The organism is Thalassotalea euphylliae (assembly GCF_042682785.1).
GTDB lineage: Bacteria > Pseudomonadota > Gammaproteobacteria > Enterobacterales > Alteromonadaceae > Thalassotalea_F > Thalassotalea_F euphylliae.
In genome coordinates this window covers 576,716-692,058 of sequence record NZ_JBHUIB010000001.1, presented here as the reverse complement: position 1 = coordinate 692,058, position 115,343 = coordinate 576,716, and the positions used below count along the sequence as shown (strand labels likewise).

The following is a 115,343-nucleotide window of genomic DNA, read 5'->3' as shown; positions in this document are numbered from 1 at the left end:
CGGTAAACGTGGCAACTTCGTCTTTTTCTATTGCAGAGGTTTGTGACAGTATTTGCAGCACACCTTCGTCAGTTGCCGCATTTTTAGGTACGAGAATTTGCTCAAATGAAGGTAATGGACAAACTAGTCTTTCAGGTTCTTGAGTTGGTTCTTGGGCAATTGCATTTGAACATGCGAGCAGCGAGCAGCTTATTAACCAAAGTTTATGATGAGGAAAATGCATCTAGTGTCCGAAATTAAAAAATAAATCGCTGAAACTTCCGTTTCTGGCAACTGATTGCGCTTTTTAACTTATTATGAAGATAAACGTCGTTATAATATCGTAATTTTCTTTAAGTCGCTAATTGGTTATATTGGCTTTTTTGTCTTTTTTCAGGGATTTTTCTTGTCTTTAGGACCTCAACAACCTGCATTGGTTCAATGGCTTGAACAATGTGGTTATCATTCACACTCGGCACTAACCCCACTAACAGGTGATGCAGGCTTTCGCCAGTATTTTCGTTTTAATGTTGAGCAGCAAACGTATCTAGCGGTTACATCCCCTCCTGCGCTGTGCAATAACGATGCGTTTGTTGCTGTTTGCCAGCACCTGCAACAAGCCTCTATTCATACCCCAAAAATACACCACTTTGATGAACAGAGCGGTTTTTTTGTCATTGAGGATTTTGGCGAGCAGTTATTGGCAGATGTGTTATCCGATAACTCAATGCATCGTTGGTATCACAAAGCATTGTCTCTCATACCTATCATGGCTAAAGCCAACTCGGACAATTTACCCAATTTTGATAGAGAATTTGTTGAGCGAGAACTGCATATTTTTACAGAATGGTTATTAGTTGAATATTTACAACTAACGTTAACTGATGAAGAGCAGAGGATGTTGCAGAAAAGCTTTGTGTATTTGAACTTCAATATACAAGAACAGCCTCACGTCTTTATGCATCGTGACTATCATAGCCGAAACATTATGGTGCTTGACGATGGCGAATTGGGTGTTATTGATTTTCAAGATGCGGTAAAAGGGCCTATCACTTACGACATTGTGTCACTGCTGCGTGATTGTTATGTGCGTTGGCCCGATGCGCAAGTAATCCCGTTGCTAGACGAGTATATTGCCGAGGCCTCGCAGGCATTTGAACTTAATATTGCGAAAAGTACCTGGTATCGTTGGTTTGATTTAACTGGCTTACAGCGACATATCAAAGCAGCAGGTATTTTTGCTCGATTATTGTTACGAGACAACAAACCTGGCTACATAAAAGATATTCCTCTCACGTTGACTTACATTATTGATATAGGTGCGCGTTACCCTGAGCTAGCGCCACTGTCTGACTTTGTCGCTAAAAAAGTGGCGCCAGCATTAAAGGCTAAATCAGTATGAAAGCAATGATCCTGGCCGCAGGACGCGGGGAAAGAATGAAGCCGCTAACCGATAGCACACCTAAACCCTTGTTATCGGTAAATGGTAAATCACTGATTGAATATCATATAGAACGGCTAGCCAGTCTTGGTATCCGCGATATTGTGATTAACTGTGCATGGCTTGCTGAACAATTCCCTGAACGCTTGGGGGATGGGCAGAAATTTGGCGTTAACATTCATTACAGTGTTGAGTCAGAGGGGGCATTAGAAACTGCCGGCGGCATTGCTAAAGCGTTGCCGATGCTTGGCAATGAGCCTTTCTTAGTCATCAATGGTGATATATTTCTTCTCCCACACTTGCTAATACTTCCTACACTTGCACAGGGAAATTTAGCGCACCTGTTCTTAGTTGATAACCCAGAGCATAACGTGTCAGGTGATTTTGCGATAAAGAACGGAATGCTAAGTAATTTGAATGAGGAAGTTGAACAATCATATACCTTCAGTGGCATAGCCCTCTATCATCCGACATTCTTTGATACGATTTCAGGTCAAGAGAAGATTGCGTTGGGTCCAATGTTACGACAAGGTGCTGAACGCGGAGTTATTAGTGCTGAACTACTCAAAGGTGAGTGGACTGACGTTGGAACGCCAGCACGTTTAGAAGAATTGAACAAGCAACTGAAAGGGCTATAAATGCGGTACTGGGGCAAGCTGTTAGGCTTTATTTTTGGCTTTATGTTATCAAAACATATCTTTGGCGCATTGTTAGGTATGTGGCTAGGCCATCGTTTCGACAAAGGGTTAGGGCTCAATTTTGATGACTTAGGAGAGCAAAGCGAAGAGAAGCGACAGGCTGCATTCTTCTACACGACATTTTCTGTGATGGGGCACATTGCAAAGGCTAAAGGACGAGTAACCGAGCATGAAATCGCATTCGCAACAGCCTATATGGAAAAATTGGGCCTAAAGGGAGAATTGCGTAGTCAAGCTCAAGAAGCGTTTAGAGATGGTAAAACAGTCGGGTTTCCATTGGCTGAGCGTCTTAAAAAATTTAAGCGAAGCTGTTCAGGTCGTCATGACATTTTATTGATGTTTATTGAGATTCAAATACAAGTAGCGTTCGCGGATGGTTCTTTAGATCCAGCCGAAAGAGAGGTTCTTCACAGTATTGCTCGCACACTTGGTTTTTCAACACGTGACTTAGACAAGTTACTGGAAATGATCATTGCGGGGGAGTCTTTCCACCAAGATGGAAGAGCCGGACAAACGGGAGCCAGCCCAAAATCTTTGTTGTCTGACGCATATAAGGTCCTGGGTGTTTCGCCAGATGCCTCTAAACAAGAGGTCAAAAAGGCTTACAAAAAGTTGATGTCCCAGCATCATCCTGACAAGTTGGTCGCGAAAGGTTTACCCCCTGAAATGATGGAGGTTGCTAAGCAAAAAACACAAGATATTCAAGCGGCCTACGACCTTATCAATAAGCAAAAATAATTGACTGTTTACAAGCCATTACAGCTAATTTTTATTTCTCTGCTAGGCTTGAAAAGTGATAATAAAAACTTCAAGGACCTATTATGAAAAAAGTCATTGCTTGCCTATTCTCTTTGCTACTTCCTTTCACTGTGCTTGCTGATGCCGCAGAAGACCGCAAAGAAATCAACGAAATGCGCGACAAAACATTAGCTAAACTTTATCAAGAACAGCCGAGTGTTAAAAAAAAGGTCGCTAAATCTGCTGGGTACGCTACGTTTTCCAACATTGGTGTCAATGTCGTATTTTTTTCTGCGGGCGGCGGCAGTGGTGTGGTTCGGAATAACAAAACAGGTAAAGACACCTACATGTCAATGGGTACTGCCGGTATCGGTATTGGTTTAGGTGTAAAAGACTTTAATGCAGTCTTTATTTTCAAGACAGAAAAAGCGATGAACAGTTTTATTGAAGATGGCTGGGATTTTTCTGGACAAGCAGATGCTGCCGCAAAATCCGGTAAAAAGGGTGGAGAAGGCAGTGCTGCTGGCACAGTAGTGAAAGACGTTGAAATATATCAAATGACCGAGAATGGTCTAGCGCTGCAAGCGACACTGCAGGGAACAAAATACTGGAAAAATGACGACTTGAATTAGTGATAATGAAGTGTGTTGTGTAAATTATAGCGATTGGTAATTCAGGTCAATCGCACCCGTTTATCCGGCAGTCAAACGGTTAGCCATTACCAGCCGATAGTGGTTAACCAACCCTTAATCTCTTTCGCCAAATGTTCTGTTGGATAATATCCCGCTCTAAAATTATGTATTTCTCTCTGGCGGTAATACGGCTTCATTTCTTGTTTCGCTGCCTGTCTTCGTGTGTCAGCGAAATGCTCTACCCAATGCACATCACGTTTAAGTACAAGGTCTAGTGTGGGAATCTCGCTCATTGCCATTTGTTCGGCAAATACTTTGTTTCCATCCGCGCTTTGTCTGTAGCCGCTCAGTGAAATAAATGCATTAGGCTTGGCCACGTCGTCTTGTTGGTACATGGCCATTAACATCGCTGCGTTGTTGCCTTGACCAATGACGACAAAAATTCCTGGGTAGTTGGCTGCGGCTTCCATCACCGCCTCCATGACGGGTGTCAACTGGTCAACATAGGCTGTTACTGCTTTGCTATTTTCTTCTGTGGCTATATTCGGCTTTTCTTGTTGGCTTGGGTAATTTTCGGGTGCTAACAAGGGTTGGATAGTTATTGTCGTCCAACCTTCTTTCGGTAAGTGACTGCGCAAAAAGTTCATTGCTTTGACGTCTGTTGCTGCCTGACTCCACTCGGGCAGTAAGATCATGGTGCCTTTGTCTACACTGTGCGTATCAGGTTGGGTAATCGTGAGAAAGTCATTTGGGCCGGCAAGCATAGGTTTAAGTAGTTGGCTGTCGACTGACTTCGCAATATCGGCTTTGAATTGTTCTATCAGCGATATAGGGGCTTGGATAGGATTTGTAGCTGGCGCGGGTTGTGGAGTCTCTGCATCACTTTGGGGCTCATTAGCTTCTGTGGCTTGTTCCTTTTCTTGTGGAGCTGTTTGTTCTTGCGACATCAAAGGCAATGAAAGAATTAACAGTGTAGTAGCGAGAAAAAGTCTAATGATCACAATAAGTCGTTATGCCATAAAAATTTGACAACAGTGTACTCTTTATCGGTCACAGATGTTCAGGCTTTAGCAGCATGTGGCAGGTTTTCTCTAAATCATTTCTTCGCCAAAGTCGACATCACCAAGATCAAAGGTACAAGGCGCCTCAAATTGCATCACTTTTTTACTTACTGGATGGGTCAGCCGGAGAAACTTGGCATGCAAGTGGAGCCGCTCTCCTAATGCAAGTGCCATGTCATGTGCGTAGAGCCTATCGCCAATGATTGGGTGGCCTAATGCAAGCATATGAACGCGTAGCTGGTGTGAACGCCCTGTCACAGGGGTAAGTTTAACAAGCGATGTTTCCTCATCGCTTGATAGCACTTGATATTGGGTAAGCGCTTTTTTCCCATGCTCTAAATCGACTTTTTGTTTTGGGCGATTAGGCCAGTCACAAATTAGAGGGAGATCAACCTCACCTTGTGCTTCCTTCGGGTGTCCGTAAATGTGGGCTAAGTAGTGTTTCTGGGTCAGTCGCTTTTCAAATTGTCGGCTGATATCAACATGGGCAGCTTTATTCAGCGCCATAATCATAACGCCAGAGGTTGCCATGTCGAGTCTGTGGACAATAGTCGCACTAGGAAGAACCGATTTTACTCGGTTCTCTAAGCAATCTTGGTGTTCTGGTAACCTTCCGGGAACAGTCAATAACCCGCTGGGTTTGTTGACCACGACAATATCATCATCCTGATAAACCACCGACAAATAAGGTGACTTTGGTGGGCGGTAGATAAAGTCTGGATTGGCTACCATATCAACTCCTTAGTGAGTGACAACAACTAAGCGAACAGCCTCAAACGTTAACTGTGCCTTGCTGATGTATTCAGCCAGTGCTTGTTGTTGATGCTTAATAAAGTCTAGTTCTTCTTGACGAACACTTGGATTAATTGCTGCAAGTGCTTGTAAACGCTCATACTCTTGGTCGAGCGTCTTATGCATTGTGTCATTGGCTTTCTCAGCTATGGCCGGAATTTGTTGCTGTGCGTGTTGTTCAGCTTTTGTCACTAGCGGTTGTATGTCAGCTTTTAATGCCTTGACCAATTGTAAGGCAACCTGTTTCTTAACAGGGCTCAGTTGTTGCTCAAGCACTTGCGACGAGACTTTACTCGCTAAGTTGTTGCCTGCTTTGTCGACCAATACGCGAATTGGCGTTGTCGGTAAATAGCGGCCTAGCTGAAGATTCGATGGTGCTGTGGCTTCAACGGTGAAAATACATTCTAAGAAGAATGTACCTACAGGTAAGGCAGGGTTTTTCAACAAGCCGATACTTGCATTGCCTATTTCGTCACTTAAGACAAGGTCCATAGAGCCTCGTACCATCGGGTGATCCCAAGACAATAGCTGGTAGTCTTCGTTAGATAATGCTGTGCTGCGGTCGAATGTAACTGTTGCACCGTCATCTGGTAAGTTCGGGAAGTTAGGTGACAACATATGCTCTGTCGGGTTTAGCGCGATGGCATTGTCTGCTTTGTCATCCTGCTGAATACCGAAGACATCAAATACTTGGAACATAAACTGCGGTAGAGCTGTTTGGCGATCAAGAGCGGCAACTTGGTCAACAATGTCTTGCGCACGCCCTTGGCCACTTGAGTTCAGCTCAAGTAATTTATCTCGGCCAGTTTCCAATTCTGCTTTGATATCTAGGTGCAGTTTGTGACTGTCATTAATGACTTGTTCAATCTGGTCACCTTGCCATGCTTGACTATAAATAACGTTAGCTAAGGCATTACCTTGTGCCTCAAAAACCGCGCGACCGGTAATGCACGTGTGCTCAAATGCGTTAAGTGATTCGTGATACCAACGGTAAAGCACTTGCTGAGGAGACTGCTCAAAATATGGTAAATGCAACTTAATCGTTTCAGTTTGACCGATACGATCAAGGCGTCCAATACGTTGCTCAAGTAAGTCAGGGTTGGTTGGCAAATCAAACAACACTAAGTGGTGAGCAAATTGGAAATTTCGGCCTTCACTGCCAATTTCTGAACACAGAAGTACTTGCGCACTCTCTTCTTCTTGGGCGAAATATGCCGCGGCACGATCGCGTTCGAAGATACTCAAACCTTCGTGGAAAACAGCTGCGCGCATACCTTCTTTGGTGCGTAAGGCCATTTCTAGCTCTATAGCTGTTTCAGCGTGGGCACAAATTACCAGTACTTTGTCTTGATTAAGCGACCTTAATAAGTCAATGAGGTAATCAACGCGTGGATCAATATCGTACCAAGTGGCAGCACTAGCATTCAGACTGTATAGACGCTCGGGTGTTGGCAAGTAGCGACTCTGGTTAAGCGCTGCAATGTCTTCGGCAGATTTACCTTCGAGTAAATCTTCCAAAGCGACCTTGTATTCGCTAGGTAATGCCAAAGGCGCAGGTAGTGCTTGTCGACCTGGAAATCCTTTAATGGTGTTACGACTATTTCTAAACAGAATACGACCAGTACCGTGCCTGTCTAACAGCTGATTAATCAGCTGGCTTCGTGCTTCTTGCTGGACATCGTCGTCGCCTGTGCTTAGCGCAACTAACAATGCATTGATATCAGACTCTTTCAATAGTGCTTGTAGCTGTTCGCTTTGTGCTTCCGTAAGTGCTTGCTCTGCCAGTAAGGTATTGGCAACGTCAGCGACTTCTGTGTAATGCGATTCTTCTTCAATAAATGCTTGGTAATCGTAAAAGCGATCAGGGTCAAGCAATCGTAAGCGAGCAAAGTGGCTTTCGTGACCGAGTTGGTCTGGTGTCGCTGTTAATAACAACACTCCCGGGATTACGCTAGCAAGTTGCTCAATACATTGATATTCAAGGCTTGGCGCGTCTTTACTCCAATTTAAGTGGTGCGCTTCATCAACAACCATTAAATCCCAGTCTTCAGCGATCATCGCTTCATACCACTGTGGATGGTCAGTTACAAAGTCTAAGTTAACGAGCACTAATTGCTCTTCACTAAATGGGTTTTCACCGTCGCTTTGTTGGCAACGCTCTTCATCATAGATGGCGAATTTCAAGTTGAAACGGCGCAACATTTCAACTAGCCACTGATGCATCAGTGATTCAGGTACCACAATCAATACACGTTGCGCGCGGCCTGTCACTAACTGTTGGTGAATAATTAAACCGGCTTCAATGGTTTTACCCAATCCAACCTCATCAGCGAGTAAAACACGTGGCGCGAAGCGACTACCAACTTCTTCAGCGATGTACAATTGATGAGGGATTAGGCTTACACGTCCACCTGAGAGCCCCACTAATGGAGACTGTTGTTGTTCGAATTGATGTTTTAAGCAGGCTTTTCTTAAGCGGAACCAGTCTAGGCGGTCGACTTGTCCGTTAATGAGTCGGTCTTGTGGTTTGTTGAATTTGATAAAGTGATCAATCATCACTTCTTTAAGCACAACAGGCTCTTGGTTATCAACACGTATCCCTGAATAAGAGATAATGCCGCCTTGCTCTTCAATACTGCTTACACGCATTTGCCAGCCTTCATGGCTAGGCACAATGTCACCTTCATTAAATATAACGCGTGTTAACGGCGCATTCTCAATGGCATATTTCCGAGACTCTCCCGTTGCCGTAAATACGATATTTACAAAACGATTTTCGACACCAGTCACTGTACCTAGACCTTGGTCAGATTCACTATCACTAATCCAACGTTGTCCCGGAAAAAATTGCATATTGAACGTCTCCTGCATAGAAGTTAGCCAGCACCCGCGATGCGGAAAAGGTCTGTAAAACCTGGCTGCGCCAAAAAAAGGGCGACATATTACCGTTAATAGTAGATGTATTCATTAAAAAATTCGTCCTAATGGACAGGAATTTATGTGAAATGCTAGAGAAGAGAAAAAAGCATAGATCAATTCACTACTATGACATGTATTTTAGAGTCGTCAAGCGACATAAATATGTCACAAAAATCGTTCGAAAAATGACAATTTTTCACTTGCGTAGGTCTGAGGAAGGTGTCACAGTGGAGTTGAACATTCTACTTTTTTGGAATTCATCAACCGCTAGAAAAATCAATATTCGGGTTGATATGGTTGAGCGGCAATATCGCCTGAGTTTGGTTTAGCTAAGCTAAGCGAGAGTGCCTATATGACTGACGAAACCATCATTTATGTTCTAGATACCAATATCCTGCTTCACGAACCCTTTGCTTTCCTCTCCTTTAAAGAACATGACGTTGTAGTGCCAATGACGGTGCTAGAAGAGCTCGATTCGATTAAAGATAGACGTAAAGATGTTAGCCGTGATGCACGCGTAGCCATTCGCGCGTTAGAAGATGTTTTGGCAAACTCAACACCGGAAGAGGTACTAGCGGGTGTGCCTTTGGCAAGTAACTTAGGTGGGCAAGATCAATCGCCCACCGGAAAACTCTCCATCATCAATGATTACTCATTGGAGCAAAAAGCTGAAACCCTATCCTTCAATGAAAATGATAACCGCATTATTAACGCGGCGATTCATATTCAAAACCATAATGAAGGACGCAAAGTTGTGCTTGTTACTAAAGACATTAACATGCGTCTCAAGGCGAAAGGCGCTGGATTAGCGCATGTAGAAGACTATCGCACTGACCAATTGATTGATGATGTCCGTTTCCTGACGAAGGGTTACCATAAATTTGAAGGCGATTTCTGGGCGCAAATAAAAGAGTGTGAGAGTGAAACCGAAGGTCGCAACACAACACATTACGTTAAAAAATCAATTTTACCGACAATCTACATGAACGAGTACTTGCTGGATGAAGGCGAACATTTTGCAGGAAAGGTTGCGGGCTGGGACGATGAGCGTGTTGCCATTCAGGATATTTCTCGCGAACGATTAATGTCAAAAAATGCCTGGGGCATTCAACCCAAAAATATCTATCAAGGGATGGCGATGGACGCCTTGCTTGACCCGACTATTGATTTAGTTGTTCTTACTGGCCCAGCAGGCTGCGGTAAAACATTGCTGGCTCTAGCGAGTGCCCTAGAGCAGGTGATTGAACGTGGCCTATATGACAAAGTGATTGTCACGCGTAGTACACCAGAAATCGCTGAGTCTATTGGCTTTTTGCCTGGCACAGAGGAAGAAAAAATGGCGCCATGGCTGGCGGCAATTACTGATTCTCTTGAGGTACTACACAAGCAAGATGAAAGTATGAGTGGCAGCATGAATTACATTATGGAAAAGGCCAACATACAATTTAAGTCAGTGAACTTTATGCGTGGTCGTAGTATTCAGAATGCCTTTGTATTGCTCGATGAGTGTCAGAACTTAACTGCATCACAGCTAAAGACCATCATTACACGCTGTGGCGAGGGAACTAAGTTGGTATGCTCAGGTAATCTCGCACAAATAGACAGTAATTATTTAACAGCTGTCACCTCAGGGTTAACCTACATTGTTGAACGGTTCAAGGAGTTTCCTGGCAGTACCACTGTTAATCTTAATGGTGTGGTACGAAGTCGTTTAGCCTCTTTTGCTGAAGAAAATTTATAATTTTCACTGCGTGCTAGCTTTCTGAGGTTAAGGTATGAGCAGCTGCAATGTGGCTGCTTATTAAAATTCTCTTTTTCTCATGTATACTCTTGGCATTGTCTTTTTTGCTAAGCAGTAGATTTGAACCAAGCAATTTCTAAGGTCAACTTATTTAACCGCTATACAATAGCGGTTTTTCTGCTTTTCTTCGTGATCACCTGTATTGGTCTCGCCATCGGTTTTTATCGTTATCAAGTGGAAATCGACACCCGACTCGACAAAGATATTGTTGAATTGAGCGGGCAAGCGGAAATTATTAGCAATAGTTTGGAGAAGAGTCAGCAAACCTTGTCGGGTTTGAAGCAATTTGCTGAACATTACTTGGCGAACCCTGATGACTTGTATGCCTCGGCGCCTGTTCTCTTGCAAGACGGCGATAAATTTTATTTAAAAACCAATCAGCGTGAAACAAGCCGAACCCGCAAACGCTTACGTGGCAATATCACCGGGCGAGGTGTAATAGAAGACATTGACGCGCAAATGTGGCAAGAACTCACGATGGCAAATGCACTGACGCCAGCATTTGTTACCGCGAGTAGCTCAAACGCGGATGCCACATGGTTTTACTATTTGTCGCTCAACCGTTTTATCAATATTTTTCCGTGGATAAGCCGCAGCGCTTGGCAATATTCTGACCAAATGTTGAATGAAACCTACTTGTGGAAAATTAGACAAGGAAACCTACAAGGGAAAGGTTTTATCTGGTCGCCGCCCTATCAAGATACTGCCGGTAAGGGGATCAAAGCGTCTATTGGTACGGGTGTGTTTCATCAAGGAAAATATCGCGGTGCGTTGGTTATTGATGTCGATTTAATCAGTCTGCAAAACAAACTTCCCCAAGTTGATAAGCCTAATCAAGGCTACGTGCTGGTTGATGAACAAGGCCGTGTGTTAGTTCATGTTTCACAGGAACAGGATAAAGTGCGCACCAATATGCAATGGCGGGACGTCGCGCCAGAGGGGTTGAAAGAGCTAGCACGTGCACAGGTACTCAATTTTTCTGATAACTTTATGTACCGTGAATGGCTGTTGCAAAAACATGAAATCCAGCTTAATGGTTGGAGCTTAATCAAGTACCAGCCATACAGCCACTTTACGCAGCAACTCAAAAATCGCTTTATTTTCTCGGGCGCTTTGTTCTTTTTCGGCCTTGTTGCCTTTCTAGCGCTCGTGTATGTGATGACACGTAAAACGTTTATTAAGCCCGCATCTGAGTTTATCAGCCATATAGAGCATTGCGCGGAAGGAGACCCTGGCAAAATTAAACCAACAGCAGAATGGCTACCTTGGTTCCAGCTGGTTGAAAATATTTTTAGTCAAAACCGCAGTCTAATGCATCAGCTCAAAGAGCAAAATGCAGAGCTTGACTCTCGCGTGGCAGAAAAAACACAGGCTCTTATTGTACGTAGCCGAGAGTACCACAGAGCATACGTACTGCTACGCTCTGTGATTAACGGTATTCCTGAGTACATTATCTTTAATGATAATGAGAACAAGCTCACTGGTTGTAATAAAGCCTTTGAGCGCTATATTGGTGATGAACAAGAGAATATGCTGGGTAAAAATGTCACAGGGTTACTCCCTAAGCCTATTCAATCCATGTTGTCAGAGTTTTCTGTATTACCACCCGAGCAAACGTCATTGGGTTACCATCAGACAATAGAAACGAGCGGCGACACGTTTGAAGTCTTTTGCACACGCTTTTATAACGAGACGGGCCTAAGTCTGGGCACCATTGTCATTTTACGTGATGTTTCTGTTCAGTTTGCTGTGCAATCAGCTTTGCAAACCGCAAAAGACCAAGCAGAGTTTGCAAACAAAGCGAAAAGTCAGTTCTTGGCAAATATGAGTCATGAGATTCGTACGCCGATTAACGCTATTCAGGGCATGATGACCTTGATGGGGAAAACCCCACTTAGTGCATTTCAGCAGCAGTATTTAGCGAATGCGCAGAGTGCATCAGCCGCTTTGTTACATTTGGTTGATGAATTACTCGACCTTTCAAAAATCGAAGCCGGAAAGTTATTGCTGAATATGGGGAGCGCTAAGGTCGACAGTATCGTTGATCGCGTTATGCAGTTGAACGCCATTAATGCATTTAGCAAGCAGCTGTCTATTGATGTTGATATTGATGCGCAAGTGCCAGAATTGATAACCACTGACGAAATGCGCTTAACGCAGGTACTCACTAACCTGTTAAATAACGCCATAAAGTTCACGCATCAAGGCGGTGTCTCGTTAACAATTTCAGCAACAGCCAAAGGTGAAGACAATGCGTTGTTAAAATTTGTGGTTAAAGATTCTGGCATAGGCATTGATTTAGATAAGCAGGACAAGCTTTTCGATGCATTTAGTCAAGCCGATGAGTCGATGACGCGAGAGTATGGCGGATCTGGTCTTGGTCTTTCAATTAGTCAACAGATAGTGAAGCTCTTAGGTGGAGAGATTAAAGTGAAGTCGACGCCAGGACAGGGCAGTGAATTCAGCTTTGTTTTACCTGTATCGATCGAGCAAATGGCGCCAGTGGTGGGTAAGCAACGTATCGATATTGTCACATTAGGTGGCCGTTATTCAACTTCGCTTGCTGCATCGGTCAATAGTTATGGGTGGCAATACAAGCATGCGGAAGATGAGCAAGCCTTCCAGCAACTCGCGTTAATAGACGATACCGTGTTATTGATTGATGGCGACTACCTAGAGCATGCGCACGAAAATTTACTGGTTGCACTTGAGCAGGTCCAATCCGTTATTGTGCTAACTGGTATTTGTCAGCCGGTTATGTCTTCACTGAGTGAAAAAGTTGTTGCTCAATTAACGCCAATTAAAGCGCCATATCTGATATTTGAGCTACCGCTATACCGCCATACATTAAGTAAAATAAACCAACATCTTTCGCTTGCAAATCAGCAGCAGGTTGTCAGTGATACGCCGCTAGATATCCCGAAGAAACCTGAAAATAAGGCACCGCTAGCGGGCAGTTTAGAAGGTGTTTCGGTACTGCTAGTTGAAGACAACCTTGTGAATCAAATGGTTGCGCAAGAGTTGTTGTTTTCTATGAACGCAAAAGTTGTGATTGCCGAGAATGGTGAAGTCGCTATTAATCAATTACAGAGCAATGACATTGATGTCGTGTTAATGGATATTCAGATGCCCGTAATGGATGGGCTGACAGCAACCAAGAAAATACGTGGAATGGATGAATACGAACAATTACCTATTATTGCAATGACAGCGCATGCTAGAGCGGAAGACAAAAAGGCAAGTATGGCAGCAGGCATGAATTTACATGTGGCTAAACCTGTTAGTGCAGAGGTGTTGTCATCGAGCATTCGCAAAGTATTGGCACTTGATGTATCTGCATAGACTAAAATACTTCCCCAGTGTAATGGCCCGAATATATCGCTTGTTCAGAATCAAAAGGTAGCTCGCCAAGCTTGAGAAGTTTTGGCCCGGTAGGGTCTGCCAATACAAAACTACGGCCATCTTGTTCTACAACAACATCGTTAGGCTCTGGCAAAATATCGATACCAATAAAGGCGTGTTGATCAATATATACCATCATTAATTTGATGCGTGGCATTAAACGACGAAGCAGTGAAGCGGTAAGTGTCATTTTGCTATCACAATCTCCTTGGTTTTCCCACAGTACTTTAGTAGGCACATTAAACCCAGCTCCTGACGAAGTTAGCCTAGACTCTAGTGTTGAATAAGGGATGCTTTGAACAAAGTTAAGGACGTAGTTGGTTACTCGGCGTACATTTTTAACATTTGTTTTTTCTAAAATTGCGGGCTTTGTTGGATCAAGAATTTCGACCGATTCTAAAGCAATACGCACGTGGTCAGGTTTTATTCCACTGTAATCGTTATAGGTTGTGAATTGGTGATAAAACTGTTGTTCAAGGTATTGCTGAAAATACTCTGTCTCTCTTTTATTTACCTCTGCACTGGCTGTTAGTAATGCGTCGCGATTATTGCTACGCAGCATGACTTCTTGGGTGCGAGGGTCTACACGCACACTAACATTGTCCAGTGGTGACTTTTTTAGAGATTTTCGAACATGTTTTTGTACATATTTTGCCGCAAGTTCAGGGTTGTACGCGCGAAAATGTCGAAACGGGGAAAATAGTGCCTTTTTAGATAAGGTAAAACTTAGAGACTGCGGTTGTTTGGCTACGTCTAACCATTGGTATTGAAATGTATAACTGTCACCTTTGTCCACTTTGTTGAAGGCAAGTTGTTGACTCCATGCAGCTTGGTACATACTCATGGCCGTCAATAATGCACATATCGTTAATCGAAAATCTAATCGCACTGCTCACCTCTTTCAATAGTTTCAACTATACCTGTAATTCAGGGCAACTGCCAAAATGGATTTTCGATACCAATACTTTACTTTTGCTCAAATTTAATTATATTTAAACAGGTGTTTAAATTGACTGTTTTATTTATCGAGGTGTGCCGTGGCTGATTATCAAGTGCCATTAAAAGACATGAGCTTTATTTTGTACGATGTGCTTAAGGCTGATGAAATGTGGCAATCATTGCCAAGCTTATCTGAGCATGTAGATCGCGACACTGCAGATGCTATCTTGCAGGAATGCGCGAAAATCTCTGAACAAGAAATAGCGCCTTTGTTACGTGTCGGTGATGAAGTTGGTGTTAGCTTTGACAACGGCAAAGTAACGACTGCACCGGGTTACAAAGAAGCGTTTCAAACATATGTTGAAGGTGGCTGGACAGCATTGGGCGGCCTACCTGAGTATGGTGGCATGGGCATGCCAAAGATTATTACTGCATTGCATGAAGAAATGTTGTGTTCTGGCGATATTTCATTCTCGCTTTACCCAGGGTTGACGGCAGGCGCTGGCTTATCCATTGCTAAACATGGTAGTGAGACATTAAAGGAAACTTACCTGACGAAAATGATCTCGGGTGAGTGGACAGGCAGTATGTGTTTGACTGAATCTCATGCTGGATCTGATTTGGGCATGATTCGTACGAAAGCTATTCCTCAAGATGACGGCAGTTACCAGATTACCGGTAACAAAATATTCATCACGGCAGGTGAGCATGATTTAGCAGAGAATATCGTTCACCTCGTGCTCGCTAAATTGCCTGATGCACCTGCCGGTCCTCGCGGTATTTCCCTATTTTTGGTACCTAAAATTAATGTAAATGATGATGGCAGCCTAGGTGAAGCGAATGGCGTTAGTTGTGGCTCAATTGAACATAAAATGGGTATTCATGGCTCTGCGACATGTGTGATGAACTTTGATGATGCCAAGGGCTACTTAGTTGGCGAGGTGAACAAAGGCCTTGCTTGTATGTTCACTATGATGAACTTTGAACGTGTTGGTGTGGGTATACAAGCCATTGGCAGTGCAGAGCGTTCGTATCAAAACGCGATTGAATACGCGAAGGACCGTATTCAAGGTCGTTCAGCAACTGGTGCTAAGTCACCTGATAAGGCTGCAGACTCTATTTTAGTGCATGGCGATGTTCGCCGCATGTTGCTAAATATGAAAGCATTAACTGAAGGTTCTCGCGCATTATCATCATACATTTCAATGCAATTGGATTATTCAACGTACGCTGAAGGTGAAGCGCAGAAGAAAGGTGAAACAATGGCTGCATTGTTAACGCCAATAGCCAAAGCGTTCTTCACTGATTTAGGGTTTGAATCAACAGTCGCTGGCCAGCAAGTATTTGGTGGTCATGGCTTTATTCGCGAATGGGGCCAAGAGCAATTAGTGCGCGATACTCGTATTACCCAAATTTATGAAGGTACTAATGGTATCCAAGCGATGGACTTGTTAGGTCGCAAGGTGGTTGCATCGAAGGGGGCAATGCTTGCGCCATTTGTTGAAGAAGTTGAAGCGTTTATTGCAGACTCAACAGCAGACAACATGAAAGAGTTTGTTGAACCACTGGCTAAAGCGCTTGCCGCTTTACAACAACTTTCAAGTGACATTGTTGCCGGCAGCGAGACTGACCCAAATATGATTGGTACGGCTGCCAACGATTACTTGCATGTCTTTGGTTACACTGCCATGGGATACCTATGGGCAATGATGGCTAAAGAAGCATTGGCAAAACAAGAAAGTGGTGATGACTTTTACGTCGGCAAGGTTAAAACAGCACGTTATTACTTCGCGCGTTTATTACCTCGCATGTACTCATTGGTAGCAACCGCTAGCCAGGCGAGCACTGTGCTATTCGATATCGACGAAGATCTGTTTTAGCCTTATCGGCAAACGCTTAATAAAAGGCCGCTTTAGCGGCCTTTTTTACATCTGTCTTTTACCTTAAGTGAGATATGACGTAGGCTAAGTCTTATTTGTCTTGAGAAAAATTTATGAAACTACTTGGATCAACTACCTCGCCATATGTTCGTCGCATACGTTTGCTGTGCGAATTGCTCAACAAACCTATTGAGTTTGACAACTTGGATATTTTCTCAGAGCAGGGACGTGAAATATTACGTGAGAAAAATCCAACACTTAAGGTACCCGCGTTAATTGATGGAGAGCAGTGCATTTTTGATTCGCGCGTCATTTCTCGTTATTTGATGAAGGAAGGGGAGTTAAGATCTTTGAGCTGGGATGAAGAGAATTTAATGACTCTGATTGATGCTGCTAATGACTCTTTGGTTTCTCTATTAATTTCTAGCCGTTCCGGATTAGATACTCAAAGTGACACGTTGTTTTTTAATTTGCAACGAGAACGCGTTACAGAGGTATATCAAACGCTTGAAAAATCGGTAACAAACGGCGCGTTTGAGCAATGGCATTATCCGGCGATATGCTTATACACATTGCTAGACTGGGCAAACTTCAGAGAGTTAGCGTCAACTGAGACATACCCGGGACTAAGTGACTTTCTTGAAGCACATCAAGGGCGCCCAGACGTAATTGACACTGACCCTCGGCAATAACAATTTAGCCATCAAGTATTACACTTGGTTAACATAGCTTAACAGCTATGTGTAACAACTTTTTCTATACTAGCACTATCTTAATAAACCATGCAGAGGTAGCGATTATGCAGGTATCGAATCAAGTTGAATCGTTGGTAGAAGGCAGCAATATTGCGTTAATCGTAGAAGATGATCGTATGGTATCAACCTTGTTGAAATCATATTTGGAGAAGTCTGAGTTTTTTGTATACCAGGAACACTTGGGTGAAAGTGCCGAGCAAGCAGTTGCCAACTATCAGCCTGATGTGGTTATTTTAGACCTAGGATTACCCGATATCGATGGTTACGAAGTTTGTGAGCGACTACGAAAATCGTACCAAGGTCCGATAATGATTTTGACGGCTAAAGATGCGGAACAAGATCAAATTTCAGCATTCTTTTCAGGCGCTGATGATTATTTGGTGAAACCTGTGTCTCCTGCCATTCTGAAAGTGCGTGCCGAATCTCTTATTCGCCGTTCTAAAGACTCGCAGCAAAAAAGTTATCAACGTGCCAAACAAGTCGGTAATTTGAAGTTAGATGTATCGGCGCATAAATGTTTTGTGAATGATGTCGCCATTAAGTTGAGCTCTTTTGAATTTAAGTTGCTTAACTTGCTAGTGGATAATGTTGGACGTGTATTAAGCCGCGACAGAATATATAACGTGTTGCTTAAACGAGACTACAATGGCACTGAGCGTACGGTTGATGTGCGCATGGCGAAATTACGTGAAAAGTTGTCAGAATTTGGTTTACAGCACGCGCAAATTGAAACTGTGTGGGGACAAGGCTATGTGTTTAACGAAATTGGCAGCCCACATCTAGCAAAGCATTAATGGCAAGTAAGAAAGTCAGTCATATCAACACTATTTTCTGAATTTAAGGTAAAAAATAGTGTTGAATTTATCACTCGAGTGATAATACATCTGACAGTGCAGCGCGTGCGCTAATTTAAAGGCAGTATAGAAATTCAAGGCGACCAAAGGTTCGCCTTTTTTTGTTTCCAGCAATTCATTAAGGTCATTTGGGATTTCATGTGGCAGTTCACCATTGTTTTGGATACTGACCAAAATATGATGGGGCAATTCGACCGTTTTTACATGAATTTGCGAGCCTCGCGAAGAATGCTCGATAGCATTCGCAAATAACAAATGAATTAGGTAAGTAGCGAGCTTGGTGTCGGTAAACAAGGCTAAGTCGCAGCCAAAATTTAGTTTTGCCTCTAGGCTTCTGTCTCGTAGTTCAAAGCTGTAGGTGTGAACTATGCGTTTAATAAAGTTACTGGTCTCATTGCGTGATCGCACCAGTTTATAATTGTTATCCTCAAGTTGTCTCAACGTATAAAGGTTCTGGACGATAACGTCTTGCACATTAATGCTAAACTTTAGCTGTTCAAAGGTGCGCTCTGCAACGGAATTCGCTTTCAGTTTGGTATCCAAATATTTTACATTTTCTTGAGACAGTCGTTGGAATTCCTCGAGCTTACGTTGCAGTAAATTATCAATATATTCACGTCGAGTATTCTGTGAAACGAGTGCATCTATCTGATCTTGAATAACCCGTTGAGATAAAACCAAACGGGTATGGGTGCGGACCCGCGCTAACACAACATCCGGGTGGATGGGTTTAGTTATATAGTCAACAGCACCAAGCTCTAATCCCCTAACAACATCATCAGCTTCGGTCAGTGCGGTGATAAAAATGATCACTATATTTTGTGTCATCGGGTTTTGTTTAAGCTGCTTGCATACCGTTAAACCATCGATCTCTGGCATCATGATATCGAGTAAAATGATATCAGGCGGCTGGTTTGACATGCATATTTGCATAACGTTTTTGCCGCTAGTTACAGCCTTTATACGGTAGTGAGGTTTCAAAATGCCACGCAGCACTTCTATGTTATCAGCGACATCATCAACGATGAGAATGTTAAAATCTTTTGTGTCTTTTTTCTTCGCAAATCGTTTGTTTTTGTCTTGTTTAATGACTGACGCGGCAGAGCTGTGAATCGGTATTTTGAGTGCTCTGTCGAGCCTTTTTTGCAGTATTTGTTTGTTAAAGGGAGGGACAATATATTCAGATACGCCGTTAGATACCGCCTGTCTAACCATGTCCTGGTCGATTATGTCTGTGATCATCAGAAAAGGTATGGCTTTAGTTTTTTCGTTATCGCGGACCTTGTTGAGAACTTTAATACCATCCAGCTTTCCCGGCTGCCAACCACTGAACACAATATCTACTTTTTCGACATTAAGGATATCATTTACTTGGATTTCATTTGTGGCAACAAATAAACTTTTGAATCCCATGTTACGCAACATGCCAGCAATAATTTGGCGCATATTGCTGTTTGCATCGACAACCAAAGCGGTTATTTGTTCGTATTGATTAACATAACTGGTCACATGAAAGCCTCGTGCTGTGTTAATGCTTCGTTAACAATGAAATCGTATGATTAGTATACTAGTATAAATATCAGGATTTAGTTTTAAATTGTCAAATCAATAGGATAGTGAACTACAGGTGCTTGTAACTGAGACGCTCTTGTTTTTAAGTAAATAGAGAAATATCGTCATACAGTGATTGATAATTAACCTAAATTACTTCAACCTAGAGGTAAGGGACAATACGAGACTATTTTCTGCAAGCGTTTGATATCAATAACAATAGAGAATAGTTGAGCTGCTTTTTATAGGGCAGTTCTAGCGCTGAGGATTTTTTATGGCCATTCCGAACATAACTGCGTTGTTAGTTGATGATGAGCCCAGCAATATTGATGTGTTGCGCGGCTTGTTGCCTGAACAAGTCAAAGTTAAAGCCGCAATATCGGGGCAATTAGCGTTGCGGATTGCAGGAAAAGTCATGCCTGATGTTGTTTTTCTCGATGTTCAAATGCCGGGTATGTCGGGCGATGAAACAGCCACTCAGTTGCGTGAATTACCCGGCGCGGATAGTATCAAAATAGTCTATGTATCTGGCACTGAATTGCCAGCAGACGTCTCTGAGCAGGATGGCTTTTTGTTAAAGCCCGTGGATAAAATAAAGGTAGAAAATACCTTAGCAACGTTATTTGGGGAGGCATAATGAGTCAACCTGAATTACAGACTATCTTAGTCGTTGACGACAACCCCGATAATATTGATGTATTGACGGGCATTTTAAGACCCTATTACAAGGTCAAAGCGTCAGTTAACGGAAAGCTAGCGCTGAAAATAGCAACCTCTAAGCAAAAACCTGACCTTATTCTACTCGATATCATGATGCCAGAAATGGATGGATATCAAGTGTGTCGGGAGCTCAAATCTAACCCGTTGACACGTGACATTCCTGTTATCTTTGTAACGGCTAAAACTGAGATTAAAGATGAACAAATGGGCTTTGAATTAGGGGCAGTTGACTACATTACAAAACCCGTCAGTATGCCAATTGTGCTTGCCCGAATTAAAACTCACCTAGCGTTGTACGACCAACAGCGAGAACTTGCAGAGCAAGTCCGACAACGGACGGCTGAAATAGATAAGACTCGTCATGAAATCATTAAACGACTGGGTAGAGCCGCTGAATACAAAGATAACGAAACGGGCATGCATGTTATTCGCATGAGTTATTATTCACGATTTCTTGCTGAAAAAATTGGTGTCGATGATGAATGGGCGGAGCTTTTGTTTAATGCCGCACCTATGCACGATATTGGCAAAATAGGGATACCCGATCGTGTGTTATTGAAGCCGGGTAAGTTGGATGAAGAAGAATGGGATATCATGCAAAAGCATGTTGAATATGGCGCAGATATTCTCGGTTGTGATGATTCTGAGTTGCTAAGGCTAGCGCGAGAAGTTGCCCTTGGACACCACGAGAAGTGGAATGGCAAAGGGTACCCCAAAGGACTCAAAGGTGAGGAAATTCCGCTAAGTGCTCGAATTGTTGCTATCGCTGATGTGTTTGATGCCTTGACATCTGAGCGCCCTTACAAAAAAGCATGGCCGCTTGAAAAAGTAGTCAAATTACTGAAAGAAGAGGCCGGTCAACATTTTGATCCAGCCTTAGTGCCTGAGTTTCTTGAGTGCATGCCCAGAATTTTGGAAATCAAAGAGCAATATGCAGATGAGCATGAACAAGAGACATTTGGGCTAGGTGAGAGTTAGTGTTAACGTTGTGTTACAAAACTCTCTCAGAACACTGGAACTGACTAGAAAGCTTTTGTCGTAAAATGGAAGGCATTGAACGTATTTAATATCGAAAATTTTGTTGCTAAATTAAATAGTAACTCATTTTGGTTTCATCAGTATGTAAACTATTTGATATAAAAGTTCTCAAGCCTTCTTAAGTAAGACCATAGAAAAATATTTATAAATTATTAAGGGAAATAAAAATGATTAGATACATTACACTCGCATTAGGTTTAGCCAGTGCATCAGCATTTGCAGCAAGTACTGTTGGCAACATGTCGGCGATTCCAAGCACTAAAGCAGACGCTAAACAGGGTTTCCATGGCCAGGTAGGTTTAGGTGCAGCTAGTTTGCCTGAATACGTAGGTGGTGACGATAATGAAACCGTTGGTGTTCCTCTTATCAACGTAAGTTACAATGACCGTTTCTACTTCAAATATAACAAGCTTGGTGGCTGGTTATTCAAGTCAGATAATGGTTTCCGTGCTGGTGGTGTCATTACGGTACACCGTGGCTTCGACAAAGACGATGTTAAGGTTAATGCGCCGTTACAGGACCGTGAAGATTCAATCATGGCAGGTATTAACATGGCATACTCTCGCGGCATGTTTAATGCTGAAGTTGGTTTCGTCAATGATATTTCAGATGAATCTGATGGTGCTAAATTATACGCTCAAGCGACTTATACGCTGTTAGCGAATGAAAAATACAGCGTGTCTATCATGGGTAAGCTTGAGAGCTTAGATGAAGATATGGCGGCGTACTACTACCGTAATGATGAATCAACGGTAAACGCAACGTTAGGCCTTATCGGTACATACAAATTAACGGATCGTTGGACACTATTAGGTGCAGTGACAGGTACATCACTAGGTGACGAGGCGACAGAAGGCACTAATACGTGGGTGACAGAAGATAGTTACACACAAGCGCTTCTTGGTGCTACTTACTCATTCTAAGCGTTATTTCTCGATGAAAAGCCAGCAATGCTGGCTTTTTTTATGCTCAGAAAACAACTGTATTACAAAATATCACCGTCGATAGATTAATTAATTGGCTATTTCCATGTATACTTCGCCCCCTTATTTAACTCAGGGGCGTACACTTGTTAGCTGTAATTCGAATCATCATTTTGACACTGGGCATCGGTTTATTGTCAGTCTTTGCTTGTTTATTCAGCTTGTTGAGGCCTTTCCATAAGAATAATGTTTTCACAGCTGCGCGTATATTGGGTAGCATGTCGAAAGTGATTGGGCTTGAGGTAGAAGTACGAAAACCATCATCGTTGTCGAACGTTGGCCCGGTCGTCTATATCTGTAATCATCAAAACTCTTACGACTTGTACACGGTAAGTAATGCCGTGCAACCAGGAACAGTGAGCGTTGGGAAAAAAAGTCTTAAATGGATCCCATTCTTTGGTCAAATGTATTGGCTTACAGGTAATATCCTAATCGACAGAAATAATTCAAATAAAGCGATGAATACCATTGCATTGACGGCCGAGAAGATTAAAGAAAAGGGCTTGTCAGTGTGGTTGTTCCCTGAAGGAACTCGCAGTTACGGTCGAGGCCTACTTCCATTTAAAACAGGTGCATTTAGAACGGCGCTACAAGCAGGTGTCCCAATAGTGCCAATCTGTGCCAGTAACACGCATGATTTCATTAATTTGAACCGTTGGAACAATGGTAAAATGATCATTGAATTTTTAGATCCTGTATATTTAACGGAAGACGATAAAGACAATGTGCGAGCGATTACTAATGACGTTCGTGACAACATGTTGACCAAGATTCAGGCGTTAAGCAAAGAAGTGGGTACCGAGTTACCACAAAATAAAAGTTAGAGGCTAGTAATGCAAAATCCAGACATGCAAGAATGGCAAGAGTACACAGAAGAGCTAGTCAATGAATTGCTAGAAGATGGTAGTAATGAAGAAGCTTACCATACCATTGAACACCACTTTTCTAGTGCTAATTTTGACGTCTTAGAAAAGGCTGCGATAGCCGCATTTAAAATGGGCCTAGAAGTTGAAGAGCCGGAAGAAGCTGAGCTTGAAACAGGTGAAAAAGTCTTTGCTTTTGACGTGATTACTGAGCAATTTTTGGATGCTGAGCTAATCTTAGAAGAAACAGAGAAGATGGTTGCACTAGCCCAACAGTGTAAAGTTGATTATGATGGTTGGGGTACCTATTTCGAAGAATAGATAAATTCGTCAGCAAGGAGTATTTCACATGGAGTGGTTAAATCAATTATTACAGCCTCAGGTATTGTCTTTATTGATACCTATCGTGGCTATCATCGGAGCCTTTGGTGTGGCGGCATTGAACGCTCATCATCGTCATCAAGAGCGCATCGAGAAAATTAAACAAGGCTTAAATCCAGACAGCAAGTAGCACAATCATACAGCTACTTGCTTTAGTCCCACTATACTCTATACATTCACTACCGCTACTGGCTCGCCTTCAGATTGTTCAAACGGTGTTTTGTTCGCAAAAAGCGAAAATGCCGCAGGTACAAAATAGAATGATAGCAAGGTGGTAAACACTGTCCCGCCTGCGACCGCTATCGCAAATGGTGGCCAAAAACCACCTCCCGCTAATATCAGAGGTAAGAAGCCGCCAACAGTGGTAATGGTGGTTGAACTGATATGCCGTGTGCAGCTTTGCACGCCTTTGATGATAGCTTGTTGGTCACCTCTTACTGCACTTTCGTTAGCTTTTAATTCGGCAATTATCACTATTGCGGCATTAATTGCTAAGCCCATTAATCCCAGCAGGCCGACGATAACCGTAAAGCCGAACGGATAATTAAACAGGTAAACGCTTAACAAGCCTAAACCAACGGACTGGCCCGCTGAGAAAAAGATAATTGCGCTTAAACGGAATGAGTTAAATGACAATACTACAACAGTGATTAGCAGGGTGAAAATTAGACCGACACTGGCCAGTAGCTGCCCTACGGCTTGATCTCGCTCTGCTGACTCTCCTCCAACCTCTATTCGATAACCTGCTGGCAGTGTGAAATCCGCTTTTTTAAGATTATCTTGAACGCGTGCAAGGACTTCAGATGGCAATATACCTGCACGAATATAACCCTCAATTATGTTAACCCGCATACCGTCTCGGTGAGGAATAGCGCCCCGTGAAGGCTTCACCGTCAGGTGTGAAATCGATGTTAACGGTATGCTGCCGTCAGTCATTTGGCTTTGTAAGTTAATATTTGCTACGTCTGCGAGTTGGCCTCGATCACTGTTGTTCACACGAACGCGCACGGGAATCGACTCTGTGGCTTCGATAATTGAACCATTGACTTGGCCAGAGAGTGAGTTCCCTAACTGCTGTGCCACATCGACTAACGTTAAACCGGTTAGTGCCGCCGCTGATTCATCCGCTTGAACCCACACTTTCGGCGTGCCCGGTTGCAGTGTCGCTCGCGTATGCATCATATCAGTTGTTTCTGACATCACACGCCGAACTTCATCGCCCAGTGTTTTTAACGTATCCAGATTAGGGCCAAAAATGCGAAGCTCAACAGGTGCATTGAATGGAGGGCCTTGTTCTAATTTACGTACAAGAATTTGAGCTGATGGAAATAAGTCATCTAACTCCATTTGAATTACTGGAATCAATTCGTTAGCTGCTTTGAAACTGGTCGCTGTGATCATGCCTTGGGCATAGTTTTGCAATCCGTCTTTTGAAGGTATTAAGTTGTAGTAAAAAGAGGGAGCATTCTTGCCAATAAACCAACGTGCTGCAGCAATACCCTCTTGCTGATAAAGGTACTGGCTTACCTTATCTGTCATGGCTTTAGTGTTATCGATACTGCTTTGAGCTGGCATAAACACTTCTATTTGGAACATATCTCGGTCAGAGGGGGGGAAAAACTGTTCTGTTAAGTGTTTAGCAGCGATAAAGCCAAAAAGGGGAAGGCAAAAAACGGTGGCTATTGTGATTTTTCGATAGCTTAATGCAAATTGTAAACTGCGAGAAAACGCCTTCGACAATGTATTCAGTTGAATACCCGCTACGTACCAAGCAGTGCTGCCTCCAGTACCTTTTGCAATAAAGCGCCCAGCTAATCCCGCGACTATTGTATGAGAAATAATATATGAGCCAATCAGCGAGAAAATAACACTTAATGCAATGCCGCCAACGAACTCTCCAGCGGGACCTGGCATAAGTACAATTGGCATAAACGCCAGTACGGTTGTCACGGTGGAGCCTAAAAGTGGCAGCCATAAATGCTTGACGGCATAGCCCACGCTGTCGAGACGTCGCATACCTTGCTGGCGCTTATCTTGAATGGTGTCGGTCATCACTATGGCATTATCGACCATGATCCCCAAGGCCACCACTAGCCCTGTTACTGACATTTGGTGAATAGGCAAGCCCCATGCATTCATTACTGCTAGCGTAAATAACACGGTCAAAGGTAGTGACACAGCTACTATAAGCGCCGAGCGCCAACCAAGTGTGACTAACAATACCAGTGAAATCAGTACAAAGCCAACGGCTATATTGTTTACTAAGTCGCCTAGGCGTTCTTCTGTGTAGGTGTTTTGGTCAAATAACAGTTCAAGTTCAATGTTATGGGGCAGGTATAATGCAAAATCATCCAGCGCATGTTTTACATCTTCAGTCCATTTGTCGATACGTAAATTAGGTAGCATACGTGTGGCGACAACAACAGAGGGTTTGTCGTTCACTATTGCTATTTCACTGGCAGGCCATGCGAGGGTTTTACTGATATCAGCGATATCACCTAACGTCACTAGGCTGCCTTTGTCATTCGTTTTTAGGGGAATATTTTTAATGCGCTCAACAGTGTCTAAAGCCCCTGTTAATTCAACCTGCATTTGATTGTGTTGGTTCACAAGCTGCCCCGCAGATACTTTAGCGTCAGCCAAAAATACCTGTTGGGATAACTGCTCGGCGGTTAACTGTAAGCGCGAGGTTTTGGCTTCGTCTATTGCCACTAAGATTTCTTCTTGGCCCCGACCAAAGATAGACACTAAATCTGTGCCAGGTATTAAGCGCAATCGATTTTGCAGCTCATTTGCATAGCGCCCCAAGCTTGCCAAGTCCGGTTCAGTGTCATCAAGCCAGTTCAACGCTACTAGTTTGGTAAACGCATACCCTCTGTCATCCTCGAGCGTTGGTTGGCTTGCTTCAACGGGTAATTCAGGAACAACATCGCTGATTAGGTCGCGAATGCGTGACCAAATTGGACGGGTGTTTACGATTTCATCTTTTAATTTTATTTGAATGACAGAGAGGCTAGGGCGTGAGGTAGAGGTAATTAAATCAATCTCTGCCAGCTTTCGTAGTTTTTGTTCTATTTTTTCTGTCACTAACACTTCAACACGCTCTGCGCTGGCACCTGGAAGTTGCGTTAGTACACTTGCATTTCGGTTTTGAATGCGTGGATCTTCAGTGCGAGGAAGTGTTGATAAAGCGCCTAAGCCTGCCACGATAAGCAGAGCAATGACTAACGACATTAGTCGCCCATTGCGAACAAAAGAACGGATCATTATTCTGCTCCACCTTTCGCTGGTCGGATAATTTGACCTGGTACGTAGCGGTGTAAGCCTTCTGAGATAACGGTCAAGTCATTGCTCGTAGGGCCAGCAACAAACACTTGGTCAGTCGTGGTATGCAGCACATTAATTGTTTGAGGCGTTATCTTAAATTGTCCTTGTGACTCTGTAACAAGATAGATATTCCATTGTCCACGAATACCGTCTGTAATAGCGGTAATTGGTAACCAATAACCCGGTCTTTCGATACGCTGCTCTATCGAGACACGTGCGATTACCCCGCTAATTTGCTTGTCTTGGTCGTCCACTAACATGCGGACATTGACTGTTCGTGTGCCAGGGTCTATTTGTTGACCAATAGCAGATACAGTGGCGTCAACATGCTTGGTGCCTAGGCTAACAGGGAGTTTGTCACCTATTTGGATATCAGAGGCTATTTGGGCAGGAATACCAAAAGAAATTTCTTGTTGGCTTTGTTTTATCAGCGTCATCGCAGTATTGCCAGCAGCAACTAAGTCTCCCACTGATATCATACGGTCGTTGACGATCCCATCGTATGGAGCCGTCAAAGACGCTTGTTTTATTTGATATTGAAGCGCGGCAAGCGATGCTTTCAATCCAGCCAAGTTTGCATTGAGTACACTTTGCTCTGCATTCAGCTCATCAATCGTTTGTTCAGATGCATAGTCGTCCACTATTAATTTCTGAGCGCGTTTCAAATTCGACTGATTTAGCACTAATTGCGCTTCCACTTGCTGAACTTGGGCGGCTAGCTCAGCGACACGAATGTTGAGGAGTTCAACATCTAGCTTGGCAAGTACTTGGCCTTTTTTAACTTGGTCACCACTGTCGACAAAAATATTGATAACACGACCTGGGTATTCAAAGCTGAGTTGCGTTTGCTGTTTGGCAGCTATCTTCCCTATGTATTGGCGAGCGATTTCATAGCTATCGTCGCGACTGTAAGTCGCAACCGTCGCACTGTGAATATAAGGCTGTTCATTTTCTGCAGAAATACTGCGCTCACAGCCAGAAAGCAACGTAGTAGCAACTACCAAGGGAACAACAAGAAGGTAGCGAGCAAGTGGGTTAACCAAGTTCATATCTTTCCCTGCAATATGTGTCGTATTTATAATATTAGACTAGACTGACTAGTCTAGTTAGTTTAGTTGACTCAAACTGGACTGTCTAGTCCATTTTAGTTAGAGTACGGGAATAACGTCAGCCTAGTGTAAGTTTATGACAAAAATTCGTAGTAAGAATGAAGCCAAGCGCAACCAAATTCTCACAGCAGCCACAGAGCTGTTTACCGAGAACGGCTATTTGGCAACAAGTATGTCGCAAATTGCGCAACACGCCGATGTGTCTAAACAAACGGTCTACAGTCATTTTGGTAGCAAAGAAGACTTGTTTGCAGCGTCTATTGCCAATAAATGTGATGCTGAAATAAATATTGACGTCGACACCCTAGACTTCTCAAACCTACCAAACACTTTTTTGCTGGTTGCTAAACGTTTCTTTGACATGATTACGTCAAAAGAGGCGCTAGCAGTTCATAAAATCTGTGCCTTTGAATCCAAAACCTACCCTCAATTATCCGAGCTTTTTTATGAAGCGGGACCTGAACGTCTAACAGATGAGATGACTAAATTGATGGAAAAGTGTCATCAGTTAGGTTTGCTCAAAATTGAAAAGCCTCGCCATGCAGCGATTCAATTTTTGAACTTAATGAAAGGCGAAGGGTGGATGCGTTGTGAGTTTAATACCAAAAAGCAGCTAACAGAATCAGAGGTGATGGATTACTTGAGTAGCTGCGTAGATATGTTCATGCGCGCTTATTCGGCGCAGTAGAGTACAAAACTTTATTTGAAGCTTAGTTGATTGTCGTGGTTGAGTCTCTTACTACAAGTTCAGGTGTGTATAGCTGTTCAGATACCGAGTTATCATGCTTTCTCGTGTGAGAAATTAATAAATTCGCCGCCTTTTCCGCAATAGCTTGGTTAGGTTGATGTGCTGTGGTCAGCTTTGGCCAAGTTTGACGCGAGAAAGGACTGTTCTCAAAGCCAGCAATGGATAGCTGTTCTGGAATGGCTATATTCATTAAACGAGATGCAAACAATGCACCCGCCGCAATTTCATCGTTACAAGAAAATATCGCCGTGGGTTTATTGGACAGTGACATTAATGATTTTGCGCCTTCAACGCCTGAATCAAACGAGTATTCGCCTTGAATAATGTGCTCTGGGGTAACTTTAATATTATTAGCTTCTAGTGCAGCTTTGTAGCCGTTGAGTCGCTCGGTACTCGACTTGTGTTCTAAACCACCAGCAATAAAAGCAATGTGCTTATGTCCCAAATTCACTAAATGCTCTGTAATGCTGTAGGCCGCTGCGTGGTCGTCAATCATGACACATGGAGTTAAGTCATCCGGTGCGGCATCACCTGACATAATACGCACGACACTGACATCTAAAGCTTTAATTTTTTCAACGAATTCAGGCATTTCTGAAAATGGAGGAGTGAGCACTAAACCAGCAATACGCGAGGTTCTAACCATATTGGTAATTTCATCAATGATATCGGGTTTCGTTGAGTCACAAGGGTGTATAACAAGCTCAAATCCTTGCTTTTTACAGGCGGATAAAATGCCATTTTGCATGTCAATGACGTAGTAGGCATTGGGATTGTCATAGACGAACGCGATGCTATAGGCTTTCGTGCCTGCCAGGTTACGCGCCGCAAGATTAGGTTGATAGTTGAGTGCTTCAACGGCTGCCATCACTTTTTCACGGGTAGGCTGTCTCACAGATGGCTCGTTGTTCATGACACGAGAGACTGTTTTAATTGATACGCCTGCCTGCTTTGCAACGTCGTTAATGGTAGCTTTCATCCGACTTACTATCCTACACCCTTGATACTAGTTTTTCGGCATTAGGTTATTGTGAAACAGGCGACGCCGCAACGATTTATTCACAGATTAATCATATTTGACACACTCAACCTTGATTTTTAATTGAATTGACAGCGCTGTCATTTTTATCTATTGTGCAACGAAAATAAGAGAGTAGAGGAAGAAAACATGTCGACCAGAGAACAACTGCCAAGCTGGAAACTGCTATCAGCCATCGCAGAGAAGAAAAAGGCACAACACTTAAACGATTTGTTTGCGGTTGATGCAAACAGGTTTGAAAAGTATTCAATGTCTTTCGATGAGATCTTGCTCGACTACTCAAAAAATCGAATTGATGATGAGACCATAGAGGCTCTGCAGTCTTTGCTGGAAGAAGTTGATATTACTAGCTGGCGCGACCGAATGTTTGCCGGGGAACGAATCAATAAAACCGAGAATAGAGCGGTACTTCATACCGCACTGCGTGACTCTGTCTCTGCAGATGTCAGCGTTGACGGGCAAAACGTACGAGCAAGTGTTGAGCAGCAGCTGTTAAAAATAAAAAGTTTCAGTGACAAAGTTCGACAAGGAAAGTGGTTAGGGTATTCAGGTAAGCGTATTACGGATGTTGTGAATTTGGGGGTTGGTGGCTCAAATCTTGGCCCACAGATGGTGACTGAAGCGCTAAAGCACTACAGCGATAACAGTGTGAATGTGCATTACGTCTCCAATGTAGATGGTGCACAAATAGTTGAGACCTTGCGTCCTTTAGATCCACAGAAAGTATTATTTATTGTCTCCAGTAAAACATTTACCACCGCGGAGACAATGACTAACGCCCGTACGGCAATGAACTGGCTTACAGCAGCGAGTTTTGACCAATCCTCTATTGCTAAGCATTTTGTTGCGGTAACTGCCAATACCGAAAACGCACAAGCATTTGGTATTGAAGCAGAGAATATTTTCGATATGTGGGATTGGGTCGGAGGTCGTTTTTCACTTTGGTCGGCTATTGGGCTCCCAATCGCACTTGATCTAGGGTTCGATAAATTCAAAGAGTTGCTTGCTGGTGCAAAGTCTATGGATGATCATTTCAAGCGTGCGCCTCTTACTCACAATATGCCGGTTACATTGGCGCTTTTGAGCTTATGGAATACGACGTTCCTTGGTGCTAAATCCCAGGCTATTTTACCTTATGATCAAACATTACACAGGCTGGCCGCTTATCTTCAGCAGGCGGAGATGGAAAGTAATGGTAAGTCAGTAAACGTGAATGGTGAAACACTGAGCTATGCCACTGTGCCATCTATTTGGGGAGAACTTGGCATTAATGGTCAGCATGCTTTTTATCAATACTTGCACCAAAGCAATAATATCGTGCCAGCTGATTTTATCGGCTCTATCGAGAGCGTCACGCCAGTAGCGGGGCACCACGAAACCTTGATGTCGAACTTTTTTGCGCAGACACAAGCGCTGATGACAGGAGTAAGCGAAGCACAAGTGCGAGCTGATCTGAAAGCCAAAGGTCGCACAGATGAGTTTATTGATATGGTAGCACCTCACAAAGTACATCAAGGTAACCGGCCAACAAATACCATATTGTTGCACCGCTTATCACCAAAGACGTTGGGCAGCTTGATTGCATTGTATGAGCATAAAATCTTTGTTCATGGCGTGCTGTTAGATATTTGCTCGTTTGATCAATGGGGTGTGGAGTTAGGCAAAGGATTGGCAAAAACAATACAAGCACAGTTAGAGGATGAAAGTGCGCCTAGGGAACATGACAGCTCCACGGAGCAGTTGATTAGATACTTTCATCAAGTACGAAGCCAATAGAGCCGGGGACATAACAAATATCATCAAGGCGGTTAATACCGCCTTTTTTATGCCTGAAATATCATATAAATATGAGTTGTTTCTAGCTGAATTTTGAACATTGCAACTAAAAATAAATCATTTAATTACAATGTGTTAATAGGATGTTGTGACTTAAATGTGAACAAAGTGTAGCCAAATGAAATTTTTCTGTGTATCGTAAATGTCAAGTTAATGACAACGCTGTCATAAAAGAAAAAGACAACGCTGTCATCTAATAACCAATAAGATAATGAAAACATTACAAAAACGTGTATAAGGGAAAGTCGATGTCTACATTTACATTCAAAAAAGGTGCTCTAGCAACTAGCATTGCTGTCGCACTAGCAGGTGTTCCTGCTTCAGTCGCTTATGCTGATGAAGCGCAAGCTGACGACAACATTGAAAAAATTGAAGTTCGCGGTATTCGTGGTTCACTAAAACAATCACTTAATGCTAAGCGTTTCTCTAACTCGGTTATCGATGCCGTAACTGCGGAAGATGTGGGTAAATTCCCAGATTCTGATGTTGGCGAGTCACTAGGACGTATCCCTGGCGTTGCGGTAAACCGTCAATTTGGTCAAGGTCAGCAGGTGTCAATTCGCGGCGCTTCAAGCCAATTAACGCGCACACTTTTGAATGGTCACACAGTAGCATCTACCGGTTGGTACGATCAGCAATCTATCGACCGCAGTTTCAACTACACATTGCTTCCACCTGAAATCATTGGTGGTATCGAAGTATACAAATCATCACAAGCTGACCTGCCTGAAGGCGGTGTTGGTGGTACGGTTATCGTCAACACACGTAAGCCTTTAGAGCTAGATGCAAACAGCGTTTTTGCAAGTTTGAAAGGTGATTACGGTACAATTTCTGAGGAAACTGATCCACAGTATTCAGGCCTATACAGCTGGAAGAACGACGCAGAAGATTTCGGCTTTATGGTGTCAGCATCAATTGCTGAAACAACCTATCAACGTAACGGTGTTGAGTCACTTGTTGGTTGGGGTGATATTGTTCCATCAACATTCCAGCAAGACCGCGAGCGCACAGCATTCAATGTTGCACTTCAATACCGCCCAACAGAGCGTTTAGAAATTGGTTTGAATGTTATCAGCCTGGAATTAGAAGCGGACAACACCAATACGTCATTATTCGCTATGTTCCCTGATGACAAGGATGCAGCATGTGAGCAAACGAATGCAGAAGGTACATGTACGTTCTACCGTCGTTCAGGCACTGGCGCTAATCCAGGTTGGGCACAGACATGGGCACGTGCAGGTAGTATGACATCTGACACTGTTGATTTTGACTTCACTTATGAAGGCGACAACTTCACGTTAGAAGGTCGTATTGGTACTACTGAATCAGATGGTGGTACAGACTTAACGGCAAACTACGGTTTCTGGATTGGTACACCGGGTGACTTTGCTGGTACATACGACGCTACAGGCGATGAAATCAAAATTGATATCGCAAACAAACATTTTGGCCCAGAAGACTTCCAGGGTGAGTTATCGCCAGCCTCTTGGGCACTTAAAAAGCAACCTAACTCTGACGAAGAAACTTACGCACAGTTTGATTTAACGGTACCTGTGGAGCTTGGTGCAATTACGCAATTCAAAACAGGTGTTCGTTGGACAGATCACGAAGTGAAGCAGGAAACATTCACGGTAAATACGGTTGATCCTTATCCAGGTGGTAAAGATGCGTCTCACTACTACTCAGGCTCAGTGTCTTCTGGTGCAGGCTTTAAGTTACCGAATCCAAACATTGGCAACATGCTAGACGATGCATACGGTGCTTTCTCAAGCTTTGATAATACTTCTGATGTTTATAAGTCGGGTTACGGTACGATTGAAGAAGAGAACTTAGCACTATATGTAATGGCTGACTTTGAAGCCGACGGCATTCGCGGTAACTTCGGCTTACGTTACGTATCAACAGATGCTGAATCTGATTTCTACAGCTTCAACAACGGCGTATATGCGGATTCTTTGTCTACAGATAAAGCAGACTACAATGATGTATTGCCAAGCGTTAATGTAGCGTTTGATTTAACTGAAGATGTCATCTTACGTGCATCAGCGGCACAAGTTATCTCTCGCCCGAACTACACTGACATGTTCTCTGCATCTTCTTTCGCGGGTTATGATGATGGTACACCAGGCAATGAAGTATTAACTAAGGGTAATGTTGGTTTAGACCCGTTCAAAGCGACCCAAGCTGATTTAGGTGTCGAGTGGTACTTCAGTGAAGACGGTATGTTCAGTGCAACGTACTTCATTAAAGATATTACGTCGTTCGTGACATCGACGCAGCTATTAGACCAAGAAATTGGTGTTGTACCGCCGGAATCAGGTGTTGATTCGTGGACTGTATCAACGAAAGTGAATGCTGGTGGCGGTGAGATTGAAGGTATCGAGCTTCAATTGCAAGACGCGTTTGACAATGGTTTTGGTTACTCAGTTAACTACACGTTTGCTGATTCAAGCTCGCCAGCTTCAAACTACCCTGATTTAATCAGTGAGTTCTCTGATTCATCAGACCATACGGTGAACATGGTAGGTTACTACGAAGCAGACAAGTTCAGCGCTCGTTTGGCATACAACTGGCGTTCAGAGTACATGATTCGTGAATTACCGGGTTTCTACGGTAACCGTGAGCACGACTCATATGGTACGCTAGATTTCAGTGCAGGCTATGCAGTAACTGATTACTTAGATATTACGTTTGAAGCCGTTAACATTACTGAAGAAGACAGCATTCAAACGGGTGTAGCGCCAATTGAAGCAGACGTTAAACCTGAGCTTAAGCTTGGTTACCCTGCATGGAGCTTCGAAGGTGAAGCACGCTACAAAGTAGGTGTTGCAGTACGTTTCTAATTATCTCCCTAGATTAGAAGCTTAAGCCCGGCAATTGCTGGGCTTTTTTATGTACAGGAAGTACGGTATGCCGCGGTGTCATGGATGATAGAAGTTAAATGAATGAAGGTGATGCGCACGATGAAAATTTCCAGAGTTGCAATAGTTGGAGGCGGTACAGCAGGGTGGCTGGCTGCAAACCATTTAGGCAAAGCGTTATTCGCTAATAAAACTGTATCAGTCGATGTGATTGAGTCACCCAATATCGCACCTATCGGCGTAGGTGAAGGCACTGTTCCAGAGATCCGCCGCACCTTGAAACACTTTGGTATTAGTGAAGCCGATCTCATTCGTGAGTGTGACGTGACGTTTAAACAGTCGATTAAATTTGTCAATTGGCTCAACAAAGGCAAGCATGGCGACAATAACTTTTATCACCACCTTTTTGAGAAACCTTATAAGTTTAGTGAATTACAGACGAATGATTGGCTAAATCATCATGCCAACGACTCAAACACTCCCTTTGCACAACATGCCAGCTTTCAACATGACTTATGTGAGGCTGGCAAAGCACCAAAGCTCATCACAACACCAGAATACGAATCGGCAGCAGGTTATGCCTATCACTTTGACGCGTCAAAATTCGCTAAATTGCTAGCAAAAAATGCGATTCAACGCTTTGGTATCGATCATCTTCAAGCAACGGTTGAGCAGGTGCATTTGACACAGTCGGGCGGCATCAAATCTCTTAAGACCACCGAGTTAGGGGAAATAAAGTACGACTTCTATATTGATTGTTCTGGCTTTCACGGCTTACTGCTCGACAAAGCACTGAAAGTACCTTTTGTCGATAAAGGTGATTCACTGTTTGTAGATAAAGCATTGGCTGTTCAAGTACCTACAGATGGTAAGTCAGCTATTCCACCGTATACCCTAGCAACAGCGCATCAAGCGGGCTGGATATGGGATATTACGTTGCCTAATAGGCGTGGCGTGGGTTTGGTCTATAGCAGCAAGCACCTTTCAGGCGATATGGCACATCAAAAGCTCAGGCATTATGTTGGCGCTCAGATTGACAACCTGACTGTTCGTGAAATTCCGATGAGAATTGGTTATCGAGAAAAGTTTTGGCATCAAAACTGTGTCGCATTGGGGTTAGCGCAAGGGTTTGTCGAGCCACTTGAAGCAACATCAATTTTATTGACTGACTTTGCTGCAAGTTTTCTAGCAAAGCGCTTCCCTTTTGATAGTCAAGAATTCGACTTTCTGGAGACGCGCTACAACGAAACAGTGGGTTATGCATGGCAGCGTACGATAGACTTTATTAAGTTACATTACTATTTGTCAGATCGCGATGATAGCGAGTTTTGGCGTGATAATCGTGAAGAGTCTTTACTTTCAGAGACGTTGAAAGAGCGTTTGTCACTATGGAAATGTCAGGCGCCTATCAGTGAAGACTTTTTTTCGAAGTTTGAAGTATTCGATTTGGACAATTACCTTTACGTATTGTATGGCATGCGTTTCAAAAGCACCTCTGGTGCACTGAACGTAAATAACGATCGGGATGATGCAAAGCGAGCGGCACGTTATTTAGAGCAGGCAAAACAACAACTGCTGACACAGTTACCCGAACATAGGGCGTTAATCGAAAAAATTATTCAGCACGGATTACAGAAAATATAGGGTGTTGTTGTCCGTAAATATGTTTGAGCTGTTCTACGTGATCACGAAAGAATGAAGCTTGATGTTGGCAGTAGCGCTCAATATCGTCAAGTGAAGCCACTTTTTTATCGAAAGGCTTGGTTTTTCCTATTTTAGATAAACGCCCTTTACCGGCAAGCAAACAATACCAACTAGGCGCAAAATACATGGTTTCAGAATCAAAATTGTGCAGTGCTTGCGTGAAATTCACCTCAGGTCTATCCCAAGCGTCAATAATCGCTTGGAGTTTGTCTGAATGATTTTTATTGTTTGCGCAATCTTGCCAATAGACGCTGTCAGTCCGTGTATTCATGCGGTAATGCAGGCAAATATAGTCTTTTATGCTATCGAAAATGGCGTTAATGCGCTGGTTAAATACATTGCTTGCTCTGCCTGAAGTGTTCGGTAATTGCGCATCGTCTTCATGTAGCGCGATAAAATGCTCAACAGTGTACTGAAGTGTGGCGATAGCAGTCGCTTCTAGTGGCTCAATAAACCCTTGAGATAGTCCTACAGCCAATACATTTTTGCACCAATGCTGCTGATATCGGCCCACGCGCATTCTTAAATGCTTCGCTGGTACTGATTTGTCGACGCCTAAATAGTCCCTAAGTTCTTGTTCAGCCTGCTCTTCGGATAAGTAATGACTGCTGTATACATAGCCATTGCCAAAGCGAGACGAAAGGGGAATCTTCCATGCCCAGCCATGTGTTAATGCCATAGAAGTCGTTTCAGGAATAAGGTCATTTGTTAGGTCGATTTTGCTTGCTATGGCAACAGCCCTGTCATTGGGCAGTGCATCACTAAAATCTTCGAAATCGACGTTTAGCGTTTTACCCAGAAGTAAGCTTGCAAAACCTGTGCAGTCGACATACAAGTCAGCTTCTAATACTTCGCCATTTGCTGTGATAAGTTTTTCTATGCCGTTTACACCCGACTTAATATGTTCGACTGTTCCGATGGTATGGTTTACTTTGCCTCGCTTCAGTAGTCGGTTTTTGAGAAATTTACCAAGCAGTGCTGAGTCGAAGTGGTAACCATAATCCAGTGAGTGGTCTTGAGGCTTTTCCAAAACCGGGCATTTACCTGACTTTGCTAAGTAGTGTTGCAGCCAGTAAGGATCTGGCTTGGCTTCGATATCATAGCCCTGTCGTCGAAGGTTAACGTTGTGAAGATATGCTTGGCCGGTTTTCCAATCATGATCGGAGTAAAAGGGGTGAAAATAGGTATTGTCTTGAAGGTGACTCGTCCAATGTGGAAACCGTATGCCACACTTATAGGTCGCGTGACAAGCTGGCATCCAGTGTGACTCTTCAATACCAAGCAGTTTAAAGAAAGCTTGCAGTGAAGGGGTTGAGCCCTCGCCAACGCCTATGGTCTCAATAGCTTCCGATTCAATTAAGGTGATATGTGTACCATATTGTGCCCAGGCATGTTCAAGCAGTGAAGCTGCCATCCACCCAGCTGTGCCGCCGCCTACAATGGCAATTGAACTTGGACGCTGCATATTTTCTACTCAATATTTATCAGTCTTCATCATAAAACTTATGACAGCGTTGTCAAATGTTGTTCGCAAAAACTAAAAAGAGCGGGAAGTAAGACGCTTTCAAGGGTTACATCACTGAGCAAATCTGCTATAACGCTTGTGTTAAAAAATAGATATACAATAAAGGAAACAATATGAGTGCGCCGGTTAGACCGTTAAATGCCATCGATCACGGTAAAATTAAATTACCTAAAACGCGTCATTTTCCGCACGTAAGCGACCAACAAATAGTGCCGCTTATCGTTCACGAATTTTCAAATGCGAGTGCAGAGATGCCAATCGTATTTGTCAAAAACTCAGAAACAGGTGAGTTTCAGTCAGTAGCCGTATTGGGCTTTGAAGAAGGTGAAAACCTTTTTGTTGGCGAGGAAACGTGGAAAGGTGGCTACGTGCCAGCTGTTGTAACACATTATCCATTGGCGTTAATGCCGTCTCCAGAAAACCCGGAAGACATGCAAGTGTTACTAATCGAAGACGATGTCATCATGAACAATCAAGAAGGCGAAGCTGTTTTTGATGAAGAAGGCAAAGAAACACCGTTCATGGAAAACCGCAAAAACGCGATAGGTAAATACTTCGAAAACATGCACGTCACTAAAGCGTTTACACGTTTTCTTGCAGAAAAAGAACTTCTGGTAGAGCAAACGTTAAACATTCAACTAGGTGAACAAAAACGCCAGTTAAGCGGGGTATACTTGGTAGATGAACGCAAACTCAATGCGTTATCAGATGAAGATTTTATTGACATGAAAAAGCGTGGCTATTTGTCACCAATTTATGCGCACATGTTATCTGTGCACCAGCTGAATAATTTAGCGCGTATGAAAGCAAAATAAAGATTTCGCTTTTGTCGCCAGTGAGCTAGACTTTTTAGCTCACTGGCGCTATTTTACTACGCCTACTTTTCAGCTAGTAGATTAAAAGGATTTAATCAGCTATGTCGGCAACAGGGATTGTTCATTGGTTAAACAGCATTGGCTTGATTCTCAGCTTGCTAATGTTCCTCAGTCTATTCTTTATTCCTCCTCTTGAATCAACACGCGACAGGACATCGTTACGTTTTTGTCGAGCGACTATTTTGTTGTGGGGTGCAGGATACTTTTTTGGTTCTCAACAGGTTTTGTATGCCAATCAGACGGCTTTGATTAATATCACGACCTCTATAGCTAATGTCTTATTCATTAGTAGCTACTTTTCAATTGTGTTAGCGACTTCTCTGCTCTTTAAAGTCAAACATGGCAGTATTAACAACCGCTTTTATAGTGCATTGTTGATTTTTGTGGTGCTTGTTACCTTAGTGTGGCGCGATAATTTTGTTGTTCGAAATGTGTTGTTGGCTCTTACTGAAGGAGGCTTAGTGTTGTTTGCGTTGAGTTTGACGCTGAAAGGCCGGTTGAGCAGAAACCGCGGTACTTTGTTTTATCAGTTAGGGCTTTGTTACGTATTATTTAACCTCGTTGTAAGTTACCCCTTAGCCGCCTTGTTTACCGATCAACAAGTACAGTTTTCTTGGGCGTTTTTGCTGATTGTGATGAGTAACACAGTTGTGATTACACTGGCAATTTATGCGCTGTTCCTGAACAAAATTATCGCAATGGCGAGAAAAGACAGTCGAATAGATGCGTTATCTGGCGCCTACAACAGAAAAATTCTGAATGAGCATTTGCCGGAGTTTTATCATAGCAATTATCAAGGCAGTGTGATTATCTGTGACATCGACCACTTCAAGCGAATCAATGACGAATATGGGCATTGTGTCGGTGATCAAGTGATAAAGCGCTTTGCCAAACATATCAAAAATTCCGTGCGCAATGAGGATTCTGTTATTCGGTATGGCGGTGAAGAATTTTTGATTAAATTACCTCATGCTTCTATTGAATTGGCGCGTGATATTGCTAAGCGCCTCTGCCAATCGACGCGCCATTTAACCATAGCGCTTGATGGTCATGACATTAAATTTACTGCAAGTTTTGGTGTATTTGGTGATGACCAAAAGACATCTCTTGGTGAAGCAATAAAGATAGCCGATGCGCGCTTGATGTTGGCGAAGCAAATGGGGCGAGATAATGTTTACTCGTAACAGTGGCTCATTGGTGAGCAACATGAAGCTAACGTCATTAGTTAAAATTGTTTTTATCTTCATGTCGCTATTGCACTTTCCACTGTTATCTATCAAGGTAAAGGCAAAAACAATACAAGAGTTTAGTATGGAAGCAACCGGCAAGTTTGATGTGTCTTTAACACCTCAAAAAGACGACAAAGTGAACGCAGGTCGAATGCTCATCGATAAAACATACCATGGTGAATTAACAGGTAAGGCTGTTGGCCAAATGTTGAGTAAAAGACTGGAAAATGGCCACGCTAGTTACATTGCTATTGAGGATTTTGATGGTGAACTTGCGGGCAAAAAGGGCGGTTTTACGTTTATTCATCAAGGGCATATGTCAGCACAAGGCCAATCGTTGGTGATTGATATCATGCCTGGCTCTGGCACTCATGAGCTATCTGGCATAAGCGGCTCGCTTGTTATCGATATCCAAGACGGTCAGCACTTTTATACGTTCTCTTACTCACTTCCTGAATAACTGTACCGACCAGACAGTAACATATTGAAATCTCGTTACTGTTTTCTTTTCTTAAAAAATAGTTGTGACAAATTTGTTATTTAGTTTTGACAGCGCTGTCAAAATTGGTATCTTATAGCCAATCTAGAACGAAAAATATGCAAATAATGAAGTTATCTACCGTTGCCTTAACCTTATTTTCCTTATCAGTCCTCAGTGCTTGTAGCGATAACTCGCAAAACGAGTCTATGCAAAACAAGACAGAGCTGAGCGACCAAGTAGCGCCGGCTAATGTGCCAGAGACACTTCAATCTGCTGGGCAAGCTGATATTGATCTATTGGCGGCAGTGTTAGATGTGAAATATCGTCTAGTGACTAACGAACCGAGTGTTAAGTGTGACAAGGATAAAGCTAACGGCGCTTGCTTCGAGGTCGAGCTTAGCTTCACCGCAAAACAAGATATCAAGGTTAAAGACTGGTCTATTTACTTTAGTCAAATATCGCCAGTACAAAGTTTTGAGAGTGACTGGGCGCAAGTCAGTCATTTAAATGGCGACTTACACAAGATTTCTCTATCAGAGGGATTTACAGGCTTTATGGCTGGTGAAACTAAAACCTTACTATTTAGAGCAAATTTTTGGTCTTTGTCAGAAACAGATGCTTTGCCAAATTATATTGTCACTGGTGACAACCTGACTGCCCGCGTTATTGCATCAACCAAGCCTATGATTAACCCAGAAACAGGGTTAGAAGTGTTGCCTTACGTTGAACCGTACACGGACGAAGTAAAACATTTCAAGCGTGATGCAAATGACAAGACGGTTTGGTTAACCGCAGAGCGTTTGTATGAGCGTAACGCTGCAGTAAACGAGCATGCGCAGGACATTTCTTCCCATATTATTCCTACGCCAAAACAGTTAGTTGAAACCACAGGAAAGCCTGCTGACATTAGTGCAGGTTTGAGCATTAATTGGGAAAACGTATCGCAAGAAGAAGTGGCACCAGCGCTAGAACGTTTAACGAGCTTAGGCATCAATTTTAATAATAATGGCTTGCCAATCACTTTCAGCAAAAAGCGCGATGGTAGCAAAAAGCCTGGAAGCTATTTGTTGTCGGTTACGGCAACCGAAATAAGTATCGTTGGTGTTGATGGCAATGGTGTATTTAATGGATTGCAGTCATTGGCAGCTTTGTTAACACCTGGGAGTGCTTTACTGCCAGCGGTGACGGTAGAAGACGAACCACACTATGAATTTCGCGGTATTCTAGTCGATGTTGCGCGTAACTTTCATGATAAAGCGTTTATCTTAAAGCTACTCGATCAAATGGCAGCGTACAAAATGAATAAGCTGCATTTGCACTTGGGAGATGATGAAGGCTGGCGCCTCGAAATTCCAAGCCTGCCTGAATTGACAGAGATTGCCAGTAAGCGTTGTTTCGATCCGGAGGAAACGACGTGTTTATTGCCACAACTTGGTGCGGGTGTAGACCCAGAAAGCGGTGTAAATGGCTATTACTCTGTCGCTGACTATCAAGAAATTCTTGTTGCTGCTAAACAACGCTATATTCAAGTGATTCCATCGTTAGATATGCCAGGGCACTCTCGTGCGGCAGTTACCGCGATGAATGCGCGTTACAAAAAGTACATGGCGCTAGAGCAAGAAGACAAAGCAACAGAGTTTTTACTGCATGACCAAGATGACAAAACTGTGTACTCATCGGTGCAGTATTACAACGACAACACTATCAACGTTTGTATGGAGTCATCATACAAATTCATCGAGCAGGTGATGAAAGATGTCAAAGCTATCCATGCTGAAGTAGGCCATCCGTTAACGCGATACCACATTGGTGCAGATGAAACGGCAGGCGCTTGGGTTGATTCGCCCGCTTGCCAAAGCTTTTTAGCTGAACATAAAGCAGAAATTGCTAGCTCGAAAGAGCTAGGTGCGTATTTCGTTGAACGTGTGTCGAATATGCTTGCTGAACTAGATATTGAGGCCGCTGCTTGGATTGATGGCTTAGAACATACGAACCCTGAAAATATGCCTCCAGTAGTACAAGTGAATGCTTGGCACCCACTTGCATGGCAAGGGCATCAATCAGCGCACAAATTAGCGAACTATAACTGGCAAGTAGTCGTTTCTAGCCCTGATGTCACATATTTTGATTTTCCCTATGAAGCCGACCCTAAAGAGCATGGCTACTATTGGGCTGCTCGCCAAATAAACACGCGTAAAATGTTTAATTTTATGCCAGATAATTTGCCTGTACATGCCGAATTCTGGTTAGACAGAGCTGACAACCAATATGAAGCGGATGATACGCTGCAACTTGATGAGCAGGGCAAGGTAAAACATGCGCCACTAAACAAAGGGTTAACATTCTTAGGGCTGCAAGGGCAGTTGTGGAGCGAGAATGCGCGTACTGAAAATACCGCAGAATACAAATTATTCCCACGCTTCATCGCATTAGCAGAGCGCGCTTGGCACCAAGCAGATTGGGCGGTTCCGTACAATTATGATGGCTTCAAATACAGTAAAGAGACTAATGCGTTTACCGCTGAGCTCAGAGCACAGCGAGATCAAGCGTGGTTCAACTTTGCACACACACTTGGCACGAAAGAGCTGGCAAAACTCGATATTGGCGGCGTTCACTTTAGAATTCCAACCGTAGGCGCCAAAGTTATTGACGGCCAGTTGCACGCAAACACCGCGTTTCCAGGTCTAGCAATCGAGTATCGTGAGCAAGGCAAGCCTTGGCTTCGCTATGAACAGCCTGTAGCCGTAGACGGCGAGGTCGAAGTGCGCAGTGTTAATTATCTAGGTGACCGCTTTGGTCGCGAGCTAAAAGTAAAATAAATCAAAAAATATTTTTAAGTAATACAAAGGCATAGTTACAATTGTGACGCTTTGTAAATAAAGTAAAAAAAAGTAAATGACAACGCTGTCATTTGTGGTTAAGATGTAATCATTAAGAGAGCGCCGCACATAAAAATACAACAGCGGCGGAGTATAACGAGGTCTACATGCTTAAAGGCGATTTAAACAGCCAAGGGTTATTTTTAGGGATAGATGGCGGCGGTAGCAAATGTAAAGCCGTACTGGTCGATGCACAAAATAATGTGCTAGGTACCGGTATTTCAGGTCCAGGTAACCCTCTTCATGGTTTTGAGCAAGCGACTCGTTCAATTACCGAATCTGCAAAACTTGCGATCGCTGATGCAGGTTTAAGCGCAGATATATTACCAGAGCTTAATGCGGGTGTCGGCTTAGCTGGCGTTAACTTGCCAGTACTGTTCAACCAAATGAATGCGTGGCAACACCCGTTTAAGCAAATGTTTTTAGCCACTGATTTACTTATTGCTTGCTTAGGGGCTCATGCAGGTGAAGACGGTGCAGTGATGATCACTGGCACTGGTTCATGTGGCTTCGTTCATGTAGATGGAGAGTCGCACATTGTAGGTGCACATGGCTTCCCGCATGGTGATAAGGGCAGCGGTGCATGGATCGGCCTCCAAGCAGCAAAACAAGTCTTGTTGTCACTTGATGGTTTGACCGAACCGACTAGTTTGAGTGATACGGTGCTGAAACACTTAGAGGCAAATGATGCTGTTGAAATGGTCGAAGCGATTGCTGCTAAGCCAGCAGCGTTTTACGCGAAAATGGCAGGCTTGGTGTTTGATGCAGCGAAAGATAACGATCAAGTCGCCAAAGATATCATCGAAGAGGGGGCTGATTACATCAGTCGAGTAGCGCGCAAGCTGCAAACCCGTCAACCTAAGCGCATATCGCTTATTGGTGGATTATCTCACATCTTAACGCCATGGCTTGATCAAGACATTCAGACAGCGTTGGCTGAGCCGCTATTACCTCCTGAGATAGGCGCAGTGATTTATGCGCGCCAGCAGTTAGCAGCAAGCTAGCAACTTGAAGACATAATTTATTTACGAGCAGGTTAACAATGACTCAAACTATCATGGAAAAAGAGGCGGCAGAGTCGCCTTCAATCATTGCAGTTCAACTGGCGGCAAATCAGTCTCTGATGGAGCGTGTGGGCGAAAAGCTGCGCTTACTAAACCCTAAAATGGTCATGATTATTGGCCGTGGTTCATCAGATCACGCCGGTGTATTTGGCAAGTATCTAATTGAAATTGAGGCAGGTGTTCCGGTGAGTTCCGCTGCGCCATCTGTTGCGAGCGTCTACGGAAAACAGCTGAATTTGCAAGGTGCGATGGTGATTGTTATCTCACAGTCGGGCCGAAGCCCAGACATTATTGCTCAAGCTGAAATGGCTAAAAAGGCGGGCGCATACTGTATTGCGCTAGTAAACGATGAAACATCACCACTGACAGAAGTGGTGGATGATTTTATTCCACTTAAAGCGGGTGCTGAAATTTCGGTAGCTGCGACAAAGAGCTACTTATCGACGCTTTCTGCATTGCTACAGTTAACGGCATATTGGACACAAAACCAAGGGTTAATTGCTGCATTAGATACATTACCTTCAGCGTTACAAAATATGGTGGATAGTGATGCTCAGTTGACACCAGAAGCATTAGCTGATGTTAAGAATATGGTTGTTTTGGGCCGTGGCCTTGGCTATGCAGTATCAAAAGAAATGGCGCTGAAACTCAAAGAAGTCAGTAGCATTCACGCTGAAGCGTTTAGTAGTGCTGAATTCTTACATGGGCCTGTCACGCTTGTAGAGCAAGGATTGGCGATATTGAACTGTGCAGTAAATGATGAAAGTGCAGCGTCTCACAACGAGCAGGTAGAGGAAGTGACAAGTCGTGGTGCTGATGTCGTTCATCTTAAACAGACAGATAACTCGATTCATCCGCGCATTGCACCGCTGGTCGTGTTGCAGCGCTTTTACCTTGACGTCGCAAAAGTGGCTGTCGCTAAAGGTTTTAATCCCGATGAGCCTAAAGGGCTTAAGAAAGTGACGAAAACGGTATAGGAAATTCCATGTCAGGCAGTAAAACCTTCTTCGCAGCACGTGTATTTGATGGGCAAAACTTTTTGGACAATGTTCGATTTACCGTCACTGACGGTAAAATTACCTCGCTTGATTGTCAGTCTCAATTGGCGCCAGAAGATACCCATTTACGCGGGTTGGTTGCGCCCGGCTTTATCGATTTGCAGGTCAATGGTGGTGGTGGCGCGTTACTCAACTCTTCTCCCTCAGTTGAAGGCGTCCAAACCATCATGGCCGCGCATGCCAAATACGGTACTACCGCGATGTTGCCAACGCTGATCACCGACAAAGTAGAGGTGATGGCGCAGGCAGCGGACGCTGTTGCTAATGCGTTAGTTGAAGGTGTTGCTGGGATTGTCGGTATTCACTTTGAAGGGCCTCATTTATCGGTCGCTAAAAAAGGGGCGCATAGTGAAGAGTTTATTCGCCCAATTTCAGCAGAAGAATGGCATATCCTTGAGCGTAAAGACATTGGCCAGATTCTTGTCACGCTAGCACCAGAAAATGTACTTCCTGAAGATGTCGCACGCATGGTGTCACTTGGGATTAAAGTGTGTTTAGGACATACCAATGCTGACTTTGCGACCGCCCAAAAAGCGGTAAACGCCGGTGCTGATGGATTTACACATCTATATAATGCGATGTCACCGTTAACGAGTCGTGAGCCTGGCGTGGTTGGTTGTGCCTTGTTAAATGATAATACCAGTTGTGGTTTGATCGTTGATGGTCATCATGTCGATTACGCAACGTGTCAAATTGCGATAAAGGCAAAGCCAGCAGGTAAAGTGTTTTTAGTCACTGACGCCATGCCACCGGTAGGTACGTATGATAATGAATTTGCTTTTTTCGACCGTACGGTCACGCTTTCAGACGGCAAGTTAACCTCAACTACCGGCGAGTTAGCAGGGTCAGTCCTAGATATGGCAAGCGCTGTTAAAAATACCCATCAAAAGGTCAATATAGCGCTTGATGAAAGCTTGCGTATGGCAAGTCTATACCCTGCGCAATACGCCAAACTAGACAATCAAATAGGCGCATTAAACCAAGGCAAACAAGCAGATTTTGTTGTACTTGATACCGAACTGAATGTTGAGCAGACATGGATCAAAGGGCAGTTAATTTTCAGCCACTAAAAACATATAAAAATAATAAAAACCGATAACAGAATATGAGGAACGCGAAATGAATTTACAGGCAATAGCGGCTCAACCCAAAAGCAGTTTGCTGCCAATGGCACTAGCTGGTTCGATGTTTTTTATTTTGGGCTGTATCACATGGCTCAACGGCGCAATCACGCCATTTTTACAACAAATGCTTGAGCTGTCGCCAATTCAAGCGTCATTTATCATTTCTTCGTTCTATATCGCCGTGACCATTGCAGGTATTCCGTCAGCAATGCTAATTAAACGTGTGGGCTATAAAAATGGTATGGCGATAGGTTGTGCAGTCATGGCTGCATCAGCATTGCTATACATTCCCGCAGCAAAGCTACAAGCGATTGAAATTTTCCTCTTTGCGCAATTACTGATTGGGGTAGGGCAAACCGTTTTACAAACTGCCGTTAACCCATATGTCGTTAAAATGGGCTCTGAAGAGTCTGCAGCGGTTCGTGTTTGTATTATGGGGCTGTTGAATAAATTTGCAGGGGTTGTGGTTCCTATCATCTTTGCAATGGTCACGGTTGCTGCCGTTGCCAGTGAAGGTGAAGCGCTCAGCCAAGCTCAAAAAGATGCAATGGCAAACAGCCTTGTAGCGCCATACATTGGTATAGCGATACTTATCTTTTTATTTGCTGCCTTTGCGAAGTTTTCACCGTTACCTGATTTAGTGTTTGAAGATGAAAACCCACAAGCAAAAGGCGAAGTGCGAGAAGCACTGAAACATCCGCACCTTGTGTTAGGGGTTATTGGTATTGCACTTTATGTTGCTGTTGAAGTGATAGCGGCGGATACCATCGGCTCATACGCCTTAGCCATTGGTATTGCCGATTACTCGATGATGACCTCATACACGATGACGTGTATGTTGCTGGGTTACGCCATAGGTATCGCGCTTATTCCTAAGTTTATGTCGCAACAGCAAGCGCTCGTGATGTCAGGTATTGCTGGCATTGTTACCGTTGCAGCCGTTGTGTTTGGTAGCAATGACTCTTATACGATCTCTGAACTCATTCTGGTGCCATTCGGTGGCCCGCAGTTACCGAATCCTTTGCTGTGCATTGCGTTATTAGGCTTTGCCAATGCGATGGTGTGGCCAGCTATTTGGCCGTTAGCATTGCGTGGTTTAGGTCGATTGACGGGTACTGCATCAGGGTTGCTTATTATGGGAATTGCTGGCGGTGCTTTAGGGCCATTATTAATTGGACTTGGTAATGTTGCTGGCCTAGGCGCGCAAGGCGCATATGCCCTGATGATTCCAAGCTATCTCTTTATTTTGTATTACGCGGTGAGTGGCCATAAGAAAACTCATTGGTAATTGCCTTATTGCAAGGTTAGTTTCTTTTCTTCCCAGTTTCCGGGTGCGTTAAAAGATCGCGTTGATCGCCCTAGGTGTTTTCCTAGGGTTTTTTTTACGTTTTTTGGCTATTTACAGCTGAACTAAATTCGCTAATATAGTCCGCGGTTATAGTCAGTGGAAAAATGTGTGCCAATAAAAGTAGTTTGGAATAAGGGAATATTCAATTGCCGCTTTACCGGCTTTATCGAACATGGTGATGTGTTCAGCGCCATGAAAAGTTTCTATCATGATGAACAAGCATCGCACGCGGATGCTATTATTATCGACCTCTCTGCCGTAGATACTATGGTGTCTAATTTTCAGTTAATGAACCACGTGACGACAATTGACGAAAAGAATGCGCATGTATTTGAAAATATGAAGTTTGCTTTCATAAAAGGAAATGCATCTGCGCAGGCATTTATTGACAAATACCTAGCACTTGCCAAGAAAATACCCTGGCATTATCACGTTGCTGATAGCTTGGAAGATGCAGAATGTTGGGTAGCGTTATAATGGCTAAAACAACTGCTTATTGATTGGTGAACAGAGTGCTTCAAGCGCAATTTAACTGTTGAGATAGATAATAAAAAAGCCGCTAGTGGGCGGCTTTTTTATTAGCAAAGCGACTTAATAGTCTGCTTTGTCCAGTTGTTCTTTACTATAGGTTGGTTTCTGATGGTGTTCCCCTATCGCATCAGCAACTTCTTTTGGCATGTAGTTCTCGTCGTGTTTTGCCAATACTTCACTGGCTTCCAATATCGTGTTTGTGATAAGTACACCATTCGCAACGATACCCTGACCTTCACGGAACAAGTCAGGCAGGATGCCGTCATATTTCACGGTAATAGTGGGGCCCGTATCTACGAGCTTAAACTCTACTTTTAAGTTTTCTTCGTTGCGATTTACTGTGCCAGGCACAACTAAACCGCCAACTCGAATACGTTGACCAATTTGTGGTTTGATACCTGTATCTTTCTTTCCTTGATGAATTTCAGTCGGTGTATAAAACAAATCAATGTTTTGACTGAGTGCATAAAGCACTAAACCTGCTACCACGGCGATGCCAGAAAAGACTGATGCGACGATGGTTAATCGTTTCTTTCTTCTAGGATTCATTGTTTGCCTCTTTAGCTCTTAATTCAGCGGCTTGTTTCAACTTGCTTTCTCGTTTTAACTGCTGAGCAATTTGTGCTTTTATTCGCTTGTGCGCCAGGTTACTGCCAATGGTCAGTGTTGCTAGCAGTAATGCCCCTGATCCAAAGCTTAGCCAAACGTAAAAGCCATAACCACCCATATCTAGAAAAGACGCTACACTGTCAAATTGCATTATGCGCGCTCCTCATTTGTTACTAATTCTCTCACCCAGGGGCGCATTTTATTTCGCGCTAACACTTCTGTTTGAAATCGCATACAAGCGATAAATCCAATCAAACAGATAAAACCTAAGAAACACACCACAAATGGCCAATACATATCCGCTGACATAGCAGGTTTACCTAGTTTAGATACGGTCGCGCCTTGATGAAGCGTATTCCACCATTCAACTGAGTATTTAATAATCGGTAAGTTTATGACACCAACTAGGGCGAGAATACCTGCAGCCTTGCCCGCCATTTGTTTATCATCAAAGGCGTTGTGCAGAGCAATTACCCCCAAATACAAGAACAACAGGATAAGTTCTGAAGTAAGGCGTGCGTCCCACACCCACCAAGTTCCCCACATTGGTTTGCCCCAAGATGCTCCGGTAATTAATGCGATTGCGGTAAACACTGCGCCAATAGGGGCAAGCGCTGCTGATGACGCGTCAGCGAGCCTTACTTGCCATACCAAGCTACTCAATGCAGCAATCGCCATAGCCAAGTATATGCTCATCGACAATATTGCAGCAGGTACATGGATATAAAAGATCCGAAAACTTTCGCCTTGTTGATAATCGGCAGGGGCAAACAACAGTGCCCAAATTAACCCTACGGTTAATAACAAAAAACTACCCCATGCAAACCATGGTTTGAGCTTACCAGTAAAGTGGTAAGACGTTTCTGGATTTGCGTATGGGTGCAACCATTTCCACATTTAGTTAGTACTCACTCTTAATGCGGCTCCTACAGCAAATGGAGCTAGTGTTAGTGTGCCAAAAAACAGCGCGGCAATTATAGCAAGTTGCCCGTTGTAGGGTAAGTTCATTCCTGCAGTATCGATAGCGCTTGTCGCGAATATTAATACGGGAATGTATAGTGGCAAGACTACCAAACTTAGTAATACTCCGCCTTTTTTGATGCCCACTGTTAACGCTGCACCAATCGCACCAATACAGCTCAATACAGGTGTACCTAGCAGCAATGTTGCGATAAGTGCGCCATAACTTGAAGAAGGTAGCTGCAACATGGCAGCCAATAACGGTGCAACAATTATTAGCGGAAGCCCTGTTATGAGCCAATGAGCTGCAATTTTGGCTAGGGTAAAAATAAACAGTGGCTGAGGACTGACGATGATTTGTTCAAGAGAGCCGTCTGCGTGATCGGCTTTAAACATTCTATCTAATGATAATAAGGTAGCCAGCAATGCGGAAACCCAAATAATACCAGGTGCTATTTTTGATAATGTTGATGCTGCAGGCCCAATACCTAGTGGAAATAGAGTGACCACTATAATAAAAAATAACAAGGGATTGACCATTTCATCTTTATGGCGAAACGCGATAGTCAAATCACGTTTAAGGATGAGAGAGAATGTGTGTCGATAAGAAATAGCAGCAGACATAACTAAAACAAACGGTATTCCAAGGTTATTTTTCTGACGCGATCAGCGGGTAATGACAGATCTTGGTGAGTCGTGAGAATAACACAACCGCCGTTGTCACTGTGCTCAATGAATAAACGTTCTAGCTTTTTGACCCCTTGTTTATCTATTGCGGTAAATGGTTCGTCTAAAATCCAAATTTTTGCATCAGTTTGCCAGAGCCTGGCAAGTGCAATTCGGCGGTGTTGGCCAGCGCTAAGGTGTGCAGCACTGGCATCTTCAAACCCCAATAAATTTACTTCACTTAACGTATCTTCAGCTAATTTGGCATCTTGCCCTGCTAGAGCAAGTGAGAAGGCAAGGTTTTCTTGCGCGGTAAGCTCTGCTTTAACACCTGGTGAGTGACCGATATACAGCAGCTCTTGTCCGTAATCTTCTTTTGCCTGCTTAATATCACTTTCTTTGAATAGGATACTTCCTTCGAAAGGCGCAGATAAGCCGGCAAGTAAGCGTAGAAGGCTGGTTTTTCCAGCTCCATTAGGGCCTTCAATTTGAACAATGTCGCCGGGGTTAATAGCAAAAGAAAGCTGTTCAAACAGAATACGATCTTCCCGAATACAGGTGAGATTATCGGCTTGCAGCAGCGGTGATACAGAAGACAAGATAATTAACTACGTCCAGCAGTGCTGATCAGAAAACGTGAACCGTATCATACTATAAAACGCTTCAGACGAAACCGAAATGTCGGACAGAATCGTACTTTGTTGCAATAGATCAGTTTTTTGACATATTTTGTCAAATATTCGGTCTTCGAAAGCATGAAACCGCAGAGAGTTTAGTGATAGACTTAGCGGGTTAACGTTAGCGGCAAGTTGTCCGCTTATATACCGGAATTTGTGGAGAATTTTATGATCCCTGAGTTAGGGCACTTTTCCTTAATAATTGCGATGGCATTTGCCATATGTTTATCTATCGTCCCTCTTGTTGGGGTATATACTGGCCAGTTAAAGTTAGCTGGTTATGCTAAGCCGCTAACCTTCGGTATGTTCATATTCACTACGATAAGCTTGGTTATTCTTGGTTATAGCTTTGTGGTCGACGACTTTTCTGTCCGCTATATCGCCGGACATTCTAATAGCTTATTGCCATATTACTTTAAAATAAGTGCGGTGTGGGGCGGACATGAAGGATCACTACTCCTTTGGGTGTTTGCGCTTACTGCATGGACCATGGCGGTTGCTAAATACAGTAAAGAAGTAGAGCCTGAATTTATTGCTCGTGTATTGGCTATCATGGGGATGATTTCGCTAGGCTTCATGGCATTCACATTGTTGACGTCTAACCCGTTTGAACGCCTGTGGCCGAATGTGCCGGTTGAAGGTCGTGACCTAAATCCATTGCTGCAAGATATTGGCCTTATTATTCACCCGCCAATGTTATACATGGGCTATGTTGGCTTCTCTGTCGCTTTTGCGTTTGCTGTGGCGGCGTTGATGTCTGGAAAAATGGACGCCGCGTGGGCACGTTGGTCTCGCCCTTGGACGGTCGCTGCATGGATTTTCCTCACATTAGGTATTGCGTTAGGAAGTTGGTGGGCATACTACGAACTTGGCTGGGGTGGCTGGTGGTTCTGGGATCCAGTAGAAAACGCGTCATTCATGCCATGGCTTGTAGGTACCGCTCTGATTCATTCCTTAGCGGTGACGGAAAAACGCGGTGCGTTTAGAAACTGGACAGTCTTACTCGCTATTTTCGCTTTCAGCTTAAGCTTGCTTGGCACCTTCTTAGTACGTTCTGGGGTTATTACATCGGTGCATTCATTTGCAGCTGATCCTACGCGTGGTTCGTTCATTCTATTGTTGCTTGCGATTGCAGTGGGTGGCTCTCTTACCTTGTACGCTTTTAGAGCGAGCAATGTGCAGAGCTTCTCACGTTTTTCATTTTACTCACGTGAAACCGCCCTTTTATTTGCTAACGTCATATTAGTGACGTCGGCTGTAACTGTGATGCTTGGTACGCTTTACCCGTTATTTTTAGATGCGCTTGGACTCGGCAAAATTTCTGTAGGTCCTCCATATTTCAATGCTGTATTTGTACCGATGATGTGCTTACTGTTCGTTGCTATGGGTATTGGTCCACTTATTCGATGGAAGAAAGCAAAGCAAGGAGAGCTGCGCAAACAAATCAGTCCAATTACTGTGATTAGCGTACTTGTTGGTTTAGCGTTCCCGTTTGTATACGATGGCGAGTTTAACTGGTTAGTGATGTTAGGCATTGGTTTAGCGACATGGGTCGCAGGTGTTGTTATCAAAGAAGCCTACAACCAGTTGAAAAAGGCCGGTAAATTATCGCTGAGTCAGTGGGGCATGACGTTAGCACACTTTGGTATCGCAGTGACGGTTGTGGGTGTGACCTTGGTGTCTGTATATGAAACTGAAACGAATATCCGAATGGAGAAAGGTCAGCGATCAACTGTTGATGGTTATACTATTGAGTTTCAGGGTATCAAGCCTGTCAAAGGGCCTAACTACAATGCAGAACAAGGCCAGCTTGCAGTCTATAAAGGCGATGAATTTGTCACGTTATTACAACCAGAGCGTCGTGAGTATTTTGTTCAAACCATGGGCATGACTGAAGCTGGTATTGATGCTGGGTTCACACGCGACGTTTATTTGGCATTGGGCGACCCTTTAGAAGGCGGTGCTTGGGCAATCCGCGTTCATATCAAGCCATTTGTCCGTTGGATATGGTTAGGTGCAATTTTTATGGGGCTAGGTGGCTTAATGTCGATACTGGATAAACGTTATCGCCAACGTAAAACAGCATCACAAAACACACGCGTAAAAAATACCGATGAAGTGACAGGGAATTTAATTCAAGAAAGCTAATTATGACCAAGTTGATCCGTTTTTTGCCGCTAATAGTGTTTATAGCGTTAGGGGCAGTATTGTATCGCGGCCTATTTTTAGAGCCTGAAAAATTACCCTCAGCACTTGTTGGTAAAAAAGTGCCTGACTTTTCATTAACGCAACTGCAAGATCCCGCTCGAACACTAACGCCTGGTGATCTTGCTGGTGACGTTGTGTTGTTGAACGTGTGGGCTACATGGTGCCCGTCTTGTCGTTATGAGCACCCTTATCTGCTTGATCTTGCGAAGAGCGATCGTATCAAGCTGTATGGATTAAACTACAAGGACGAACGTGACTTAGCCATAAAGTGGCTGAAAGACTTGGGTGACCCTTACCAATTTTCAGTGTTCGACGACACAGGCCGTCTAGGATTGGATCTCGGTGTTTATGCAGCACCAGAAACCTTTGTTATCGATCATCACGGTATCATCCGAAAGCGTTTTGCTGGACCGATTGATGCCAATGTGTGGCAAAAAGAATTTGCACCACTGATTAAAACCATTGAGCAAGAAAAGGCAAGAGGTGAATAACATGAATGTTTTACATCTAGTCATTACATTGGCTTTGTTAGCAGTGTTTGGCATGAAGTCTGTGGTTGCTGACGATAAGCTGGGTTTTGCCGATCCTGTTATGGAAAAGCGTTACCAATCACTTATTAAAGATTTACGTTGTCCTAAATGTCAAAACCAAAACCTAGCAGACTCTAACTCGCAAATTTCTATCGATTTACGTAATGAGGTTTACACCATGCTAGAGCAGGGCAAAGCAGATATGGAAATCACCAACTACATGGTAGATCGCTATGGTGAGTTTGTACTCTATCGCCCTAAAGTTAACCAATTGACCTACGTATTATGGTTTGGTCCTGCCATTGTGCTACTCGTTGGCGTGATCGTTATTGTTGTAATCGCAAGACGTCGTTCAGCATCACGAAAAGAGCTGTCATTGTCTTCAGAGCAACAGCAGCAGTTGAATGAAATTTTAAAAGAAAAAGAATAACCTATGATTGAAGTGTTAGTACTAATTATTGTTTTCATTCTGCTCCTATTAGGCATTATTTGGGGACACTTTCTACGTGGTCAACAAGGTAATGAAACTGCAGCAGATGTTCGTGAAAATACTAATGTTGACCTCTATAAAGAGCATAAAGCTGAAATCGAAAAAGACTATGCTGAAGGGTCAATAGATAAAGAAAACTATGAATACTTGCTGGCTGAGTTAGATAAAAGTCTGCTTCAGGATATCGAGCAAGGCGGCAAAACAGGATCCGTAGAACAACGCAAGATGACCATGTTCTGGCCGATTTCTTTGTCACTGTTCGTATTGATTTTTAGTTTGGTGATGTATAGCAAACAGGGAGCGTATAAGCAGCTATCACAACCTCGCAATGACTTTGATGCAAACCAGCAAATTGCAGCGCAACAACAAAATCATGACCGCTTCAATCAGCTATTGGCGCAAGTAGAAGCAGAACCGAACAACGCAGATGCATGGTTTAATTTAGCGCAGCTGTACATTTCAGCAGGCCAATTTATGAAGGCAATTGAAGCGTATGACAAAGTCATCGCACTTGAGGGCGAACACCCTGATTTGCTGGGCATGAAAGCGCAAGCGTTATATTTTGCAGCTGAGGGCAATTTAACACCAGGGGTGCAAGCACTGATTGATAAAGCGTTATCCATGGATGCCAATGAACCATCAACTAACATCTTACTGGGTATGCATTACTTTGGTCAGCAATCTTATCAATTGGCTATCGACTACTGGCAGAAAGTGATGGACAGTGGCCGCCAAAGTGTCAATACACAAGCCCTTGGTGAATTACTTGCTGAAGCGAAGAGTCGACTATCTCTTACTGGTAATTCAACAACACCAGAAATTACTGATCAAGGCCCTCAACTTCGCCTAAAAATCGAGCTAAGTGAAGAATTTAGCGAACAATTAAACCAAGGCGAAGATAAAGTCGTATTTGTCTACGCGGTGCCGGCTGCCGGTGGCAGAATGCCTGTAGCAGCTGTGAAAATTATGGCGTCAGATTTACCCGCAGAAGTGGTACTTAATGACGCGAGAGCAATGAGTCCGCAAATGAAACTGAGCAGTGTAGATGCGGTTAATATTTTGGCTGTCGTGTCTCAGTTAGGTGGCGCAGGTATCAAGCCAGGTGATTTCAAAGCACAACTGGATAATGTCGACGTTTCAACACGCGACACCCTGCTATTATCAATTGATACATTGGTTGAATAAGCCAATATAAGGAAAGAACAATGAAATTAGCTGTAATAGCGTCAGCATTGATCGCGGTTGCTTCAATGGCATCGCCTGAAGCGAAAGCTGCTCCAAGTGAAAACACGGAAGCAGGCGCAAGTTGCGCACCATTTTTCGACCATTCATTTCGTAAACTTCATGCTAAAGACGATGTTGATTTGTGTAGCTTAACGGCAGGTAAGCCCGTGCTGGTTGTTAACACAGCATCAAACTGCGGTTTCACACCACAATTCAAAGCGTTAGAAGCGGTACATAAAAAATATAAAGACCAAGGGTTAGTCGTTATTGGCTTCCCGTCAGATGACTTTTTCCAAGAAGAAGACGACGAAAAAGATACCGCTGAAGTTTGCTTCGTCAATTATGGCGTAACGTTCACTATGTTACAAACGAGCGCTGTTCGTGGTTCAGACGCGAACCCAGTATTTAAACATTTAGGTGATGAAACTACATCGCCAAAATGGAACTTTTATAAATACCTAGTCAGCGCTGACGGTCAAAAAGTGAAACACTTCAACAGTCGTGTGTCACCTGACGATGAAGCTTTTATTGAAGCAATTGAAGCAAGTTTATAATCCATATCGATTAAGGAAGTAGTGCAGTATGTCTCGATATCGTGGACTCGATAAATCCATTCATGATCGCAAGTTGAAAACAGGTGTGTTACTGACAAATTTGGGCACACCTGATGCGCCGACACCTGCTGCACTACGCACCTACCTTAGCGAATTTTTGTCAGATCCACGCGTGGTCGAGATACCACGTTTGGTTTGGATGATTATTCTACACGGTATTATCTTACGAGTTCGTCCTGCTAAATCTGCCAAATTGTACAAAAGTATTTGGACGGAAGACGGTTCACCGTTGATGGCTATCTCGAAAGCTCAGACAGCAAAGGTTAAACAGCATCTTCATAAAACGTACGGAGAAGATGTCACCGTTGATGTTGCAATGCGATACGGTAATCCAAGCATCAAAGAGGCGTTAAATCGTTTTCAGAAAAATGGTGTGAACAACATTGTTATTCTGCCCCTGTATCCACAATTCGCTGGGCCTACAACTGCCTCATGCTTTGATGCGGCGGTCAAAGAAGTATCAGGTTGGCGCTGGATCCCAAGCATACATTTTATCAGTAGCTACCACGATCACCCATTATATATACAAGCTCTCGCGAATAGTGTTCGAGAACATATTGAGGCACATGGAAAGCCAGAGAAACTGGTGTTGTCTTATCATGGCATGCCAAAACTGTTTCACGACAATGGGGATCCTTATTACTGCTTTTGTGCAAAAACAACGCGTCTGTTAGCAGAAGCGCTTGAAATGAAAGAAGACGAGTTTGTGATGACGTTTCAGTCGCGCTTTGGCAAAGCTGAGTGGCTTAAACCATATACCGACGAGACGCTGGCAGATCTTGCCAAACAGGGTATTAAGCACGTAGCCATAGCAAGCCCTGCATTCAGTGCTGATTGTTTGGAGACGTTGGAGGAACTCGTCGAGGAGAATCGAGAAGAATTTATCGACGCAGGTGGAGAGACCTACCACTATATTCCAGCGCTTAATGACCGAGACGACCATATAGAGATGATGCTTGACCTACTCAAGCCGCATATTTAGCGCTGTCGGCCTAAAACATAACAAAGTGATTACACTCTAAAACAGGACAATATTTGACCGCTTAGTTAGAATACCCGCTTTTTAATGACAGAATTATCAAGCGGGGAACTGAGGTGTTTAGAGCGTTACTGTTTGTCAATTTACTAGCTTTTTCGTTAGCGGTCACTGCTGAACAATTGAGAAATCTTGAAGCAGAGCTACCTAATGCGGAAAGCTTATTGCAAACAGAGCCTGGTAGGCTTTACTCCAACTTAACCGCTATCAAAGGCGAACTAGAACAGTTCGACACATATTCCCAACATCACTTCTGGGCTCTTTATTGTAAAGCAGCAGGTCAAATAGAGCTTCATGATGAAGTTATTGATATTGTAAAGCATCAACTAGCAGAATCGAATGGGCATTTAAACGCAGAGCACAAAGTGGCATTACTTAATTGCCGTGCTGGTGCTAAGCAAGCACTCGGTAAGTTGCAGCAAAGTAAGTTGGATTTCAACTTAGCATATGAGTATGCGGTATCTGCGAACAGTGTAGCTGGACAGATAAAGTCTTTACTGGGGGTTGGTGAGTTACACGCTTATCAAATGAATTTCAGACAGGCGAAGAAAGATCTGATGCATGCCTACAAACTAACCCAACAAGGCGACTTCCCACTATTGCAGCACCAGGTCAACCAAGCATTGGGAATGCTGTACGGCTACAAACAGGAGTATGACAAAGCAGCAGAAATCTTTGCGCAGAACAAACAGCACAACTTAGATAATGGTTTTATTCAACAAGCCTCTGTTAGCGCGTTCAATCTTGGGGTGGTTTACAGCAAGCTTAAAAAATGGGGACAAGCGGAAAAGTATTTGCTGGAGTCTAAAGCGCTTGCAGAGCAGGCCGGCGATATTGCAGGTATCGCTTATGCGGAGCTCCGTATCGTACCAACGTTAATTGCAGCTAAAAAATATCAACAAGCAGCAGTGGCGCTAGAGCTTGCTGAGAATTTTTTTGAACAGCAGAGCAACCAAAGTAAGTTAGCTGAAATAAACCTCTATCATGCTCAGCTACTCATGGCACAGAATATTGAAGATAACGTTATTCGTTATCTCAATAAGGCGTATCAGATTTATGTGGATATTGGCTTAATCGATCAACAATCAGCTGTGCTATCGAATTTAGTGAAGGTGCATCGCCAGCTTGGCAATTTTGATATAGCGCTGGATTATCATGAAAAGTTCCACGCCATTACACTGACGATAGAAAAGAACAAAAATGAAAGTGCCACAAAACAGATGCAAACGGAGTTTGAACACCTCATTAGAGAAGGTGAGAATAAGCAGCTCAAAAAACTTTTAGCGGCTGAACAAGCAAAGGTTAAAAATCAAGAAGACTCAATGTTTTGGCAAGTAGCATTGTTAGGTGTATTGTTTGTGCTGCTTACCCTCGTCACTATGTTTGTGTATCGCACGCTGCGTCATCGAAGAGAGGTCAAGTCGCTAGCAATGACTGACAGCCTCACGGGTGTTCCTAACAGACGTTCTATTATGAAGCGTTTAAAAAAATCTATTGCTTGGGCAATTCGCTATGATTCACCGTTGACTGTCGCCATATTTGATATAGATGAACTGAGTCAAATAAATGCATTGTATGGTTATGATGCTGGGGATGACGTACTGCATGATTTCGCACAGCAACTGCAAGAGAATATCCGCTTAACCGATGAATTTGGACGACTGAGTGGTGAAGAGTTTATGTTAATTATGCCAAATACCACGAGCGACCAATCTCGTGTGCTACTCAATCGAATTTTGCCAGCAATTCGTTCGCTAGAACTGACGGTTAAAGGCAAGCGTGTAATCGTTACGGCAAGTGCAGGCGTCGCAGAGTTTGATATTAAAACTGAGACCTTAATGGGCCTATTCAAGCGCACAGAAGCGGCATTGAATACAGCTAAGTTAACTGGAAAGGATAGGTTTTATGTTGACGGCAAGGATAGCTAAATCGTGCTAAGTTATCGGCACAAAAAAAGCAGCCTATTGGCTGCTTTTTTAACGAATCTAAAGAATTAGATAGCGTTTACGTTCTCAGCTTCTGGACCTTTTTGGCCTTGCTTAACAGAGAAAGAAACCGCTTGACCGTCAGTCAATGTGCGGAAACCTGAACCCTGGATTGCGCTGAAGTGAACAAAAACGTCTGGACCGTTTTCTTGTTCGATGAAACCAAAGCCTTTCGATTCGTTGAAAAACTTAACTTTACCTGTAACTGTATCTGACATACCTGCATTTCCCGTAGTCACTAATATAAACAAATGGCCCGATGGCCGGTTTTCACGGAGTAAATGCTCTCTACCCAAGAAGTACAGACAGAGAAAGGTATCCAATAACACATACGCGTCAGGAGAATTAACTTACTGCTACACAGCTAATCAAAACCTTCTTCCGAACGCAAAAACTCAACGCGAATCAAGCTTATCACAGCAATCGTGAATAAGCTCTAAAAAATTAAAGAATTTATGTTGCAATTTTATGATGTAAAAAAGAAAAGGCTGTCACATTTTTGCGACAGCCTTTAAGCTTTTATGGCAAACGGTGAGGTTAAAGTGCTTCGATTTGCGCTTTTTGCTCAACCATCTTAGCTAACGCAGATTCTGCTTCTGCTAACTTTGCTTTTTCTTTTTCGATAACAGCTTCAGGAGCCTTGCTAACGAAGTTTTCGTTGCTCAGTTTACCGCTCACTTTCTGAACATCTTTTTCAAGCTTTTCGATTGCTTTAGAAAGACGAGCAATTTCAGCATCTTTATCGATTAGACCTGCCATTGGAATTAGCACCGACATTTCACCGATAACAGAGGTTGCTGACGCAGGGCCTTCTTCACCGTCAGCTAATACTTGAATGGACTCAAGCTTGGCTAATGACATTAAGAACTGCTCATTGTCCGTCAAGCGACGTTGGTCATCTTCGCTAACATTCTTCAGTAACACTGGTAATGGCTTGCTTGGAGCAATATCCATTTCACCACGGATGTTACGGATAGCAACGATAAATTGCTTAACCCACTCAAGGTCAGCTTGTGCGCCATCATCGACTAAGCTTTCATCAAACTGAGGGAAGCTTTGGATCATGATGCTGTCACCATTTTTCTCAAACGCGGACAGCGGTTGAACCGATGACCAAACCGTCTCAGTGATAAACGGCATAATCGGGTGCATTAAACGCAGTAACGCTTCTAGTGTGTTAACTAGCGTGTAACGAGTACCACGTTGCTGTGCTTCACTGCCTTTGAATAAAACAGGCTTGGTCAGCTCTAGGTACCAGTCACAGAATTGGTTCCACGTGAATTCATAAAGTGCTTGTGACGCAAGATCAAAACGGAAGGTTCTGAACGCTTCATGAACCGTTTGTACCGTATTTTGGAATTGAGATTGGATCCAACGATCAGCTAATGAAAACTCCATATCGCCGCCATCGCGACCACAATCTTTGCCTTCGGTGCTCATTAATACGTAACGGCTTGCATTCCATAGCTTGTTACAGAAGTTACGGTAACCGTCTAGACGCTTCATATCCCAGTTGATATCACGACCGGTAGAAGCCAATGCCGCTAATGTGAAACGAAGCGCATCTGTACCGTGTGCTTCAATACCGTCAGGGAATTCTTTCTTGGTAAGCTTAGTAATTTTTTGCGCCAATTGAGGCTGCATCATATTACCGGTGCGCTTTTCAAGTAAGTCATCTAACGAGATACCGTCAATCATATCTAATGGGTCAATTACGTTACCCTTAGATTTAGACATCTTGTCACCGTTTTCATCACGAATTAGGCCAGTTACGTATACTTGCTTAAATGGTACTTGCGGCTTGCCGTTTTCATCTTTGATGAAGTGCATGGTCATCATGATCATACGAGCAACCCAGAAGAAGATAATGTCGAAGCCAGTCACTAACACATCAGTAGAGTGGAATTGCTTCATCAGCTCTTCTTCGTTCGGCCAACCTAAAGTTGAGAATGTCCAAAGGGCAGATGAGAACCAAGTATCTAATACGTCGTTGTCTTGGCGAAGAACAACATCATCCGCAAGTGAGTATTTCTCGCGAACTTCTGCTTCTGAGCGGCCAACGTAAACATTTTCATTTTCGTCGTACCATGCTGGAATGCGGTGACCCCACCAAAGCTGGCGCGAAATACACCAGTCTTGAATGTCGCGCATCCAAGCAAAGTACATGTTTTCGTATTGCTTAGGAACGAACTGAATGTCACCGTTTTCAACGGCTTCAATAGCAGGCTTAGCTAATTGCTCAACGCGAACATACCATTGGTCAGTCAATAGTGGTTCGATGATAACGCCAGAGCGGTCACCGTATGGCGCAACTAGGTCATGGTCTTTAATTGATTCTAATAAACCTAGTTCATCAAACTTAGCAACAATCGCCTTACGTGCTTCGAAACGGTCTAGGCCAGCAAACTCTGCCGGCAAGCCTGTTTCAAACTCATCTGATGGCTCACCATTGGTGTTATATACTTCAGCTTGAGCAAGCACTGCCGCGTCTTTGTCGAAGATATTGATCATCGCAAGACCACAACGCTTACCCACTTCGTTATCATTGAAATCGTGTGCTGGCGTGATTTTCACACAACCTGTGCCTTTTTCCATATCGGCGTGTTCATCGCCAACAATTGGAATACGACGGCCAACTAATGGCAATTCAACGAACTTGCCGATTAGGTCTTTGTAGCGTGGGTCTTCTGGATTAACAGCAACACCGGTATCACCTAACATGGTTTCAGGACGTGTTGTCGCTACCACTAAGTGATCTTTACCTTCAGCCGTTGTTTGGCCATCAGCTAGAGGGTAGCGAAGGTGCCACATGTGGCCTTTCTTGTCTTTGTTTTCAACTTCTAAGTCAGAAATTGCTGTGTGTAACTTGGGATCCCAGTTAACTAAGCGCTTACCACGGTAAATTAAATCATCTTGGTATAAACGAACAAAGACTTCTTGAACCGCATCTGATAAGCCTTCATCCATGGTGAAGCGCTCGCGTGTCCAGTCAATTGAATTGCCAAGGCGACGCATTTGCTTACCAATGGTGCCGCCAGATTCAGCTTTCCATTCCCAAATTTTGTCGATAAACGCTTCACGACCATAATCGTGGCGTGTTTTATCTTCTTCTGCGCCAATTTTACGCTCAACCACCATTTGCGTGGCTATACCTGCGTGGTCAGTACCTGACTGCCACAAAGTATTTTTACCTTGCATACGCTGGTAACGAATTAGCGTATCCATAATGGTTTGTTGAAAGGCATGGCCCATGTGTAGGCTGCCCGTTACGTTTGGTGGCGGAATAGCAATACAGTAACCATCACCTTCGCCTGTTGGGCTAAAGTAACCTTGTTCTTCCCAGCTTTGGTAAAGCTTGCTTTCAATATCAGAAGGATTAAATGTTTTTTCCATCTTTCAGTCTTTATGCGTTCGTTTGTTGATTTTTGCTGCTTTCTACATTGACCGTATCTAGAGTAAAACCTTGCTGTCGATACTGTCGAAACCTTGCTCTTGCCTGTTCGCGAGCAGAAGCTTCTGATGGCACGAAATCAATGACTTGTGAAAACTGGCCAGCGAATGCAGGTATGTCGCTGGCAAGATTAATAAGAATAGGGCGGCGACCTTTAGGGGGTTGCCAACCAATTTCGACCGGTGAGCCTTGGCGAGGCCCTTCACCAACCAGGTTGTGAGCAACGAAGCTGTCCGGTTCAAATGACCAAAGTAGTTCATCAATTACATGCGCTTGTGTTTGGTCATTGGTGTAGATGTACACCTTTTGTTGCTGGCGATAGTAATGCGCAGCCTGCACGCAGGCATACACATAGTGTGCATCCTGCGAGGCTGATTCGGGCATTACGTGGAACAACGCGTGCAACTGCATAGTTTATTCGCCTTGCTCCGCTCCCGCACGGTTCAATAAGAATTGCGTTAGCATGTTAACAGGACGGCCTGTTGAGCCTTTGTCTTTACCACCACTACGCCATGCAGTGCCCGCAATATCAAGGTGAGCCCAATGATACTTCTTGGTAAACTTAGACAGGAAAATTGCTGCAGTGATAGTACCTGCTGCGCGGCCACCTAAGTTAGTGAAGTCAGCAAATGGACTTTCTAGTTGCTCTGCGTAGTCGTCCCAAAGCGGTAAACGCCATGCGCGGTCACCAGATTGATCTGAAGCATTCAACAGCTCATGCGCTAATGGGTTGTGGTTACTTAAAAGGCCCGTCGCGTGCTTACCTAAGGCAATCACACAAGCACCCGTTAAGGTGGCCACATCAACCACTAGCTCAGGTTCGAAGCGTTCAACATAAGTCAATGCATCACAAAGTACTAAGCGGCCTTCAGCGTCAGTATTTAACACTTCAACCGTTTGACCTGACATAGTGGTTAATACATCACCTGGACGGTAAGCGTTAGCATCAGGCATGTTTTCACAGCCAGCTAATACACCAATGACATTAATAGGTAGGTCTAGTTCTGCAAGTGAGTGCATAGCACCTAACACACCAGCAGCGCCACCCATGTCATATTTCATTTCGTCCATTGCTTCGCCTGGCTTCAATGAAATACCGCCTGAGTCGAATGTTAAGCCTTTGCCCACTAACACGATTGGTGCTTGATCTTTGTCACCACCTTGATAGTTGATAACGCTCATCATTGATTCGTTCTCAGAACCGCGACCTACAGCAAGGTATGAACCCATGCCAAGCGATTCCATTTCTTTTTCATCAACAATGTGTGTGCTTACTTTTTCGTAATCGTTCTCTAAGATCTTGGCTTGCTCTGCAAGATAAGCCGGATTACAAATGTTTGGAGGCATGTTAGCTACGTCTTTACAGGTATTGATACCTTCAGAAACGGCTAAACCATGTGCAATTGCACGTTCACCAATTGGTAGTTCACGACGTGTAGGTACGTTGAAAACAATTTTACGCAGTGGGCGACGTGGCTCTTCTTTACGGGTTTTAAGGCTGTTGAAACTGTATAAACAATCTTGAGTTGCTTCTACTGCTTGGCGAACCTTCCAGTAAGTATCACGGCCTTTTACATGTAATTCAGATAAGAAACATACAGCTTCCATTGAGCCCGTTTCATTTAACGTGTTGATTGTTTTGCTGATGATTTGCTTATATTGGCGCTCATCGAGTTCACGTTCCTTACCACAACCAACCAGTAATACACGCTCACTTAAAATATTGGGGACATGGTGAAGCAATAACATCTGTCCCGACTTACCTTCAAGGTCGCCGCGACGTAATAAGTTGCTGATGTAACCTTCACTGATTTCATCTAATTGTTCGGCGATAGCTGACAGTCTGCGTGGTTCAAACACGCCTACAACAATACAGGCACTGCGCTGTTTTTCTGGGCTGCCGCTTTTTACACTAAACTCCATGGATTCTCCTACTGGCTTTGTTGCGTGTAATTGTCATCTAATTCGATTGAATATTGCGCTCTATATTTATTTAAACTTGATAAAATCTGCAATTAACAGATATGCTTAGCTATGAATTTGATGGCGCTAAAGGCTATAATTATAGCCACATTCATCAAGTTTACTATGCGCAAGTATATTTACTTATATACGAAAATAGCAATTTTACTTAAAAAATGCGCAAATGTCAGAAAAAAACTAAGTTTTATGTAATGGTTATCGACCCGGGGCTACTGTGATTATTTTTCGCTATTTATTAAAAGAAGTCGCCAAAACCCAACTGGCGGTGTTCTTTGTATTGATGACCATCTTTATCAGTCAAAAGTTTGTACGTGTGCTGGATGATGCCTCTGAAGGGGGTATTCCCGGACACTTAGTTATGGTTTTTATCGGCTTAAAAATGCCAGATTTGGCAGGTATGTTGCTTCCGCTGAGTTTATTCCTCGGTGTATTACTTGCTTACGGTAGGATATATGCCGATAGTGAAATGACAGTATTACACGCCTGTGGTGTTAGCGAGTGGTACGTAGTCAGGGTTACCTTAGTTCTTAGTTTTATTACTGCGATATTTACCGGTCTATTCACACTTTATTTAGCGCCATTGGCATCTGAATACGAATATCAAGTTAAAGAACAGTTAGCTGCCGATTCAGGCATTAGCGCCATGGTCGCAGGGCGTTTCCAAAAAACGGGCAACAAAAAAGCCGTTGTATTCATTCATGATAAAAACCGTGACGACAATAGTTTAGATAAAGTCTTTGTGGCACAGCTGCCAAACGAGGAAGAAGGTGCTCAAAGCGTTATCAATTCAAGTTTAGTGTATGCCGATACGGGTAGAGTGGAAGAGGAAGAGTCTGGCTTACAGCGTCTAATTCTAGAAGACGGAACAAGATATCAAAGCGATATGACAACGGGTGAATTTCGTTCTGTGGCGTTTGATAAGTATTACATCCAAATTCAAGATCAAAAAGTAGAACACAAGCGCCGAAAAATCAGTGCTGTGGCTACGGATGATCTCATTGACGACAATTCGCAAGACGCGCAAGCTGCTATTCAGTGGCGATTAGCCTTTCCAATAGCATGTTTAATATTAACGTTGGTTGCTGTACCTCTGAGTGTCGTGAACCCTCGGCAGGGTAAATTCGCCAAATTGATGCCTGCGTTAATGCTATTTCTAGCGTATTTCTTATTATTAACGGCACTTCGCTCTGGTGTTGAAGGCAACTCTATTCCGTTTTATGTCGGTCTTTGGCCAGTTCACTTTTTAGCACTAGTATTGGGCGTCTTGCTGTTAATGAAAAGTCGCAGTACCGGGATGCGAATTAAATCGAAACTACCGAAAAGACCTAAGAGGGCGTCTGCATGAAGATTTTAGACACCTATATTGGCCGCGTTATTACCTCGACGACATTTGTCACGTTGATGGTGTTTGTTAGCGTAAGCGGCATCATTAAATTTGTTGAACAAATGGGTGATGTTGGTAGAGGAGATTATGAGTTGGCTCATGCAGCGTTATACGTGCTGTATGCGGTGCCAAGAGATATTGAAATCTTCTTTCCAATGGCAGCACTGATAGGCGGGCTAATTGGTATTGGTATGCTGGCAAGCAATAGTGAGCTTGTTATTATGCAGGCGGCGGGTTTGTCGCGGATGACCATTATCAAGTCGGTGATGAAAACTGCTATTTTGCTGATATTGGTGAGCATGGCTGTGGGCGAATGGCTCGCACCCAGTGGTGAGGCGTCAGCCAGAGAATTAAGAGCTCAAGCTATTTCTGGAGGTAGCTTGATATCCTCAAAGAATGGCGTTTGGGCAAAAGACGGAGACTATTTTGTTCATATCACTGAAGTGGAAGATCAAGGCACGCTAAACAAGGTGCAAGTGTATCGCTTTGATGAAAACCTAAAACTTGAAAGCTGGTTGTCTGCTGACTCTGCGACGTTCAATGATGGCGCATGGCAGCTTCAAAACGTTAAAGATACCCGAATTGAAGCAAATCAGGTGATAGAGTCACAGGTGAATACTCAAGCTTGGGAATCTAGCTTAACACCAGAAAAGCTAGGTGTTGTAACGGTTAAGCCTGAGTCTTTATCACTGCGAGGTTTAGTCAGTTATTTGGATTATTTGTCACAGAACGAGCAAGATCAAAGCCGTTATCAATTAGCGTTTTGGCGAAAAATTGTCCAACCTATCACCGTAGCCGTGATGCTATTGGTGGCATTGTCATTTATCTTCGGCCCGCTGCGCTCTGTGTCTATGGGCGCGAGAATAATGATGGGCGTATTGACAGGGTTATTATTCCATATCACTAACCAAGTATTTGGTTCATTAAGTTTGGTGTATCAATTGCCACCAGCATTTGGCGCGATAATGCCGAGCCTTTTATTTGTATCAGCAGCGATATTTGTCATGAAAAAGCGAGCCTTTTAGCTCGCTTTTTATATGGTAATGAACAACGTACATTCGTTGTTAAAGGCCTTTCTCCAGTCCTTTTTGGCTGGCCTCCATAGACAGTACAACCACTTCGGTTTTGGTTAGTCTGTCCTGTAAGCTAAGTTTATTTTTACGGTCAAAAATAACCAGTAAATTCCCTAGCCCTAGCAATGTCGGCAGGATACGTTTTAGCCCAGTTTTTTTGCTTATTAAGGTTCCATCTTGATTTTGCACACGTAAACGCCAAGCTTTCATTCCGACAGTTTGTCCACTTCTCGCCCAAAAGTAGACAAAGAAATAGGCGGTCCAAGCGATACTCCAGCCATCAACCAAAATGCGGTAAAAAATAGAGCTTTCTTTTACATCTATCAAATGGTCATAACCTGCGGTATCTATTAGGCCAACATTTGCAGCCAATGCAAACAATGCGAATCCAATCGCACCCGCTACCATATATACAGCAATGCCGATTAACACATCATATATCCAAGAACCAAATCTGCGTCTAAATCCAGCACGGGGAAAAGTTGATTCGCTGTCTGTCATATTGATAAATAAAGCCACAATTGCAAAGTGGTGCGAGTATACCTTGGAGCGTTGCTGTTTATCAAAACTGTCAGGTTATCATAAGCCAGAACAACCCTTATGATGCTTTCTTAGCCAGTTAACGCCAAATTGACATAAAAGTATTGTAAAGGGGTTATGATTACGTATAATGCCATTCCGCTAAGTCAATGATTTAGCGTCACTGTGTTGCCGGAGTGGTGGAATTGGTAGACACGACGGATTCAAAATCCTTTGCATGGACAGCAAAAATCTTGAGAAAACACAGTTTATATTGTGCCAGTGTGATGGAATTGGTAGACATAGGGGATTCAAAATTTAAAATGTCTAAAGCTAAGTGATTGATGGTTATTAGATAAATTTAATTTTGAACCTTGCAAAGATTTGCAAAGTTTTTTGGATGTTTGCAAAATGGCTAACCTAGTTTTAAGGTTGGTTTAGCTTACAAAGAAGTTGATTTTTAGAAACGAATGTTAACTTCTTTGCAAGCTTAAACGCTTCTACACCTCTTTGCCGGAGTGGTGGAATTGGTAGACACGACGGATTCAAAATCCGTTGCTTTTGCGAGCGTGACGGTTCAAGTCCGTCCTCCGGTACCATTGATATGAAAGCCCTGTCCTTAATTGGATGGGGCTTTTTATTAGTCTGTTACTGTGTATTTCTCTATTGCGTCTTTGTAAGTTGATTCACTTTCATCTTTAAAATTCTTTCTCTCAGAAGTAAGTTGTGAAAGCTTTTCATAAATATTTTGATAAATTATTTTATGCGCATCGTTACCTATTTTACCTTCATCAGGGTTATCCATTTGAAAGTCTTCAAGTAAAGCCATATCAACTAGCTTAAGTAAGTTTTCTTTATTGATTTGGTCTATTGATATCCAATCATCACCGTTAATCGAAAATTTCGCCTGAGCATTTTCAATTTTTAAGTACTTCATAAGATTTTCCTCTTTCCTCATAAGGTGCTGCGCCTGCTTCAAGGCAATTTATTTGTACACTGTAGTTAGGATGTGACTTTCCGTCTAAACTCTTTAAGTCTCTGTCATTAGGATGACCAAAATATATATCGTAAGACACCTGACCATCCACAATATCTTTTTTCGTATAAAGTAAGTAATCTGGGTTTATTGAAGCTCCAACTGTGCTGTTATGGGTTACTACTATTACAGGCATATTTTTTGATAGATCTTTGATAAGTTTGTTTACTTTCGTCAACAAAAAAACGTTATCAAATGAAGATTCGGGCTCATCGATTAGCAAAATGTCATACTTGTGTGCATCTTTTATGTTTTGAAGTAATCTAAACTCTGACCTTTCGCCGCCCGACACCTTGAAGCCGTCAGCATTGAGTACTTCATAACGTATATTACAAAAGAATTTATAAAACTCTGTTGATGCTATTACCTCCATTGCGCGCAAGTGCTTAAGGTATTTGTACGGTTGATCATAAAGCTTATACAGCTCTGAAAAGGAATATTTTGTTTTACTTGTTGCTTTTAGTTCACCAGCACCTTTAAATTTAGACTTTCTAGCTACGACACTAAACCCATAATATGTCTCAATGGTTTCATCATGCTGATGTTTAAGCCCAGCAGCAATAGATTCGAATTTTTTAACTTTCATTTTATCTAATGCGACTTGATACAAATCGGTATCTGAAATAGGAGTAGTAGCTGACTGAACATTTAATTGAGCCTGTATATCTTTTACTATGCTATTAACAAGTAGCTTTTGCTTGTTTACTAGCAGTTCTGTTCGATACTCCTGAACTAAATCTTTTAGTAAGTTAATTAGAGCCACTCGAGAAATATTCTTTTCAATTAAATGTTTATAGGATTTGTTATCCAGCAAATCTTGAGTAGAGCTGATTAAGTTTTGTAGAGTTTTTAAATTGGTTGGTTTGTATGGCTGTTCACTAAATAAAGCTGTTGATGAATATGTGTCATGACGATTCTTGTTAAAAGCAAAGTTTTTAAGTGTGTCTAAGTATTGTTCTACTGTTTTCTCAGAGTACTCAAGATCAACATCTTCAACATCTTCAAGAACTGTTTTAAATTCCTTAAGGTATTGTTCTATGTATGATTTACGTCTGGTTTTAATACGTTCTTCAAATTTCCCTTCGTCTTCAGATTCACTTTTTTCCAATAATTCAAATTGTTGAATATATTTAATTTCCTCATATTCTGAAGACTCAACGATCCGATCTAATGTGAAGGACTTTCCTGATGAACGCTGACCTAATATTACGTTAAGCCCAGTTGATATTTCTAGTCCATTACTAAGAACAGTAAAGAAGCTATTCCCTTCGGTTTCAGTTAGAAATAATTTATCTCTATTTCTCAAGCATTGCTTCAGTGAAGCAAAGGTTAAATCACCTGTATCAATGTAAGTTTGTCTAATTGGAAACTTTTCTAATCCTATTTTAGCTCTCATATCGCTGAATAATACTGGAGGGTATTGGCTACCTTTATTTAGTGCGTATAGGAATTTTTTAACACTTTGTACTTCACCACAATCAATGTAATCTTTGAATTTTTCAAGAGTTGGTTTACCAAGAGATGGGGATTTATCTATATGCGGGATTAGGATGTATTGACTCAGATCACCAAATATTTCGTGAAATCTTTCAAAAGTAATTTCTGACTTCGCATCCGGTATATCTGCGTTTACCAACGCGCACTTTTTTTCAAAACTCTCGACGTTGTCTTGGTCAGAAATTACTAGTATATGACCACCTTCTATATCTACTTCAATACCGGGAAGTACAACGGCATCTATGCGATCTTTAATGATAAGATACTGAGCTTTATCGAAGATGTTGTGGTTTGTTATTGCAATGCAATCAAGGCTTGCATTGTGTACATATTTTTCAAGCGTATCTATTGAAAACTCGAACTTGCTGTCGCTAGGTGTAGCAACAGTATGAAGATGGAGATCTATTTTCTTCACGGCTATCCCTTATACGTGAAATTGATAAATAAATTTATATAGATACTAAAATAACAAAGAACAACCATATGTTCTACAAAGGTTTTTAGGGAGGGAGTTTTCTAGGGAGAGGGCTCGAAGAGTTTTGTACATTCGAGCCATATTTTTTATTTTTTCTTTGATAGGTTTGTTGATACTTTTTCTAACAATGGATCTAGTTCGCCAGCGACAGTCGCATCAATGACGGTACGAATAACGGTGGTTAAGTTCCCTTGTTCGCCAACTTCAATGACATGATTATTTCTACTTAATTCAAGTGCCCTGTTTGCATAACGTACTTCAAAAAAGTATTGGTTGTTACGTTTGAAAAACCACTTAGCTACGTTCTTCGGAATCCTCACTTTTTCCTGTTGACCCGTTTCAGGATTTTTCTGCCACTTTTCACGGTAGGCAGTAAAAGTTTCGCCAGCAACATGGGCTTCTGCCATTGCTAGTTGTTGGTCTAACTTGGCTAAAAGCTTTTCTCTGCGTTTCAATATCGGATTTTCTGAAGTTTTCTCAGGGCGAGCGGATAGGTTCAGAGATTTTAAAATACTCATGGTAGTTTCCTTTTAGTGGTTTAGGTTTTGGGTGAAGCGAGTTGCTTCGGTTTAAATTTGGTTGTTTTAGTTGACAAAGCCGATAGCTTTGCTTTGGTATTTACGATTATTTTCGGCTGTTAATATTTCTAGGTTTTTACTATCACTTAGAGGCTTTTTACTCATGCGGTTTAGCCTTGAAGTAATGGCAAAGTCCCCCGGTGTTAGATGCTTTAATTCGGAAAGTTTGTTTTTAATGGTGGTGGAACATTTACCAAAATTTTCTTCGTATAGTGTGAGTACTTGTTTCGTTGTTAAGTATTCAAAATTAAGTTTGAAATCAAAGCGGCGTTGGAGCGCACTATCGAGCTTTTGAGCGTAGTTTGTTGCCGCAAAGACTGTCTGCTCACATCGGTCTAATTGAATCAAAATTTCGTTCACTAGGACGCGCTCATGCGATTGTGACAGTTCACTTCTTGATGTCATGACAGAATCAATTTCATCTAAGAAAATAATCGCGTCATTGTCACTTGCTTGTTTAAAAAGCTTTGCAATATTTTGTTCGGCTTCACCAGCATACTTTGAAAGTACATCACTGGGTTTTATGGTGATTAGTTCTTGCTCTAACTCATCAGCAATATGATGAACCAAGGCACTTTTTCCTGTACCAGCAGAGCCAAGTAATAAACACCGAACTCCTGTAAAGTGGTTAACTGTGTCAATTATCTGTTCAATTTTGGTATGTGAACCATTTAAATTAATGAACCGAGGGTCAAAATCCATTTCAGGCTTATAACTCGTTACTGTTTTTTGTAGCCCACAGGCTAATAGGCATTGGTCAATATGATGGTCGATACATTCTTCGGCATTCTTGCCTGTTAAATGAAGTGCCTTAGCAATGTTGCTGGCGTTAACCACATGTGCTGGTGCCAAATCAGGAATGTTGGCTAATTCGTTTTTATACTCTTGTGATAGCCTTAAGCCAACCAGAGGTTTTGATAAGACTTCCGCTTTAATATGTCTAGGTGGTGAAGCTACTTGGAGTACGTAACTCATTCTGCGAATAACAGAATCAGGCAATATTTCTATATGGTTTGTTATCCAGAAACAAGGGGTAGTATTGGCCTCTAAAATAGCGTTGATTCTGTCCTTACTCACTCTCGTGCCGTCAAGGTATTCAACAAAGACATCTTCGATTTCATCGAGTAACAGACAGCTAAACTTGTTCGGTTTAAACAAGCTTTGCATGAGCTGGTAATGTTGCAAGCGAAGGTGAGCAACGTTTCTATCCGAATTTATTTCATCAGCTGGGCGAAACTTATTACCCCCTGATGCTTTAACGGCAACTAAGTTAGCTCTGGCATATTTACTCAGTACTTTTGTTAACTCAGTTTTTCCAGTACCGCTTTCACCATAAAGTAATATATTGACTCCAACAGCATTGGTTTTTACCGCATGTTTTAAATATTCACTAACATATTGAAGTTCGAGGTGTGGATAGTCATTAAGGTTTAGTTTCGTTGGTGTTGGCTTGTAATATAGACCTTCTAAGAAATCAGAGTAAGTTTTTGCTGGTTTCTCAATTAAGTTCACCGCAAGCGCATAGGGCATGATGAGTAAATAAAACAATGTTGGTTCACTTTGCTTAAATAATGACGTTTTAGCTACTAATTGGATGGCGTCGAGTAACTCATCTACAGAGATCTTCAGTGATTCAGCGACCAAGATTTCAATATCACTCACCCAGTGTTGAATATGTTCGTCGAATAGCCTGTAAAGTCCGTCATTTAACGTGGTTAATACGCATAACCTGAGCAATGGAATGCAGTGTTTAGGTAATTCTAGAGAAGTAGCTAGAAGATTTAGATTATCGTCTAATGGTGAATCGGTTATTGGTTTATTTTGCTTTATGGTTAGTGCGCTTATTAGGCTTTTTAGCTTCTTTTTAGGGCAATTTCCGTAGAGTTTCTTAAATGGTTTGCCTGTTATTTTACTGATGATGTCTCGTGGTAATTCTTGAATAAAGTCATCGTCATATATTTCAACTTCAAGCAGATGTGATGCGATGTTTGAAGCTAGATATCTCGCATAAGAATGAGCTGTTTTCATAGCTTTCCTAGTTGGTTGCTTTGATACCAAACTAACAGGAAAAACTGCCCAAATCTGCAATATTTATGACAACCTTATTCCCACTAGCCTTTCTTTAAAATAACGAATATCATCGATATATTGATAACCTCCAATTAACTTAAATAAGATGGATAGTAAAGCTTTTACGGACAAACTAACCTTCCTCTTCATTCAATATTTTGAATCTGTTTTGGCTAGAAAGCCTGATACTGAATTGAAAAGCCGCATTCAAGGTTTTATACAGGCAGGAGAGTTGTTATCGGTAATTAACCGAGAGCAATCCGCTAAAATAATGGAGAATGCTCACCTTCATGTGTTTGATGAAAGTATTAATGAACGAAAAAGTAAAAAGAAAGCATTCAAAGAGGCTTTAAAGTCGAGAGATGAAAGTTACTTTGAAATACCTGCATATGAAAGGCTTTAGAAACTAAGGATATAGTGATGAACCGTTTTTTATTATTTGTATTATCGGCTTTGTTATCAGCACCGACTTTAGCTGATTATCCAACCAGTTTTTCAAACGCCAAGTCTAAAGCTGAAAAGGCCGTGTATTTTGATAAACACACTACCTTCTATTGTGGTTGTGATTATGTTTTTGATGATATAGAAGATAGAGACGGTGATGGAAATAAACATGAAACCATGATTTACCCTGAAAACTGTGGATACAAACCTAGAAATCCAATCACTAAGAAAGGTAAGCCTAATGCCAGAGTAAGCCGTATTGAGTGGGAGCATATTGTGCCAGCCCATGTGATTGGTGGTCATTTAGATGAGTGGAAGAATAAAAGAAATTATCCTCAATGTAAGAAATCTAATGGTAAGTTTATTAGTGGTCGTGACTGTGCTTACAAGCTAAACCCTGCGTTTAAGAAAGGCCATGATGATATGAATAACCTCACGCCAGCGGTAGGCGAGTTAAATGGCGACCGCTCTAACTTTTCTTTTGCCGTCATTGAAGGTGAGAAAAGAGCCTACGGTCAGTGCGACTTTGAGATTGATTTTGATAAAGATGTAGCAGAGCCACCAGATAATGTTAAAGGTGATATTGCTCGTACCTACTTCCACATGATTAAAGAGCATAATGCTCAGATACCATCAGAAGAACTTACTATGTATTTATACTGGGATAAATTAGATCCAGTTGATGAGTGGGAATGCCTGAGAAACAAACGAATAGAAAGCGAACAAGGACTTGGTAATTCATTTGTGCATGAAGCATGTAAAACCAATTCACCTTAGGCATGAAGGCATAACAAACTTTCTACTTAAATAAAAAACCATTATACTGTTTTTATATACAGTTATTTGGTTTTTGTTTATGAAGGTTATTCCTATCTATGTTGAAGCGGGTATTTCTGGGTTTGAAAGTCCTGCGGCAGAATATAAAGAGCTTGGTTTATCTCTTGACCAATTATTGATTAAACACCCTAATGCAACTTTCATTGGTCAAGCCTCAGGCCAATCGATGGAAGGTATTGGGATCTTTGATGGTGATTTACTCATTGTAGACCGTTCACTAACCGCCAGAAATGGCGATGTGATTGTTGCTAATTTTAATGGTTGCTTTGTTTGTAAATTGATTGATAAACCACAGGCTAGATTGTTATCTGCCTCAAACGTCCACGCACCTGTCACCATTAAACCTGAAGATGATTTTCAATTAGAAGGTGTGGTGACTCGCTCCATTCGGCTTCATCACCAGGCGCCTGAATTATCTGCATGTATGCATTAGTTGATGCCGTTTCTTTTTATGCTAGTGCGGAAAAGGTATTTGACCCAAGTATAAGAAACAAGCCCGTGGTTGTCCTAACCAATAATGACGGCTGTATTTGTGCGGTTTGTCCTATTGCCCGTAAACTCGGTATTCCTAAGTTTGAACCTTACTTTAAATTAAAGTGGTTTTTACAAAAGCATGGTGTAGTAGTTCGTTCTTCCAACTATGAACTGTATGCGGATTTGAGTGAGAGGATGATGAATATCATCGCTCGTTATAGTGATGATCATTATGTCTATTCGATTGATGAATCTTTTTTACATTTTAAAAACTACGATGGTGTAATTAAGGACTGGTATCAATACGGGCATGACATCAGAAGGGCTATCTGGAAGGAAGCTAAACTCCCTGTTGGGGTTGGCTTTGGTATAACGTCTACTTTAGCAAAGGCGGCTAATCACGCGGCTAAAAAATTGGCTGGATATAATGGCGTTGCTGTTATTGATAACCCTAAAAACGGTAAAGAAATATTAGAGAAAATGGCTGTCGATGATGTTTGGGGCATCGGGCGAAAAATATCAAAACGCTTAACAATGCAGGGAATTAATACGGCCTACCAATTATCTTTACAGCCTCCTAAAGCGATAAGAAAAGAGTTTAGTGTAGTGACAGAGCGAACCGTCAGTGAACTCAACGGCATAAGCTGTTTATCGTGGGATGAAGTAAAAGAGCCTAAGCAAGAAATCTTTTCAACCCGAAGTTTTGGTCAACGTATTACTGATATTCATACACTAAAATCGGCATTGTCAGCACATGGCGTCATCGTTGGCAAAAAAGCAAGGCAACAATCATCAACAGTTAAAAAGCTGATGGTTTTCGCATCAAGTTCACCACATGATGAAGGACAATACTATAAACAAGCAATGGTGTATAACTTTCCTGTTGCCACTGATAACAGTTGTGATATTGCCAAGGCTATTAGTTTGGTATTGGAAGATATTTTTGTAGAAGGTGTTCGGTTTTATCGTTGCGGAGTTGGTGCAATTGAACTGGAAAGTCGGGCATTTCAACAACCTGATTTATTTATGCCTGATAATTCGAATCCAGAATTAATGAATTGCCTAGATAGGATTAATCATCGGTATGGGCAGGGGACATTAAAACTTGGTGCTGAAGGGCAATCAGAAGTGTGGCAAATGAAGCGGCATTTTTTAAGTCCTCAGTACACAAGTAACTGGCGAGACATTCCTAAAATTCGTTGTTAAGCTAAACCGTGAATGATAAGGAAGGCTAAATATGTGCGGAAGATTTAATGCTACATTTGATAATGGCGTTAAGAAACTGTATACCAGTTTAAAAATTAATAAGATTATTAATAACCCGATTGATAGTCGCTTTGTTAAAGCTGCGGATACGGTTTCCGTTGTTAGAAATATAGGTGCTCAACGCCGAGTGGAAAATGCAACTTGGTGGTTATTATTGGATGAAACAATTCATGGATTTAAACCGTCAAGGTACACTTCATTTAATACTCGATTTGATAAGTTAAATGTTCCTAGAAGTGCAGGTTATCAGGCATTTAGAAGTTCACGTTGTTTATTGGCGGTTAAAGGCTTTGGTGAAACTGAGTTTGTGAATAAAAAACCAGTTCATTATTACGATATGGTAGCAGAATCAGGAGGTCTATTGCTTGGCGGTTTATGCCGTGAATGGCACCATAAAACCACAGGTGAAATTAAATTGAGTTGTTCGGTTATTACCTTGCCACCCCATGAAAAGCTCAAGCATATCCACAGTAAAGCTATGCCACTAATATTGCCACAAGAGCCTAGCGTTATAGACAGGTGGTTAAATCCAGAAGTTCACGAAATAGATCAATTTGAACCCTTACTACAACCTCACATACCACAAAATATAATCGCTCAATGTATTGATAAGCCTAGTAGCTATAATCCTAAAGGTAATAGTCAAATTATCACTCAAGATTAATTGATGGTTTGAATTTGGAAATTAACTCGGCTAACTCATCTTCTTCTGCGTAAAAATAAGCGGTCGGCACTTGCAATAATGCAGAAAGTTTTTTAATAAATTGAAAGTCAGGAGTATGTACATTATTTTCGTACTGGCTCATACGTGCGCTAGCAACGGTTTCATCAATACCAGCTTCAATGCCTAGTTTTTCTTGTGTAAACCCCGATGCCTTTCTGGCTTCTCGAATCCTACGTCCTATTGGTGACCTATCTGACTTAGACATGCATTTCTTCTGAAAAATTAAATCTAAGTTATTCTTAAGTTTTCTCTTGTGTTTTTTACTAAGGAATACTTAGAATTAATATCTAAGTAATACTTAATATTTCAAGGAAGTAACGTGTCTGAGTACAAAATTATATTTAAGGGTGAAATCACCAATGAAGCTAATCGGCCTAAAATAGAAGCTGCATTAGCAAAGTTTTTAAAGATTCCTGAAGGTAAGATATCCACTTTATTTAGCGGTAAGTCATTTGCTCTTAAAAAGGGGCTCACACTTGACGTTGCTAAAGAAATGAAATCTAAATTTAGGGCTATTGGTATTGTCACTTACCTTATGAAGGAAGAAAGTCTCGCGGAGGGTGTTAGTAGCCAAGAAACAGTTAAGCATGATGAAAGCACCCCATGTGTTAAAGAGAAACATGTTTGTCTAGATTGTGGTTCGTCAAACACAGGGTTAAAGCGAATTGAAATTGAAGATGGTGATTTGAATTCTGTTAAAGGCAGTGATGCGTCCCGAGAAAATGACTCTTACTGGGCTGAAAGGTATAGAATCGGATTACAGCTAGATTCAGGGGAGATGCCTGAAGGTTGGATGAGCAAAGTTAAGTTGTATTTAAAGAACTTTAATATTTACGCCTTTCTATTTGGCATATTTTACATTTTGTATAAGCGTTCATGGGCGGTTTCATTCTTTTATTTAACTTGCACATCTCTATTAGATCTTTGGCTATTTATGAAGTTTGATATGGTTGCAAAGAATTATCCGTTTTTACTTATATTAGCTTTGTACAGAATTGCATTGGGTCACTATTTTAATAGGCTTCATTATTTTGCTTTGCATCATGAAGCGCCAAAAGATAATAAATGGGTTAAGTCTTTATCTCATGTTAAGGGTATTATAGCTCTAGGGATAACTTCGTATCTTGCGTTTATATCAGTATCATTGAATACATTTACCCCAGAAAATGCCTCGGGGGTTTGGTATAGCGCAAAGGCTAATGAACATATAAAGTTAGACTTTTCAAATAAGGTAATAACACTTGCTAATGGTGTTACTTTTAATCCAGTTTTAATCAAAAACTCAGTGATGAGTGACAAGTTCACCTTCAAAACAAATAGCCAAAATGGAGGAGAGATAAATACAACTACTTGGCGAGTTCATAGAACAAACTTTAACTTTTTCAATAATGAGTACAATTTGAAAATTGATGTTGGAGGCAAGGTTCTTGATGACTTGGTTTGGGTAGAGGATATATGAACTTTTGATAAGGTACTGTCTCAATTTGAGACAGTATTTACTTAATTGCTTTAGGATTCTTCATAGCTAAAGTGAGAGGCTTTAACTGTAGTGGTTATAAGTGTTTAAATAACAGGAAGTCACGTTGCTCTTTTAGTAAAGAGATGATTTTTTTATCGAAATAAGCAGTATCTATTTTTAATCTACTATCATTGAGTACTTTAGTTAACTTTACTCTTTCGGTATTCGATAGAGTTCTTCTCAAAGCGGATATGCCATAATTATTGATAATATCCCAATAAATAGAGTTTTCGCCTAATTCAAATTGAACTTTACTTTTATCTAATACTGATAGGCCTGATAAAATTCCAGTTAAACAATTAATATGCTTAAGCTTTAGTCCAGAGACTTTTTTAATATTGTATGGCTTAACTGAGATCTCAAATCGAGTTCTGATAAACGTTTCATTATTCAATTTTGACTCTAAAGTTTTATTATAAGCCATCAGTCTTAAGGCCTTGCTTGCTCCAACTATTGTAGTTTCTTTTTGGTTGCTAAGGTTTTGAAATTGTTTAAAGTAAGTGCATTTCTCTAGAGTAAAGAGCATATCATCAACAGTGTATCCATTACTGTCGAATGCAATATCAAACCTTGTTATATTGGCATCTAGTATTCTGTGTCGATAATCAATGCCTATAACACTCTTCAAAACAGTAGCAAGTATAGTTAAGTCTCTACTGTTTGCCTTTTGAGGGTTATAGGAAACTTTCAACTGACTAATATTTTTAAAGCAAGGATCTAATAGAACAGATAACGTACTTTCTTTACCACTTTTTATATTTACTAGGGAGTTGAATTTAGCACTGGTATCTTTACGCTCTCTAAAGGTGATTCTTTTGTGCTTGTTTGCTGCCCGTAATAACTTATTTTTTAGTTTTTTAGCCTCTTTTTTTGTTAACTCCATCGTCAGCTCTAAGTTATCTAAAAATAGGGTGGTACAAAGCTGTGGAGTTGCAAATTTGCAATTAAGAGTACTGAAATCTGAATAGTTGATTGGCTTTGCTGTACTAGCAACATTATTCGTTATAACCAGCATAGATTTAGCTGGTTTGTACTGCTTATGACCTGTTAATGTATCGTGTGCTGCTAGGCTCAGCATTACACAATCGAATTTAGAAAGGTCACAATTAAATTTATGTATAGCGTCATCAAGTGTTAACTCAGACTTACGTTGGTTTATATGATCAATGACTGTGATGTTATAAGCATCAGATAAGTTGGCAGACATAGTTGCTCCTTTAGAGGTATATTCATTGAAGTGAGACATCCTTGTCTATGGCTAAATTATGTAGGTGAACGTATAGATTTAGTCAGCTTATATAAGGCTTTAATTTCAGCCTGTAGCTTTTCAACTTCACTTAGTTCAACTTGAACTTTGGTCATCATGGAAAGAGTACTTTTGTATTTGCGAATGTGGTTTGTTAATTCTGGTATGACTTTACTGGCTGTAGAAATTCGTTCTTTAGCCTCACCATTTATTTCATTCTCTTTTGAAACTAAGTCATTTAGTTCCACGTTATTGTAATTATCAAAAGCACCTTTGCTACTAAGTTCTGCAATACATAAACGTGATGCATGTTCTCTAGAGCATTTTTCAACAAGTGCACCTGTAATTTTTTTCAAAGAAGGTACTGTATCAACTTGTTTTTTACATTTATTGAATACTGTGATCAAAAATTCATTGCCATACTCCTTTTGAACATCTAAAAGTTTTTGCAATGTATGATCATTTTCGCTTCCTATGGACATTAGCAGATTAAGGTCTTTTACTTCGTTGATATTTGAAGCACCTAGATACAAATAAACTAATAGTTGAGTGTATTTAAGTGTTTTACTTACGTTGTAGTCTTCAATACCAAAAAACTCTGAAAAGTACTCTGCCTGTGTCATACCTTTGGTTGCAGGGAGGTTATAGCTTATCGAAATGTATATTAACAATCGGTAGAAAAGTTTTGCGTTGCAGATGATGGAACGCCAATTTAGTAAACGTTGTTCTGATAAATAATCCGCATTATTTTCAAGGTTTAGAAGATCGTGTAACCCTTCTTCTATACTAGAGTTTAAATCAATATCATTGTGATTAAAGTCAGGAATTAACTCTGAGTTAGTACTTAGTTGCTTTTCATATTCTCGCTCACAGCTTAAGTTTCTCTCTTCTATTTTTGGAGCAATAGCCTTCGGCTTTATAGATCCAAGACCTTTTATATTTGATTTCTTCGCTTTTCGATAAGCCATAGTGATTACCTTTAGGGGATATGCTGAGAGCCAGAACTGGCTCTCTTTGAAATTTAATTGACTCTATTACTTTAACTTGGTGATTAACTTCTCAATTTCACGAATGTACTTTTCACACTTGCTAAAGGTTCTTGGTGAATAATTCTTTAAAGTTTTTTTCGCAGTAACACAGATTTGTTGAAGCATTAGTTTTTGCAATTGGCGTTCATTTCTGATGTCTTTATCAAACTTCTCTGGTGCTTTATATGTACATTCGCCTATCAAAAACTCGAATGTTGATAATGTGCTAGGAAAAAATAGTGGGGTACCCAAATCTTGTGTAGCCCTATAATACAATTCAATTTCGTTGAAATAGTTGTGAACTAAGGTATAGCCTTGTTCTTCTAGAGGAACCTTCAATAAGTCGACCATAAAACTTGAACCGCTTATGCCATTATTTATTATAGGTATATCGTGAGAGGACATTACTACAATATTGTTTGCACAATTTAGGAAGGTTTGAGCAAGATATAGTTGAAATTCTGGTGTTAGAATTTTATGTAAGTCGATAGCGTTTTGTAGTAGATAACGAGAAAATTCATTTTCAATCGTCTCAACGTCTAGTGGAGCGGATGTAATAAAAGGAACGACCGACTTGTCGAACCTACTCAAACTGTCAGTAACTAATGGTGGGAAGTTGAATAGACCTACCTCTAAGTCACTATGTAATGCTTGCTCATAATTTCGGCTTCCTTTGGGGTGCATAGCAATTGCAGAGCAAATGATAGAGGTTTTATTTTGATTCTGTTTATAAATACGTTTAGCCATTTGGATTTCCTATTAAAGGTTAGTTTTATTCAGCCCGTAAATTCGGTGCTGTCGATATAATGCTTTCGATGGCTTGGACGCTGTAGATAGGTTGTAGTAACTTTTTATGGACAGGCTAGGAGCCTTGTTTTTATAGCTCTGTACGCTTTTTATCTAATTATTTTTAATATGAAAATTTAGAAAAATAATCTGGCATTGAGTCTATTTTTCAATGAAGCTTCTGTTTTACGTGGGCTACAAGCAAGTTTTGCTAAACTAGGATTTGAAAAAAAATCTTACTTGTAATCCAAAGAGAATTTTTAGTATTAGTCTTTTAAGGTGGTTGTTTATATATGGAATTATCAAAACCTAAAATAGGTACATCTGGTTTTCCGATATTACTTGTTCCGCATACGAGTGATAAGGCGAAAAATGATAAAGCTAGTAGAGTGTTGTCAAATGGCAATAAAGCCAAGAAGCATGAAAAGAAAAACAATGCTTTATATTGGCCTAGAAAGAAAATATTAAATACACCATATGAAAGGAGTTTAGATGCAATTAAGAACTCAAAAGATTATTTTGAAGCATTTAATTTAAATATTATTAAAAATCCACACCTATCTGCTTTGGAAATAAAGCTAGCGTTATACTTTTACAGAGAAGAATTGAACTGTTTTGGACAACTTCAATATGGGCTTTGCTATTTAATTGACCATAACCAAAATACAAGCACATTAAATAGGTTAATAGGTGAGGACGGTTGGATTTATTATAAAACAGATGATATTCATTTTGATGATCTTAAAAAAGATGTTATTGATTTACGAGAAGAATTGCCCAAGCTTAATATCAATGATGAAATTTCGGATGTAAAGCAAGCCATTAAAAACTTGCAGGATTGGGGATATATAACCTTAACTCCAATCTCTTGGAAATTTGTACATAAGCGTTCAGCAAGGTCAGTAATGCCAAAAGACAAGAGTGAACTGACAAAAGAATATGCGGTTAACATTCGGGTTTTTCCACTTTATGCTGAAAAGCTTGTATTTAAAACGCCTAAACCCGATTAACATTTTTAGATTAAGAGTTATTTGGATAGCGCCCGATAAACTGTAGGGCGTGAACAACCAAGTTCTATAGCTATAGCGCGTTTGCTCATGCCAGACTCGAATAGTTCTTGGATTTGAGCGTATAGCTTTTTATTCGGTTGCTTACCTTTGAATTTACCTTTTTGTTTGGCTAATTCTATACCTTCGCGTTGGCGTTCAAGGATCATAGAACGTTCAAATTGAAAGACAGCGGCTAGCAATGTAAGCATCAATTCGTTCATGGGATTAGCTACACCAGAAAACACTAAATTCTCTTTCATAAACTTTAGTGTGATGCCTTTGTTATTGAAGCTTGTAACTAGGTTGAGTAAATCAGCGGTATTACGAGCCATTCGAGATATATCATGAACATATATCTCGTCACCTTCTCGGGCGTAATCAATTAGCTCTTGAAGTCCTTTACGATTTGAATCTTTGCCAGAGCATTTATCTTCAAATGTTTTATCGAAATCCATGCCGTGCAATTGTCTATCAAGATTCTGGTCAATGCTTGATACGCGAATATAAGCTAGTTTCTGAGTCATAAATCACCTGTAATATTAAGATCTTAGAAATCTACGTTACATGGATTCTTTACCGAGAAATAGACGTAAAAGTGACATCCTTATGCCCGCTCATTGTTGTCACTTTTAAGTGTACTCAAAGTATACATTTGAAGCCTGTTGTCATTTAGTGCCACCTGTACTTGTACTACATATGCTTGATCTGCCAACTCTATATACTAATATTACTGGATCTGCTTATGGTACTTCCTTAATATGACTTACTATTCAGCTAATTAGGGATGTACTATGGGTGTAGTGGATGATGCAATAGCTCGTCGAAAGAAATGTATTGCTGACGGTAATGAGATCTTACCAGGTGACTATAATGGAGTCACAATTGAAAAAATTAAGAATGTTCTGACTAAGATTGATAGATGTACTCAGAATATGATTGAAGGCGTATTTGCTCTTATGAGTACTGAGCCGAATTGGTTCAATAAAGCAGCTAAAAATGGCTACCAATTTAGAGACGGTGCTACTACGGCACATATAGGTACCCATGTAGGTATTCTTCAGCGTGGTAACCGAGATAAACTAGATCGAGAAGGAAGAGATTACTGGTTAAAGCCACTATGGGAAATAGGTGCAATCGAGAAAGTTTACTTTAATTCAAAGGATTCACTATTTATATCGGGGCACCCTAAAGCCAAATCTCCTAACTCTGCATATCGGTTATCAGATGAGTTTATTTCAATTCTTGAGGCCAAAGATGGTTTATGGCAGGAAATGGCTGAATCTTGGATTCAAGAAGATGTTTTGAGGGAGCGATTAAAGCTTCAGGCGGAGCAAGCGGAAGAAGCCAAAAAAAGCGTTGAAAGTGCTCATACTGTTTTAATCAAAGCGTCACATCAGGTTTATGCAAAACGATTTCTAAGAGGCTATGAAGTTGTTTATATAGATGATGGAGACGGCGATCGAGTTACTGAAGATCAAAAAGTAATATTGAGTAAAGCTGGATTATTGTTAAAACTAGGTGATGCTATGCCAGATGTTTTATTATGGAATCCTGATACAGACCATCTATGGGTAATTGAAGCAGTGACTAGTGATGGTGAAGTTGACAACCATAAGAAAGTTAGTTTGATTGAATTTGCTGAGCGAAATAAAAAAGCTGGGGTTGGGTTTACCACAACATATCCAACATGGAAGAAGGCCGCGGAGCGCCAATCTCAGTTAAAAAACCTTGCTGACGATACTTATATGTGGATTCAAGAAGACCCATCACGAAACCTTCATATAAAACAATAGGCCAATGAGACAAAATCAGCTTGATTGCTAGTAAGTTAGACATTGATGTCTAACTTACTTTTCACGGATGACTTACAAACCCTCTACAAGTGCATCAAATTGTTCTTGGTTGAAGGTTTCTACTTGTCGACCCATAGTGATTAGCTGCTCACGAGTTGGGTAGCGCAATGTTCGCAAGTCAGTAGCGTTAACTTGAGTGTGACCGTTAAACTGACGGAAATATTGGTCAACGATATTGCTATTTAAATAAACCCATAAACCTTTAGCAAAATCCATCTCTAGAGGCTGACCATCAGCATGGAAGTAGTTTGTTTTATTCTCGAACCCTACTACTTCAACATCAGCTAAATCAGCTGTATATAGTCCAGCAACTATACGCCGTGTTTCTTCTTTTGAAGTCAAACGCTTAGTTAGAATATAAGTACCGTTTGGAACCATTTGTTTCATGGTTTTATTGTTCAAAGCGATCGCATTGGGCTTTTTTTTACTTTCTACAGGATATTCAATCATGCAGTTGTTGAAGTGCATTGGGTAGATAAGTGGAACTGTATCTTCCTCAGGGTCATGGCGTAGGTTCGGTTTTGTACGAAAATCAACAACTTTACCTGTACTAGCTTCAATACCAAGGTCAATTAATGAGCATGGCATGCCACCTATACGAGTAGCAATGGCAGCTTGTTCATCGTTAGTTACAATATGAATAAAGTGGTCGGGGTTATTCGGATTAACGACTTCATTGTACTCAGCAATGCGAAAAATCGGTTCGGGGTCGTCGGCACATGTACTTGATGTAATCTCTACTTGACCCTGAGTTTCACCTTTTACAATATGGAAAATAACATTTTCTTGTAGAACCTTATCTCCTTTAAAAGCTTTTTTGCGACTTTCGAATATATGAAGCTTGCTTAGGTTGTTTCCATCAAGCAGGATGCGACGGAAATCATTGAAGTATGGACCGTTACAGAAACTACGTGGGGTAATAGCAACAAGCTCTCCACCTTCTTCCAGCAGCATTAGTGCTAATGTCACAAAGCAAGAGTACAAGTTACCAGTTTCTACACCAACGCTACGTAAGTTTTTACGTTCTTTACTAGCAGCGGCTATCTTCAAGTATGGTGGATTTAAGATAGCTTTATTGTACGTGGCCGTTTCTTCTCCGGCTTTACGAGCATTAATAATATCCACTGCATTTTGAATGAAATCAACTTGGCTTACTTCTGAGTGAAAAGCTACTTGAAATTCATCGCTAGCTTCTTGGCAAAGCGCAAATGAATGGTTTAAGTTTTCAATTAGGACATCTTCAATCTCCCATGCATTTGCATTAATAGCTGTAGGACGAAACTCCTTTAATGCGCGCTCTACCAAAGCAGTTGTCAAAGAGCCAACTCCTGCGCCAGCGTCTAGAACGTTGAGTTCACCATCTAGATTGCGAAACATGCCTGAGAGGATGCGGGTAGCTGAATCGGGAGTCATGAATTGCCCTTTCTGACCCCGTGTATCTTCATCTAGTAAGCTGTTAGCTTTTATCCTAATTTCATCAACAGTATCAACTAATGTTTCTATAGCTCTGAACTTAAATTCGATTGCTGAATTATTTTTCATTTGCACCTCTAAAATTTACGTACAGAGTTTATCGCTTTTTCAGAAATAACTAAATGGCTAGTAATGTTATCGCTAAGTTAGAAAAAAGGGTGTTATTTAATATAACCACAAGGTTACTTCATCCGACTTTTTAATTGCGATTGCACCATTGCTGACTCTCACATGAGCTTCAGCCCAAACCTTCAACCTTGGCTCGGCTGTTGAACCACAAACAAGAGTAATTGATTTTTTATTACCTTTCGCTGATTTCAATACGGGCTTTGAGGTACCCAGAACATTATGTTTCCCCATATGGGCGTAAAATTTACCAGTGTGGTCTTGATACTCCCCTGTAACTATTAGTTTTTCAAAGGTTATAGGATCTGTACCAGCATTATTAAAATCAACGACTAGCGTAAATGAAGAGTTGTTGTTCAATGGTAGAGCAACTTTATTCGGTAGACTGACTGAGAGAGCTACACTCGGTTCTGGTGGTTGGGAGTTATGTGTATGAGAAGCTTGAGAGATTCTATTTGCTTCCTCTCCTAGTTTAATCTTTTTGTATCGGTACCATATAGCAACAAGTAAGGCTAGTGCGCCTAGTGTTAATAAAAACTTACTATCTTTTGTAATTAGGTTAGAAATAGCCGTATATATACTTTCTATAAATTCCATGTATGTTTTCTTATTTGAGTAGTGAACTTGGATTATATAATAAATAAAACAATAAGTTACTAATGTTATTAGCTTTGTTGTATTTGTTAATTACAACCTCGCTTTTTAAACTCAGCTTCCCAACTTTGAAACCTCTTTTTTAGGGTTGCTAGTAGCCTTTTACTCGGTGGTTTTTCTCTTTTCACTTTTTTCTCAAACTTCACGCCTGAAAGTTCTTCTTTAAACATTGAAGGTACAACATGGCTATAGTGCTGTTCGATCATTGCTACACTAGTGCCACACTGTTTAGTTAATGTATTGGTTGCAATTTATTGTGAGTTATTGCGCAAAAATAGCAATGACATGTTTTATCGGGTTGTATAAGCTACTTCCAGTTTTAAAAAAGGGAGCAGATTATGCAAGAAGCCACAAAAGAATATTGCGCATTAGTAGTCAATCATGCGTTATCAAAAGCTTATTTTGAAGGTAAAACACAAAAAGATGTAGCTGATGAAATAAATGTTGATCCCGCAGGCTTATCAAGAGCCAAGAAAGGAAATCAAAATCTGGGGATTACAGCCATTAACACTCTTATTGATCTGTTTGGCGCACCAAAAGTCAGTGAAGGTCTTTACCTTGAAGCTATTGTTCTAGAGGACTTTAGTCAATTCAAGTTACTGTATCAATCTATTCATGACGATATTTTTAATAAAGAACTTGTTGCTTGGTTTAATCACGAAAAAATTAAGAATAAAACTTTCAAGCTTCTCGCTCCTTACTACCCATATAAGTATCCAAGTCAGAGTAGGTTCCCTAGTATCTTTGACAAGGAAGAACCGAGTGAAGCTGTAAAATTATGGGTTGATGAATTTATTAGATCTCCTGAATTTTTAACGTGGGTTAGAGAAGCTGTTGAATCTATTAAGTTTGTTAAGTCTGAAAATGATATGGAGCCAAGGTTTGCAATTAATGATTTGGAATTCAAAGGCGTAAACCATTGGGTGTCAGATGAGGACAAGGCTAGTTTATTAAACCTAGGCTACCTTATTGAAAACTTAGAACCAAATTATTCATTATTTACGAGCTCTGTATACCAACCTAAATTTTCAGTTTCTGAGGTTGTATTAACTGGTAGCTTAGTTGATGAATCAATTGATGATAGGTGTAATCAAGCCAGACAAATCAAATCACCCTTAGGCTTTATTTTTTCGGGTGAAGACTTTCCTGAACATCGTCATGGAAAGCCGAACAAATATCGAAAAATTCAGCAATTTAATTTAGTTAATTCGGCTTATATTGATTTGTACTTAAATGAAAAGATGGAATATCGTTTGAGGATTTTTGAATCTACAAGCCGTTATTCTAACTCTTATGTAATTAAGAATGTTCATGGAGCAGAGCTGTTTGATATCTACAACCAACTGCGGGAGTTTTATTTCCTACCGCAATCAGACCTAAAATCATTAAAATCATCGTTGGCTGAAAAAGGGGGATATATTCCCGGGGCATTAGTTTTATAAGTGTCGTCCTAACACTTAAATTTTAGGACAAAACTGTTCGGAGATTAACTATGTTATTTCTTAAAAATGGTCCAAGCAAAACGGGGAACCCGTCTGGCAAAGGACGCGGTAATAATCCACCTCGTGGTAAGTAGACGTTTTAAAGCTTGATTGATCAACTTGCTTAGACTTGTGTTATGAGTAGCTACTCAATTTTGAATGTAACCGCACTCTATGGAGCCATCTCTTCTGCTTTTTGTGTATGAGATGACATTGCTGTATTGGCATCTGATATTATCTTTTTAAATACAGGCAAAATCATTTCGTCTAAATCAGAATAGCTATATTTGTTCTCATTGGTTAACCCCTTGTTCATTGCTCTTTTGCATTTCCTTAGGTCTTTTTTAGAGCAGTTTTTAGCAACCATTAAGATTTCTTTCTCTAAATTCGAACACACATAATCGATTACATCCTGCTTTACTTTACGGGAGGATTCTAGAATTGATTGTTTAGCCCAATCTTGGGTTAAACTCGGCATGATTTTTTGATGGACTTTTGTGAAATGGTCATCATTATTTGCCAGTAATTGCTGAAGGTTCTCTTTGCCTTTAATTTGATAAGCTAAGATTGGGTCGATTGTTGCCAGCTCTGTTAGGGCTTCTTCGAAAGGCTCTAGCAACCGTTCCTTAATGTCTATCGATATTGTATTGCGGAGGTTGTAGAAGTACTCTAAAAGAGTTGTTCTCAGTTCTAAATCCATTTGTTCTGTACTGGCAGCTAGCCCTAGCTCATTGAGCTTAGCTGTTACATGCTTGATGTAACTATCACACGCTTCATCTGGATCAAATAGTGAAGTAATGATTGAGTATCTTAGCTCCATTAGTATATACAGAAGAGACCTAGCACTTTTCTTTTTTTCTAATTCGACCTTATACCTGTAACTTATTAAGCCAAAGAGTGCCGTAATAAAAATACCTGACAGTGCGATTAAGGCGGCGGTAATTTTCACATCCATTGATTTATTCCTTTTACCTACAACTATATACAACCACGATTTTTGAATTCAGCTTCCCAGCTTTTAAACCTATTTTCTAAAGCTGCTAGAAGCTTTTTAGATGGTGGCTTTTCTTTTTTAATCTTTTTCTCAAACTTCACACCTGAAAGTTCCTCTTCAAACATGGACGGAACAACGTGAGAGTAGTGTTGCTCAATCATTGCGACGCTGGTTCCACATTGTTTGGCTAAAATATCAAGGCGCAAATCACGGCGAAGTAATTGCCATGTAATATAAGAATGGCGCAATGAATATAATGTCCTAGGCTCATCAGCCGAATCCTTTAATCCACATTCATTTAAGGCCTTTCTAAAAGCCACGCCTAGCTCATTAGTCGCATTACCATTTTCAAGAATGAAAACTTTGTCATTCGGCCTACGGTTGGGGAAACGCTCACGAAGTTCATCTATACAGTCCCAAATTTCATCACGTGCAATAACTGTTCTAGTACCAGTATGCTTAGTCGTTTTACCTTTACGGACCTTAACTTTGAAGCGGACGTTGTGATCTTGGCGTGTCATTTCAATATCACTCCATGTTATGGCTTCCATTTCAGTTCCTGGGCGAATACCAGTGTTAACACAAAAATCCATATATGATGCTAGTAGCTCGCGAATTTGACGAGTAACATCTTTACGGCTGTTATTAGCCATGTTCAAAACCGTATCATAGACTTTATCGTACTCTTCTTTGGTAAATGATGCTCTACGTTTTCCAACTTGCCCCTTTGTATGAAGAACTGGTACTTGAGCCGCAATCATCCATCTATGTTCAATTGCTTCTTTAAATACTAAGTTCATCGCAGAGTTGTGAGTAAGTAACGTTGATTTAGCTAATTCTCTTCCAAACTTTTCTTTACGCCAATTATTGAAGGCGTTAACTTTTTCTTGATCTATGTTTGTTATATAGGTTCGGTCAAAGAACTCTATATGATATTTGTTTAAGGCTTGAATATAATCTCGATAGGTAACTTTACCGCCACCATTATCGAGTTCAGCTTGTAGCTTTTTGATAACTTGGTTAGCGACATCTTTGAAACGTTTACTGTCTACTAGCAAGTTATTTTCTGCTTTGACTTTATACTCCATAAATAGAATATGAGCGCGGGCAATTGCTTTATCCAGCTCTTTTTCTTTAGTGGCTTTGCTGTACCATTTACCATAAAGTACAAAGCGTGCGTACCAGCGTAAACTGTTGTTTTGTTTGTATACGTACAATCCGTCTTGGATGTCGTGGCGTTCTGTCTGAGTCGTCATAAACGCTAGTATTCAATAAAACATAATGATTTGCAAAGAATTTGCAAAGTGTCTTATTGTGCTTTTATTTTATTGATATATAAAGATAAATTTAGGCGTGTACTTTTCAAAATCCCCCGCAGCAATGCGTGGCGGTTCGAGTCCGCCCACTGGTACCATTTCCTTGAAAAGTAAAGAGTTTTTCAAGGTTGCAAGCCGACGTAATGTCGGTTTTTTTGTGTCTTAGATTTGCCTTTTTATACATTTTTTCTGTTATAAACACCTCTTCGAGACTATCTTCATAGCCCTATAACTAGCCTAAAATTCTACTTCTCTGGTCTATATCTTGTCTTTTGTCTGTGCGTATTCTGTGCGTGATGAAAATTAATAGAAGTTATTAATGTTTATTGCTATCAGAAACTATTGCATTTGATTTTAAGAATGCTGAACTATGCACTCTCCTGTTATTATAGGTTTTGGGGTAGTTTTGTTGCTAAGCTACGGTCTTTGTCTTGCTTTAGGATTTCTCTATGAAAGATATTGTTAGTAGCTATCTAGAGAATCAGATGTCTATTGATGCTTATGCACTAGAGGAAGATCTTAAAAATAACTTAATCGCCGATGATAGAGAATTGGTTCATTTAGTAATTGATGACTTTGTCTCCGTCGCGATTAAATGTGGTTCTGACAAAAACTCTGTGGGGCAAAATCAACCATCAGAATCAATAAATAATATTTTTAACCAAGCAAAATTTAAGACTGATAAAGCCTACTATTATTGTGACGCAATAAGGTATGCTTTTACTCATTTTGTTGATGGAGGTTTATTGCAACTGTATGAACATCAACAAAATGAATGCTGGTTTCCCAAGCTAGTATTGAAGGACGAATTAAAGCCAAATGACATTAGTACACTGCCTGAAATGGTGACAATTTATAGAGGCTGCGATATAAGTGAATATCATGCTGGGGGATATAAACAAGCTTGGACAACGAACAAGAATGTTGCAAAGCAATTTGCTTATGTCCATTACCAAGGGCAGGACTGGTTTAAAGAGGCACATAGAGTTGTGTTGATGACACTATATCAAAAAGCGACATTTTTTACTCGAAGCAATCGTCTGAATTTGAGGTTGTCATCAATACTGACAAATTAGATATTGACGGTATTCATATTTTTGACAGGTACAAGCCTGTCAGTTAGCGTGTTGAGCTTCTAGCAATTCATCTATTTCCTCAATAAAAAGTAGTAACTCTTTTTCAGTATGCCACTCGGTCTCAGGCCTGAACAAAGTCAAATCACGAGCTTTTTCAGCAAGAGTACTTAATTCGCTGTGAGAACCAATGTCCTGTTCGTAGAGGTAGTATGTGCACCATTTGGTAAACGCATAGATCCACTGGGATACTTTTAATGCATCATTCCATTTAGACCAGTTACTTGTGCTTGCTAGAGGTTGTTGAATAACTCGACTTTGTGCATTAAGTATTTTACTTATTAATTTCAAAGACTGAGTTTGTTGCTTGGGACTACTATACGCAAAAAGGTAGGCACAAACGTTTGTCGATCGTGCTTCACAATTGCTAGAAAAAAGAAGCGAGCCGTTTCTTCCTTTCTTTTCTAAAGTATCTATAAGATCTTTAAGCCAGATATTGCAGGCATCATCATATTTAGCTCGAGAGCTGTTAAGCAGAGGGTTAATAATATCGTTAAACTGCCATACCTCTATCCATCCCAATTGGTGCATATGTCCTTTCAATTTATTAACAAGTGACTTTAGGTCGGTACTATTAATGTCTTGAGGTAAAGAATCATGAAGTTCTGATATTATTTCACCAAGAAATTTTTCATTTTCGTCACTTTTAGGTATTTGGTTAAGTATCCACCCGTAGAATTGAAATTGCTCTCGAGAGTTAAAGTTTGAAACTTGCTGATTTATAGACTTTAAATCATTTCTTACAATCAACGTTTGCTTAAGGATATTCCAGCCTAGCCACTTTATGAAGGATAAACTACTGTTAAGTAGTGCTTCTTGTTGAGAATCTGAAATTTGGTTGAATTGATGGCTTAATGAGATCTCGTTTATTATTTGGCCTAAAAGTGATAGCCGAATTGTTTCAGTAATTGAAAACTCACCGTCCAAACACTTAGCTTCATTTTCAACACGTTCAATAAGTAAATCAGGGGCATTGTTCCAGAGTAACTTAATTGCGTAAAATTCAGCCCATGTAAGACACTTATGCTTAATCATCCGTTGAAAGTGTTCAAGTCTAATAGGGTCACTTAAGCAATCTTCAAGTGAGTTTTTAAAATAGCTTGGGTCTATTACAGAAACAAAATCTTCATCATCAGATCTTTTTCTTTGAAATGCGGATGTTAAAAAGCTAGACAAAAAGGTTAAAAACTTTGCCTCATTCTTTAGTTCGGTAATGTTTTCATCTCCAACTGGGGTGAAAGCTAGTATTTCGCCTAGTGTTTCCCACAGTGCTTCAGAATGGCCATTTTGCTCATCTATTTGTCTTATACAATTGATGAATCCTTTCCTTTCTAGCTTATGTAAGGACTCATTTTCTAGGATGCCTAAATTGGTCACCTCATCTTTCAATTTAGTTCCCGTTAAGTCTTTCAATGATGGCTGCTCGAGCCATGTAGATAGCAAGTCACCAGCTGATTTACTATCGAGTACCCGAAGAGGATCATAAATCACGGACTCAATTTCTATGTCCTTCGAGTCAAAGAGTATAGATATTGAAGTGTTTTCAGCTGGATTGTTTGCCTTATTGATCAAGTCGAATGCGTATTGATTAACTTCATACAACACATCTGTAGGAATAGGTGTGATCAGCAAAGGATAGTTTTCAGCAGCTTTTTGGAATGAGTTAGATAAATGAAAACCCTCAATAGGTAGTCCATTTTGATCATGAATGAGAATATAACGATCATGTAGAGAGCCTTCTTTCATTCCGTAAATAATGAACTTGTTATCTTTAAGTTGTTTTTTATGGTGATTACAGTTGGCTATCAGGTTATTAATTCCATTTCTTACTTTATTGTCAGACTTTCTGTTTCTCGGCTTATTGGGGTCTATTGGTTTAGGGACTGTTCTAAAAACAGTGCAGCTTGCCATTGAAGAAATGTAGAGTGTCAATAAGCCCATCCCTGCATCCTCAAAATAAGGATCAAAGATAGCAACATGTTGTTGATTGTTCTTCTCTATTATCCCTTTGAACCATTCAACAAACTGTAACCGTCCCTCACCACCACTCTCACTAATTCTAGGGAAAAACTGCCCCTTAGACTTTTTCGGATACAATGTTTGGAAAGTGTTTTTTAGTCGTTCATTAACCGTAACCCAAGAATCAATTTTTCTACCGCCGATTTTCGTGTTAGATACTTGGTTCTTTATAGAAGAAGTTAATGCTTTTACAACTCTGTTACTTTGCTTTTCATTAGTTGTTTTTTCAAGCCAGTCAAAATTTCTTGAGTGAGAGCTGTTATCTGAAATTCCAACATTAAAATTCATTTCACGAACGTAATTTGCTTTGTAACTGCTGCATAGATATCCCTCATCACTTCGTGAACTAGGAAACCCGAAAATTTCAATATAGGTACTATCAGCTGATTCGAATAATTTATCGTTTAAATCAAAAGTGTAAACAAATAAGCCATCTAGATTTTTTGTTGCGTCAACTATTCTAGAATACAAAATTTGTGAGTCGCTTTCGATGTTTAGACGAAATTGAAAGAGTTTAAACTTCGGTAATTGTGAAGATGAAAATTGCACTTTCACCCCCTCGTTACGTTTAAAATCTACTGTTAACAGGCTTTTTTCATATTCATCTAGTGTTGGAAACACAAGTAGTTCAATATCGCCTAATCTAGTGTTGTCCGCTTTACCAAATTCCATCCCAGTATCAGCATTTAGTGTATTTATAAGCATATCTATAAGGTCTGATTCGTAGCGTTCTTCTATAGATAGTAACTTTAGTTTATTGGTTTGAATGATTGATGCGCTATAAGCTCCTGCACTTTCATGGGGGCTTACTTGTGCATTTATTGGAAAAGCAGACCGGTTGGGCTGGTATACCGTTGGTCGAAAAATAATATCTTCACTAGAGATACTAGCAGTGCCGAATTTTTTTAACACTTTTTCAGATTTACAAATGTTAAGGTTGAGATCAACACTTAACTCTTGAAGCGTTCTACCTTCAGAGAGTAGCGTTAGAAGTGTCTTACAACTTTGGCTCGGCACATAAAGATTTAATTTTGTTATACTTACTTTGGCCGACCCGAACTTTTTAGATGTATCCTTGTCGCTACTTGTCCAAGCACTGTTGTTAAAGCTATAGGGTAATAACCGCCCATAAAGAATACGATTCTCTGATACATCGTTGTTTGTAATTTGCATTATCCATAACTGGAGAGCACATGAGTGCACTCCCGCAGAGAATAACTTCTCTAGTCTACTATCATTTAGTAGGTCGGTAAGTTCATAAGACATCTCAACACCCTAATGCTCTGAGGCTAACTGTAATTCGAAAACACTTATTCAAGTTATTGAGATGAGGGAGCTTTTTTACAAGATCTTTTATGTAATTAATTTAACTTAAAACACATATCAAAACCTTGGTTATAACCAATCAACCGAGGTTTTAAATGAAGAAAAAATTCAAATTTACCAACGCTAGTATTAAGGCGTTGCCTGCTAATTCCAAAGATTCTAAAGGGACTGACTTAGAAGTATCCGATACTGAAATTGTTGGTCTTAAATGCCTATCTGGTAAGAATGGCAGCAAACGGTTCTTACTCAGGTATACCTTTCAAAGTCGAAAATGCAGTATCGCACTGGGCAGATTTCCCGAAGTGGATGTTGGGGCTGCTCGTCGTATAGCTAGTAAGTATAAATTGCAGCTGGCTGAAGGTGTTAACCCTCAAGAAACTAAAAGCTCAGCCAATAACATGCCTACCGTTTCAGAGTTTTTCTGGAACACCTATTTACCTGTAGCTAAACAACGAAAGAAATCTTGGGACGATGATGCATCTCGCTTTGAACATCACTGCAAATCAATTTGGAATATCCGTTATGACGAGCTAAAAGCAAGTCATGTTCAGAACGTGCAAAACGAAATGATGGCGACGAAATCAAAGCGCGGTAGCTATGCACCAGCGACCTGTAATCGTGTATTAGCCTTGGTCAAAACAATAGGTTCATTAGCTGAAAAGCTGCTAGATATTCCTAATGTTGCTAAAAAGGTGTCAATGTTGCCTGAAAATAATGCTCGTACTCGTTACTGCTCTATTGAAGAAGTACAGGCCATTATTAAAGAAGCAAGGCGTTATCATCAATTCTCGATTGGAGCCTACATTGCCATGTTGTTTCTAACTGGCTGTAGAGCTTCTGAAATGCGATTAAGGAAGTGGGAAGACCTTAACTTAGCAGAGCGAACACTGACTATAGGTAAAACCAAGAACGGCACACCTCACGTTGTATATCTTACAGATATGATGCTTGAGATTATCCGTGATTTACCTCGTGTAAGTGGTAATGCTTATATATTTGCAGGCACAAAGGCAAACAGGCCTATTTGTGAAGGACGTTACGCATTTGAGACTATAAAGAAACGGGCGGGAATACATAAGCCAGAGGAAGTTGTATTCCACACTGCGAGGCACTCTTTTGCGAGCAATATGCTAAGTCATAGCAGAGAAACAGGCGCAGATATTCGCACTGTACAAGTTCTGCTGAATCATAAAGATTTAAGTTCAACGATGCGTTACAGCAAGATATCACCAGATAAGCAACGCGATACGATGAACAGTTTGGATGGTTTACTCGCTTCTAACTCGTAACAACACCTATCTTAAACACATATCACTAATACGACATTAACAGCCAGAACCTTTTCGGGTTCTGGCTTTTTCATTTCTGGAGTATGTAATCATGCAGATCATTAACCATTGGCCTGATGCAGACGAAATCGGTTTACCCGATGAAGTCGTTTCAGAGCTAATCAATTTTCTAGTCGAGCCATTTGCTAGTGAATCGGAAGCACAAGCGTTCTGGCAAGAATGCCCTAGTACCATCATAGTGTTATACGAAAATACAAACTTGGCAGAGATTAGCGGCTCTATCCGTCAATCGATTTCATTTTGTCTTAACTATCCTGAGTTTGAAGAAGCGTTACCGAATGGTTATCGCTTGCTACTTGCGATTATCAATGATGAAGGCACAGGGTGTTATTTAGTATTGCCATCCAGCCTTGATATGACCGAGGTGATGGATGGCTAGGAAAAAGCAAAGTCCTTTCAGTCATACTAAAACATGGCAAAAGCTCAAGCAGATTAAAGGTCTTAAGCAGCTTACAGAAAGCGCACTTTTGCTTTACAGCTTAATTCTCGATGGCGATACACCTAAGTGGGTCAAAGCGGTCTGTATCACTGCTATCGCCTATTTAGTTTTTCCAACTGACTCTATCCCTGATGCACTTCCTGCATTGGGCTATAGCGATGACTTGTTATGTATTAGCACTGCAATTGGTGCTGTAACGAGTCATATTCAACCGCACCACAAAGACCAAGCTAACGATATTTTCAACCAACTATAGGAGGCCTGTTATGGCTCGTAAAACGACAAAAGATCAAAAGGAACATAGTAAAAAAGCTGATACTGAGCAATTGCCAGAAACCCATCAAATACTCATTGACGACAAGGCGAGTAAGCTCAGTCCAAAGCAACCTGGATTTATTTACTTTGAACTGGGTAAGCACTTGGAAACTAACGAACTTGAACTTCGACTGAAAGGTAATGATGGCGGCGGTCTGCATTCGAAAGAATGGGTGAAACTATCTACCATCTTAGAAATATTAGACGAGCAAGAGGAAGATAAACCGTTCAAATCTGGTGTATTCAAGCCAGTATTTGAAGGTAAGAGCGCTAATAACGCTTCCTTTATTGCTGCGGTTTTGCGTTGTAGCGCCCTATCACTTATTGGTTCAACAGGGAACTCAATCTTTCTCCACCAACGGCATAGTAATTATAAGCAGGGAAGAGAAGCATTGCTTAAGCTCGCCAACAGTAAGTAAATAGCACCAGCTTATACTGGTATCTCACCGCTAGGGTTCTCTAGCAACTTAAAAAAGGAAATCATAATGAAACTGACTTTTGACCAAAGCCAGTGCTTTGCTGTGCCTGAAAAACTGTTCTCAGTTTTAAACATTGAACTGGCTAAATGGCCTGACGTTAATCATTCAGCGACTAGCATTATCTTTAATTTCAGAGATGTTAATTACAGTCCTGAAAACGGTGGTTTTCACCCTGTCGAGATAAGACTGATTAAGTACAAGGCGTTATGGCATTTTGATTACATCACTGACTTTAGCTACCAAGGTACTGGATACCCTGAGTTAGTGAAAGAAATTGATGTATGTTTTCAATCAACTGAAGTAACCCATTTGCATTTAGGCTTGCTGACCAAAGCGAGTGCAGATGAACTAGTCGAGCTGTTTCTAACCAACTTCATTGATTATGTCGAAATGGATGTGTTCACAGTTGAAATAGCGTTTAGCTAAGCCAAAAGGAACGGGAAAAGACCAGAAGAGTAGTAAACTCTTCTGGTCATAATCACGTAGCTCTTTGCAGATCCTTTGGTGGTAAGGCTTCTGAATTTTAAATATCTACTAGACGTAACGGATTCCAGATCCGTTGCGTCTCTCTAGTATCTATAAGATAATTTCAGGGATGATCAAATTAGTAACTCAAGTGAAAGGGAAAAAACTTGCCAACCAATACACCTAACTCAAATCAAAACAATAGTGAAAGTACTAATAATTCAACTCAGAATAATAGCGGTGTTTATTTATTTCTAACTCATATGGGAAAACCTTTTATCTATGTAATCCTTTTAATTGCGTTAGCCATTATCGTAAGCGTATTTTGGCTTGCTGAGCCGGGCAGTAAAATAAAGCTTTCGAATTTTGAGATGACTAAGAAAATAACACCCGAAGTGGAGTTACGAAATGCCACAGATGCTGTCGCAAATGCGCTTTCGCATCATAGAGTGACGTTTAGTGCAGTTGAGCCTTGCTCGAAGTACAGAATCTCGGTGGGTGTAGAACAGAAAGAAATTAATATTTTAGAGCAAAATATTGCAGTGAGCGGATATCACTTAACTGTATTTGAAGGGGGAAACGTTATTAAAGTTCCACTCCCAGATATGCATGAAGAAAAAGCTGCTGAAGTACATTCTAGCTACTCGAAGCTTCAAAATGTCTGTAGAAATATCTCAATTAATAACAGCTAACGCACTTGGCGTTAGCTCCTATACCCATAAAACCAGCTAAGATCCCAGTCTATAGGTGAGATAAAATCATCTGGATCATTAATCATTGAGCTTTGATTCCATTCTTCTTTAGGCAGTGTTGGAAAGCTTACTATTTGTTGAACTATGTCTTCACAGGCGTTATTGATTGGCTCACTGAAGTAGTGAATAAGTTTGCCTTGTTTGTTGTAAATGACGATTCCGAAATTATCTACGTGCTCGACCTTGTCTATAATGTTGCAACGGATCAGGTCATCATTTTCGGTATCAATAAAGCTTCTTGGATCTAACTCGCTGGCTTTAAGCTCGATTGATAGATTCAGTTTGAGTTGATTAAGAGACTCTGTTTCATCAGGGAATGCGCGACCAAGTATATTACCATCAAAGTCATAAATACTGATGAAACCATGCGCTGATGTTATTGTTTGGCCTACTGATTCAGGTGCAATATCCAGCGCCATTAAGATAGATTGAGACATAAGGACTCCTTAGTTTGAACATGTTCAATCTATTGTTCTTCGCAGCTATTTACTCATTTTATCTATGGAAAATTGCAACTCTGTTAATAAAGCTTGTTTTAACTCTTTAGGCGATAAGATTTCGATATCAGGTAGCCAGTATTTTAGTACTGGGAGTATTTGATTTTTGTCTGTTATCGATGCAGTGGCTAGTAGGCAACCGTCATCAAGCCCTTTGATGATGTTTTGCTCTGGCAGTAGGTTGCTAGCAGTAAAGTGACTAGCTATTGCAGCATCTATTTTTACAACGACTTCTATTGGTGTTTCTGTTAACCATAACATGGCCTGTTGTCGAATCTTCTGCTCTACAGAAATGTCATATTCGAACTTTTCAGGAGCTATGTTTACCTTACTTAACTTAGTAACTTTAAATGATTTCAAAGTCCCATTATGTAACGCAGATAAATACCAAACTCCACGGTCATTCACGAGCTTATAAGGCTGAGAAAAAAGATAAGTTTGTTGCTTGTATTCAAAGTCGATCAAATGATGATTTTGAATGGCTAACGTAAGTTGTTTGAAGGACTCGGTGTATTCGGATATATCTTCAACTTTAATATCTCGAAACAAGAATGGTGGTTGCTTGTTTGTAGGCCTATTGAATGACAAAACATCGAAAGATGGAAACATTGAAGCTAAGCCTAGTTGTTCTAAAACAGGCTTAAGGTCGGCTTTCTTATTTCTGCCTAAGTAGATTGGGTTTAATGAATAAGTCGAACCATCACGTTCAATAGGCAGATAGCAAAGTCGCTCATTGAAATCTCGCTGAAGTGTTCTTTCGGTCACATTAAACTCTTGTGCTAGAACGGACAAAGTTAAGCGCTCACCAGAATTCAACCTAGTAAGTATCAATCCTAACCTTTTAGCCAAAGTGTCATGTTCTGTCATCCACATAATTTTATGGGGGTACTGCGAAAGGAGGTGACGACCATGTGGAAATTTTTACGAATTTAGTTTTATCAGGCTAAGCCTTTTGACATAAGGCTTTTAGTTTTTGGCTTATCTATACGCGTAGCCGAAACACCACTCATTTTATTTAAATCAACTCATTCTGCGCGACACAACCTGTCGAGCAGCCTAGTTACACTTAAATTAACTATTGAAAGATCAATAAGAAGGAATAGACATGGAATCATCGAAGAACAAGTTCATCTTAGCTGTAATATCAGCACTATTATCAATCTATATATTTTGGCTGGCTTGGGGTGGTGACGAATTCAACCTAGGTAGAGCTGTATTTTCTAGCGTATTAGGCGTTGGCTTTGCCTTATCAGTGCTAGCGGTTCTGCTTGGTGCGAAATCGCAGCTATTAAACAAAGCTACAATGCTTCTAGTTGGAGTTCCTTCTCTCATATTGCTTGCGTTATTTGTGTGGTTCTTGGTTGATGGGACTTGGGATTTCACATTGAGTAAGGTTGCTGGTGTATTTGCATATGCTTACGGTGTTTATATCGCAGGGGCACTGGCAAGTTATTCAGAGCAACAGGAAGCATCTTAGTTATGAGTTCGCTCATTTATTTCATTATTTTGGTAGTGATTGTTCTAGTGCTAAATAAGATATTTGAAGACCCAAAAGCAGCTGTACTGGCTGCTTTTGTCTTTTTAGTGCTTGTGACTTGCGCGGGGTAAAGTCTATGTTGTCTTTCTTGATTAGCTTTATAATTTACTTAGTGCTGGTGATTGTAATTGGAACGCTATTTGAGCTGCCACCTAAAGTGGTTCTAATTGCTTTTGCTATTGGGGTTTGGTGGTTGTTCTTTTAGTAACGTCGAACTCTTAAATCGTGAAGAAACCTAGGCGATTTAGTTAAAGCTTTTGCTTTTCCATGATAATTAGTGTTTTAATGACTTGGCTTATTACATATATATGAATCAAGGAGTTAACATGCTAAATGTAGATAACGAAGGTATCATCCAGCGCTTAGGCAACGGTAAGAAAAAGAAATAATGAAAGCGGCGCAAAGCCGCTTTATTTTTTTATAACTGTGTGATTTTACGATCTCTTGAGCCGTATTTTATTTTTTTCGTAATGTCACAAAGTCTTAACTCTCTGATAAGTATGAAAGAAGTTGCCGTGTGCTATTAGGGGGTGGGGGTTGTAACGCTACCACTCCTCATCAGGTTCAATGTTAGGCATTGACCTGTCTAGTTGCCCTGATGTATCTGCATCGTCATTAATGTTTATTGTCTTGGCTAGCATATCTGACATTGCTTTATGCTTCTCAGAATTGCTTATGTTTTCTAAGTCGCGATATTGAATAGCTGAGCCGTCTTCATTGGTTGGAAGTGCAGAGGCGTCATAATTCTCACGCCTCTTGCCTGTTTTCTTCTTCTTCATACCTTCAATCAATTTAACCCATTCAATCGGAGCAATAATCAAAGGTGTATTAAGCTGCCAGTGCTTCATTTTGGCACCAACAGGCTCAATAGGTATTTGTAATGTGATGGCTGTACCTGATGTCATGCAGAAAAGGTAATTTAACGCTAAACGAATGTTTTTGGCGCTATTAATGAAATGGCTAGGATCTTTACTGCCTCTATCTTTCAACGCCGATGTACTGGCAAATTGGATTTGTTTTTTTGTATTTAATTCGACAGAAGGTAAAGCTAATAATTTAACTAATGACGGTTCATCAACAGCATTGGCTATTTTATCCGAAACTGTTAGATATGCTGAGTTGTTCAGTGTTTGAGTGAAGATATTATCGACTCTTTCTGGTGCAGTGCCGTTTGTTTTTATCCAGTCTCGGTATAAAGCTGAGTCATAGAAGTGAAAATCATTCAGTGAATTACTGGTATTTAGCAGGCCGTAGAGCAGCTTAGAACCATTCTTTTTATCAATCGAAGTATTGGCTAACCCCATGAATGAAAAGGCCAGAAATAGTTTAAGTGACCAAGTAGGATCAGACTCAATCTGAGATTTAACCTGATTTTTCCTTAACTTGTACCATTGCCACTTGGCGTTATAGCCTTCTAGTTCATGGTGTTGTGATTCTTCACTGCCTTTAATCTCTTGATTAGGTATTAGCAGAGTAACATTAACGTATTCTTTACTTAGTGCGTCTAATGGGCATAAGTCATTAATGAGTTTAAATAACTGGGTTTCGTGGTGTCCGTATTTTTGATCTTTACCAGCAATAGCCAATAACTCCCCGAAGAAATTGGAAACCTTAAACCAAGTACCTGAAAGTGTATTTTTAGTGTAATTAGGTGTTGGGGTGTTATGTAATAAGTACTGGTAATGATGCTCTTCCAGTTTGGTTTCTATCCCATCTAGTCTTTTTGAAGGGTAAGTGAGGTTTTCGAATAACTCTTTACTAGTTAAACTGGAGTCGATACCGAGTGCGTATTTTATAGCTTCAACTTGCGTCTCATTGGTGCCTAATCGAAGTAAATACTCTTCAGAAACCGATCTCATCACCTTGTCCATTATTCCAATATTCCCCGTTATCGACTGCTTACTGATAAAAACATGATGCAATTTCCCGCTTAATTAAAAAATGGGAGAAGACCATGTTCATTGAAATTGATTATACGAAAAAAGCATTCGAAGCGGCAGCGAGAATTGATGATAAAGACACTGAGTATAGGGTAAAGGGCAAGCCTCACTTGCGATTGGTTGTCTATCGCCTTCGTAAGTCACTATTAGTTAGAAAGTGCTGGAAAGGTAAGCGCTATGTAAAAACTCTTGGTTCGTTCCCAACCATGAGCCTTAAAATATTTGAGCGATTGGCTAATGAATATTGTGAACGAATTGAATCAGGGGAGTTAAACAAGTTATCTCGTCGAGTCACTTTAAATCGATTCTTTGACCGTATTTGTATTGAACAGGCCAAGAAGAATAAGAAGAGCTGGAAAAGTGACTTAGGCCGCTACAACCTCTATATACGTGAAAGTATTGGTAATCACTGGCTTGAAGATATTAAAAGCTTCAATGTGGAATGTTTACTTAATGATTTACCTGAACATTTATCTGATAGAAGCCATGATCTTATCCGCGCATTATTGTCAGGCATCTTTTCTTTAGCCGTTAAGTATGAGCTATTAGATAAGAATCCAGTGTCTGTTGTGCCAGCCCGTAACAACTGTAATGTGAACACCCGAACGCTGACAGAGGCTGAGCTGGTTGCCTTCATTCAATCTTGCTTGGAAGAAGCTGATCCCACCAAAGAGAACTTCTCGTTTCATGCCCTATGCTTGTTGCTAATGATATTTACGGGAATGCGGATTGGTAACTGCTGCACTATTCGCAAAGAAATGGTTTCACCTGATTTCAACGCAATATATCTACGTGATACTAAGCAGGGTAAACCGCAAACCATCTTCTTATCTAAACAAGCCCAATGGATAGTGAAAACCGCAGCTAGTTTAAGCTGGAATGAATATATCTTTCCGTCAGCTTTAAAAGACAACGCGCCTATATCCTATCCGAGATCTGTGTTTGTACGTATTTGTAAACGTGCGGGTATTGCGGTTAATGGTAGCGATCACCCGATACAAGCAGGCTTTCCAACTGAGCCATTTAACATCCATGCAGGGCGTAAAAGCTTTTGTTCCCATGTGTTAAAGCAAACGGGCGATATTCGACTTGCTAGCACTCTGCTAGGTCATTCCTCTTTGTCAGTCACTGAAAAGCACTATGCTTTTTTTCAAGATGTCCGCTTGCAAAATGTAGTGTCTGATGTGGCAGACGATATGACAGCCAACATCCTTAATTTTCCTGCCCTAGAAGCCAATAACTCTTGCTAATAGTAAGCATCATTTAACTTCAATAAGGTTGGGTTAACTTTCCCAACCTTCCCCGCCTTTTCTAAATAAATTCAGAACTCCCTCATTCTATCCCTACCGATTAAACACGAATAGCACTCAGGTTTGGGGGATGGAAGAAACATTTTTAACTAAGCAACAAATCGCAGAGCGTTATCAGCTCTCGGTTAAAAGCGTGAACACCATGTGTTCCGCAAAGGGTGAAAGGTCTTTACCTCCTTTCATCAAAATTGGACCACATGCCAATAGTCCCATTCGATTTCGATTGACTGAAGTATTGGCTTGGGAAGAAGAACAAGCGCTATTACAGCGTCAACGTGATGCTGAAATTGAGCAGCAAACAAACTTAGAAGATTTACTGGGTTTGTAACAACTTAACCGTCAATGCTGTTGTATTGACATTTATTAACCGAGCTTGGCGGCTCATCAAATGAATATTTTTAATAAAGAGGAAAACATTATGTCTACAGCTAAAAAACTAAACAAATCGAATTTTGTACGTACTCCATTTGGAGCATTCAATAAGAACCACGTCATTTCAATCACTCCTACAGATAGTGGTGTAGCAGTATTTGGAGATGGTAATGCCCTGATATTTTGGCTAGAAGAGAAGGACGAAAAGAAGGCTAGGAAAGTCGCTGATGCTCTAACTGATGCAGTTATAGATGGAGCTAAATTAGACTGGAAACAATTAGGTTACGTACCTGCTTAATCAATAACCCTGCTGCCGCCAAGTAACCATCAATAGCCCTGAATCTCAGGGCTTTTTCTTTTGAGGATTTCTTATGAATGCAATAGTCAACACCGCACAGCCGCAATTTAGCCTTTTACCTAAAATTGAGTTTAATACCCACATAGCTATGCCGTCCTTTGAAACGGTTGGAACCTATTCAAATAATTCTATTGATATAGAAGCTTTATTAACCGAAAAGCGTAAAGCGCTTGAAGAGCAGTTATCAGGTAAGAAAAAACGAAAGCGCCATGATATGCGATTAAGCCCTATCTTCGGTTTTGATACTGAGTACCAATATGATCAAGATGAAGATAAGAATGTTGTTATAGCCTATTCATATTGTATTTGCTATGACGGACAGCAGTGCAGCGGTGTGTTTAAAGTTAAACAATTTGACGAATCAGGTCGAATGAAATTCGATAAGTTCTTCGTCAAAGCCATTGAAGCTGCAATTAAAGCTGAAGTATTAGCAGGTTGGGAAGATGCAGAGCATGTAGTGATGGCAGCTTTTATGATTCGAGCTGATTTGTTTAGCTTTTCAGGTGCATTTAAAGACTTTAAGACTCGTTTAGATGGTGTACGAAAATCAGTAGTAACCATTAAAGAAGATTATGCGGTAGACATCGAAGCGGTCTATAACCGTGGCTTAGATTTTAATGAGCAGAAGTTATGGGATAAAAATCGAAATCGCCGTGAAGTAGATATCTCTTTCTATGACCTAATGCTACTTGCTCCCGCAGGTTTTAATCTCAAGAAAGTGGGCGAATTAGTAGGCCTACCGAAAATAGATATTGAAGCACCCTATAGCATTGAGCGGATGATTGAGTTCATGACTAAAGCCCCTGAAAAGTTTGATGAATACAGCATACGTGATAGTGAAATTGCGGCCTTGTATATGGAAAAAATGATTGAGTTTTGCTGTGATGAATTAGGCTTCTCTTCGGTGCCATATACAATTGGTGGTATCGGCGTTAAGCGCTTTAAATCCCTTCTTGAAGGTGACTTTAACGAGGTATTTGGTTTCGAAGAAATCAAAGAAACGGTTTGGTCACATAAGAAAGCCAAGCCCGTTACCATGAAAAAACGAGTAGTTAGCTTGCTACGCTCTATTTTCGAACAATTTGCAATTGAGGGTTATCACGGCGGTCGGAATGAAAGCTTCCTGAATGGTTTGTCTCCTAAAGGTCGGTGGAAAGACTATGACGCCCCTTCTTGCTATACCACTATTCTCAACAGGTTAAGACCCTTGAATTTCGAGTCTTTCCGAACAACTAAAAACCCTCTAGATTTTGTGGGGGACAAGTTTGGTGTTGCATACGTCAAGTTTAAACATCATGGAAATCCGCGTGTAACTACGTTGCCAGTTAACGCTGGTAGCAAAGGTCTATTTTATGTCAAAGAAGGTGAATGTGTTGTTGGTAGTTCTGAAATAGAAGTTGCATTAAACGCTGGCGTGGAAATTGAAATAATTCAAGGTGTGGTCGGCGATTGGGTAGATCCTAACAATCGCATCTTTTTACAATTCATGCAGGAAGTTCGGGCAGAGCGAAATAACTATGAAACAGGCTCTTTTGAAGAGCGCATGTGGAAAGAAATTGGAAATAGTTTGTATGGAAAATTGGCACAAGGGCTTAGGAAGCGCGCCGTATTTGATACGTCTTCTGGTTTAAGTAAACCAATACCTCAATCACCAATAACTAATCCTTTATTTGCTTTAATCGTGACAAGTGATGCTAGAGCATTAATGACAGAGATGATGTTGAGCATTCCAGAAGAGCATTACATAGGAAATGTAACGACAGACGGCTTTACAACAACTGCTGATTTAGACAAAGGTGAGATAGATCTAAACGGTGCTATCTGCCAGCGTTTTCGTGAGTGTTATCACATGATTGAATCGAGCGATAAGGAAATTCTAGTTAAAAAGCATGAGGTTGCTCGTTTGAATTTTATGAAAAACCGTGGTCAAGAAACCGTTGAATTCATTGATGGCGAAGAGCCGATTCAAGCGCGTGCAGGCATCACCCTACCTAAAGGAGTTGAAGACAAGCACCAATATATGCGTGATTTGTACTTTAATCGTTATGTCGGTCAGGAGATAACAACTAAGCACTTAATCTCTAACAGGGAAATGTTCATGGATGAACGTGACTTTGTTTCTGTTGAACGAACTCAGGTGATGAACCTTGAGTGGGATATGAAAAGAGAGTTGGTTAACCCTGTTGAAATGACTCACGACGGTGTTACCCATATTTTCTGTGAAACTGTACCGCATAAGAACTTGGATGAAGCAATGGAAATGCGTGCTCGCTTTGATGGTTGGCGCGTTAATAACTGCCTTAAACGGTTGTCTGATTGGGAAAGCTGGGAAGATTATTGGCTGACTACACGTCTGACACTGCCTACGGGTATACGTTACCAGTTTCTTAAAGGTGAAGATGGGAAGGTACTGAAAACCGAAGATGGTCAGAAGATTGGAGAAGGCAGTGATGGCATCCTACGGAGGTTGTTCATACGTGCCTATATGCAGGATTGTTGCGGTTTAGATAGCAGCAGCGTAGAGCGTAAGGAGTTAGCTGAATGGTTGACAGATAATGGCTACATTACAACGGCTAACGAGGTTCGTGGTGCTGCCAGAGCCTTGTTTGTTGAAGGTGTAGTCCCAGTCACTGATAAGGCCGTTAAGCTATTGCACCTGTTGCTAGAACGCTTTCCTGAATTTGAATATCAGGCAATGTTTGATCCCGAACAGTTAGACGAGTTAGAGCGGAGGCTTATCGCTTAAATCACTGAAAGGCTACGAAATACTGTAGCCTTTTTCTTTTTGATCGTCTGATGGTTTATTGCCAAGTCTTATGTTTCATTGGTTTTAGGATTTGTGTGTCACAAGAGTATGGGGGTGGTTATAATAATTATTTTAATATTGGGCTTGTCAAAACACTAACGGAGTTTAATTTGGATAATTATATTGGTATAGCCAAGTATACTGGAGATATATATCAGGGTGATAGAAGTCATGGTGTGCGTGTTGAAAGTTCAATATTACTTCCATATCGTTTTATAGGCGAGGGGTTTGATCCTGAATCATTCGACAAGGATTTTGGTTCACTTCCATTTTACATATTCAAAGAAGACTTTTTCGATCCCATAACTCGTATTAAGCGAGGTTGTTTTTATGCTGCCGAAAGTGAAGACGAATGGTACTTGCAGGATAATAAACGGAATGATCTCGAAAAAATTCAGTGCAGAGGTGGTTTTGCTCAAAGAGAACGTTTAACTACCTACCAGAAAGACCCTTTAAATCAATTAAGACAAGCTGTGCATTATCCAGATGTTGCACTTGGGAAGGAGCCATTTCTTTCAATCTGGAAAATAATTAGCATAGAAACATCAATTACAGGTGTCCCAATTGTAACCCTTAAATCTCATCGCTCTTTTGGTGAATTGCCAAGCTTGAACGAAGGAGTAATTAATATTGACGTTTTACCTGCGTTAAAGACAGCGTTAGACAAATTGGAAAATAGTATAAATCGATTAAGCCCTACTGATGTTGTTGATCGCTGTAGGGATGCGCTGTCTGTTGTATTCGGTGACTTATGTGGAAACCGTGAGAAAGACCTTGGGAAAGCTATTGAAGGGTATGTTAAACAGCAGGACAAACAGTTAGAAAATATGATTTCTTGGGCTGGTAGATTAGTAAATCGATTTCATCCAAGAGGTAAACCTAATGAGCAATTTAAGAAAGGATTACGTCCACCATCAGAAGAAGACGCTCAGCTATCTGTAAGATGTGTTTGGTTAGTTCTAGTCGAACTTGGATGGGCTACTGCTTAGTTATTAAAAAAGCCTTCACTTTCGCTAGTTAACAAGAAGTGAAGGCATGTGACTTTGCTGAAATTAAAGCAAGCTATAAGTTTCTGGCTCAGGAAACAGTAAAGATAGATCTTTCTTATTTATTTTGAACAGTGGACCTTTTTCACTAACTCGCCCATCTTTAGCACGACGTTTAATTAGATGGTCCATAGTAATGATTCCATCCCTCAGTAAAGGCATGAGTTGGTTGCTCATCGGGTTTTTTGTATGGGTAACAGATATAAGCTTGAAGTGTTCTACACCGTCAATATCAATGCTTTCTACTTGAACCCAGAAAGTTTCTTTGTGCTTCTCAAGCAAGCGAGATCTCAATAGCTTTCCTGGCCACACAGCAACGTCACCAAAATCTACATTTGTTTCAGTTAATAAATCGGACTTTTCATCGTAAACAAACTGAAGCCCTTGACTGTTAGGCTTTTTCGTAGAGAGAGTACAGTAGAGTTTGAAGTCTTCATCGCGGTAATAGCCAAATTGGTCTAGTATTTCAGCACTCTTTTTAAGTGGGCTTATTTTCCAATCCGCTACTTGTGCGAAGAGAGTAGTTCGGTTCTTGGTGCCTCTACCTGATTTTAATTCAATTCCCTTATAGTCAGGCTCCTTACTACTATTGATGTTAATACCAAGAGCGGTTTCAATAGCCCTACCAACAGCTGTAGAACCTTTTACGGTTGCTCTTAGAGGCTCTCCTCTAGCCAGTATTTTTAGTTTATCTAATAACTCGTCAGCGACAGAGCTATCACTTGGAATCAATTCAAGCAGTTTTGCAATAACTTGGCTATTGCTTTCATTCAAGTCAACGTTGCTGAGATTGATCAAAAGAACGTCATCGCCAGCAATACTCAGTGATACTTGAGCGCCAGCTTCTGCGAATTTGCCTAAACCTCGGAACCACATTCTAGGGTCACCCATTTTAGTATTTGGGCGGTAAAGGCTAACGACTGTCTCTGTAACTTTATCCTTAGAAATGAAGATGGCTTTCTTCATCACTTTATTTTCTGGACCTTGCCCCTGAGACTCGTAATCATGGAATCCTGCTTCGCTAAACAACGTGCGCACGGGTTGTGTGGCGTCCAGAATAGATTTCTTTAACCCTGTAGCGGTAGGCTCAAATGTAGCGAAGTCTTGCCCGATAGATACAAGCTTTCGCTTATTATTTAATACACGCTCTTTTACTTCAAAGGTCAGATCCTCTTCACGTTCACTTTCTACTGAGCAATCATCAGAGGTATCAGGCTCAATTGAATCTTCAATAGCGATAGCCTTTACAGCGAACATATCTACTTGCTGCGACGTGGTATCTTCGATAGCTTGATTTTCGCAAGCACGCACAAGCTCTGGCCAATCATTAAAACCATATTCTTGAGCAATAAGTAATTGTGCTTGATGTAATTTTAGGGAGTGCTTTTTTTGAAAAGTTTTAGCTTCTTTTTTATACGTGGATAGCTTTTTCATTCTAATTCCTATTGTGACAAATGTTTTGTGCTCAACGCGCCCTCCACAAAAAGTTTCTCAGGGCTTTACAATCTCAATGGATTGAAGGCTTTCGACCTATCAGGAATTAGACTACTGTATAAAAAGATAGTGGTCAATCATTTGAGTTGATATACTTTGGAAAAATTTTAATTGATGACAACAGTCCTGGACTTTTCTCAGCAAAATAATTAAAATTGACGCCAACAATTAACACTAGGTTTTTACTGAATTGAATTATATAGAGTTATTTGCCGGATGCGGTGGTTTGTCTTTAGGCTTAGAGTCGATAGATGGGGCAAATATGATCATGGCGAATGAGTTGTCGCCTATGCCTGCGCAAACATTTGCTTATAATTTCTTTAATGAAGATTTAGAAGTCGATGGTTTAATACCTGAAAGAATTAAATGGTTATCTAGTCAATATTCAGTCTCGAATTTAAAGTTGAGATTGCGGGAAGACCCTAGAACTTACCCCGAGCTAAATAGCAGTAATCATCACACTGATATAGTTGATGACAACCTAAATGGTAAGTTAGTAGTTGCCAATATTATCCACTTAAATCAGTTTTTAAGATCTAACCCTGACATCACAGAACAATTGGCCAATGCTTATGGGCAAGGCTCATTAGACTTTGTGTCAGGTGGACCACCATGTCAAAGCTTTAGCATGGCGGGGCTTCGGAATAGAGATTGTGATAAGAACTCACTTCCTTGGGAGTTTGCGCAGTTTGTTAATCAGGTTCGGCCTAAATTTGCAATTTTAGAAAATGTTACTGGTATATTGCGAGCTTTCGAGCAGGATGGTGAAAAGTATCATGCATGGGTAGAGGTATCTAAAGCATTCAGTGAAATTGGTTATGTGCCATTATGCCTCCATGTTAACGCTCGTTTTGCAGGGGTTCCGCAGAATCGACCTCGATTCATTATGATTGCTGTTAGGCATGACATATACGAGCAATTAGCTCCAACCTTTAACGATGCAGAACAGCGATTATTTGAAAGTTCCCTAGAGTTTTTTCAATCGGTTCAAGACGGTAATAATCCTGGGATAGAGTTATTAAACTATCACGACGTAGTAAATGAAAGTGACCTAGAACTATTTACCAATTCGTTTTTAGCTAATGTTGTTATTGCTCCAGTCGAACACGTTACTGTTGCGGAAGCTATAGATGATTTGCGGTTTAATGGAGAACTCGCTGAGCCGTCAGAACATGTTCTAAACACTGCTGAAATTCTGGGGCATGGGAATTTAATCAATAGAGATGCCTTAACTAACCATGAAGAACGAGCTAATGGAGAGCTTGTTCAGCGCCGTTTTAGGCTATATCAAGTGATGCAACAGGTTGGAAATGGATTGGCTAAAGAAGTTCGTTCTGTATTAAGAGGGGCTTTAGGTATCATTAGTGATGAAGCTTGGAATGCTTTCCGTGAACATGATTATCTAATTGAAGATGGTACATATATTCAATTTGAGACGAAAAGAGAGTTTTTAGATTTTCTTTCACGCCACATGACCAAAAAGCAAACCCAGAAAGCGCTAGATGCACACTCACCTGCGCCAGCGGCGTTATCAATCCCCGATGATGCTTGCCATTACCACCATGATGAGTTACGGACATTGACTGTACGTGAAATGGCAAGAATACAGTCATTTCCTGATAGTTTTGTGTTTCGATCTAAAGTAACAACAGGAGGGCAGATGCGAAAGTTTGAAGTGCCTCAGTATACGCAGGTAGGTAATGCTGTACCGCCTCTGTTAGGAAGAGCCTTAGGGTTATCTATTCAAAACCTTTTAAACAGATTGTAGAAGCTTTTGATGTGCTTATTCTATGCGTGACATAATCAACGGATATGGATTGTTTTTAATCGATATCCGTCGCGTCATGAGGTTGTAACTTATTAATATCTATGTATATTTATGGATATTAAACGCCTTGCAAACAATTCAAAATCCGTTGCCTTTGCGGGCGTGACGGTTCAAGTCCGTCCTCCGGTACCATTATCTTATTTTTTCCAAAAATAAGATAAAACAAAACCAGCGAAATGCTGGTTTTTTTGTGCCTAAATTTTGATGACACATTAAAAAAGGCCAGCAAATGGCTGACCTTCTACAGTATTTCTTTGCTACTTTTCTTACGAGTTTTTCACTGCTTTAACAAAGCTTTCCACAGAAAGACCATTACATTTCAACGAATTTGATTTGTGGCCTACTGCGCGAACACCCTCGTTTACGGCTTTTAAACAAAGCTGGCTTTCTAGTGATTGGTTGCCCGGAACCACCTCTATTGCCTTGTTTGCAGTTGTTTCATCTGCTTTAAATGCGTCAGCAAATGATTTGATGTTTTCACCGTTACATTGTGTACTTTCAAAGCTACGCGCTTTAACGTCGTTTTTTACCGCGTAAGCCGTTGCCGCTTCTATACCTTTTTGTGCAGCGATAACACACAGGTTAGTTTCGACAGACGCATTTTTTGCGATGATTTGAACGTTTGATGAAGATGCTTGAGCGCTAGTCGCCGCGGCAACTAATACAAATGCACTTAGTACTTTTTTCATTACAACCTCTATATGAAAATGGATGGATGTGCAAAAATCGGCCGCAATTATAGGGCGAGAACACATGAAGTAAAGCAAGTTGTGTCTAAATAGTAACCAAAAACATGTTATTTAGTGCTTTACTGTAAACGTGAATGAACACCATTTTTGGTGCACTCTATACAAATTAGAACTTTTACTTTAATAATCAATAAGCTCAAGCAAAGGCGGGCTTTACAGTCAAACTAATGATCATGGCTAGGTGTTTGTAACTGATTTGTTAGTCTTTCATTGGGAGGAAGCGAGTAAAGTCACTCTTAGGCAATACATTCGGCAAAGCGCTTGTAGCTAACTTGAGCTTTTCAGAGTGAATATACGTAACTAATTTATTATGAGTAAACCGATGGAACACGACTTGATTGCCATAGAAACGTTGAATAAAGACAAACATCTTTATGCTGTTGCAGAGCTACCGCTAATTACTATTTATGATGACAACTGGTTTGTTCGTAATGACTATGATGTATTGTCGCCAGGGCAGAGAAAATACATGGTGGATTTCTTTGTGAAGAAGGGATTTAAACAGAAATCAGGACGTCTCTTAAATAAAGGCGATATTAATATCCATCTACCTAAACCTCAAAGACTACTGGCAATGTCTGGCTTTGAAGATGGCTACCTTAACTCATCCGGTCATGAGCTATATTGTGTGACACCAACCACATTTGCAGAGGCGTTGTTTCGGTTATATCAGGGCGATTTTCAATCGCAAATTGACGCAGTGAAATTGCTTATCGATAAATGTCCATACAATATCGAATGGTTGAGAGATATCAGTGCGTATTCACCCATTGAACAATCGACAATTGAAAGCTTCAACGTATTGATGGCCTACCAAAAAGCAGTCGTAGCGGAGAAGTTTAAAAACAAACGCGCATTGTAGTGGCATGTATAGTTACCTAATCAATAGCGTCAAATTGGTATTTATCGGCAAGCACGAGCAACCATTGGCGAATAAGTTGCTGCACGTTAGCTTGAACATTCGATCCTATCCACGTCCCTGCTTGCTCGATTGCTGCGTTTAGCTCGTCCGTAATCGTGATAAAAACATGCTGCTTTTGAGCAATATCACCTAGTTTTACAGCAGTACATTTGTCGGTATCAACGCTCCAGTCAGTTGAATCGAGTGCCCTAAATTTTTCATCAAATGTATGCTGTGAGATCAGGGTAAACTGGCAACGAATATTATAATCTTCATCTTCGAACCAATTAGCCTTCATCGTTTCAAAGTTTGCCCAAGCTTCAATGCGCTCCAAGATCTGCTTATTTAAGTCGAATTGCTCAGATACTTGCTCTTCGGCTGAAACGGTAATCGGTAATTTAATGGTCATAGGTATACTGTTTAGTCACTCAGTCGACAAGGCTGGATCCATCATAACCCTATAATCGATTTGTCACACCTTTAATTACTGACAGTTTACGCGCCTTTGATAGCATTTATCGCCAACCAATGCTTTTCATCCACCGGCTGAATAGAGAGTCTTCCGCCTTTTTGTACCATGACCATATCAGCCAGTTCTGGCATTTTTTTTAAGCGAGCCAATGGAATAATGTCGTTGAACTTTTCCACAAACTTAACGTTAACCGCGATCCACCTTGGATTTTCTGGTGTCGACTTCGGATCATAATACTTACTTTCAGGATTAAACTGGAAGGGATCTGGAAAAGCTGATTTTACAACTTCGGCAATACCGGCAATGCCGACATTTTTGCAGCTTGAATGGTAAATAAATACCTTGTCGCCAACTGCTACTTTGTCTCGTAAAAAGTTGCGCGCTTGGTAATTTCGAATACCTTCCCAGCACTCGCCTTCTTCATCTACTTTGGCTAAATCATCAATAGAAAATTCATCTGGTTCGGTTTTAAATAACCAATAGTTCATTTTTTATTTCCTTTAAATCAGAGGCATACAGGCGATATTAATAAATATCAATTTACCGAAACGGTTATCTAGTATAAAACTAGACGTAATGGACTGAAATAAGTAATCAAGGTAGTTATGTCACGTTACTTGCTTTCTTCAAACATTGTTTTTGAACCACAGCAAGCAAAACTATATGTTGGTGAGCAACAAGTAGAGCGCGCTTTGGACAACTTGGAGTTCAAAGTACTTTCGCACCTGATTGATAATCGAGAACACATCCTAAGTAAAGCCGAACTATTGTCGTTATGGCCGACAGCGGTCGTAATGGACCACTCACTTGCGCGAGTGTTATCTTCGCTCCGCAAAAAGCTCGATTGTGGCCAAGGGAAAAGCGTTATCAAGACAATTCCCAGACAAGGCTATCAATATATTGGACAGTACCAACCGGAAATAGTGGCGGCTTCGCGAGAAGAGGCTGTCGTAGTCGACAACTTTAATTACCTTACTTGGCTCGTTGCTATCGTTATTTTTTTATCAATTGTAGCTATTTTTTTCTTTCAAACTGACGAGCCAATGGAGCGCTTTTTAACGTCTACTGTGATTGACAAACAAACGCAGAAGCAAGATCTTGCTCCTCGTTATGATGGCCAGTTACTTGCTTACTCAGCGAGAGCGCTCTCCGAAGAGAATTGGCATTTGAAGGTGAAAAATATGGCATCTGGCAGGGCCAGCGTCTTCAAGTCAAAAAACGCCAATATCACGAACCCTATCTGGGTATCAAAAGAA

Annotated in this window: 103 protein-coding genes and 1 tRNA gene (2 of these 104 running past the window's edge); 63 read left to right on the top strand and 41 right to left on the bottom strand. The window is 41.1% G+C overall.

The genetic code is table 11. The annotated features are described in order from the left end of the window. Positions 1 to 223, bottom strand: the 5' portion of a protein-coding gene (locus tag ACFSJY_RS03105; RefSeq protein WP_386031003.1) for an LPS-assembly protein LptD. It extends 2,060 nt beyond the left edge of the window; the window shows 223 of its 2,283 coding nt (coding positions 1-223); it begins with the start codon at positions 221 to 223; the stop codon falls past the left edge of the window. Between the two features lie 162 nt (positions 224 to 385). Here ACFSJY_RS03105 and ACFSJY_RS03100 point away from each other — a divergent pair, with 162 nt between their 5' ends. The 4 genes from ACFSJY_RS03100 (at position 386) to ACFSJY_RS03085 (ending at position 3,488) form a co-directional block, all read left to right on the top strand. Continuing rightward, positions 386 to 1,381 carry an aminoglycoside phosphotransferase family protein gene (locus tag ACFSJY_RS03100; protein WP_386031001.1) on the top strand — a complete coding sequence of 332 codons (996 nt, stop codon included), beginning with the start codon at positions 386 to 388 and terminating at the stop codon, positions 1,379 to 1,381. Then, positions 1,378 to 2,058 carry an N-acetylmuramate alpha-1-phosphate uridylyltransferase MurU gene (gene murU / locus ACFSJY_RS03095; protein WP_386030998.1) on the top strand — a complete coding sequence of 227 codons (681 nt, stop codon included), beginning with the start codon at positions 1,378 to 1,380 and terminating at the stop codon, positions 2,056 to 2,058. Before ACFSJY_RS03100 ends, murU begins: the two co-directional genes overlap by 4 nt. Further along, positions 2,059 to 2,856, top strand: coding sequence for a co-chaperone DjlA (gene djlA / locus ACFSJY_RS03090; protein ID WP_386030996.1), 798 nt, complete (start codon positions 2,059 to 2,061; stop codon positions 2,854 to 2,856). Between the two features lie 83 nt (positions 2,857 to 2,939). Next, complete coding sequence (locus ACFSJY_RS03085) at positions 2,940 to 3,488, top strand: lipid-binding SYLF domain-containing protein (protein WP_386030994.1); 549 nt, start codon at positions 2,940 to 2,942, stop codon at positions 3,486 to 3,488. A gap of 86 nt (positions 3,489 to 3,574) precedes the next feature. Here the strand turns inward: ACFSJY_RS03085 and ACFSJY_RS03080 are convergent, their stop codons facing one another. From ACFSJY_RS03080 to rapA, 3 genes are all read right to left on the bottom strand, one after another. Next, a complete protein-coding gene (locus ACFSJY_RS03080) occupies positions 3,575 to 4,489 on the bottom strand; it encodes a DUF3530 family protein (RefSeq protein WP_386030993.1) in 915 nt (304 codons plus the stop codon). A 90-nt stretch (positions 4,490 to 4,579) separates the two neighbouring features. Next, a complete protein-coding gene (gene rluA, locus ACFSJY_RS03075) occupies positions 4,580 to 5,281 on the bottom strand; it encodes a bifunctional tRNA pseudouridine(32) synthase/23S rRNA pseudouridine(746) synthase RluA (RefSeq protein ID WP_386030991.1) in 702 nt (233 codons plus the stop codon). Positions 5,282 to 5,290: 9 nt separating this feature from the next. Beyond that, positions 5,291 to 8,194, bottom strand: a complete 2,904-nt coding sequence (rapA, locus tag ACFSJY_RS03070) for an RNA polymerase-associated protein RapA (protein ID WP_386030989.1) — start codon at positions 8,192 to 8,194, stop codon at positions 5,291 to 5,293. A 418-nt stretch (positions 8,195 to 8,612) separates the two neighbouring features. Between rapA and ACFSJY_RS03065 the strand changes: the two genes are divergently transcribed. Then, positions 8,613 to 10,001 carry a PhoH family protein gene (locus ACFSJY_RS03065; RefSeq protein WP_386030987.1) on the top strand — a complete coding sequence of 463 codons (1,389 nt, stop codon included), beginning with the start codon at positions 8,613 to 8,615 and terminating at the stop codon, positions 9,999 to 10,001. Between the two features lie 120 nt (positions 10,002 to 10,121). Further along, positions 10,122 to 13,403 (top strand): ATP-binding protein, encoded by a 3,282-nt coding sequence (locus ACFSJY_RS03060; RefSeq protein ID WP_386030985.1) that lies wholly within the window; start codon positions 10,122 to 10,124, stop codon positions 13,401 to 13,403. Position 13,404: 1 nt separating this feature from the next. Here ACFSJY_RS03060 and ACFSJY_RS03055 read toward each other — a convergent pair whose 3' ends face one another. Then, a complete protein-coding gene (locus tag ACFSJY_RS03055; RefSeq protein WP_386030983.1) occupies positions 13,405 to 14,352 on the bottom strand; it encodes a hypothetical protein in 948 nt (315 codons plus the stop codon). 148 nt (positions 14,353 to 14,500) lie between these two features. Here ACFSJY_RS03055 and ACFSJY_RS03050 point away from each other — a divergent pair, with 148 nt between their 5' ends. The 3 genes from ACFSJY_RS03050 to ACFSJY_RS03040 all read left to right on the top strand — a co-directional run bounded on the left by ACFSJY_RS03050 (position 14,501) and on the right by ACFSJY_RS03040 (position 17,831). Beyond that, complete coding sequence (locus ACFSJY_RS03050; RefSeq protein WP_386030981.1) at positions 14,501 to 16,282, top strand: acyl-CoA dehydrogenase C-terminal domain-containing protein; 1,782 nt, start codon at positions 14,501 to 14,503, stop codon at positions 16,280 to 16,282. 113 nt (positions 16,283 to 16,395) lie between these two features. Then, positions 16,396 to 16,974, top strand: coding sequence for a glutathione S-transferase family protein (locus ACFSJY_RS03045; RefSeq protein ID WP_386030979.1), 579 nt, complete (start codon positions 16,396 to 16,398; stop codon positions 16,972 to 16,974). Between the two features lie 107 nt (positions 16,975 to 17,081). Further along, the gene (locus tag ACFSJY_RS03040) at positions 17,082 to 17,831 is read left to right on the top strand and encodes a response regulator transcription factor (protein WP_386030977.1); all 750 of its coding nucleotides are present in this window, start codon (positions 17,082 to 17,084) and stop codon (positions 17,829 to 17,831) included. A 30-nt stretch (positions 17,832 to 17,861) separates the two neighbouring features. On the opposite strand, the gene ACFSJY_RS03035 is transcribed toward ACFSJY_RS03040, so the two are convergent. Continuing rightward, positions 17,862 to 19,400 carry a response regulator gene (locus ACFSJY_RS03035; protein WP_386030975.1) on the bottom strand — a complete coding sequence of 513 codons (1,539 nt, stop codon included), beginning with the start codon at positions 19,398 to 19,400 and terminating at the stop codon, positions 17,862 to 17,864. 316 nt (positions 19,401 to 19,716) lie between these two features. Between ACFSJY_RS03035 and ACFSJY_RS03030 the strand changes: the two genes are divergently transcribed. The 6 genes from ACFSJY_RS03030 to ACFSJY_RS03005 all read left to right on the top strand — a co-directional run bounded on the left by ACFSJY_RS03030 (position 19,717) and on the right by ACFSJY_RS03005 (position 23,557). Continuing rightward, positions 19,717 to 20,079: a response regulator gene (locus ACFSJY_RS03030; protein ID WP_386030973.1), complete on the top strand. Its 363-nt coding sequence runs from the start codon at positions 19,717 to 19,719 to the stop codon at positions 20,077 to 20,079. Beyond that, positions 20,079 to 21,140 (top strand): HD-GYP domain-containing protein, encoded by a 1,062-nt coding sequence (locus ACFSJY_RS03025; RefSeq protein WP_386030971.1) that lies wholly within the window; start codon positions 20,079 to 20,081, stop codon positions 21,138 to 21,140. The genes ACFSJY_RS03030 and ACFSJY_RS03025 overlap by 1 nt, the downstream gene beginning before the upstream one ends. Before the next feature lie 227 nt (positions 21,141 to 21,367). Continuing rightward, a complete protein-coding gene (locus ACFSJY_RS03020; protein ID WP_386030969.1) occupies positions 21,368 to 22,123 on the top strand; it encodes a MipA/OmpV family protein in 756 nt (251 codons plus the stop codon). A gap of 146 nt (positions 22,124 to 22,269) precedes the next feature. Further along, entirely contained in the window at positions 22,270 to 23,007 is a 738-nt protein-coding gene (locus ACFSJY_RS03015) for a 1-acylglycerol-3-phosphate O-acyltransferase (protein ID WP_386030967.1), read from the top strand. 24 nt (positions 23,008 to 23,031) lie between these two features. After that, positions 23,032 to 23,367, top strand: a complete 336-nt coding sequence (gene rraB / locus ACFSJY_RS03010; RefSeq protein WP_386032209.1) for a ribonuclease E inhibitor RraB — start codon at positions 23,032 to 23,034, stop codon at positions 23,365 to 23,367. Positions 23,368 to 23,395: 28 nt separating this feature from the next. Continuing rightward, positions 23,396 to 23,557: a hypothetical protein gene (locus tag ACFSJY_RS03005; RefSeq protein ID WP_386030965.1), complete on the top strand. Its 162-nt coding sequence runs from the start codon at positions 23,396 to 23,398 to the stop codon at positions 23,555 to 23,557. A 38-nt stretch (positions 23,558 to 23,595) separates the two neighbouring features. On the opposite strand, the gene ACFSJY_RS03000 is transcribed toward ACFSJY_RS03005, so the two are convergent. Together ACFSJY_RS03000 and ACFSJY_RS02995 are read right to left on the bottom strand one after the other, a co-directional pair. Continuing rightward, positions 23,596 to 26,694, bottom strand: a complete 3,099-nt coding sequence (locus ACFSJY_RS03000; RefSeq protein WP_386030963.1) for an efflux RND transporter permease subunit — start codon at positions 26,692 to 26,694, stop codon at positions 23,596 to 23,598. Then, a complete protein-coding gene (locus ACFSJY_RS02995; protein ID WP_386030961.1) occupies positions 26,694 to 27,803 on the bottom strand; it encodes an efflux RND transporter periplasmic adaptor subunit in 1,110 nt (369 codons plus the stop codon). The genes ACFSJY_RS03000 and ACFSJY_RS02995 overlap by 1 nt, the downstream gene beginning before the upstream one ends. Before the next feature lie 136 nt (positions 27,804 to 27,939). On the opposite strand from ACFSJY_RS02995, the gene ACFSJY_RS02990 reads away from it, so the two are divergent. After that, positions 27,940 to 28,551, top strand: coding sequence for a TetR/AcrR family transcriptional regulator (locus tag ACFSJY_RS02990; protein ID WP_386030959.1), 612 nt, complete (start codon positions 27,940 to 27,942; stop codon positions 28,549 to 28,551). Positions 28,552 to 28,573: 22 nt separating this feature from the next. Here ACFSJY_RS02990 and ACFSJY_RS02985 read toward each other — a convergent pair whose 3' ends face one another. Beyond that, complete coding sequence (locus tag ACFSJY_RS02985) at positions 28,574 to 29,590, bottom strand: LacI family DNA-binding transcriptional regulator (RefSeq protein WP_386030956.1); 1,017 nt, start codon at positions 29,588 to 29,590, stop codon at positions 28,574 to 28,576. A gap of 189 nt (positions 29,591 to 29,779) precedes the next feature. Between ACFSJY_RS02985 and pgi the strand changes: the two genes are divergently transcribed. The 3 genes from pgi to ACFSJY_RS02970 all read left to right on the top strand — a co-directional run bounded on the left by pgi (position 29,780) and on the right by ACFSJY_RS02970 (position 35,991). Beyond that, entirely contained in the window at positions 29,780 to 31,426 is a 1,647-nt protein-coding gene (gene pgi, locus ACFSJY_RS02980; protein ID WP_386030953.1) for a glucose-6-phosphate isomerase, read from the top strand. Positions 31,427 to 31,734: 308 nt separating this feature from the next. Continuing rightward, entirely contained in the window at positions 31,735 to 34,329 is a 2,595-nt protein-coding gene (locus ACFSJY_RS02975) for a TonB-dependent receptor (RefSeq protein WP_386030951.1), read from the top strand. A 120-nt stretch (positions 34,330 to 34,449) separates the two neighbouring features. Next, positions 34,450 to 35,991 (top strand): tryptophan halogenase family protein, encoded by a 1,542-nt coding sequence (locus tag ACFSJY_RS02970; RefSeq protein WP_386030949.1) that lies wholly within the window; start codon positions 34,450 to 34,452, stop codon positions 35,989 to 35,991. Here ACFSJY_RS02970 and ACFSJY_RS02965 read toward each other — a convergent pair. After that, positions 35,963 to 37,516 (bottom strand): tryptophan halogenase family protein, encoded by a 1,554-nt coding sequence (locus tag ACFSJY_RS02965; protein WP_386030946.1) that lies wholly within the window; start codon positions 37,514 to 37,516, stop codon positions 35,963 to 35,965. The genes ACFSJY_RS02970 and ACFSJY_RS02965 overlap by 29 nt on opposite strands. A 173-nt stretch (positions 37,517 to 37,689) precedes the next feature. Here ACFSJY_RS02965 and ACFSJY_RS02960 point away from each other — a divergent pair, with 173 nt between their 5' ends. The 9 genes from ACFSJY_RS02960 to ACFSJY_RS02920 all read left to right on the top strand — a co-directional run bounded on the left by ACFSJY_RS02960 (position 37,690) and on the right by ACFSJY_RS02920 (position 48,111). Then, positions 37,690 to 38,391: a SapC family protein gene (locus ACFSJY_RS02960; RefSeq protein ID WP_386030944.1), complete on the top strand. Its 702-nt coding sequence runs from the start codon at positions 37,690 to 37,692 to the stop codon at positions 38,389 to 38,391. A gap of 101 nt (positions 38,392 to 38,492) precedes the next feature. Beyond that, positions 38,493 to 39,635 carry a GGDEF domain-containing protein gene (locus tag ACFSJY_RS02955; protein ID WP_386030942.1) on the top strand — a complete coding sequence of 381 codons (1,143 nt, stop codon included), beginning with the start codon at positions 38,493 to 38,495 and terminating at the stop codon, positions 39,633 to 39,635. After that, entirely contained in the window at positions 39,622 to 40,140 is a 519-nt protein-coding gene (locus ACFSJY_RS02950) for a DUF3224 domain-containing protein (protein ID WP_386030940.1), read from the top strand. The genes ACFSJY_RS02955 and ACFSJY_RS02950 overlap by 14 nt, the downstream gene beginning before the upstream one ends. 146 nt (positions 40,141 to 40,286) lie before the next feature. Beyond that, positions 40,287 to 42,980, top strand: coding sequence for a family 20 glycosylhydrolase (locus ACFSJY_RS02945; RefSeq protein ID WP_386030937.1), 2,694 nt, complete (start codon positions 40,287 to 40,289; stop codon positions 42,978 to 42,980). A gap of 167 nt (positions 42,981 to 43,147) precedes the next feature. After that, the gene (nagK, locus tag ACFSJY_RS02940; protein WP_386030935.1) at positions 43,148 to 44,044 is read left to right on the top strand and encodes an N-acetylglucosamine kinase; all 897 of its coding nucleotides are present in this window, start codon (positions 43,148 to 43,150) and stop codon (positions 44,042 to 44,044) included. Between the two features lie 38 nt (positions 44,045 to 44,082). Further along, positions 44,083 to 45,081, top strand: coding sequence for a glucosamine-6-phosphate deaminase NagB-II (nagB-II, locus tag ACFSJY_RS02935; RefSeq protein WP_386030933.1), 999 nt, complete (start codon positions 44,083 to 44,085; stop codon positions 45,079 to 45,081). An 8-nt stretch (positions 45,082 to 45,089) separates the two neighbouring features. Then, on the top strand, positions 45,090 to 46,232 hold the full coding sequence (gene nagA / locus ACFSJY_RS02930) for an N-acetylglucosamine-6-phosphate deacetylase (RefSeq protein WP_386030931.1): 1,143 nt from the start codon (positions 45,090 to 45,092) through the stop codon (positions 46,230 to 46,232). Between the two features lie 49 nt (positions 46,233 to 46,281). Continuing rightward, complete coding sequence (nagP, locus tag ACFSJY_RS02925; protein WP_386030929.1) at positions 46,282 to 47,574, top strand: N-acetylglucosamine MFS transporter NagP; 1,293 nt, start codon at positions 46,282 to 46,284, stop codon at positions 47,572 to 47,574. A gap of 168 nt (positions 47,575 to 47,742) precedes the next feature. Continuing rightward, on the top strand, positions 47,743 to 48,111 hold the full coding sequence (locus tag ACFSJY_RS02920; protein ID WP_386030927.1) for a hypothetical protein: 369 nt from the start codon (positions 47,743 to 47,745) through the stop codon (positions 48,109 to 48,111). A gap of 114 nt (positions 48,112 to 48,225) precedes the next feature. On the opposite strand, the gene ccmE is transcribed toward ACFSJY_RS02920, so the two are convergent. From ccmE to ccmA, 5 genes are read right to left on the bottom strand one after another with little or no spacing between them, the layout of a single operon-like run. Next, positions 48,226 to 48,714, bottom strand: coding sequence for a cytochrome c maturation protein CcmE (gene ccmE, locus ACFSJY_RS02915; RefSeq protein WP_386030925.1), 489 nt, complete (start codon positions 48,712 to 48,714; stop codon positions 48,226 to 48,228). Beyond that, on the bottom strand, positions 48,704 to 48,925 hold the full coding sequence (gene ccmD, locus ACFSJY_RS02910; RefSeq protein ID WP_386030923.1) for a heme exporter protein CcmD: 222 nt from the start codon (positions 48,923 to 48,925) through the stop codon (positions 48,704 to 48,706). Before ccmD ends, ccmE begins: the two co-directional genes overlap by 11 nt. After that, positions 48,925 to 49,671, bottom strand: coding sequence for a heme ABC transporter permease (locus ACFSJY_RS02905; protein ID WP_386030921.1), 747 nt, complete (start codon positions 49,669 to 49,671; stop codon positions 48,925 to 48,927). Before ACFSJY_RS02905 ends, ccmD begins: the two co-directional genes overlap by 1 nt. After that, positions 49,672 to 50,358 (bottom strand): heme exporter protein CcmB, encoded by a 687-nt coding sequence (ccmB, locus tag ACFSJY_RS02900; protein WP_386030919.1) that lies wholly within the window; start codon positions 50,356 to 50,358, stop codon positions 49,672 to 49,674. It lies immediately after the preceding gene. Between the two features lie 2 nt (positions 50,359 to 50,360). Continuing rightward, positions 50,361 to 51,005 (bottom strand): cytochrome c biogenesis heme-transporting ATPase CcmA, encoded by a 645-nt coding sequence (gene ccmA, locus ACFSJY_RS02895; protein WP_386032207.1) that lies wholly within the window; start codon positions 51,003 to 51,005, stop codon positions 50,361 to 50,363. Between the two features lie 240 nt (positions 51,006 to 51,245). On the opposite strand from ccmA, the gene ACFSJY_RS02890 reads away from it, so the two are divergent. From ACFSJY_RS02890 to ACFSJY_RS02860, 7 genes are all read left to right on the top strand, one after another. Continuing rightward, positions 51,246 to 53,225 (top strand): heme lyase CcmF/NrfE family subunit, encoded by a 1,980-nt coding sequence (locus tag ACFSJY_RS02890; RefSeq protein WP_386030917.1) that lies wholly within the window; start codon positions 51,246 to 51,248, stop codon positions 53,223 to 53,225. A gap of 2 nt (positions 53,226 to 53,227) precedes the next feature. Continuing rightward, complete coding sequence (locus tag ACFSJY_RS02885; protein WP_386030915.1) at positions 53,228 to 53,776, top strand: DsbE family thiol:disulfide interchange protein; 549 nt, start codon at positions 53,228 to 53,230, stop codon at positions 53,774 to 53,776. Between the two features lies 1 nt (position 53,777). Further along, on the top strand, positions 53,778 to 54,245 hold the full coding sequence (locus ACFSJY_RS02880; RefSeq protein WP_386030913.1) for a cytochrome c-type biogenesis protein: 468 nt from the start codon (positions 53,778 to 53,780) through the stop codon (positions 54,243 to 54,245). Positions 54,246 to 54,248: 3 nt separating this feature from the next. Then, positions 54,249 to 55,490 carry a c-type cytochrome biogenesis protein CcmI gene (gene ccmI, locus ACFSJY_RS02875; RefSeq protein ID WP_386030911.1) on the top strand — a complete coding sequence of 414 codons (1,242 nt, stop codon included), beginning with the start codon at positions 54,249 to 54,251 and terminating at the stop codon, positions 55,488 to 55,490. A 20-nt stretch (positions 55,491 to 55,510) separates the two neighbouring features. Next, the gene (locus ACFSJY_RS02870; protein WP_386030909.1) at positions 55,511 to 56,083 is read left to right on the top strand and encodes a glutathione peroxidase; all 573 of its coding nucleotides are present in this window, start codon (positions 55,511 to 55,513) and stop codon (positions 56,081 to 56,083) included. 28 nt (positions 56,084 to 56,111) lie between these two features. Then, positions 56,112 to 57,125, top strand: coding sequence for a ferrochelatase (hemH, locus tag ACFSJY_RS02865; RefSeq protein WP_386030907.1), 1,014 nt, complete (start codon positions 56,112 to 56,114; stop codon positions 57,123 to 57,125). 113 nt (positions 57,126 to 57,238) lie between these two features. Further along, entirely contained in the window at positions 57,239 to 59,107 is a 1,869-nt protein-coding gene (locus tag ACFSJY_RS02860; protein WP_386030905.1) for a tetratricopeptide repeat-containing diguanylate cyclase, read from the top strand. Positions 59,108 to 59,172: 65 nt separating this feature from the next. Here the strand turns inward: ACFSJY_RS02860 and ACFSJY_RS02855 are convergent, their stop codons facing one another. The 4 genes from ACFSJY_RS02855 to pepA all read right to left on the bottom strand — a co-directional run bounded on the left by ACFSJY_RS02855 (position 59,173) and on the right by pepA (position 64,538). Continuing rightward, positions 59,173 to 59,382 (bottom strand): cold-shock protein, encoded by a 210-nt coding sequence (locus tag ACFSJY_RS02855; RefSeq protein WP_386030903.1) that lies wholly within the window; start codon positions 59,380 to 59,382, stop codon positions 59,173 to 59,175. Between the two features lie 319 nt (positions 59,383 to 59,701). Then, positions 59,702 to 62,557, bottom strand: coding sequence for a valine--tRNA ligase (locus ACFSJY_RS02850; RefSeq protein ID WP_386030901.1), 2,856 nt, complete (start codon positions 62,555 to 62,557; stop codon positions 59,702 to 59,704). A 10-nt stretch (positions 62,558 to 62,567) separates the two neighbouring features. Continuing rightward, entirely contained in the window at positions 62,568 to 63,026 is a 459-nt protein-coding gene (locus ACFSJY_RS02845) for a DNA polymerase III subunit chi (protein WP_386030899.1), read from the bottom strand. Positions 63,027 to 63,029: 3 nt separating this feature from the next. After that, a complete protein-coding gene (gene pepA, locus ACFSJY_RS02840; protein ID WP_386030897.1) occupies positions 63,030 to 64,538 on the bottom strand; it encodes a leucyl aminopeptidase in 1,509 nt (502 codons plus the stop codon). 274 nt (positions 64,539 to 64,812) lie between these two features. Between pepA and lptF the strand changes: the two genes are divergently transcribed. Further along, a complete protein-coding gene (lptF, locus tag ACFSJY_RS02835) occupies positions 64,813 to 65,943 on the top strand; it encodes an LPS export ABC transporter permease LptF (RefSeq protein ID WP_386030895.1) in 1,131 nt (376 codons plus the stop codon). Next, on the top strand, positions 65,940 to 67,007 hold the full coding sequence (gene lptG, locus ACFSJY_RS02830; protein ID WP_386030893.1) for an LPS export ABC transporter permease LptG: 1,068 nt from the start codon (positions 65,940 to 65,942) through the stop codon (positions 67,005 to 67,007). Before lptF ends, lptG begins: the two co-directional genes overlap by 4 nt. A 39-nt stretch (positions 67,008 to 67,046) precedes the next feature. On the opposite strand, the gene ACFSJY_RS02825 is transcribed toward lptG, so the two are convergent. Beyond that, a complete protein-coding gene (locus ACFSJY_RS02825) occupies positions 67,047 to 67,556 on the bottom strand; it encodes an RDD family protein (RefSeq protein WP_386030891.1) in 510 nt (169 codons plus the stop codon). Positions 67,557 to 68,086: 530 nt separating this feature from the next. On the opposite strand from ACFSJY_RS02825, the gene ACFSJY_RS02820 reads away from it, so the two are divergent. Beyond that, a tRNA-Leu gene (locus ACFSJY_RS02820) sits at positions 68,087 to 68,173 on the top strand. A gap of 41 nt (positions 68,174 to 68,214) precedes the next feature. On the opposite strand, the gene ACFSJY_RS02815 is transcribed toward ACFSJY_RS02820, so the two are convergent. From ACFSJY_RS02815 to ACFSJY_RS02800, 4 genes are all read right to left on the bottom strand, one after another. After that, a complete protein-coding gene (locus ACFSJY_RS02815; RefSeq protein ID WP_386030889.1) occupies positions 68,215 to 68,511 on the bottom strand; it encodes a hypothetical protein in 297 nt (98 codons plus the stop codon). Next, positions 68,492 to 70,522, bottom strand: a complete 2,031-nt coding sequence (locus ACFSJY_RS02810; RefSeq protein WP_386030887.1) for a histidinol phosphatase — start codon at positions 70,520 to 70,522, stop codon at positions 68,492 to 68,494. The genes ACFSJY_RS02815 and ACFSJY_RS02810 overlap by 20 nt, the downstream gene beginning before the upstream one ends. Positions 70,523 to 70,668: 146 nt before the next feature. Next, entirely contained in the window at positions 70,669 to 71,100 is a 432-nt protein-coding gene (locus tag ACFSJY_RS02805) for a DUF6641 family protein (RefSeq protein WP_386030885.1), read from the bottom strand. 66 nt (positions 71,101 to 71,166) lie between these two features. Then, positions 71,167 to 73,188 (bottom strand): AAA family ATPase, encoded by a 2,022-nt coding sequence (locus ACFSJY_RS02800; RefSeq protein ID WP_386030883.1) that lies wholly within the window; start codon positions 73,186 to 73,188, stop codon positions 71,167 to 71,169. A gap of 148 nt (positions 73,189 to 73,336) precedes the next feature. On the opposite strand from ACFSJY_RS02800, the gene ACFSJY_RS02795 reads away from it, so the two are divergent. From ACFSJY_RS02795 to ACFSJY_RS02775, 5 genes are all read left to right on the top strand, one after another. Next, complete coding sequence (locus ACFSJY_RS02795) at positions 73,337 to 73,633, top strand: hypothetical protein (RefSeq protein ID WP_386030881.1); 297 nt, start codon at positions 73,337 to 73,339, stop codon at positions 73,631 to 73,633. 17 nt (positions 73,634 to 73,650) lie between these two features. Then, positions 73,651 to 74,451 (top strand): endonuclease, encoded by an 801-nt coding sequence (locus ACFSJY_RS02790; RefSeq protein WP_386030879.1) that lies wholly within the window; start codon positions 73,651 to 73,653, stop codon positions 74,449 to 74,451. A 79-nt stretch (positions 74,452 to 74,530) separates the two neighbouring features. After that, positions 74,531 to 74,944, top strand: a complete 414-nt coding sequence (locus tag ACFSJY_RS02785; RefSeq protein WP_386030877.1) for a LexA family protein — start codon at positions 74,531 to 74,533, stop codon at positions 74,942 to 74,944. Beyond that, complete coding sequence (locus ACFSJY_RS02780; RefSeq protein WP_386030874.1) at positions 74,932 to 76,191, top strand: Y-family DNA polymerase; 1,260 nt, start codon at positions 74,932 to 74,934, stop codon at positions 76,189 to 76,191. Before ACFSJY_RS02785 ends, ACFSJY_RS02780 begins: the two co-directional genes overlap by 13 nt. A gap of 31 nt (positions 76,192 to 76,222) precedes the next feature. Next, positions 76,223 to 76,915: an SOS response-associated peptidase family protein gene (locus tag ACFSJY_RS02775; RefSeq protein ID WP_386030872.1), complete on the top strand. Its 693-nt coding sequence runs from the start codon at positions 76,223 to 76,225 to the stop codon at positions 76,913 to 76,915. Here ACFSJY_RS02775 and ACFSJY_RS02770 read toward each other — a convergent pair. Then, entirely contained in the window at positions 76,902 to 77,180 is a 279-nt protein-coding gene (locus ACFSJY_RS02770; RefSeq protein ID WP_386030870.1) for a helix-turn-helix domain-containing protein, read from the bottom strand. The genes ACFSJY_RS02775 and ACFSJY_RS02770 overlap by 14 nt on opposite strands. 114 nt (positions 77,181 to 77,294) lie before the next feature. On the opposite strand from ACFSJY_RS02770, the gene ACFSJY_RS02765 reads away from it, so the two are divergent. Further along, positions 77,295 to 78,434: a DUF2628 domain-containing protein gene (locus ACFSJY_RS02765; protein WP_386030868.1), complete on the top strand. Its 1,140-nt coding sequence runs from the start codon at positions 77,295 to 77,297 to the stop codon at positions 78,432 to 78,434. A gap of 94 nt (positions 78,435 to 78,528) precedes the next feature. Here ACFSJY_RS02765 and ACFSJY_RS02760 read toward each other — a convergent pair whose 3' ends face one another. From ACFSJY_RS02760 to ACFSJY_RS02750, 3 genes are all read right to left on the bottom strand, one after another. Continuing rightward, positions 78,529 to 79,701, bottom strand: a complete 1,173-nt coding sequence (locus tag ACFSJY_RS02760) for a hypothetical protein (RefSeq protein WP_386030865.1) — start codon at positions 79,699 to 79,701, stop codon at positions 78,529 to 78,531. 56 nt (positions 79,702 to 79,757) lie between these two features. Next, positions 79,758 to 80,708 (bottom strand): hypothetical protein, encoded by a 951-nt coding sequence (locus ACFSJY_RS02755; RefSeq protein WP_386030863.1) that lies wholly within the window; start codon positions 80,706 to 80,708, stop codon positions 79,758 to 79,760. Positions 80,709 to 80,774: 66 nt separating this feature from the next. Then, positions 80,775 to 81,515 (bottom strand): hypothetical protein, encoded by a 741-nt coding sequence (locus ACFSJY_RS02750; protein ID WP_386030861.1) that lies wholly within the window; start codon positions 81,513 to 81,515, stop codon positions 80,775 to 80,777. 332 nt (positions 81,516 to 81,847) lie between these two features. On the opposite strand from ACFSJY_RS02750, the gene ACFSJY_RS02745 reads away from it, so the two are divergent. Next, positions 81,848 to 82,564, top strand: coding sequence for a hypothetical protein (locus ACFSJY_RS02745; RefSeq protein ID WP_386030859.1), 717 nt, complete (start codon positions 81,848 to 81,850; stop codon positions 82,562 to 82,564). A 17-nt stretch (positions 82,565 to 82,581) separates the two neighbouring features. Here the strand turns inward: ACFSJY_RS02745 and ACFSJY_RS02740 are convergent, their stop codons facing one another. Then, positions 82,582 to 83,127, bottom strand: coding sequence for a recombinase family protein (locus tag ACFSJY_RS02740; RefSeq protein WP_386030857.1), 546 nt, complete (start codon positions 83,125 to 83,127; stop codon positions 82,582 to 82,584). A gap of 267 nt (positions 83,128 to 83,394) precedes the next feature. On the opposite strand from ACFSJY_RS02740, the gene ACFSJY_RS02735 reads away from it, so the two are divergent. Beyond that, positions 83,395 to 84,396, top strand: coding sequence for a BsuBI/PstI family type II restriction endonuclease (locus ACFSJY_RS02735; RefSeq protein WP_386030855.1), 1,002 nt, complete (start codon positions 83,395 to 83,397; stop codon positions 84,394 to 84,396). A gap of 72 nt (positions 84,397 to 84,468) precedes the next feature. Here the strand turns inward: ACFSJY_RS02735 and ACFSJY_RS02730 are convergent, their stop codons facing one another. Next, positions 84,469 to 85,998: an Eco57I restriction-modification methylase domain-containing protein gene (locus ACFSJY_RS02730; protein WP_386030853.1), complete on the bottom strand. Its 1,530-nt coding sequence runs from the start codon at positions 85,996 to 85,998 to the stop codon at positions 84,469 to 84,471. Positions 85,999 to 86,094: 96 nt separating this feature from the next. Continuing rightward, positions 86,095 to 86,652 carry a hypothetical protein gene (locus tag ACFSJY_RS02725; protein WP_386030851.1) on the bottom strand — a complete coding sequence of 186 codons (558 nt, stop codon included), beginning with the start codon at positions 86,650 to 86,652 and terminating at the stop codon, positions 86,095 to 86,097. Positions 86,653 to 87,047: 395 nt separating this feature from the next. Here ACFSJY_RS02725 and ACFSJY_RS02720 point away from each other — a divergent pair, with 395 nt between their 5' ends. After that, complete coding sequence (locus tag ACFSJY_RS02720) at positions 87,048 to 88,151, top strand: hypothetical protein (RefSeq protein ID WP_386030848.1); 1,104 nt, start codon at positions 87,048 to 87,050, stop codon at positions 88,149 to 88,151. Between the two features lie 211 nt (positions 88,152 to 88,362). Here ACFSJY_RS02720 and ACFSJY_RS02715 read toward each other — a convergent pair whose 3' ends face one another. After that, positions 88,363 to 89,145, bottom strand: coding sequence for a hypothetical protein (locus tag ACFSJY_RS02715; protein ID WP_386030846.1), 783 nt, complete (start codon positions 89,143 to 89,145; stop codon positions 88,363 to 88,365). Between the two features lie 23 nt (positions 89,146 to 89,168). Beyond that, positions 89,169 to 90,440, bottom strand: coding sequence for a tyrosine-type recombinase/integrase (locus ACFSJY_RS02710; protein ID WP_386030844.1), 1,272 nt, complete (start codon positions 90,438 to 90,440; stop codon positions 89,169 to 89,171). A 509-nt stretch (positions 90,441 to 90,949) separates the two neighbouring features. On the opposite strand from ACFSJY_RS02710, the gene ACFSJY_RS02705 reads away from it, so the two are divergent. Then, positions 90,950 to 91,576, top strand: coding sequence for a hypothetical protein (locus ACFSJY_RS02705; protein WP_386030842.1), 627 nt, complete (start codon positions 90,950 to 90,952; stop codon positions 91,574 to 91,576). A gap of 39 nt (positions 91,577 to 91,615) precedes the next feature. On the opposite strand, the gene ACFSJY_RS02700 is transcribed toward ACFSJY_RS02705, so the two are convergent. Then, positions 91,616 to 94,918 carry a VPA1262 family protein gene (locus tag ACFSJY_RS02700; protein WP_386030840.1) on the bottom strand — a complete coding sequence of 1,101 codons (3,303 nt, stop codon included), beginning with the start codon at positions 94,916 to 94,918 and terminating at the stop codon, positions 91,616 to 91,618. A gap of 155 nt (positions 94,919 to 95,073) precedes the next feature. On the opposite strand from ACFSJY_RS02700, the gene ACFSJY_RS02695 reads away from it, so the two are divergent. The 6 genes from ACFSJY_RS02695 (at position 95,074) to ACFSJY_RS02670 (ending at position 98,717) form a co-directional block, all read left to right on the top strand. Beyond that, positions 95,074 to 96,267, top strand: a complete 1,194-nt coding sequence (locus ACFSJY_RS02695; protein WP_386030838.1) for a tyrosine-type recombinase/integrase — start codon at positions 95,074 to 95,076, stop codon at positions 96,265 to 96,267. 91 nt (positions 96,268 to 96,358) lie between these two features. Then, on the top strand, positions 96,359 to 96,706 hold the full coding sequence (locus tag ACFSJY_RS02690) for a hypothetical protein (protein WP_386030836.1): 348 nt from the start codon (positions 96,359 to 96,361) through the stop codon (positions 96,704 to 96,706). Beyond that, a complete protein-coding gene (locus ACFSJY_RS02685) occupies positions 96,699 to 97,022 on the top strand; it encodes a YkvA family protein (protein WP_386030834.1) in 324 nt (107 codons plus the stop codon). The genes ACFSJY_RS02690 and ACFSJY_RS02685 overlap by 8 nt, the downstream gene beginning before the upstream one ends. 10 nt (positions 97,023 to 97,032) lie before the next feature. Continuing rightward, positions 97,033 to 97,500 carry a hypothetical protein gene (locus ACFSJY_RS02680; RefSeq protein ID WP_386030832.1) on the top strand — a complete coding sequence of 156 codons (468 nt, stop codon included), beginning with the start codon at positions 97,033 to 97,035 and terminating at the stop codon, positions 97,498 to 97,500. A 66-nt stretch (positions 97,501 to 97,566) separates the two neighbouring features. Beyond that, complete coding sequence (locus tag ACFSJY_RS02675; protein WP_386030830.1) at positions 97,567 to 97,986, top strand: DUF2787 family protein; 420 nt, start codon at positions 97,567 to 97,569, stop codon at positions 97,984 to 97,986. A gap of 206 nt (positions 97,987 to 98,192) precedes the next feature. Next, complete coding sequence (locus ACFSJY_RS02670) at positions 98,193 to 98,717, top strand: hypothetical protein (protein WP_386030828.1); 525 nt, start codon at positions 98,193 to 98,195, stop codon at positions 98,715 to 98,717. Positions 98,718 to 98,728: 11 nt separating this feature from the next. Here the strand turns inward: ACFSJY_RS02670 and ACFSJY_RS02665 are convergent, their stop codons facing one another. Continuing rightward, positions 98,729 to 99,214, bottom strand: coding sequence for a hypothetical protein (locus ACFSJY_RS02665; protein WP_386030826.1), 486 nt, complete (start codon positions 99,212 to 99,214; stop codon positions 98,729 to 98,731). A gap of 45 nt (positions 99,215 to 99,259) precedes the next feature. Then, the gene (locus ACFSJY_RS02660; RefSeq protein ID WP_386030824.1) at positions 99,260 to 100,039 is read right to left on the bottom strand and encodes a WYL domain-containing protein; all 780 of its coding nucleotides are present in this window, start codon (positions 100,037 to 100,039) and stop codon (positions 99,260 to 99,262) included. A 340-nt stretch (positions 100,040 to 100,379) separates the two neighbouring features. Here ACFSJY_RS02660 and ACFSJY_RS02655 point away from each other — a divergent pair, with 340 nt between their 5' ends. Beyond that, positions 100,380 to 100,751 (top strand): hypothetical protein, encoded by a 372-nt coding sequence (locus ACFSJY_RS02655; protein ID WP_386030822.1) that lies wholly within the window; start codon positions 100,380 to 100,382, stop codon positions 100,749 to 100,751. A 605-nt stretch (positions 100,752 to 101,356) separates the two neighbouring features. Here the strand turns inward: ACFSJY_RS02655 and ACFSJY_RS02650 are convergent. Beyond that, positions 101,357 to 102,670 carry a hypothetical protein gene (locus ACFSJY_RS02650; RefSeq protein WP_386030820.1) on the bottom strand — a complete coding sequence of 438 codons (1,314 nt, stop codon included), beginning with the start codon at positions 102,668 to 102,670 and terminating at the stop codon, positions 101,357 to 101,359. A gap of 95 nt (positions 102,671 to 102,765) precedes the next feature. On the opposite strand from ACFSJY_RS02650, the gene ACFSJY_RS02645 reads away from it, so the two are divergent. From ACFSJY_RS02645 to ACFSJY_RS02625, 5 genes are all read left to right on the top strand, one after another. After that, positions 102,766 to 104,001 carry a tyrosine-type recombinase/integrase gene (locus tag ACFSJY_RS02645; protein ID WP_386030818.1) on the top strand — a complete coding sequence of 412 codons (1,236 nt, stop codon included), beginning with the start codon at positions 102,766 to 102,768 and terminating at the stop codon, positions 103,999 to 104,001. A 130-nt stretch (positions 104,002 to 104,131) separates the two neighbouring features. Next, complete coding sequence (locus tag ACFSJY_RS02640; RefSeq protein WP_386030816.1) at positions 104,132 to 104,389, top strand: helix-turn-helix transcriptional regulator; 258 nt, start codon at positions 104,132 to 104,134, stop codon at positions 104,387 to 104,389. 90 nt (positions 104,390 to 104,479) lie between these two features. Further along, positions 104,480 to 104,731 (top strand): hypothetical protein, encoded by a 252-nt coding sequence (locus ACFSJY_RS02635; protein WP_386030814.1) that lies wholly within the window; start codon positions 104,480 to 104,482, stop codon positions 104,729 to 104,731. 73 nt (positions 104,732 to 104,804) lie between these two features. Next, positions 104,805 to 107,537 (top strand): DNA polymerase, encoded by a 2,733-nt coding sequence (locus ACFSJY_RS02630; RefSeq protein ID WP_386030812.1) that lies wholly within the window; start codon positions 104,805 to 104,807, stop codon positions 107,535 to 107,537. 95 nt (positions 107,538 to 107,632) lie between these two features. After that, complete coding sequence (locus ACFSJY_RS02625; RefSeq protein ID WP_386030810.1) at positions 107,633 to 108,586, top strand: hypothetical protein; 954 nt, start codon at positions 107,633 to 107,635, stop codon at positions 108,584 to 108,586. Between the two features lie 63 nt (positions 108,587 to 108,649). Here ACFSJY_RS02625 and ACFSJY_RS02620 read toward each other — a convergent pair whose 3' ends face one another. Beyond that, on the bottom strand, positions 108,650 to 110,077 hold the full coding sequence (locus ACFSJY_RS02620) for an MvaI/BcnI family restriction endonuclease (protein ID WP_386030808.1): 1,428 nt from the start codon (positions 110,075 to 110,077) through the stop codon (positions 108,650 to 108,652). A gap of 250 nt (positions 110,078 to 110,327) precedes the next feature. On the opposite strand from ACFSJY_RS02620, the gene ACFSJY_RS02615 reads away from it, so the two are divergent. Continuing rightward, complete coding sequence (locus ACFSJY_RS02615; protein WP_386030806.1) at positions 110,328 to 111,905, top strand: DNA cytosine methyltransferase; 1,578 nt, start codon at positions 110,328 to 110,330, stop codon at positions 111,903 to 111,905. Between the two features lie 326 nt (positions 111,906 to 112,231). Here ACFSJY_RS02615 and ACFSJY_RS02610 read toward each other — a convergent pair whose 3' ends face one another. Beyond that, on the bottom strand, positions 112,232 to 112,654 hold the full coding sequence (locus ACFSJY_RS02610) for a hypothetical protein (RefSeq protein WP_386030804.1): 423 nt from the start codon (positions 112,652 to 112,654) through the stop codon (positions 112,232 to 112,234). A gap of 370 nt (positions 112,655 to 113,024) precedes the next feature. Between ACFSJY_RS02610 and ACFSJY_RS02605 the strand changes: the two genes are divergently transcribed. Continuing rightward, positions 113,025 to 113,576 carry a hypothetical protein gene (locus ACFSJY_RS02605; RefSeq protein WP_386030802.1) on the top strand — a complete coding sequence of 184 codons (552 nt, stop codon included), beginning with the start codon at positions 113,025 to 113,027 and terminating at the stop codon, positions 113,574 to 113,576. Between the two features lie 16 nt (positions 113,577 to 113,592). Here ACFSJY_RS02605 and ACFSJY_RS02600 read toward each other — a convergent pair whose 3' ends face one another. Together ACFSJY_RS02600 and ACFSJY_RS02595 are read right to left on the bottom strand one after the other, a co-directional pair. After that, positions 113,593 to 114,024 carry a hypothetical protein gene (locus tag ACFSJY_RS02600; protein ID WP_386030800.1) on the bottom strand — a complete coding sequence of 144 codons (432 nt, stop codon included), beginning with the start codon at positions 114,022 to 114,024 and terminating at the stop codon, positions 113,593 to 113,595. A gap of 86 nt (positions 114,025 to 114,110) precedes the next feature. After that, the gene (locus tag ACFSJY_RS02595) at positions 114,111 to 114,575 is read right to left on the bottom strand and encodes an EVE domain-containing protein (protein ID WP_386030798.1); all 465 of its coding nucleotides are present in this window, start codon (positions 114,573 to 114,575) and stop codon (positions 114,111 to 114,113) included. 117 nt (positions 114,576 to 114,692) lie between these two features. On the opposite strand from ACFSJY_RS02595, the gene ACFSJY_RS02590 reads away from it, so the two are divergent. Then, positions 114,693 to 115,343 carry the 5' end (the start) of a winged helix-turn-helix domain-containing protein gene (locus ACFSJY_RS02590; RefSeq protein WP_386030796.1) on the top strand. The gene runs 1,323 nt beyond the window's last position, so 651 of the gene's 1,974 nt are visible here — the first part of the coding sequence; its start codon is at positions 114,693 to 114,695; its stop codon lies beyond the right edge, outside the window.

Bases quoted from the DNA above. Each gene is read 5' to 3' on its own strand.
- murU (WP_386030998.1), top strand. From the start codon at position 1,378: ATGAAAGCAATGATCCTGGCCGCAGGACGCGGGGAAAGAATGAAGCCG.
- djlA (WP_386030996.1), top strand. From the start codon at position 2,059: ATGCGGTACTGGGGCAAGCTGTTAGGCTTTATTTTTGGCTTTATGTTA.
- ACFSJY_RS03085 (WP_386030994.1), top strand. From the start codon at position 2,940: ATGAAAAAAGTCATTGCTTGCCTATTCTCTTTGCTACTTCCTTTCACT.
- rluA (WP_386030991.1), bottom strand. From the start codon at position 5,281: ATGGTAGCCAATCCAGACTTTATCTACCGCCCACCAAAGTCACCTTAT.
- rapA (WP_386030989.1), bottom strand. From the start codon at position 8,194: ATGCAATTTTTTCCGGGACAACGTTGGATTAGTGATAGTGAATCTGAC.
- ACFSJY_RS03065 (WP_386030987.1), top strand. From the start codon at position 8,613: ATGACTGACGAAACCATCATTTATGTTCTAGATACCAATATCCTGCTT.
- ACFSJY_RS03045 (WP_386030979.1), top strand. From the start codon at position 16,396: ATGAAACTACTTGGATCAACTACCTCGCCATATGTTCGTCGCATACGT.
- ACFSJY_RS03040 (WP_386030977.1), top strand. From the start codon at position 17,082: ATGCAGGTATCGAATCAAGTTGAATCGTTGGTAGAAGGCAGCAATATT.
- ACFSJY_RS03030 (WP_386030973.1), top strand. From the start codon at position 19,717: ATGGCCATTCCGAACATAACTGCGTTGTTAGTTGATGATGAGCCCAGC.
- ACFSJY_RS03025 (WP_386030971.1), top strand. From the start codon at position 20,079: ATGAGTCAACCTGAATTACAGACTATCTTAGTCGTTGACGACAACCCC.
- ACFSJY_RS03020 (WP_386030969.1), top strand. From the start codon at position 21,368: ATGATTAGATACATTACACTCGCATTAGGTTTAGCCAGTGCATCAGCA.
- rraB (WP_386032209.1), top strand. From the start codon at position 23,032: ATGCAAGAATGGCAAGAGTACACAGAAGAGCTAGTCAATGAATTGCTA.
- ACFSJY_RS03005 (WP_386030965.1), top strand. From the start codon at position 23,396: ATGGAGTGGTTAAATCAATTATTACAGCCTCAGGTATTGTCTTTATTG.
- ACFSJY_RS03000 (WP_386030963.1), bottom strand. From the start codon at position 26,694: ATGATCCGTTCTTTTGTTCGCAATGGGCGACTAATGTCGTTAGTCATT.
- ACFSJY_RS02995 (WP_386030961.1), bottom strand. From the start codon at position 27,803: ATGAACTTGGTTAACCCACTTGCTCGCTACCTTCTTGTTGTTCCCTTG.
- ACFSJY_RS02990 (WP_386030959.1), top strand. From the start codon at position 27,940: ATGACAAAAATTCGTAGTAAGAATGAAGCCAAGCGCAACCAAATTCTC.
- ACFSJY_RS02985 (WP_386030956.1), bottom strand. From the start codon at position 29,590: ATGAAAGCTACCATTAACGACGTTGCAAAGCAGGCAGGCGTATCAATT.
- pgi (WP_386030953.1), top strand. From the start codon at position 29,780: ATGTCGACCAGAGAACAACTGCCAAGCTGGAAACTGCTATCAGCCATC.
- ACFSJY_RS02975 (WP_386030951.1), top strand. From the start codon at position 31,735: ATGTCTACATTTACATTCAAAAAAGGTGCTCTAGCAACTAGCATTGCT.
- ACFSJY_RS02970 (WP_386030949.1), top strand. From the start codon at position 34,450: ATGAAAATTTCCAGAGTTGCAATAGTTGGAGGCGGTACAGCAGGGTGG.
- ACFSJY_RS02965 (WP_386030946.1), bottom strand. From the start codon at position 37,516: ATGCAGCGTCCAAGTTCAATTGCCATTGTAGGCGGCGGCACAGCTGGG.
- ACFSJY_RS02960 (WP_386030944.1), top strand. From the start codon at position 37,690: ATGAGTGCGCCGGTTAGACCGTTAAATGCCATCGATCACGGTAAAATT.
- ACFSJY_RS02955 (WP_386030942.1), top strand. From the start codon at position 38,493: ATGTCGGCAACAGGGATTGTTCATTGGTTAAACAGCATTGGCTTGATT.
- ACFSJY_RS02950 (WP_386030940.1), top strand. From the start codon at position 39,622: ATGTTTACTCGTAACAGTGGCTCATTGGTGAGCAACATGAAGCTAACG.
- ACFSJY_RS02945 (WP_386030937.1), top strand. From the start codon at position 40,287: ATGAAGTTATCTACCGTTGCCTTAACCTTATTTTCCTTATCAGTCCTC.
- nagK (WP_386030935.1), top strand. From the start codon at position 43,148: ATGCTTAAAGGCGATTTAAACAGCCAAGGGTTATTTTTAGGGATAGAT.
- nagB-II (WP_386030933.1), top strand. From the start codon at position 44,083: ATGACTCAAACTATCATGGAAAAAGAGGCGGCAGAGTCGCCTTCAATC.
- nagA (WP_386030931.1), top strand. From the start codon at position 45,090: ATGTCAGGCAGTAAAACCTTCTTCGCAGCACGTGTATTTGATGGGCAA.
- nagP (WP_386030929.1), top strand. From the start codon at position 46,282: ATGAATTTACAGGCAATAGCGGCTCAACCCAAAAGCAGTTTGCTGCCA.
- ccmE (WP_386030925.1), bottom strand. From the start codon at position 48,714: ATGAATCCTAGAAGAAAGAAACGATTAACCATCGTCGCATCAGTCTTT.
- ccmD (WP_386030923.1), bottom strand. From the start codon at position 48,925: ATGCAATTTGACAGTGTAGCGTCTTTTCTAGATATGGGTGGTTATGGC.
- ACFSJY_RS02905 (WP_386030921.1), bottom strand. From the start codon at position 49,671: ATGTGGAAATGGTTGCACCCATACGCAAATCCAGAAACGTCTTACCAC.
- ccmB (WP_386030919.1), bottom strand. From the start codon at position 50,358: ATGTCTGCTGCTATTTCTTATCGACACACATTCTCTCTCATCCTTAAA.
- ACFSJY_RS02890 (WP_386030917.1), top strand. From the start codon at position 51,246: ATGATCCCTGAGTTAGGGCACTTTTCCTTAATAATTGCGATGGCATTT.
- ACFSJY_RS02885 (WP_386030915.1), top strand. From the start codon at position 53,228: ATGACCAAGTTGATCCGTTTTTTGCCGCTAATAGTGTTTATAGCGTTA.
- ACFSJY_RS02880 (WP_386030913.1), top strand. From the start codon at position 53,778: ATGAATGTTTTACATCTAGTCATTACATTGGCTTTGTTAGCAGTGTTT.
- ccmI (WP_386030911.1), top strand. From the start codon at position 54,249: ATGATTGAAGTGTTAGTACTAATTATTGTTTTCATTCTGCTCCTATTA.
- ACFSJY_RS02870 (WP_386030909.1), top strand. From the start codon at position 55,511: ATGAAATTAGCTGTAATAGCGTCAGCATTGATCGCGGTTGCTTCAATG.
- hemH (WP_386030907.1), top strand. From the start codon at position 56,112: ATGTCTCGATATCGTGGACTCGATAAATCCATTCATGATCGCAAGTTG.
- ACFSJY_RS02855 (WP_386030903.1), bottom strand. From the start codon at position 59,382: ATGTCAGATACAGTTACAGGTAAAGTTAAGTTTTTCAACGAATCGAAA.
- ACFSJY_RS02850 (WP_386030901.1), bottom strand. From the start codon at position 62,557: ATGGAAAAAACATTTAATCCTTCTGATATTGAAAGCAAGCTTTACCAA.
- ACFSJY_RS02845 (WP_386030899.1), bottom strand. From the start codon at position 63,026: ATGCAGTTGCACGCGTTGTTCCACGTAATGCCCGAATCAGCCTCGCAG.
- pepA (WP_386030897.1), bottom strand. From the start codon at position 64,538: ATGGAGTTTAGTGTAAAAAGCGGCAGCCCAGAAAAACAGCGCAGTGCC.
- lptG (WP_386030893.1), top strand. From the start codon at position 65,940: ATGAAGATTTTAGACACCTATATTGGCCGCGTTATTACCTCGACGACA.
- ACFSJY_RS02825 (WP_386030891.1), bottom strand. From the start codon at position 67,556: ATGACAGACAGCGAATCAACTTTTCCCCGTGCTGGATTTAGACGCAGA.
- ACFSJY_RS02815 (WP_386030889.1), bottom strand. From the start codon at position 68,511: ATGAAGTACTTAAAAATTGAAAATGCTCAGGCGAAATTTTCGATTAAC.
- ACFSJY_RS02805 (WP_386030885.1), bottom strand. From the start codon at position 71,100: ATGAGTATTTTAAAATCTCTGAACCTATCCGCTCGCCCTGAGAAAACT.
- ACFSJY_RS02800 (WP_386030883.1), bottom strand. From the start codon at position 73,188: ATGAAAACAGCTCATTCTTATGCGAGATATCTAGCTTCAAACATCGCA.
- ACFSJY_RS02795 (WP_386030881.1), top strand. From the start codon at position 73,337: ATGGATAGTAAAGCTTTTACGGACAAACTAACCTTCCTCTTCATTCAA.
- ACFSJY_RS02790 (WP_386030879.1), top strand. From the start codon at position 73,651: ATGAACCGTTTTTTATTATTTGTATTATCGGCTTTGTTATCAGCACCG.
- ACFSJY_RS02785 (WP_386030877.1), top strand. From the start codon at position 74,531: ATGAAGGTTATTCCTATCTATGTTGAAGCGGGTATTTCTGGGTTTGAA.
- ACFSJY_RS02780 (WP_386030874.1), top strand. From the start codon at position 74,932: ATGTATGCATTAGTTGATGCCGTTTCTTTTTATGCTAGTGCGGAAAAG.
- ACFSJY_RS02775 (WP_386030872.1), top strand. From the start codon at position 76,223: ATGTGCGGAAGATTTAATGCTACATTTGATAATGGCGTTAAGAAACTG.
- ACFSJY_RS02770 (WP_386030870.1), bottom strand. From the start codon at position 77,180: ATGTCTAAGTCAGATAGGTCACCAATAGGACGTAGGATTCGAGAAGCC.
- ACFSJY_RS02760 (WP_386030865.1), bottom strand. From the start codon at position 79,701: ATGTCTGCCAACTTATCTGATGCTTATAACATCACAGTCATTGATCAT.
- ACFSJY_RS02755 (WP_386030863.1), bottom strand. From the start codon at position 80,708: ATGGCTTATCGAAAAGCGAAGAAATCAAATATAAAAGGTCTTGGATCT.
- ACFSJY_RS02750 (WP_386030861.1), bottom strand. From the start codon at position 81,515: ATGGCTAAACGTATTTATAAACAGAATCAAAATAAAACCTCTATCATT.
- ACFSJY_RS02745 (WP_386030859.1), top strand. From the start codon at position 81,848: ATGGAATTATCAAAACCTAAAATAGGTACATCTGGTTTTCCGATATTA.
- ACFSJY_RS02740 (WP_386030857.1), bottom strand. From the start codon at position 83,127: ATGACTCAGAAACTAGCTTATATTCGCGTATCAAGCATTGACCAGAAT.
- ACFSJY_RS02735 (WP_386030855.1), top strand. From the start codon at position 83,395: ATGGGTGTAGTGGATGATGCAATAGCTCGTCGAAAGAAATGTATTGCT.
- ACFSJY_RS02730 (WP_386030853.1), bottom strand. From the start codon at position 85,998: ATGAAAAATAATTCAGCAATCGAATTTAAGTTCAGAGCTATAGAAACA.
- ACFSJY_RS02725 (WP_386030851.1), bottom strand. From the start codon at position 86,652: ATGGAATTTATAGAAAGTATATATACGGCTATTTCTAACCTAATTACA.
- ACFSJY_RS02720 (WP_386030848.1), top strand. From the start codon at position 87,048: ATGCAAGAAGCCACAAAAGAATATTGCGCATTAGTAGTCAATCATGCG.
- ACFSJY_RS02715 (WP_386030846.1), bottom strand. From the start codon at position 89,145: ATGGATGTGAAAATTACCGCCGCCTTAATCGCACTGTCAGGTATTTTT.
- ACFSJY_RS02710 (WP_386030844.1), bottom strand. From the start codon at position 90,440: ATGACGACTCAGACAGAACGCCACGACATCCAAGACGGATTGTACGTA.
- ACFSJY_RS02705 (WP_386030842.1), top strand. From the start codon at position 90,950: ATGAAAGATATTGTTAGTAGCTATCTAGAGAATCAGATGTCTATTGAT.
- ACFSJY_RS02700 (WP_386030840.1), bottom strand. From the start codon at position 94,918: ATGTCTTATGAACTTACCGACCTACTAAATGATAGTAGACTAGAGAAG.
- ACFSJY_RS02695 (WP_386030838.1), top strand. From the start codon at position 95,074: ATGAAGAAAAAATTCAAATTTACCAACGCTAGTATTAAGGCGTTGCCT.
- ACFSJY_RS02690 (WP_386030836.1), top strand. From the start codon at position 96,359: ATGCAGATCATTAACCATTGGCCTGATGCAGACGAAATCGGTTTACCC.
- ACFSJY_RS02685 (WP_386030834.1), top strand. From the start codon at position 96,699: ATGGCTAGGAAAAAGCAAAGTCCTTTCAGTCATACTAAAACATGGCAA.
- ACFSJY_RS02680 (WP_386030832.1), top strand. From the start codon at position 97,033: ATGGCTCGTAAAACGACAAAAGATCAAAAGGAACATAGTAAAAAAGCT.
- ACFSJY_RS02675 (WP_386030830.1), top strand. From the start codon at position 97,567: ATGAAACTGACTTTTGACCAAAGCCAGTGCTTTGCTGTGCCTGAAAAA.
- ACFSJY_RS02665 (WP_386030826.1), bottom strand. From the start codon at position 99,214: ATGTCTCAATCTATCTTAATGGCGCTGGATATTGCACCTGAATCAGTA.
- ACFSJY_RS02655 (WP_386030822.1), top strand. From the start codon at position 100,380: ATGGAATCATCGAAGAACAAGTTCATCTTAGCTGTAATATCAGCACTA.
- ACFSJY_RS02650 (WP_386030820.1), bottom strand. From the start codon at position 102,670: ATGAGATCGGTTTCTGAAGAGTATTTACTTCGATTAGGCACCAATGAG.
- ACFSJY_RS02645 (WP_386030818.1), top strand. From the start codon at position 102,766: ATGTTCATTGAAATTGATTATACGAAAAAAGCATTCGAAGCGGCAGCG.
- ACFSJY_RS02640 (WP_386030816.1), top strand. From the start codon at position 104,132: ATGGAAGAAACATTTTTAACTAAGCAACAAATCGCAGAGCGTTATCAG.
- ACFSJY_RS02635 (WP_386030814.1), top strand. From the start codon at position 104,480: ATGTCTACAGCTAAAAAACTAAACAAATCGAATTTTGTACGTACTCCA.
- ACFSJY_RS02630 (WP_386030812.1), top strand. From the start codon at position 104,805: ATGAATGCAATAGTCAACACCGCACAGCCGCAATTTAGCCTTTTACCT.
- ACFSJY_RS02620 (WP_386030808.1), bottom strand. From the start codon at position 110,077: ATGAAAAAGCTATCCACGTATAAAAAAGAAGCTAAAACTTTTCAAAAA.
- ACFSJY_RS02610 (WP_386030804.1), bottom strand. From the start codon at position 112,654: ATGAAAAAAGTACTAAGTGCATTTGTATTAGTTGCCGCGGCGACTAGC.
- ACFSJY_RS02605 (WP_386030802.1), top strand. From the start codon at position 113,025: ATGAGTAAACCGATGGAACACGACTTGATTGCCATAGAAACGTTGAAT.
- ACFSJY_RS02600 (WP_386030800.1), bottom strand. From the start codon at position 114,024: ATGACCATTAAATTACCGATTACCGTTTCAGCCGAAGAGCAAGTATCT.
- ACFSJY_RS02595 (WP_386030798.1), bottom strand. From the start codon at position 114,575: ATGAACTATTGGTTATTTAAAACCGAACCAGATGAATTTTCTATTGAT.